General features: G+C 73.8%; 85 protein-coding genes and 1 pseudogene. 35 read left to right on the forward strand and 51 right to left on the reverse strand.

Annotated features, from left to right (window positions below):
* From ACFXPX_RS13020 to ACFXPX_RS13060, 9 genes and pseudogenes are all read right to left on the reverse strand, one after another.
* Positions 1-253: pseudogene (locus ACFXPX_RS13020) on the reverse strand (protease); the annotation flags it as partial.
* Positions 254-487: 234 nt separating this feature from the next.
* Positions 488-1,141 (reverse strand): Pr6Pr family membrane protein, encoded by a 654-nt coding sequence (locus tag ACFXPX_RS13025; RefSeq protein ID WP_380641017.1) that lies wholly within the window; start codon positions 1,139-1,141, stop codon positions 488-490.
* Positions 1,142-1,320: 179 nt separating this feature from the next.
* A complete protein-coding gene (locus tag ACFXPX_RS13030) occupies positions 1,321-2,034 on the reverse strand; it encodes a response regulator (protein ID WP_380641019.1) in 714 nt (237 codons plus the stop codon).
* Positions 2,031-3,299 carry a sensor histidine kinase gene (locus tag ACFXPX_RS13035; RefSeq protein ID WP_375891164.1) on the reverse strand — a complete coding sequence of 423 codons (1,269 nt, stop codon included), beginning with the start codon at positions 3,297-3,299 and terminating at the stop codon, positions 2,031-2,033. The genes ACFXPX_RS13030 and ACFXPX_RS13035 overlap by 4 nt, the downstream gene beginning before the upstream one ends.
* Positions 3,296-4,333: a hypothetical protein gene (locus tag ACFXPX_RS13040; RefSeq protein ID WP_380641021.1), complete on the reverse strand. Its 1,038-nt coding sequence runs from the start codon at positions 4,331-4,333 to the stop codon at positions 3,296-3,298. The genes ACFXPX_RS13035 and ACFXPX_RS13040 overlap by 4 nt, the downstream gene beginning before the upstream one ends.
* An 88-nt stretch (positions 4,334-4,421) precedes the next feature.
* The gene (locus ACFXPX_RS13045; protein WP_380641023.1) at positions 4,422-4,961 is read right to left on the reverse strand and encodes a GNAT family N-acetyltransferase; all 540 of its coding nucleotides are present in this window, start codon (positions 4,959-4,961) and stop codon (positions 4,422-4,424) included.
* A 74-nt stretch (positions 4,962-5,035) separates the two neighbouring features.
* Positions 5,036-6,082 (reverse strand): hypothetical protein, encoded by a 1,047-nt coding sequence (locus tag ACFXPX_RS13050; protein ID WP_380641025.1) that lies wholly within the window; start codon positions 6,080-6,082, stop codon positions 5,036-5,038.
* 4 nt (positions 6,083-6,086) lie between these two features.
* The gene (locus ACFXPX_RS13055; protein ID WP_380641027.1) at positions 6,087-8,204 is read right to left on the reverse strand and encodes a hypothetical protein; all 2,118 of its coding nucleotides are present in this window, start codon (positions 8,202-8,204) and stop codon (positions 6,087-6,089) included.
* A gap of 21 nt (positions 8,205-8,225) precedes the next feature.
* A complete protein-coding gene (locus tag ACFXPX_RS13060; RefSeq protein WP_375891174.1) occupies positions 8,226-8,699 on the reverse strand; it encodes a hypothetical protein in 474 nt (157 codons plus the stop codon).
* A 316-nt stretch (positions 8,700-9,015) separates the two neighbouring features.
* Between ACFXPX_RS13060 and ACFXPX_RS13065 the strand changes: the two genes are divergently transcribed.
* From ACFXPX_RS13065 to ACFXPX_RS13080, 4 genes are all read left to right on the forward strand, one after another.
* On the forward strand, positions 9,016-10,158 hold the full coding sequence (locus ACFXPX_RS13065; protein WP_380641096.1) for a CaiB/BaiF CoA transferase family protein: 1,143 nt from the start codon (positions 9,016-9,018) through the stop codon (positions 10,156-10,158).
* Between the two features lie 2 nt (positions 10,159-10,160).
* Complete coding sequence (locus ACFXPX_RS13070) at positions 10,161-11,303, forward strand: acyl-CoA dehydrogenase family protein (RefSeq protein WP_380641029.1); 1,143 nt, start codon at positions 10,161-10,163, stop codon at positions 11,301-11,303.
* A gap of 96 nt (positions 11,304-11,399) precedes the next feature.
* A complete protein-coding gene (locus ACFXPX_RS13075) occupies positions 11,400-12,614 on the forward strand; it encodes an acetyl-CoA C-acetyltransferase (RefSeq protein WP_375891177.1) in 1,215 nt (404 codons plus the stop codon).
* 39 nt (positions 12,615-12,653) lie between these two features.
* Complete coding sequence (locus ACFXPX_RS13080; RefSeq protein WP_380641031.1) at positions 12,654-14,840, forward strand: 3-hydroxyacyl-CoA dehydrogenase NAD-binding domain-containing protein; 2,187 nt, start codon at positions 12,654-12,656, stop codon at positions 14,838-14,840.
* A gap of 107 nt (positions 14,841-14,947) precedes the next feature.
* Here the strand turns inward: ACFXPX_RS13080 and ACFXPX_RS13085 are convergent, their stop codons facing one another.
* From ACFXPX_RS13085 to ACFXPX_RS13100, 4 genes are all read right to left on the reverse strand, one after another.
* A complete protein-coding gene (locus tag ACFXPX_RS13085) occupies positions 14,948-15,742 on the reverse strand; it encodes a MerR family transcriptional regulator (protein ID WP_380641033.1) in 795 nt (264 codons plus the stop codon).
* Between the two features lie 192 nt (positions 15,743-15,934).
* Positions 15,935-16,981: an isopenicillin N synthase family dioxygenase gene (locus tag ACFXPX_RS13090; RefSeq protein WP_375891182.1), complete on the reverse strand. Its 1,047-nt coding sequence runs from the start codon at positions 16,979-16,981 to the stop codon at positions 15,935-15,937.
* Between the two features lie 414 nt (positions 16,982-17,395).
* The gene (locus ACFXPX_RS13095; RefSeq protein WP_375891184.1) at positions 17,396-18,043 is read right to left on the reverse strand and encodes a response regulator; all 648 of its coding nucleotides are present in this window, start codon (positions 18,041-18,043) and stop codon (positions 17,396-17,398) included.
* Complete coding sequence (locus ACFXPX_RS13100; protein WP_380641035.1) at positions 17,995-19,446, reverse strand: histidine kinase; 1,452 nt, start codon at positions 19,444-19,446, stop codon at positions 17,995-17,997. The genes ACFXPX_RS13095 and ACFXPX_RS13100 overlap by 49 nt, the downstream gene beginning before the upstream one ends.
* Positions 19,447-19,716: 270 nt before the next feature.
* Between ACFXPX_RS13100 and ACFXPX_RS13105 the strand changes: the two genes are divergently transcribed.
* Positions 19,717-20,442 carry an ABC transporter ATP-binding protein gene (locus ACFXPX_RS13105; protein ID WP_380641037.1) on the forward strand — a complete coding sequence of 242 codons (726 nt, stop codon included), beginning with the start codon at positions 19,717-19,719 and terminating at the stop codon, positions 20,440-20,442.
* Positions 20,439-22,829: an FtsX-like permease family protein gene (locus tag ACFXPX_RS13110; protein WP_380641039.1), complete on the forward strand. Its 2,391-nt coding sequence runs from the start codon at positions 20,439-20,441 to the stop codon at positions 22,827-22,829. Before ACFXPX_RS13105 ends, ACFXPX_RS13110 begins: the two co-directional genes overlap by 4 nt.
* Positions 22,830-23,016: 187 nt before the next feature.
* On the opposite strand, the gene ACFXPX_RS13115 is transcribed toward ACFXPX_RS13110, so the two are convergent.
* The gene (locus tag ACFXPX_RS13115; protein WP_380523543.1) at positions 23,017-23,781 is read right to left on the reverse strand and encodes a MerR family transcriptional regulator; all 765 of its coding nucleotides are present in this window, start codon (positions 23,779-23,781) and stop codon (positions 23,017-23,019) included.
* 244 nt (positions 23,782-24,025) lie between these two features.
* Positions 24,026-24,916, reverse strand: a complete 891-nt coding sequence (locus ACFXPX_RS13120) for a LysR family transcriptional regulator (protein ID WP_380403252.1) — start codon at positions 24,914-24,916, stop codon at positions 24,026-24,028.
* A 153-nt stretch (positions 24,917-25,069) separates the two neighbouring features.
* Here ACFXPX_RS13120 and ACFXPX_RS13125 point away from each other — a divergent pair, with 153 nt between their 5' ends.
* Complete coding sequence (locus ACFXPX_RS13125) at positions 25,070-26,050, forward strand: DMT family transporter (protein ID WP_380641098.1); 981 nt, start codon at positions 25,070-25,072, stop codon at positions 26,048-26,050.
* Positions 26,043-27,530, forward strand: coding sequence for an MFS transporter (locus tag ACFXPX_RS13130; RefSeq protein ID WP_380641041.1), 1,488 nt, complete (start codon positions 26,043-26,045; stop codon positions 27,528-27,530). Before ACFXPX_RS13125 ends, ACFXPX_RS13130 begins: the two co-directional genes overlap by 8 nt.
* Here the strand turns inward: ACFXPX_RS13130 and ACFXPX_RS13135 are convergent.
* The 8 genes from ACFXPX_RS13135 to ACFXPX_RS13170 all read right to left on the reverse strand — a co-directional run bounded on the left by ACFXPX_RS13135 (position 27,445) and on the right by ACFXPX_RS13170 (position 33,236).
* Positions 27,445-27,825 (reverse strand): hypothetical protein, encoded by a 381-nt coding sequence (locus tag ACFXPX_RS13135; protein WP_375891194.1) that lies wholly within the window; start codon positions 27,823-27,825, stop codon positions 27,445-27,447. The two genes, ACFXPX_RS13130 and ACFXPX_RS13135, sit on opposite strands and share 86 nt — an antisense overlap.
* A gap of 56 nt (positions 27,826-27,881) precedes the next feature.
* On the reverse strand, positions 27,882-29,054 hold the full coding sequence (locus ACFXPX_RS13140) for an SUKH-4 family immunity protein (RefSeq protein ID WP_380641043.1): 1,173 nt from the start codon (positions 29,052-29,054) through the stop codon (positions 27,882-27,884).
* 327 nt (positions 29,055-29,381) lie between these two features.
* Positions 29,382-29,834: a hypothetical protein gene (locus ACFXPX_RS13145; RefSeq protein WP_380641045.1), complete on the reverse strand. Its 453-nt coding sequence runs from the start codon at positions 29,832-29,834 to the stop codon at positions 29,382-29,384.
* Positions 29,835-29,988: 154 nt separating this feature from the next.
* Positions 29,989-30,579: a DinB family protein gene (locus ACFXPX_RS13150; RefSeq protein WP_375891200.1), complete on the reverse strand. Its 591-nt coding sequence runs from the start codon at positions 30,577-30,579 to the stop codon at positions 29,989-29,991.
* Positions 30,580-30,667: 88 nt separating this feature from the next.
* Positions 30,668-30,976, reverse strand: a complete 309-nt coding sequence (locus ACFXPX_RS13155; protein WP_380641047.1) for a DUF6191 domain-containing protein — start codon at positions 30,974-30,976, stop codon at positions 30,668-30,670.
* A gap of 128 nt (positions 30,977-31,104) precedes the next feature.
* Positions 31,105-31,677, reverse strand: a complete 573-nt coding sequence (locus ACFXPX_RS13160; protein ID WP_375891204.1) for a dihydrofolate reductase family protein — start codon at positions 31,675-31,677, stop codon at positions 31,105-31,107.
* A 126-nt stretch (positions 31,678-31,803) separates the two neighbouring features.
* Positions 31,804-32,541 carry an SRPBCC domain-containing protein gene (locus tag ACFXPX_RS13165; RefSeq protein WP_380641049.1) on the reverse strand — a complete coding sequence of 246 codons (738 nt, stop codon included), beginning with the start codon at positions 32,539-32,541 and terminating at the stop codon, positions 31,804-31,806.
* Positions 32,538-33,236 carry a helix-turn-helix domain-containing protein gene (locus ACFXPX_RS13170; protein ID WP_380641051.1) on the reverse strand — a complete coding sequence of 233 codons (699 nt, stop codon included), beginning with the start codon at positions 33,234-33,236 and terminating at the stop codon, positions 32,538-32,540. Before ACFXPX_RS13170 ends, ACFXPX_RS13165 begins: the two co-directional genes overlap by 4 nt.
* Before the next feature lie 312 nt (positions 33,237-33,548).
* Between ACFXPX_RS13170 and ACFXPX_RS13175 the strand changes: the two genes are divergently transcribed.
* The 3 genes from ACFXPX_RS13175 to ACFXPX_RS13185 all read left to right on the forward strand — a co-directional run bounded on the left by ACFXPX_RS13175 (position 33,549) and on the right by ACFXPX_RS13185 (position 39,398).
* Positions 33,549-34,274, forward strand: coding sequence for a hypothetical protein (locus tag ACFXPX_RS13175; protein ID WP_380641053.1), 726 nt, complete (start codon positions 33,549-33,551; stop codon positions 34,272-34,274).
* Position 34,275: 1 nt separating this feature from the next.
* Positions 34,276-36,036, forward strand: a complete 1,761-nt coding sequence (locus tag ACFXPX_RS13180) for a DNA polymerase Y family protein (protein ID WP_380641055.1) — start codon at positions 34,276-34,278, stop codon at positions 36,034-36,036.
* Between the two features lie 68 nt (positions 36,037-36,104).
* Positions 36,105-39,398, forward strand: a complete 3,294-nt coding sequence (locus ACFXPX_RS13185) for an error-prone DNA polymerase (protein ID WP_380641057.1) — start codon at positions 36,105-36,107, stop codon at positions 39,396-39,398.
* Between the two features lie 187 nt (positions 39,399-39,585).
* On the opposite strand, the gene ACFXPX_RS13190 is transcribed toward ACFXPX_RS13185, so the two are convergent.
* Entirely contained in the window at positions 39,586-40,437 is an 852-nt protein-coding gene (locus ACFXPX_RS13190; protein ID WP_380588603.1) for a TIGR03084 family metal-binding protein, read from the reverse strand.
* Between the two features lie 148 nt (positions 40,438-40,585).
* On the opposite strand from ACFXPX_RS13190, the gene ACFXPX_RS13195 reads away from it, so the two are divergent.
* Positions 40,586-41,407: a LuxR C-terminal-related transcriptional regulator gene (locus ACFXPX_RS13195; RefSeq protein WP_380641059.1), complete on the forward strand. Its 822-nt coding sequence runs from the start codon at positions 40,586-40,588 to the stop codon at positions 41,405-41,407.
* Here ACFXPX_RS13195 and ACFXPX_RS13200 read toward each other — a convergent pair.
* Genes ACFXPX_RS13200 through ACFXPX_RS13210 form a run of 3 tightly spaced genes read right to left on the reverse strand, consistent with a single transcriptional unit; the run spans position 41,400 to position 44,150 of the window.
* Entirely contained in the window at positions 41,400-42,935 is a 1,536-nt protein-coding gene (locus ACFXPX_RS13200; protein WP_375891219.1) for an AMP-binding protein, read from the reverse strand. The genes ACFXPX_RS13195 and ACFXPX_RS13200 overlap by 8 nt on opposite strands.
* Before the next feature lie 51 nt (positions 42,936-42,986).
* Complete coding sequence (locus ACFXPX_RS13205; RefSeq protein WP_380523515.1) at positions 42,987-43,352, reverse strand: MerR family transcriptional regulator; 366 nt, start codon at positions 43,350-43,352, stop codon at positions 42,987-42,989.
* Positions 43,353-43,382: 30 nt separating this feature from the next.
* Positions 43,383-44,150, reverse strand: coding sequence for an SDR family NAD(P)-dependent oxidoreductase (locus ACFXPX_RS13210; RefSeq protein WP_375891223.1), 768 nt, complete (start codon positions 44,148-44,150; stop codon positions 43,383-43,385).
* Between the two features lie 115 nt (positions 44,151-44,265).
* Here ACFXPX_RS13210 and ACFXPX_RS13215 point away from each other — a divergent pair, with 115 nt between their 5' ends.
* From ACFXPX_RS13215 to ACFXPX_RS13225, 3 genes are all read left to right on the forward strand, one after another.
* Complete coding sequence (locus ACFXPX_RS13215; RefSeq protein ID WP_380588598.1) at positions 44,266-44,841, forward strand: GNAT family N-acetyltransferase; 576 nt, start codon at positions 44,266-44,268, stop codon at positions 44,839-44,841.
* Positions 44,842-44,845: 4 nt separating this feature from the next.
* The gene (locus tag ACFXPX_RS13220) at positions 44,846-45,232 is read left to right on the forward strand and encodes a VOC family protein (protein WP_380523509.1); all 387 of its coding nucleotides are present in this window, start codon (positions 44,846-44,848) and stop codon (positions 45,230-45,232) included.
* Between the two features lie 149 nt (positions 45,233-45,381).
* Positions 45,382-46,032, forward strand: a complete 651-nt coding sequence (locus ACFXPX_RS13225) for an NAD(P)-dependent oxidoreductase (protein ID WP_380523507.1) — start codon at positions 45,382-45,384, stop codon at positions 46,030-46,032.
* An 18-nt stretch (positions 46,033-46,050) separates the two neighbouring features.
* On the opposite strand, the gene ACFXPX_RS13230 is transcribed toward ACFXPX_RS13225, so the two are convergent.
* Positions 46,051-46,833, reverse strand: a complete 783-nt coding sequence (locus tag ACFXPX_RS13230; RefSeq protein WP_380641061.1) for a dioxygenase — start codon at positions 46,831-46,833, stop codon at positions 46,051-46,053.
* Positions 46,834-46,946: 113 nt separating this feature from the next.
* Between ACFXPX_RS13230 and ACFXPX_RS13235 the strand changes: the two genes are divergently transcribed.
* A complete protein-coding gene (locus ACFXPX_RS13235; RefSeq protein ID WP_360237449.1) occupies positions 46,947-47,414 on the forward strand; it encodes a MarR family transcriptional regulator in 468 nt (155 codons plus the stop codon).
* On the opposite strand, the gene ACFXPX_RS13240 is transcribed toward ACFXPX_RS13235, so the two are convergent.
* The 3 genes from ACFXPX_RS13240 to ACFXPX_RS13250 form a co-directional block, all read right to left on the reverse strand.
* Positions 47,415-48,656, reverse strand: a complete 1,242-nt coding sequence (locus tag ACFXPX_RS13240; protein WP_380588586.1) for an RNA polymerase sigma factor — start codon at positions 48,654-48,656, stop codon at positions 47,415-47,417.
* Between the two features lie 86 nt (positions 48,657-48,742).
* Positions 48,743-49,114: a YciI family protein gene (locus ACFXPX_RS13245; RefSeq protein WP_375891234.1), complete on the reverse strand. Its 372-nt coding sequence runs from the start codon at positions 49,112-49,114 to the stop codon at positions 48,743-48,745.
* Positions 49,115-49,280: 166 nt separating this feature from the next.
* A complete protein-coding gene (locus ACFXPX_RS13250) occupies positions 49,281-50,780 on the reverse strand; it encodes a PucR family transcriptional regulator (protein WP_380523501.1) in 1,500 nt (499 codons plus the stop codon).
* A 413-nt stretch (positions 50,781-51,193) separates the two neighbouring features.
* Here ACFXPX_RS13250 and ACFXPX_RS13255 point away from each other — a divergent pair, with 413 nt between their 5' ends.
* From ACFXPX_RS13255 to ACFXPX_RS13265, 3 genes are all read left to right on the forward strand, one after another.
* A complete protein-coding gene (locus tag ACFXPX_RS13255) occupies positions 51,194-51,679 on the forward strand; it encodes a molybdopterin-dependent oxidoreductase (protein ID WP_380641063.1) in 486 nt (161 codons plus the stop codon).
* 101 nt (positions 51,680-51,780) lie between these two features.
* Positions 51,781-52,299, forward strand: a complete 519-nt coding sequence (locus tag ACFXPX_RS13260; RefSeq protein WP_375891239.1) for a GNAT family N-acetyltransferase — start codon at positions 51,781-51,783, stop codon at positions 52,297-52,299.
* A gap of 232 nt (positions 52,300-52,531) precedes the next feature.
* The gene (locus tag ACFXPX_RS13265; RefSeq protein ID WP_380641065.1) at positions 52,532-53,569 is read left to right on the forward strand and encodes a sphingomyelin phosphodiesterase; all 1,038 of its coding nucleotides are present in this window, start codon (positions 52,532-52,534) and stop codon (positions 53,567-53,569) included.
* Positions 53,570-53,577: 8 nt separating this feature from the next.
* On the opposite strand, the gene ACFXPX_RS13270 is transcribed toward ACFXPX_RS13265, so the two are convergent.
* Positions 53,578-54,612 (reverse strand): LacI family DNA-binding transcriptional regulator, encoded by a 1,035-nt coding sequence (locus ACFXPX_RS13270; RefSeq protein WP_380523497.1) that lies wholly within the window; start codon positions 54,610-54,612, stop codon positions 53,578-53,580.
* Between the two features lie 159 nt (positions 54,613-54,771).
* Here ACFXPX_RS13270 and ACFXPX_RS13275 point away from each other — a divergent pair, with 159 nt between their 5' ends.
* Positions 54,772-55,725, forward strand: coding sequence for a DUF4436 family protein (locus ACFXPX_RS13275; RefSeq protein ID WP_375891245.1), 954 nt, complete (start codon positions 54,772-54,774; stop codon positions 55,723-55,725).
* An 18-nt stretch (positions 55,726-55,743) separates the two neighbouring features.
* Here ACFXPX_RS13275 and ACFXPX_RS13280 read toward each other — a convergent pair whose 3' ends face one another.
* Positions 55,744-56,616, reverse strand: coding sequence for a MurR/RpiR family transcriptional regulator (locus ACFXPX_RS13280; protein ID WP_375891247.1), 873 nt, complete (start codon positions 56,614-56,616; stop codon positions 55,744-55,746).
* Between the two features lie 74 nt (positions 56,617-56,690).
* Between ACFXPX_RS13280 and ACFXPX_RS13285 the strand changes: the two genes are divergently transcribed.
* A complete protein-coding gene (locus tag ACFXPX_RS13285; RefSeq protein WP_375891249.1) occupies positions 56,691-57,548 on the forward strand; it encodes an EamA family transporter in 858 nt (285 codons plus the stop codon).
* Between the two features lie 88 nt (positions 57,549-57,636).
* Here ACFXPX_RS13285 and ACFXPX_RS13290 read toward each other — a convergent pair whose 3' ends face one another.
* The 5 genes from ACFXPX_RS13290 to ACFXPX_RS13310 form a co-directional block, all read right to left on the reverse strand.
* Positions 57,637-58,392: a GNAT family N-acetyltransferase gene (locus ACFXPX_RS13290; protein ID WP_380641067.1), complete on the reverse strand. Its 756-nt coding sequence runs from the start codon at positions 58,390-58,392 to the stop codon at positions 57,637-57,639.
* Between the two features lie 146 nt (positions 58,393-58,538).
* Positions 58,539-59,633, reverse strand: coding sequence for a WD40/YVTN/BNR-like repeat-containing protein (locus ACFXPX_RS13295; protein ID WP_380588576.1), 1,095 nt, complete (start codon positions 59,631-59,633; stop codon positions 58,539-58,541).
* Positions 59,634-59,802: 169 nt separating this feature from the next.
* On the reverse strand, positions 59,803-61,251 hold the full coding sequence (locus tag ACFXPX_RS13300) for a dihydrolipoyl dehydrogenase family protein (protein WP_380523492.1): 1,449 nt from the start codon (positions 61,249-61,251) through the stop codon (positions 59,803-59,805).
* Positions 61,252-61,360: 109 nt separating this feature from the next.
* On the reverse strand, positions 61,361-62,095 hold the full coding sequence (locus ACFXPX_RS13305) for an alpha/beta fold hydrolase (protein ID WP_380523491.1): 735 nt from the start codon (positions 62,093-62,095) through the stop codon (positions 61,361-61,363).
* A 167-nt stretch (positions 62,096-62,262) separates the two neighbouring features.
* On the reverse strand, positions 62,263-62,706 hold the full coding sequence (locus ACFXPX_RS13310) for a thioredoxin family protein (protein WP_380407439.1): 444 nt from the start codon (positions 62,704-62,706) through the stop codon (positions 62,263-62,265).
* Positions 62,707-62,813: 107 nt separating this feature from the next.
* Here ACFXPX_RS13310 and ACFXPX_RS13315 point away from each other — a divergent pair, with 107 nt between their 5' ends.
* Genes ACFXPX_RS13315 through ACFXPX_RS13325 form a run of 3 tightly spaced genes read left to right on the forward strand, consistent with a single transcriptional unit; the run spans position 62,814 to position 64,737 of the window.
* On the forward strand, positions 62,814-63,392 hold the full coding sequence (locus tag ACFXPX_RS13315; RefSeq protein ID WP_380641070.1) for a hypothetical protein: 579 nt from the start codon (positions 62,814-62,816) through the stop codon (positions 63,390-63,392).
* A 47-nt stretch (positions 63,393-63,439) separates the two neighbouring features.
* A complete protein-coding gene (locus ACFXPX_RS13320; RefSeq protein ID WP_375891263.1) occupies positions 63,440-64,000 on the forward strand; it encodes a sigma-70 family RNA polymerase sigma factor in 561 nt (186 codons plus the stop codon).
* Positions 63,997-64,737: a zf-HC2 domain-containing protein gene (locus ACFXPX_RS13325; protein ID WP_375891265.1), complete on the forward strand. Its 741-nt coding sequence runs from the start codon at positions 63,997-63,999 to the stop codon at positions 64,735-64,737. Before ACFXPX_RS13320 ends, ACFXPX_RS13325 begins: the two co-directional genes overlap by 4 nt.
* An 83-nt stretch (positions 64,738-64,820) precedes the next feature.
* On the opposite strand, the gene ACFXPX_RS13330 is transcribed toward ACFXPX_RS13325, so the two are convergent.
* The 3 genes from ACFXPX_RS13330 to ACFXPX_RS13340 form a co-directional block, all read right to left on the reverse strand.
* The gene (locus tag ACFXPX_RS13330; protein WP_375891267.1) at positions 64,821-65,525 is read right to left on the reverse strand and encodes a hypothetical protein; all 705 of its coding nucleotides are present in this window, start codon (positions 65,523-65,525) and stop codon (positions 64,821-64,823) included.
* A gap of 137 nt (positions 65,526-65,662) precedes the next feature.
* A complete protein-coding gene (locus ACFXPX_RS13335; protein WP_375891268.1) occupies positions 65,663-66,232 on the reverse strand; it encodes a DUF1990 family protein in 570 nt (189 codons plus the stop codon).
* Positions 66,229-67,071, reverse strand: coding sequence for a YndJ family protein (locus ACFXPX_RS13340; protein WP_380407427.1), 843 nt, complete (start codon positions 67,069-67,071; stop codon positions 66,229-66,231). Before ACFXPX_RS13340 ends, ACFXPX_RS13335 begins: the two co-directional genes overlap by 4 nt.
* A gap of 158 nt (positions 67,072-67,229) precedes the next feature.
* Between ACFXPX_RS13340 and ACFXPX_RS13345 the strand changes: the two genes are divergently transcribed.
* Together ACFXPX_RS13345 and ACFXPX_RS13350 are read left to right on the forward strand one after the other, a co-directional pair.
* On the forward strand, positions 67,230-67,499 hold the full coding sequence (locus tag ACFXPX_RS13345) for a DUF1876 domain-containing protein (protein WP_375891271.1): 270 nt from the start codon (positions 67,230-67,232) through the stop codon (positions 67,497-67,499).
* Positions 67,496-67,705 carry a hypothetical protein gene (locus ACFXPX_RS13350; protein WP_375891273.1) on the forward strand — a complete coding sequence of 70 codons (210 nt, stop codon included), beginning with the start codon at positions 67,496-67,498 and terminating at the stop codon, positions 67,703-67,705. Before ACFXPX_RS13345 ends, ACFXPX_RS13350 begins: the two co-directional genes overlap by 4 nt.
* Before the next feature lie 107 nt (positions 67,706-67,812).
* On the opposite strand, the gene ACFXPX_RS13355 is transcribed toward ACFXPX_RS13350, so the two are convergent.
* From ACFXPX_RS13355 to ACFXPX_RS13370, 4 genes are all read right to left on the reverse strand, one after another.
* On the reverse strand, positions 67,813-68,253 hold the full coding sequence (locus tag ACFXPX_RS13355; RefSeq protein ID WP_375891275.1) for a PPOX class F420-dependent oxidoreductase: 441 nt from the start codon (positions 68,251-68,253) through the stop codon (positions 67,813-67,815).
* A 30-nt stretch (positions 68,254-68,283) separates the two neighbouring features.
* Complete coding sequence (locus ACFXPX_RS13360; RefSeq protein ID WP_380641072.1) at positions 68,284-69,939, reverse strand: cytochrome bc complex cytochrome b subunit; 1,656 nt, start codon at positions 69,937-69,939, stop codon at positions 68,284-68,286.
* A gap of 290 nt (positions 69,940-70,229) precedes the next feature.
* Positions 70,230-71,771 (reverse strand): MFS transporter, encoded by a 1,542-nt coding sequence (locus ACFXPX_RS13365; protein ID WP_375891279.1) that lies wholly within the window; start codon positions 71,769-71,771, stop codon positions 70,230-70,232.
* A gap of 184 nt (positions 71,772-71,955) precedes the next feature.
* Entirely contained in the window at positions 71,956-72,636 is a 681-nt protein-coding gene (locus ACFXPX_RS13370; RefSeq protein WP_380407417.1) for a TetR/AcrR family transcriptional regulator, read from the reverse strand.
* Between the two features lie 177 nt (positions 72,637-72,813).
* Here ACFXPX_RS13370 and ACFXPX_RS13375 point away from each other — a divergent pair, with 177 nt between their 5' ends.
* Both ACFXPX_RS13375 and ACFXPX_RS13380 read left to right on the forward strand, forming a co-directional pair.
* Positions 72,814-73,395, forward strand: a complete 582-nt coding sequence (locus ACFXPX_RS13375) for a Uma2 family endonuclease (RefSeq protein WP_380641075.1) — start codon at positions 72,814-72,816, stop codon at positions 73,393-73,395.
* 139 nt (positions 73,396-73,534) lie between these two features.
* Entirely contained in the window at positions 73,535-74,323 is a 789-nt protein-coding gene (locus ACFXPX_RS13380; protein ID WP_375891285.1) for a VOC family protein, read from the forward strand.
* Between the two features lie 6 nt (positions 74,324-74,329).
* Here ACFXPX_RS13380 and ACFXPX_RS13385 read toward each other — a convergent pair whose 3' ends face one another.
* The gene (locus ACFXPX_RS13385; RefSeq protein ID WP_380641077.1) at positions 74,330-74,878 is read right to left on the reverse strand and encodes a hemerythrin domain-containing protein; all 549 of its coding nucleotides are present in this window, start codon (positions 74,876-74,878) and stop codon (positions 74,330-74,332) included.
* Between the two features lie 122 nt (positions 74,879-75,000).
* Positions 75,001-75,597 (reverse strand): TIGR03086 family metal-binding protein, encoded by a 597-nt coding sequence (locus tag ACFXPX_RS13390; protein ID WP_380523470.1) that lies wholly within the window; start codon positions 75,595-75,597, stop codon positions 75,001-75,003.
* Between the two features lie 192 nt (positions 75,598-75,789).
* On the opposite strand from ACFXPX_RS13390, the gene ACFXPX_RS13395 reads away from it, so the two are divergent.
* The gene (locus ACFXPX_RS13395; protein WP_375891290.1) at positions 75,790-76,371 is read left to right on the forward strand and encodes a DoxX family protein; all 582 of its coding nucleotides are present in this window, start codon (positions 75,790-75,792) and stop codon (positions 76,369-76,371) included.
* Positions 76,372-76,485: 114 nt separating this feature from the next.
* On the opposite strand, the gene ACFXPX_RS13400 is transcribed toward ACFXPX_RS13395, so the two are convergent.
* A complete protein-coding gene (locus ACFXPX_RS13400) occupies positions 76,486-77,337 on the reverse strand; it encodes a PP2C family protein-serine/threonine phosphatase (RefSeq protein WP_380641079.1) in 852 nt (283 codons plus the stop codon).
* Positions 77,338-77,483: 146 nt separating this feature from the next.
* Here ACFXPX_RS13400 and ACFXPX_RS13405 point away from each other — a divergent pair, with 146 nt between their 5' ends.
* The 4 genes from ACFXPX_RS13405 (at position 77,484) to ACFXPX_RS13420 (ending at position 81,332) form a co-directional block, all read left to right on the forward strand.
* Complete coding sequence (locus ACFXPX_RS13405) at positions 77,484-78,581, forward strand: LLM class flavin-dependent oxidoreductase (RefSeq protein ID WP_380407403.1); 1,098 nt, start codon at positions 77,484-77,486, stop codon at positions 78,579-78,581.
* Entirely contained in the window at positions 78,578-79,207 is a 630-nt protein-coding gene (locus tag ACFXPX_RS13410; RefSeq protein ID WP_380641082.1) for an FMN reductase, read from the forward strand. Before ACFXPX_RS13405 ends, ACFXPX_RS13410 begins: the two co-directional genes overlap by 4 nt.
* A 230-nt stretch (positions 79,208-79,437) precedes the next feature.
* Positions 79,438-80,472 (forward strand): Dyp-type peroxidase, encoded by a 1,035-nt coding sequence (locus ACFXPX_RS13415; RefSeq protein ID WP_380641084.1) that lies wholly within the window; start codon positions 79,438-79,440, stop codon positions 80,470-80,472.
* A gap of 62 nt (positions 80,473-80,534) precedes the next feature.
* Complete coding sequence (locus tag ACFXPX_RS13420; protein WP_380641086.1) at positions 80,535-81,332, forward strand: family 1 encapsulin nanocompartment shell protein; 798 nt, start codon at positions 80,535-80,537, stop codon at positions 81,330-81,332.
* Positions 81,333-81,500: 168 nt separating this feature from the next.
* Here ACFXPX_RS13420 and ACFXPX_RS13425 read toward each other — a convergent pair whose 3' ends face one another.
* Entirely contained in the window at positions 81,501-84,536 is a 3,036-nt protein-coding gene (locus ACFXPX_RS13425; RefSeq protein WP_380641088.1) for a BTAD domain-containing putative transcriptional regulator, read from the reverse strand.
* A gap of 264 nt (positions 84,537-84,800) precedes the next feature.
* Between ACFXPX_RS13425 and ACFXPX_RS13430 the strand changes: the two genes are divergently transcribed.
* The gene (locus tag ACFXPX_RS13430; protein ID WP_380641090.1) at positions 84,801-86,990 is read left to right on the forward strand and encodes a tetratricopeptide repeat protein; all 2,190 of its coding nucleotides are present in this window, start codon (positions 84,801-84,803) and stop codon (positions 86,988-86,990) included.
* Here the strand turns inward: ACFXPX_RS13430 and ACFXPX_RS13435 are convergent.
* Together ACFXPX_RS13435 and ACFXPX_RS13440 are read right to left on the reverse strand one after the other, a co-directional pair.
* Positions 86,947-87,531: a hypothetical protein gene (locus ACFXPX_RS13435; RefSeq protein WP_380641092.1), complete on the reverse strand. Its 585-nt coding sequence runs from the start codon at positions 87,529-87,531 to the stop codon at positions 86,947-86,949. The two genes, ACFXPX_RS13430 and ACFXPX_RS13435, sit on opposite strands and share 44 nt — an antisense overlap.
* The gene (locus ACFXPX_RS13440; protein ID WP_375891308.1) at positions 87,528-88,796 is read right to left on the reverse strand and encodes a hypothetical protein; all 1,269 of its coding nucleotides are present in this window, start codon (positions 88,794-88,796) and stop codon (positions 87,528-87,530) included. Before ACFXPX_RS13440 ends, ACFXPX_RS13435 begins: the two co-directional genes overlap by 4 nt.
* A 372-nt stretch (positions 88,797-89,168) precedes the next feature.
* Here ACFXPX_RS13440 and ACFXPX_RS13445 point away from each other — a divergent pair.
* The coding region (locus ACFXPX_RS13445) for an electron transfer flavoprotein subunit beta/FixA family protein (protein ID WP_380641094.1) at positions 89,169-89,761 on the forward strand (593 nt) is incomplete at its 3' end.

Raw genomic sequence — 89,761 nt, forward strand, 5'->3', positions numbered from 1 at the left:
CGACCACCGTGCCGTAGCCGTCCATCCGCCAGACTCCGGTCGGCGGACTCCCCGGCCGCCCCTCGGCGGCGGCCGCCGTCCCCGCCGCCGGCCCGACCGCCGTGGCGAGCACCAGTGCCGTCGCCAGCGCCGTGGTGGTGGCCGCCGCCCTGGCGACCTTCCGGGACCTCGCCCTCGGCCCCCGCCGTCCCTGTTCGAGGTTCGGCCTCCGCCGACCCTGCTCGATGTTCGACCCCCGCCGACTCTGCTGCATGTCCGGCCTCCGCCGAGTGTCCGGCCTCCCCCGCGGAACCCCTCCGCCACCGTGCCCACGACGCTACGGTCGCCCGCACCGCCCGGTCGTCATCCGACGCGCCGCTCCCGTCCCCTCCTCCGGGCCCACTCGCACGCCCGGTCGAACCACCTCGGGAGGGATGGACGGCAAACCCTTTTGACGGCGGGTGGAAATCCGTCGTGGCGGATCCGAGGCCGGCCGCGTCCGCCTCTCCTACTCCTGCGCCTCTTCCCGCTTCCACCTGTCCGCGACCAGGGTGCCCAGCCGGTCCAGCCCGACGACGGCCGCGCCGAGCACGATGAACTCGACCGTCAGCTGGGCTATCTGGCCCCAGACGTAGCCGTAGCCCTTGGTCGTCGGGTCGAAGAAGAAGTACGGGTAGGGCCTCGGGAAGTCGGCGAACAGCGCGTTGCGGGCGAGCACGATCGCCGCGTAGCCGAGCGGGAAGGCCAGCCAGAGCGGGAGGTTCTTCCAGGTCGACGCATTGCGCGGCTTCAACGCCACCCAGTCGACCAGCACCATCACCGGCGTGACGTAGTGCAGGAGGAAGGAGGACCAGTGCGCCAGCCGGTCCGGCCCGTCGACCAGTCCGGGCAGCGGGCTGGCGCCGTGCTGGAGCAGGACGTGCGAGACCAGTCCGGTGATCAGGATGTACAGCGTGGCGGCCCCGCGCAGCCGGGGCGCGGGCGCGTCCACGGTGTCGCGCTGGAGCATCCAGTACACCGCGCCGATGAAGTAGCCGAGCACGATGACGTTGCTCTGCACGGTGAAGTACACCAGCGACGCGTCCCCGAGGGTCAGGCCGAGGCCGGCCGAGAGCACGATGCCCATGCGCCACCACAGCGCGGGACGGGTCCGGACGGTCATGCGGCCACCAGTTCGTTCCAGGCGATACGGGAGGTATCGGACGTTCGGAGGGGAAGATCGCACTCTACTCGGTGGTACCCATCGAGGGAACTTGTGTACGAACTTCTGCCGCCGAACCGCCGCCGAACCGCTGTGGAACCGCCGCCGAACCGCGGCGGAACCGTCGCGGCCCCCTTCGGTCACCCCGGCAGGACGAAGCCCGATTCGTAGGCCGCGATCACGGCCTGGGTGCGGTCCCGGGCGCCCAGCTTGGCCAGCACGCTGCCGACGTGGGTCTTCACCGTCTCCTGGCTCACCACCAACTGCCGCGCGATCTCCGCGTTGTTGAGTCCGGTGGCCATCAACCGCAGCACCTGGCCCTCCCGTTCGGTTAGCCGCCCGATCGGCCCCCGGTCCGCGGCGGCCTCCCGGCGGCCGTCCGCGCCGTGCCGCAGCGCGAGTTCGCGCACCGCCGCCGGGAACAGCAGCGAGTCACCGCGCGCGACCAGTCGCACCGCCTGCACCATCTCCTCGGCCCGGGCCCGCTTCAACAGGAAGCCGGCCGCGCCCGCGCGCAGCGCGTCGTACACGTGGTCGTCGTGCTCGAAAGTGGTGACCACCAGGATCCGCGGTGGCTCGGCCATCCCGCGGACCAGCTGCTCGGTGGCCCGGATCCCGTCGATGCCGGGCATCCGGACGTCCATCAGCACCACGTCCGGGCGCAGTTCGCGCACCAGCGGTACGACCTCGGCGCCGTCGGCGGCCTCGCCGACCACGGAGAGGTCCGGTTCGGCGTCGATCACCACCCGCAGGCCCATCCGGACCAGGCGCTCGTCGTCCGCGATCACCACGCGGATGGGCCCGCCCTCCGTGCCGCCCCGCGCGCCGTCCCCCGTACCGTTGCCGTCGTTCATCCCCCAGTCCCTCCCAGCGGCAGCCACACGGCCAGCCGCCACGTCGTCCCGTCCTCGCTCGGCCCGACGGCGCTCCCGCCGCGCAGGGCCGCCGCCCGTTCCCCGATCCCGCGCAGCCCGCGCCCGCCGCCGGGGCGGCTCGGGCGGGCCGCGCCCAGCGGGTTGGTCAGTTCGATCTCCAGTCGGCCCGCGTCCAGCGCGACCCGCAGCCCCGCCGGGGCGGGCCCGGCGTGCCGGAGCACATTGGTCAGGCCCTCCTGGACGATCCGGTACGCCTCGCGGGAGACCCCGGCGGGCAGTGCGCCCAGGCCGGGCGCCAGCTCGGCGTCCACCGTCACGCCGGTGCGGGCGAGTTGGCGCAGCAGGTCGTCCAGCCCGGCCAGCGTGGGCCCGGCCGGTCCGGTGCCACCGTCCTCCTCCTCGCGCAACAGCCCCAGCACGGTGTCCAGTTCGGCGACGGCCCCGCGCGCGGTCTCCTCGATCGCGCGCAGCGCCTCCGCGGCGAAGTCCGGGTCGGTGCGCAGCACCCGGGCGGCCGCCGAGGCCTGGATGCCGACCGCGCTGAGCGCGTGCCCGACCGAGTCGTGCAGTTCCCGGGCCAGCCGGTTGCGCTGGGCGAGCACGGTGGCACGCCGTTCGGCGGCGGCCAGCCGCTCCTCCGGGGTGGGGCCGAGCAGCCTGGGAGCCCAACGGGCCAGCAGCGCACCGCAGCCGGCGTTGCTGACGACGATCAGCAGCAGAACGGCCAGGCCCAGTGCGGGGCCGGTGAGCATCCAGCCGGGGAAGCGGTCCGTCCAGTAGCCGGAGAGGTCCTCGGACCCGATGAGGCCGAACATCAGCACCACCGCGAAGGGCGCCCCGGCCAGCGTCATCCCGGCGACCACCCCGCCGGTGAACAGGTGCAGCACGAAGAACGCGGCGGTCCGCCACCGGGCGGCCCAGGACCGGGACGGCCCGGTGGCCAGTTCCTCCGGCCGGGCCACCGCGCACAGCGCCCGGGCGGCCGCGCCCTCCAGCCCCCGGACGGTCGGCACCAGCGCGGTCACCGCGGCCATCGGCAGCGAGGTGAACAACGACAGCATCTGCAACAGCAGTTGGCGGGCGTGGCCCTGGTTCGGGTTGAGCGCCCCGAGTCCCACCGTCGACAGCAGGTAGTAGGGCATCAGCAGCGCGCCGCCCAGCACCAGGTGCACCCAGCGCAGTCGGGCCCGCCGTCCGAACAACACCTCGCCCGCCCGCCGGATCCGGCGGCCCCCCGTACTCACCCGGGCGACTTTACGTCAGCACCGCCGGGGCCGTCAGTGCCGTCGGGCCCGTCAGTGCCGTCGGGTCCGGCTCCCCGGCCGGGCGCGGCCCCCCGTTCGGTCAGGGCCACCGCGCCCGCGGCCAGCATCAGGGCCCCGGCCGTGAACTGCCCGGCCTCCACCAGGGCCAGGAACCCCGGTACGGCCCGCGGCAGGTCCGGCACCGTCGTCGAGGTCCCGAACGCCACCAGCAGGAAGCCGCCCCAGCCGAACAGCGAGCCCGCGCCGGTCCAGGCCACCAGCAGCGGCACCCGCAGCCGCCGTCGCGGCCCGATCCGGAAGCCCAGCACCAGCAGGGCCAGGGCCGCGGCGACGGCGGTCACGGCGGTGGCCGCGTCCATCGTCGCCATCGACCGGTCGTACTCCTCGGCCATCCGCAGCGGCAGTCCCACCGTCCCGCCCGCCGCCCAGTACGCCCGGGCCGTCGCGACCCCCAGCGCGACCAGCGCGGCCACCACGGCGAAGGCCCGCTGCACGTTGCGGGTGGGGGAGTCGGGCAGGTCGCCGATCCGGTCGTGGAGCAGGCCCGTCCAGCGTCGGCGGGCGTACAGCGCGAACGCGGTGAACAGGGCGGCGCCCTGCACCCCGAAGCCCCCGTAGACCACGGCGTACACCCACCCCGCCAGGCCGTCGTCGGCCTGCTGCGCCGCCGTCCGGTGCTCCGCCCCGAACACCAGCGAGCCCAGCAGGTCCAGTGGGACGACCACCAGGATCGTCCCCAGCAGCCCGGTCGCCACCCACATCGGGAACGCCACCAGTGCGGCCGGGGCCCGCCGCCCCCACGGCCGGACGAAGGCGAGCGCGAGCAGCAGCGCGACCACCTCCATGCCGAAGGTGAGGAGGTTGAGCGTCCACAGCCCGTCCAACGCCTTCGCGTCGCGCACGCCCACGGGGGAGCCGGACAGCCACAGCAGTTTCAGCGTCAGATAGGGCACCGTGGCGGCCATCGCGATCCCGGCCGCCGCCCCCCGCACCACGTCTTCCTTGCGCCTCATGCCCCCTACGCTGCCGCCCCACCCCGGGCCGCGGCCTCGGCCCGGGGTGCGATCCCCCTCCCCCCGGCGGGGGATCTCCGGCCCCTCCCTACGCCATCCGGTGGATCAGCCGGTCCTCCTGGTCGACCCGCCCGTCCGGGTCCGGCACCAGCCCGAGCCGCTCGGCCAGCCGGCGCGACGGCAGATTGTCCGCCCTGATCAGCGCCGTCACCGGAATCCCGGGGAACCGCGGCAGCGCCTCCGCCATCGCCGCCCGGCACGCCTCCGCCGCGTACCCCTTGCCCCACGCCGACGGCCGGAACCGGTAGTACAGGTTGAACACCGGCTCCCCGTCCAGCGAGTGCAGGAACAGCCCGGCGACCCCGATCACCACCCCCGGCTCCTCCCGGGTCGCCACCATGCAGTACCCCACCCCGTCCCGCGGCCAGTCCGCGATGAACCCGGCCAACTGCTCCCGCGCCGCCCCGAGATCCCGCTGCGGCCCGTCCAGGTTGTACCGGTTGGTCTCCGGATCCCCGTGGATCGCGAACATCGCCTCCGCGTCCCCCTCCTGCGGCCGGCTCAACACCAGCCGCTCGGACACGGCGACGACCGTGCGGGCATCGGTGGGCAGATCAGTGGTGGTCATGGAGGCTCCCCCTGCGGTGCGTAATGGTCCGATAGCACGATAGACCATTACGCCGACACCCGCCCGTCCATTTCCTACAGGATCGGCTCACACCCGATCGCCTTGCCCCCGGCGACGAGGAACTGCTTCCAGGTCTCGTCGCCGTTGGGGATGAGCTTCTGGGCACCGTCCCAGCTCAACCGGAAGACGGTGGGCTTGCCCTGGCAGGACGTCACCATCTCGTCCGCTCCGACCCAGCGGGCCCGGCCGAGCCCCGGTTCGTCCTTCGGGGCGGTCGAGGTCAGGAGCCGCGGCTCGGTGCCGATGGTGAGGGAGGCGGAGGGGCCGGGGTTCGCGTCCGTGTGGATGCGGCAAGCCCACAGGGGGTCGGTGGCGGTGGTCGCCATCTCCCGGAGACCGTGGTTCCCCGGCAGGTCGGGCAGGGTGAACCCGGGCAGGCCACAGACGGCGTCGAGGTTGAGGTCGTGGTCCGCTCCGGCCTCCGACAGGACGTGCGGTGCCGGCATCGGCGTCGATCCGCAGGTTCGCTGGCCCGCGATCCGATTGGCCACCGTCACGGAGAACTCTGCGAGGTTTCGGGCCCCGCGTCCGTCGTCGCCACCCGAACTGACCGTGACCCGCAACCCGTTGCCGCAACCCTCGGGGAGCAGTGCCCACGCCCGGTGGTCGGAGGCCGCGCCGGCCGCACCTCCGTTGGCCGAAGCGGCGAACAGCCGGGCTGCGGAGTCGTCCGTGAGGGCGGAGAGGCCGGTGTTCTCGCGGAGTTCCACCGTGACGGACCGGTCGCTCCCGAAGATTCCACGACTCACCGTCGCCACGCAGAACGCGGTGCCGTTGCGCAGCTGCCCGTTGCCGTACGTGTGCTCGCCGACCCTGCCCGATCCGAGTGCGGCGGTGAGCGCGTCGGCACTCACAGCGCCACCGCACACGCTGTCCGGCCCGAAGGCATTGCTCAGGTTGTTCGCGAGGAACGCCCCCGCTCCGGCCAGTACCGCCGCCACCCCCGTGACGGCGACCGCCGCCCGGACCCGGAGCGGCCAGGTGGTGAACCCGCGCCGGTCCGGGTCTGCGTCGCCACTGCCGTCCGGCGTGCCGCCAGTCCCGCGCTGTCCTGTCGTCACGGGATCAGCCCTTCCCGAAGGCGGCGTTGTGGGCCTGGGTGATCGACGTGTAGTAGTGGATGTTGGCCGAGTCGGTCAGTTGGGCGAGCAGGGCGTCACGACCCGGCACACCCAAGTCATCGGCCTTCCGCTTGAGCATGACCTGCATCTGCGACTGCCCGGTGGTGTAGAGGCTGCTGAGGTCACCCTGCGCCTTGGTGTCGAGCGCCGCGTTGACCTTGTTCGCCCACTCGGAGGTGGCGACGTCGACGTACCGCTGGGCGATGTCCCCGACCGGCAGCCAGTCCTTGCCCGGCAGCATGTTGGCGAGCGTGCCGACGTAGTGGTAGTCCATCTTGGCCTTCCAGTTGACCTTGAACTGCTCGTCGGACTTGTGGTCCGAGATGGTGTCCGCCTGAACGGCGTCGAGCGCGCCGAAGGCCTTTCCGGCTTCGTTCACGAAGCTCTCGAACCTCGGATCCGGTCGGCCGTTGACGTCCTTGAACGCCTCCGGTCCGTACTCGGCCATCCGTCGAGCCACCTCCTGGGTCTCGGCCAGGTGGATCAGGGCGTACGAGTCCGGGTCCTCGGCGGTGCCGCGGATCACCCGGAGGAGCTGTTCCCGGGTGGCGTTCAGTCCTCCGGGCTGGGACGGGCCGGGGAGGTCCTTGCTGAGGATGTCGTGGGTGTCCGCCACGTAGTCACTGACCATGTCGGCCAGCGGCCGGCGAAGGGCGGGGGACAGGTCGTTCTCGTGGCCGGCCCTGTCGCCACCGAGCGTCGAGAGCGTGGAGTCCATGATCCGCGTCATCGTCGCGTCGTGCAGTCGTACCGGCGGCTGCGTGCTGCCGGGTTCGCGGCCGGTCGTAGCCGATTCCAGTACCTGGCCGAACAGTCCGTGGGAGCTGTTGCGCAGCTCGTCGGCGGACAGCTTGCCCTCCAGGTCGGCGTCGGGCCACGCGCGGTCCTTGAGCAGGTAGGTGAGGTTCTTGTTGCGGCCCGGGTCGAGGAACTCCCCGGCCGCCGCAGGGTCGGTCCTCAGCTGCTTCATCAAGGGGCCCAGTGGATCGCCTTCCCTGGCGGACCAGTTCGGCCCCCACAGGTCACTGCCCTTGGCCTTGCTGTTGCGCTCGTAGTCGACCAGGTCGTCGCTCACCTTCACCAGGAAGGCCTTGTCGTACCTGCCGCCTGCTCCCATCAGCGCTGTCAGTGCCGGGAAATTGTCGTTCCAGCCCGCTGCCGAGCCGCCCGGGCGGCGGGCGGCCGCCAGCAGCCCGTCCTCCCACCCCTTGCCCATGCCGCCGTCGCGGGTGGCGGTGGCGAGGACCACCGACAGGTTGCCGTAGACGTCCTGGTAGCCCTTGGCGTTGTGGTTGGCGTGGGCGAGGTCACCGTAGGCCTTGCTGTACTCCAGGAAGGCTTCCGGGCCGGTCTTGCCGCCGTAGTTGAGGCCGTTGAGCAGGGTGGTGGAGAAGTCCTTGTTCTCCGCGTTGGCGGCCAGCAGGGCCTGCAACTGCTTGAGCTGGTCGTCGGAGAGGCTGCCGCCCTTGGACATCAGGTCGGTCGCGCGCTTGGCGTCGGCGACCGGGCCGCTGCCGCCGGGGGTGGGGTTGAAGGCGGTGGTGCTGGTGCCGATGTCGGCCTGGAGGTCGACCGAGGCGCGCTGGTCGGCGGCGGTGGCCTTCTGGACGGCCTTGGTCAGGCGGGCCGAGATGGCCTTGGCCTTGGCGTCCAGGTCCTGGGCCAGCAGCCTGCTGTCCGGATCGTTCCTCGCCTCCTTCGGCAGCGTCCAACTGACGGTGCCGTCCGCCGAGACCGTCAGGTCCTGTGCCTGGGCGTCGTGGAGTGCCGTGTCGAGGTCGCGGCGGGCGGCGGCGAAGTCCTCGGCAGCGGTCTTCATGATCGCGGCGAGGGCGGTGGCGACGGCCGAGGCCTGTTTGAAGTCGCCGTCGATGCCCTGCATCACCTTGGTCGCCTCGTCGGCGGCCGCGCCCTTCCAGCCGGCCCGCTGCGGGGTGCTGGTGAGGTCCTTGGTGACCCGGCCGTCCAAGGCGGTGAGGGCCTTGGCGACCCCGGCCCACGCCTCGGCGGCGTCGGAGACCGCGGAGAACTCGGCCTCGTGAAGTTCCTTGAAGGACACCATCTCTCTGTTCCCCCTGTCTTTCTAGCGGGCCGCGCGGAGGTCGGCGACGGTGGTGATCTCGTTGCCGTGGTAGTACTCGCGGGTCCGGTCGAGGCTGTTGGCGGCACCGGTGACCTTGTCGTGCAAGGTCTTGCACTGCTGCAGCCACCGTTCGGTGCTGCCGGTGAGGGCGCCGCCGAAGGAGAAGCCGCGGATCTTGGTCGAGGCGGTGCTCGCGTATTCGGTGAGGCTGTGCGCGCCGGGCCCGGCCTTGCTGTTGGCGCCGTCGAGGTCGGTGGCGATCTGGCGGGCCAGTCCGGCCGAGGCGGTGAGCTCGTACGGGGTGTCCAGTTGGGTGGTCGGCTTGCCCGGGGGGATCAGCGGGAAAGGGGGCACGGTGTTGCCGCCGTCGCCCGGGGCCGCCGGGTTCGCGTACGGCGACTTCTTGGCCGTCGTGCTCGGCATCGGGTCCGTGGCCGGGGCGACCGGCCCGGTGGTGAAGTACGGGCTGCCCATGTCTGCGTGTTCCTCCCCTGGTCGGCGGGGGTTCGCACGCCCCCTTCGGCATGACGACCGTACAGGTCGGCTCCGTCAGTACACCGACGCACCTTCCGTGCCGCCGGTTGCACTGGCTGTGATCGGCTCCATCAAGGTTTCGTCAGGGGGGAGTTGGCGGGTGTCCGGCGACGCGGCCGCGGGGCCGAGGGCTTGTTACCGGCCGGTCGCTTCCCTATCATCGCGAGTGTTACAGCTTTACTGTCAAACCCCGGAGGGTCTGCAGCCAGTGCGTGACACAACCAGTACGGCCGCCGGCTCCGGCCCGTTGGCAGGGGTGCGGGTGGTCGAACTCGCCGGGATCGGGCCGGGGCCGTTCGCGGCCATGCTGCTGGGTGACCTCGGGGCGGACGTGGTGCGGGTGGACCGCCCGGAGCCCTCGCCGCTCGGGACGGACCCGGCGTACGACCTGACCAACCGGAACAAGCGGTCGGTGCTGGTGGACCTCAAGTCGCCGGAGGGGCCCGGCCTGGTGCTGGGCCTGGTCGAGCGGGCCGACCTGCTGATCGAGGGCTACCGGCCGGGGGTGGCGGAGCGGCTCGGGGTGGGCCCCGAGGTGTGCCTGGCGCGCAATCCGGCCCTGGTGTACGGGCGGATGACCGGGTGGGGCCAGCACGGTCCGCGGGCCGCCACCGCCGGGCACGACCTCGGGTACGCGGCGGTGGCCGGGGTGCTCGGGCTGGTCGCCGCGGAGGGCGGGGCCGAGGCGCCGCCCGGGATCCCGGCGAACCTGCTCGGCGACTACGCGGGCGGCTCGCTCTACCTGGTGATCGGCCTGCTCGCCGGGCTGCACCACGCCCGAGTCACCGGTGCCGGGCAGGTGGTGGACGCCGCGATCGTGGACGGCGCGGCGCACCTGGGCAGCATGCTCTGGGGCCTGCTCGCGGCCGGTCACTGGCAGGACCGCCGGGGCGTCAACCTGCTGGACGGCGGCGCCCCGTTCTACGCGCTCTACCGGGCCGCCGACGGCGGGCACCTCGCGGTGGGCGCCCTGGAGCCCCGGTTCTACGCGGAGTTCGCCCGCCTGCTGGAGCTGGGCCCGGACGCGCCCGGCCAGTACGACCTAGCCCGCTGGCCCGAACTGCGGGCCCTGATCGCCGCCCGCTTCGCCACCCGGACCAGGGCCGAGTGGGAGGCCGTCTTCGCGGGCTCCGACGCCTGCGTGGAACCGGTGCTGACGATGCGTCAGGCCGCTGCCGAGGAGCACCTGTTGGCGCGCGGTACGTACGTCGAGGCGGATGGCGTCACCCAGCCCGCCCCCGCCCCGCGGTTCTCCGCCACCCCCGGGGCGCTGCGCCGCCCGCCGACCCGCCCGGGCGCGGACACCGCGGAGGTGGCCCGGGACTGGGGCCTGCCGGCGCTCCACCCGCCGGCCGCCACCACCGAACCTCTCAACTCCGCGACCGAACAAGGGGAGTAGCGTTGCAGCGCGAGATCTTCACCGAGCAGCACGAGGACTTCCGGGCCACCGTGAAGGCCTTCCTCGCCAAGGAGGTGCTGCCGCACTACGACCGCTGGGAGAAGGCGGGCATCGTCGACCGCTCGGTCTGGCTGGCGGCGGGCCGGCAGGGCCTGCTGGGCATCGCGGTGCCCGAGGAGTTCGGTGGCGGCGGTTCGCCCGACTTCCGCTACGCCGCCGTGGTGGCCGAGGAGTTCGCCCGGGCCGGTGCGTCGGGGCTGGCGATCGGGTTGCACAACGACATCATCGGCCCGTACCTCACCTCGCTCGCCACCGAGGAGCAGAAGCGGCGCTGGCTGCCCGGCTTCTGCAGCGGTGAGCTGATCACCGCGATCGCGATGACCGAGCCCGGCACCGGTTCCGACCTCCAGGGCATCCGCACCCAGGCGGTGGACCGGGGCGACCACTTCGTGCTGAACGGCGCCAAGACCTTCATCTCCAACGGCATCCTGGCCGACCTGGTCGTCGTGGTCGCCCGGACCACGCCGGAGGGCGGTGCGCACGGGCTGAGCCTGCTGGTGGTCGAGCGCGGGACGCCCGGGTTCGAGCGCGGCCGCAACCTCGACAAGATCGGCCAGAAGGCCCAGGACACCGCCGAGTTGTTCTTCGAGGACGTCCGGGTGCCGAAGGAGAACCTGCTCGGCGAGCTCAACGGCGGCTTCGTCCACCTGATGCAGAACCTCGCCCAGGAGCGGCTCACCATCGCCGCCGCGGCGATCGCCGGTGCCGAGTACCTGGTCGAGATCACCACCGACTACGTCAAGCAGCGCGAGGCCTTCGGACGGCCGCTGGCCAAGCTCCAGCACGTGCGCTTCGAGATCGCCGAACTGGTCACCGAGTGCGCGATCACCCGGACCTTCGTCGACCGCTGCATCACCGAGCACAACCGCTACGCGCTCACCCCGGCGGACGCCTCGATGGCCAAGTGGTGGGCCACCGAACTGCAGAAGCGCACGGCCGACCGCTGCCTCCAACTCCACGGCGGCTACGGGTACATGAGCGAGTTCCCGGTCGCCCGGGCGTTCACCGACGGCCGCATCCAGACGATCTACGGCGGCACCACCGAGATCATGAAGGAGATCGTCGGCCGCTCCATCCTCGGCTGACCCCTCCGCCGACCCCGCTCCGCCCCGTCTCGCCCCGCCCCGTTCAGCCAACCCCGCTCCGCTCCGCCCGGCCCCGCCCCGAAAGGCATCCCCATCGTGACCACCGAAGCGTACGTCTACGACGCGATCCGCACCCCGCGCGGCCGCGGCAAGGCCACCGGCTCGCTGCACGGCACCAAGCCGATCGACCTGGTCGTCGGCCTGATCCACGAGATCCGCCGCCGCTACCCCGAGTTGGACCCGGCGGCGATCGACGACATCGTGCTCGGCGTGGTCAGCCCGATCGGCGACCAGGGCTCCGACATCGCCCGGATCGCCGCCATCGCGGCCGGCCTGCCCGACACGGTGGCCGGCGTCCAGGAGAACCGCTTCTGCGCCTCGGGCCTGGAAGCCGTCAACCTGGCCGCCGCCAAGGTCCGTTCGGGCTGGGAGGACCTGATCCTGGCCGGCGGCGTGGAGTCGATGTCCCGGGTCAAGATGGCCTCGGACGGCGGCGCCTGGTTCGCCGACCCGATGACCTCGTACGAGACCAACTTCGCCCCGCAGGGCATCGGCGCCGACCTCATCGCCACCATCGGGGGCTTCTCCCGCACCGACGTGGACGCCTTCGCCGCCGAGTCCCAGGCGCGCGCCGCCAAGGCGCAGGCGGACGGCCTGTTCGACCGCTCGGTGGTCCCGGTGCGCGACCGCAACGGCCTGGTCGTGCTGGAGCGCGACGAGTTCATCCGCCCCGGCACCACCGTCGAGACCCTGGCCGGCCTCAAGCCCTCCTTCGCCGCGATCGGCGAGGCCGGCGGCTTCGACGCCGTCGCCCTGCAGAAGTACCACTGGGTGGAGGCCATCGACCACGTCCACCACGCGGGCAACTCCTCCGGCATCGTGGACGGCGCCGCCCTCGTCGCGATCGGCAACCGCGAGGTCGGCGAGCGGTACGGGCTGCGCCCGCGCGCCCGGATCGTCTCCGCGGCCGTGTCCGGCTCCGAGCCGACCATCATGCTGACCGGCCCCGCCCCGGCCACCCGCAAGGCCCTCGCCAAGGCCGGGCTCACCGCCGCCGACATCGACCTGGTCGAGATCAACGAGGCCTTCGCGGCGGTCGCCCTGCGCTTCATCGGCGAACTCGGCTTCCGGCCGGACCAGGTGAACGTCAACGGCGGCGCGATCGCGCTCGGCCACCCGCTCGGCGCGACCGGCGCGATGCTGCTCGGCACCGTCGTCGACGAGCTGGAGCGGCGCGACCTGCGCTACGGCCTGATCACCCTGTGCGTGGGCGGCGGCATGGGCGTCGCCACCATCGTCGAGCGCGTCTGATCCCCCTCTCCCCCCGGTAGACCTGGAGACCTTGAACCCATGAGCGACACCACCACCATCCGCTGGGAGCAGGACCGGGACGGCGTGGTCACCCTCGTCCTCGACGACCCCACCCAGTCCGTCAACACCATGAACGAGGCCTTCACGGCCGACTTCGAGGCCACCGTCGAGCGGCTGGCCGGCCTCGGCGACGCGTTGCGCGGCGTGGTGGTCACCTCCGGCAAGAAGACCTTCTTCGCCGGGGGAGACCTGCGGATGCTGTCCGCCGCCCGCCCCGAGGACGCCGAGGCCGTCTTCGAGAAGTCCATGCGGATCAAGCGCTCGCTGCGCAAGCTGGAGACCCTCGGCAAGCCGGTCGTCGCCGCCGTCAACGGCAGCGCCCTCGGCGGCGGTCTGGAGATCGCCCTCGCCTGCCACCACCGGATCGCGCTGGACACCCCCGCCAGCCGGATCGGCCTGCCCGAGGTCACCCTCGGCCTGCTCCCGGGCGGCGGCGGCGTGGTCCGCACGGTGCGGCTGTTCGGCATCACCGACGCCCTGCTGAAGTTCCTGCTGCAGGGCCGCCAGTACCGCCCGGCGCAGGCGCTGGAGCACGGACTGGTGCACGAACTGGTCGACACCCCGGAGGAGTTGACGGCCCGGGCGAAGGCCTGGATCGAGGCCAACCCGACCGCCGTCCAGCCCTGGGACGTCAAGGGCTACAAGATTCCCGGCGGCACCCCCGCCACCCCCGCCTTCGCCGCCAACCTGCCCGCCTTCCCGGCCAACCTGCGCAAGCAGCTCAACGGCGCGCCCTACCCGGCCCCGCGCAACGTGCTGGCCACCGCGGTGGAGAGCAGCCAGGTCGACGTCGACACCGCGATGGTGATCGAGGCCCGCTACTTCACCGAGCTGGCCTGCGGGCAGACCAGCAAGAACATGATCCAGGCGCTGTTCTTCGACATGCAGGCGGTCAACTCCGGCGCGGGGCGGCCCAAGGACGTCGAGAAGCAGCTGGTCCGCAAGGTCGCGGTGCTCGGCGCCGGGATGATGGGTGCCGGCATCGCGTACGCCTGCGCCAAGGCCGGCATCGAGGTCGTGCTCAAGGACGTCAGCACCGAGGCCGCCGAGCGCGGAAAGGCCTACTCCGAGGGCCTGCTGAACAAGGCGATCGCCCGCGGCCGCTCCACCGAGGCGCAGCGCGACGAGCTGCTGGCCCGGATCACCCCCACCGGCGACGCCGCCGACCTGGCCGGCTGCGACGCGGTGATCGAGGCCGTCTTCGAGAACACCGAGCTCAAGCACAAGGTGTTCCAGGAGATCGAGGGCGTGGTCGCCCCGGACGCGCTGCTCTGCTCCAACACCTCCACCCTGCCGATCGGCGTGCTCGCCGAAGGCGTCCGGCGCACCGGCGACTTCATCGGCCTGCACTTCTTCTCGCCGGTCGACAAGATGCGCCTGGTCGAGATCATCCGGGGCCCGCAGACCGGCGACGAGGCGCTCGCCCGCGCCTTCGACTTGGTCCGGCAGATCGACAGGACCCCGATCGTGGTCAACGACTCCCGGGGCTTCTTCACCTCGCGGGTGATCGGCCAGTTCCTCAACGAGGGCGTCGCCATGGTCGGCGAGGGCATCCACCCGGCCTCCGTCGAGCAGGCCGCCGCCCAGGCCGGCTATCCCGCCAAGGTGCTCTCCCTGATGGACGAGCTCACCCTCACCCTGCCGCGCAAGATCCGCGACGAGTACCGGCGCGCGGTCGAGGCCGCCGGCGGCACCTGGACCCCGCACCCGGCGGACGCGGTGGTGGACCGGATGGTCGACGAGTTCGGCCGCCCCGGGCGCAGCGGCGGCGCGGGCTTCTACGAGTACGGCGCGGACGGCAAGCGCGGCCGGCTCTGGCCGGGGCTGCTGGAGCACTTCGCCGGTGGCGCCGGACCGGTCGACCCCGCGGAGGTCCCGTTCGAGGACCTCAAGGAGCGGATGCTGTTCAGCGAGGCGATCGACTCGGTGCGCTGCCTGGAGGAGGGCGTGCTCACCTCGGTCGCCGACGCCAACGTGGGCTCCATCCTGGGCATCGGCTTCCCGGCCTGGACGGGCGGCGTCTTCCAGTACATCAACGGTTACCCGGGCGGCCCGGCCGGTTTCGCGGCCCGCGCCCGCGAGCTCGCCGCCGCCTACGGCGAGCGGTTCGCGCCGCCGGCCCTGCTGGAGCGGATCGCGGCGGAGGGGCGGACCTTCACCGACTGATCTTCACCGACTGATCGTCACTGACTGATCCTCACCGACTGCCCGGGACAGGGCGGGCGGGCCGGGTGGGGGCGTGCGCGCGAGGGCACGGCCCCACCCGGCTCCTGCTAGTTGCCGGTTTCCCCGCCCGACTCCTCGCCCGACCTCTCGCCCGACTTCTCGATCGGCTCCTCGCCCAGCTCGTCGCCCAACTCCTCGCGCAGGAAGCGTTGGAACGCGGTGACCAGCGCCTGCGCCACCATCGGCTGGATGTGGTCGGTCAGCTCCTTCATCCGGGCCAGCTCCGTCGGATCCGGCTCGCTCTCCCGGTACGGCTTCCAGACCGTCTCCCGGAACAGCCGCTGCAACTCCCGCGCGGTCGCCCGGCTGTGCTCCACCACCACCGCCCGGGCGGCCAGCAGCGTCTCCAGCGGGATCGGCACGTCCAGGATCCGCACGCCCAGCGGCAGCAGGCCCGGATCCGTCCGGAACACCTCCGGGTCGGCGGTGCGCTCCAGCGCCCCCATCGCGACCAGGCGTTCCACCTGCTCCTCCGACAACCCCCGACCGGCCCTCCGCTCCAACTGGGCGCGGCCCACCTCCTCGGCGGTCTCCGGCGTCCAGGACGCCACCAGCGCCCGGTGGATGGCCAGGCCCAGCGGGGTGCTGTCCTCCGGCAGCCGGGCCAGGTAGCGCTCGATCGCGGCCAGGGTCAGCCCCTGCCGCTGCAACTCCTCGATCAGCCCCAGCCGGTCCAGGTGCGCGGCCCCGTACAGCCCCACCCGCCGCGGGCCCAGTTCCGGCGGCGGGAGCAGCCCCTTCGTCCCGTAGAACCGCACCGTCCGCACCGTCACCCCGGCCCGCGCCGCCAACTCGTCCACCGTCAGCCGCACCTCGCCCACCCCGGCGCCGTGCTCCCCCATCTGCTGCCTCCCGCGCTGGCACACTCCTGCTGTGACAGCTGCAGTGTGACAGTGCGGTGCGATCAGGTCCATCGGATGGGGTGGGCGGCCCGGGGACAGCGAACCGGCGCCGGCCCCGGTGTTCGGGGCGGGCGCCGGTTTCTGGTCGCCTGTGGGTCCTGCGCAGGCGGTGGGTCCCTCGCGGGTGGCGGGTCAGGCGAGGGCGGCGTGGTGGCGGCGGGTGACCTCGGGGTGGGCCCGGGTGTAGCCCTTCCACTCGTTGAAGCCGAAGTCGGCGAAGAGCGGGTTGGCCGGGTCCTCGGTGGCGCCGGGGGCGTGGTGGGCGAGGGGGAAGTCGAGCGGCTCGACGTGGGCGTCCAGGCGGGGGTTGTAGAAGAACGGGACGGAGTAGCGCTCGCGGGCTCCGGCCGGGCTGACCACGCGGTGGCTGGTCGCCTTGAGGTAGCCGTCGGTGGCCACCTCCAGCAGCTCGCCGAGGTTGACCACGAAGGCGCCGTCGAGCGGCGGGACGTTCAGGAAGGTGCCGTCCGGGCGCTCCACCTGGAGGCCGCCGACGGTGTCCTGGAGGAGCAGGGTGATGAACCCGTAGTCCTTGTGGGCGCCGACGCCCTGGCCGGCGCCGTCCGGCGCGGTGCCCGGGTAGCGGACCAGCTTGAGCCGCAGGTGGGGGTGGCCCGCGAAGGCGTCGTCGTAGAAGTCGGGGCGGGCGCCGATCGAGGCGAGGAGCTCGTGCAGCAGGCGGCGGGCGACCGCGCCGAGGTGGTCGATCCAGCCGAGCGCGGCGGTGCGCAGCTCGGGCAGCGCCGTCGGCCACTGGTTGGGGCCCTCCAGCCACCAGTACGGGGGCTCGCCGCTTCCGGGGGTGTGCGGGGGCAGCTCGGCGCCGATGTCCAGCTGGTCGCGCCAGTCCTGGCTGCCGCCGGTGCGCTCGTCGCCGGTGCGGGTGTAGCCGCGGTAGTGGGGGGAGTTGAGGTTGCTCACGGAGAGCCGGTCGGCCTCGGGGAGGGCGAAGAAGGCGCGCATGGCTCCGGTGAGCGCGGCCGTCTCCTCCGGGGTGATGCCGTGGCCGACGAGCTGGAAGAAGCCGACGCCGGTGGCGGCGGCGCGGAGCTCGTCGTGCAGGCGGCGGCGGTCCTCGGGGCTGCCGTCGGCGAGCGAGAGGTCGATCACCGGGAGGGCCTCGGGGTGCGCCTCCGGGGTGGAGCCGGTACCGGATATGGGCGTGTACTGCTGCGTCATGTGTGACATCCGCTGGTCTCGTCCCGGCTGGTCCCGGTGGTCGACCAGGGAAGGCCGGAGCCGCGCCTGGTGCGGCGGGTGCTCCGGGTAGCCGGGAGGTGGTGGCGGCCGCGTCGGGGCTGCCGTGAGGGTGGGTGGCGCGAGGTTCAGCCGGAGCGTCGACAGGACATGGTCGTCACGCGGAGCAGGTCCACGTGGCGGCGGCGAACAAGGATGAGCACCTCACCAGGGTAGATGACCCGTTCGGTGGAGGGCGAGCCCCCTGGCGCGGAGGGGCACCCCTCACTTGTCCGTGCTCAATCAATCACAGTTGCTTCCCTTCCTGCCTGCTTGGTCCCGCTGCCTCCCGTCCTTGCCTCCTCCCTCGTGCTCCAGTCCTTCCGGGGACGTCTCCTTCCGGGGACGTCGAGGCCCTCAGGAGTTGTTGAGGTAGGCCAGGACGGCCAGGACCCGGCGGTTGTCGTCGTCGGAGGGCTGGAGGTCGAGACGGACGAAGATCGACGCGGTGTGCTTGGCGACCGCCCGCTCGGTGATCACCAGCTGCTGGGCGATCGCCGCGTTGGAGCGGCCCTCGGCCATCAGCGCCAGCACCTGCCGCTCGCGCGGGGAGAGGGTGGAGACCGGGCCGGCCGAGGAGTTGTGGGTGAGCAGTCGGGTGATCACCTCCGGGTCCATGGCCGTACCGCCCTGGGAGACCCGGCGGACGGCGTCGAGGAACTGGGCACCGTCCAGCACGCGGTCCTTGAGCAGGTAGCCGATCCCGCCGGAGCTGCCGGCCAGCAGCTCACGGGCGTAGAGCTGCTCCACGAACTGTGAGAGCACCAGTACGGGGAGTCCCGGGTGGGCCTGCCGGGCCGCGAGTGCCGCGCGCAGCCCTTCGTCCGTGAAGCTCGGCGGCAGCCGCACGTCGACCACGGCGATGTCGGGCCGGTCGGCGGCGATCGCGGCGAGCAGCTGCTCGCCGTTCTCGACCGCCGCGGTGACCTTCATGCCGTTGGCCTCCAGCAACCGGGTCAGCCCGTCCCGGAGGAGGAAGAGGTCTTCGGCGATGACAACGCGCACGGGATCTCCAGGTTCACGATGGTCGGTCCGCCGGACGGACTGCTGATCGCGAGTACCCCGTCGAAGGCGGCCAGTCGGCGTTCGGTTCCACTGAGGCCGGTGCCCTGGGACGGGTCCGCGCCTCCGCGCCCGTCGTCGGTGACCGATATCCGCAGCAGCCCGTCACTGTGCCCTATCTCGATCCACAAGTGCGAGGCCCCGGCGTGTTTCACCGCGTTGGCCAGCAGTTCGCTCACTGCGAAGTAGGCGGCCGACTCCACCGGGGCCGGCGCCCGGCCGGGCAGCCCGCCGGTGAAGGTGACCGGAAGGGGCAGGTCCAGCGCGGTGGCCTCCACCGCGTCGGCCAGGCCTCGGTCGGCCAGCACCGGGGGATGGATGCCCCGGACCAAGTCCCGTAGCTCGCTGAGCGCCTTGACCGAGGACGTCCGCGCCTCGGCGAGCAGCGGCCCGAGGGCGTCCGGGTCGTGCTTCACCTGCTCGGCGACGGTCAGCAGCATGCCCAGCGCCACCAGCCGGGCCTGCGCCCCGTCGTGGAGGTCCCGCTCGATCCGGCGCAGCTCGGCCGCCCCGGCGTCGATGGTGTCCGCCCTGGTGCGCGCCAGATGGCTGACCTGGCGGGCGAGTTCGGTCTGCCGGGAGGGCCCGAGCAGGGACCTGGCCGCCCTCTCGTGCACCCTCAGGACGGGCGGTGCGGCCCACAGGAGGGCGAACGGGGCCACCCAGAGGCCCATGCCGTAGACGATCATCAGCGGGAACAGCAGCCCGTTCCGGCCGAAGACCTCCATCGCGAGCGGTGTCAGCACCACGACCGCGGCCGTCAGCAGTACGGCGGATCCGGTGAGGAGCGTCCAGGCGAGGTCCCGCCAGGTCGCCGGGTCGGCCAACCAGCCGCCGGCCCGCAGCCGTTGCCAGGCGCCGGCGTCGCCGACCGGGCGGTGGTACGGCGCCGGGACCGGCCGCCCGCTCCACCGCTCGACGACGCGTCGGCTCTCGGTGGCGATCCAGCGCGCGCCGAACAGCCCGAGCACCAGCAGCGACGGTGCCAGCCAGAGCGAGACGGACCGGCCGCCGGGCGCGGCGCCGCCGTACAGGTGGGTCGCCGTCACCGCGAGCGCGCCCGGGGCGAACAGCACGGCCCCCACCGCCCGGCCGGAGCCGCCGGTGGCCCAGCAGAGCGCCCAGAGGGCGACCGGCCCCAGTGGCACCGTCAGGATCAGCGGCCCGCCCGGCCCGAAGTGCCCGGACTCGTCCGGGCCGAACAGCGCGGAACCCAGCACGATCGGCCCGGCCAGCAGCGAGATCAGCCCCGTCACGGCCATCGTCGCCACGTACCAGGCGCGCACACCGTCCGCGCAGGCCCGGCCCAGCCGTCGAGCCACCCCGGTGATCACTCCCGCCCCCATGTCGGCCCCCTTTCCGTCCCGGCCCCGCAGAGCCCGAAGTCTGTGTTCCGGAGCCCTCGGTGGGCGTCCGTCCCGATCTTCCGCAGAGTCAGTCTGCCCGGCGTGATCGTCCGGCGCTCTAGGCCTGAACACCCAGTTCGGGGTGTATCTGGATACACCCCCAGGAGGCCGCCCAGACGGCTGTCCGGGCCCGGTCGCGGCTTCGTAGCGTGATGTTCCGTCAGCCGGTCCCGGGCCTCCCGGAGCCGGACCCCGAACCGTGGAGGGCCCGTGAACGCGCCGATCATCAGGATCCGCGGCGTCAGCAAGACGTACGAGCGATCCGACGCAGCCCGTCCCGCCCTGGCCGGGCTCGACCTCGAGGTGCGGGCCGGCGAGGCGGTGGCCGTGCTCGGCCGCTCGGGCAGCGGCAAGTCCACCCTGCTGAACCTGGTCGCCGGCCTCGACCGTCCGAGCGAGGGCGGCGTCGAGGTGGACGGCGTGGCCGTCCACGAACTCGGCGAGGCCGCGCTCGCCGAGTACCGGCGGACCAGGATCGGCATGGTGTTCCAGTTCTTCAACCTGCTGGACGACCTGAACGTCGAGGACAACGTGCTGCTCCCGGCCCAACTCGCCGGGATGCGGCGGGAGGCGGCCCGGGCCCGGTCCGGGGAGCTGCTGGAGCGGCTCGGGGTGGCCCGGCACGCCAGGGCCTTCCCCGGTCGGCTCTCCGGCGGCGAGCGCCAGCGCGTCGCGGTGGCCCGGGCGCTGATGAACCGTCCGCCGCTGCTGCTGGCGGACGAGCCGACCGGGGCGCTGGACACCGCCTCCGCCGCCGACGTCCGCGAGCTGCTCCGCGGGCTCAACGCCGAGGGCCAGACGATCCTGCTGGTCACCCATGACACCGCGCTCGCCGAGGCCTGCGCCGACCGGACGATCGAGCTGCTCGACGGCCGCCTGGTCCGGGACACGGCCGCCGCGTCGCTCCCCGGCGACCGGAGCGGGGTGGGCGCATGAGTGTGATGGGCAAGGTGGTCCGGGCGGGGGTGGGCCGCAAGCGGGTGCAGACCCTGGTCATGGTGCTCACCACGATGATGTCCGTGACGGCGTGCATCCTCGCTCTCGGGCTGGTGGTCGCCGCCCAGGGCCCGTACGAGCGCGCCTTCGCCGACCAGCACGGTGCCCACCTCAACGTGCTGTACGACCCGACGAAGGCGAGCCCCGCCCAACTCGCCGCGGCCGCGTACGTGCCCGGGGTGACGGCCTCGGCCGGCCCCTACCCGGCGGTCACCCTCCAGCCGCGGGCCGGCCAGGACAGCAGGATCCCGCCGGCCGGCAGCCTGCTGCCGCCGATGACGCTGGTCGGCCGGGCCCAGGACGGCCCGATGGACGACCTGCGGGTCACCAGGGGCCGCTGGATCGCGGGCCCCGGCGAGGTGGTGTTCCTGAACGGGCGCTCCCCGCTGTCGGTGGGCGACACCGCGCAGTTCCCCGACCTGCCCGGGCACCCGACGCTCAAGGTCGTCGGCCTGGCCGACTCGGTCTCCTGGAGCGCGGACGGCTGGGTCGCCCCCGAGCAGGTGGCGGGGCTGACGGCGCCCGGCACGACGCCCGCCGCCCAGTACCTCTACCGCTTCGCCCACGCGGGCAGTGACGCCGAGGTGGACGCCGACCACGCGGCGATCGCCGCCGCGGTGCCGAGCGGTGCGCTCACCAAGGCGACCACCTACCGGCCCGCCCGGGAGGAGGCCAACCGGACGGCGTCGACCTTCGTCCCGTTCGTCACGGCCTTCGGAGTGCTCGGCCTGGCCATGTCGGTGCTGATCATCGGCGTGGTGGTCAGCGGCGCCGTGAGCGCCGCCACCCGGCGGATCGGCATCCTCAAGGCCCTGGGCTTCACCCCGGCCCAGGTGGCGCGCGCCTACGTCGGCCAGGCGCTGATCCCCGCCGGGGTCGGCACCGCACTCGGCGTGCTCGGGGGAAACCTGCTGTCCGTACCGGTGCTGGGAGTGGCCCGCAAGGCCCTGCGCGGCGGTCTGCTCGGCATCCCGGTCTGGGTGGACGTGGTGGTCGCGGGCGCGGCCCTGGCCGCAGTGGTCGGCACCGCGCTGGTGCCGGCGCTGAGGGCCGGACGGCTGCGCACGGTCGAGGCGCTCGCGGTCGGCCGGACGGCGCCCGGCACCAAGCGGGCGGCGGCCAGGGGTACGACGGGTCGGGCCGGTCCGGCGGGCCTCTTCTCCGCGGCGCAGGACCTGATCGGCCGGCTTCCGGTGCCGCGGGCGCTCAGCCTCGGGCTGGCGTCCCCGCTGAACCGGCCGGGCCGCTCGGCGACCACCGCCGCCGCGGTGGTGCTCGGCACGGCCGGGGTCACCCTCTGCGTCGGGCTGACGCTCTCCCTGGGGTCGATCCAGGACGGCCTGGCGGCGGACGGCGCGGGCAAGGTCCTGGTCCAGGTCCCGGTCGACGGCTCCGCCCCGGTCGACCACGTGGACGAGGCGGCCGTGGTGAAGGCGATCGAATCCCGTCCCGGGACCAGGGCCTGGTACAGCACCGTGCCCGCCGCGGCCACGGTGGCCGGGGCCACCGATCGCTACGAACTGGTCGCCTTCACCGGCGACGCCTCCTGGAGCGGCTTCCAACTGGTCACGGGCCACTGGTTCCACGGCCCCGGCGAGACGGTGGTCAGCGCCGCCTTCCTGCGGGCCAACCAGAAGAAGGTCGGTGACACCGTCACCCTCACCGACCACGGGCGCACCACCCCGGCGAAGATCACCGGGGAGGTCATGACCACCCAGGACGTGGTGTTCGTGGACCGCGCCTCGCTGGAGCCACTCGGTGGCGCGATCCACGCCGAAGCGGTCTCCTTCCACATCGACCTCACCTCGGGCACCGACGCGCCGTCCTACGCCGACGGACTGGACGCAGTGGTGAAGCCGATGGGGCTGAGCGCCGACCCCGGTGAGGGCCGCCTCAACATCGTGGTGCTGGCGATGAACACCCTGGCGGGCACGCTCACCCTGCTGCTCGCGGTGGTCGCGGGGCTCGGGGTGCTCAACACCGTGCTGCTGGACACCCGGGAACGGGTGCACGACCTGGGGGTGTTCAAGGCCCTCGGGATGTCGCCCCGGCAGACCGTCGGCATGGTGCTCACCTCCGTCTGCGGCAGCGGGCTGGTGGCCGGGCTGATCGGGGTCCCGATCGGGATCGGGGTGCACCACCTGGTGATGCCGGCGATGGCCCGCGCCGCCGGCATCGGGGTGCCGGACGCGGACCTCACGGTGTTCGCCCCGTCGGTGGTGGGGCCGCTGATATGCGGCGGGGTGGCGCTGGCCCTGCTCGGCGCCCTCCTGCCCGCGACCTGGGCCGCCCGCACCCGGACGGTCACGGCCCTGCGGACGGAGTGACGCCGGGGCGCCCCCGGGGCGACTTCCGGCGGGGTGGCCGACCAGGACCGCGGTGGCCGACCCGGACCGGGACGGCCACCGGGGGGCGGGGGCTGCCGTGCGGACTCCCCGATGGGGGCGGCTCCGCCGAGCCGCCCCCGCCCCACCGGGCGGGGTCGGGCCGCCGGTCCGAGCCCCGTGCCTCGGCTCAGGAGAGCCGAGCCGCCGCGTACGCCTCCATGGCGGCGCGCTGGTAGGCAGCCAGCCCGGGAGCGATGGCCTCGTACGCGGCGCTCCACTGCTCGTTCTCCGTGCACGAGCGGGCGAGGGCGAGGTACTCGTCCAGCGGAACACCGGTCCGCAGACCGATGAGTACTCGGTAGTCCTCAGCGACCATCTGCTGCGTGCGCTCGCCCTCGGCCGGGTGGCCGGCGGCCATCAGTTCCGCCAGGCGGACCATCCGCGCGGTCCGCTCGCGCTGGCCGGCTTCGATCTCCGCCGGGGTCATCCCGGCGGTCGCGAGCCGGGTGGCCTCGATGTGCTCGGGGAAGTCCCGCAGGCTGCTCTCGATGTCGGCGGGCTGGATGCCGTCGAACAGGTTCTCGGGCCGGTTGATGCTGGTCATGGGTGTGCCGTCCTTCCGGGAGCGTTCCAGGTCGGCGATCGTGCGCGAGACGGTGGCGGCCAGGGTGTCGAGCCGGTCGCGCTCGGCGACCAGTCGGCGGTGGTGGCCCCGCAGGGCCTCCAGTTCGTCGACCTGGGCGCCGACGATCCGGGAGATCTCGGTCAGCCCCACGCCCAGTGCCCGCAGCACGAGGATCTGCTGCAGCTTCAGCAACTGCCGCTCCTCGTAGTAGCGGTGGCCGTTGGAGCCGATCCAGGCCGGGGGCAGCAGCCCGATCTCGGCGTAGTGCCGCAAGGTGCGGGCCGTCACGCCCGACATCCGGGCGACTTCCGCGATCGGCCAGGCCATCGCCGTCTCCTCTCCTGCGGGGCTGTCGCCCCGTTCCGTCACCGTGCACGTCCGCTCGGACCGGGGCCGGTTCCTCCGGCCCCGGTCACGACCGTAGGAGCTGCCGCTGCGGCAACTTCAAGTCCGACCGCTGCAGCCCGATCACCGCGTGCGCCGCGCGCGCGATCACCGCCTGCGCCGCGCGGGCGGTGATCGCCCGCACCGCCTCCGTCGCCCACTCCGCCGACAACCCACCCCCCGCCACCTACACCGTCCGCACCGCCGACGCGGGAGCTGCCACCGATCGGAGTGCTGCCACCAGCGCCCCGAGCACCGGCTGCCCCCAGGCACCCTCCCGTACGGCGGCGTGCAGGGTCCGTACCGGCTCCGGGCCGCGCACCCGGCAGACCGTGACGCCCGGGTGGCGCTGCGTCAGGCCCAGTTCCGGAAGCAGCGACACTCCCAGCCCCGCCGCGACGAAGCCCTGCGCGGTGACGTAGTCCGCGCCGTCCACCGCGAGTGCCGGACGGAATCCGGCCGCGTCGCAGGCGTCCTCCACCAGGCTCCGACAGGGGCCGGGCGGCTCGGCGCCGACCCAGGGCTCGTCCGCCAGCTCGGACAGGTCCAGCACGCGCCGCCCGGCCAGCCGGTGACCCCGGGGCAGCACGGCGCGGTACGGATCGTCCTGCAAGTGCACCAACCGCAGCCCGGTCGGGGCGTCCTCGGCCCGGAACACCACCGCGAGGTCGGCCCGACCGTCCCGTACCTCGATGAGCGGGTCGACGGGGTCGGTCAGGCCCAGGTCGAGCCGCACGCCCGGGTACTCGCGGCGGAAGACGGCCAACGCGGGTGCCACCAGGGCGGAACCGGCCGTGGTGAAGTACCGGACGGTCAGGCAGCCGGTCCGTCCGGCCCGCAGGTCGGCCAGTGCCGCGCCCGCCTCGGCGACCTGCCGGTCGATGGCTGCCGCGTGCCCGGCGAGCAGCAGTCCGGCGGCGGTCGGTCGCACGCCGCGCCCGATCCGTTCCAGCAGCGCCGTCCCGGTCTCCCGCTCCAGCGTCGCCACCTGCTGGCTGACGGCGGACGGGGTGTAGCCGAGTGCGCCGGCGGCCGCGCTCACCGAGCCGTGGTCGACCACGGCGCGCAGCACCTGCATCCGGCGGACGTCGAGTGAGGCAATCATGCAGCGCAGCTTAAAGGTGGTTCAGAACTTTTCGCTTGTGCTAAGTGATCACCGCGCGCGACCGTCATCGGGCACCCCGAAACCCGACCGACACCACCATCGACAAGGAGCTGGACCGTGCTGCGAATGGCCGTCCTCGCCCTGCTCTGGGGCTCAGGCTTCCTCTGGATCAGGATCGCGCTGCAACACGGGCTCACGCCGGTGCAGATCACCGTGCTGCGCGCCGCCCTCGGCGCCGCCGTCCTGCTGCTGCTTGCCCGCTCCGCCGGGCAACGCCTGCCACGCGGCGGCGCGCTCTGGCGGCGGCTCGCCGTGGCCGCGTTCTTCTGCAACGCCCTGCCGTTCCTGCTGACCGCCTACGGCGAACGCAGCGTCGGCTCCGGCCTGGCCGGGGTGCTGCACGCGACCACCCCGCTCTGGTCGCTGCTGATCGGCTTCGCCCTCGGGACCGAGCGGGCCCGGGGCCCACTGCGCCTCGTCGGTCTGCTGCTCGGCTTCGCCGGCGTGCTGCTGATCCTCGCCCCGTGGCGCGACGGCGGCGGAATCGGTGACGGAATCGGTGATGGGATCGGCGGCGCCGGCGGGGGCATCAGCATCCCCGGGGCGCTCACCCTGCTCGGCGCGGCGGCGAGTTACGCCATCGCCTTCGCCTACATGGCCCGGGCATTCGCCGGGACGGACACCGCCCCGCTCGCCCTCTCCGCCGCCCAGCTCTCCGCCGCCGCCGGGCTGAGCGCGATCGCCCTGCCCACGGTCGGCCCGCTGAACCCGCTCGCCGGCGCCGATCCGCTCGGCCTGGCCGCCGTCACCGTCCTCGGCATCGCCTGCACCGGGCTGACCTTCCACCTCAACTACCGCCTGATCGCCACCGAGGGCCCGACCGGTGCCGCCACCGTCGGCTACCTGCTGCCGGTCGTGTCCACCGCGCTCGGCGCCCTGTTCCTCGGTGAGCAGCTGACCGCACGGGCGGTGGCCGGGATGGCCGTCGTCCTGGCCGGGGTGTTCCTCGTGAAGCACCGGCCGAAGCCCGCCCCCGCCCCGGCCTCCGCCCCCGCCCCCGTCCTCCCGGACCCCGCCCCCGTCCTCCCGGACCTCGCACGTGACTGAACGGACCATGCGCCCCGACTCCCTCTGGCGGATCCCCGACTTCCGCACCCTCTTCACCGCCACCGCTCTCACCCAACTCGGCACCAACGTCGGCTACGTCGCCGTCCCCCTGGTCGCCGTCGAGGCCCTCGGCGCGGGCCCCGGCCAGGCCGGTCTGCTCGCCACCCTGAGCACCCTCGCCTTCCTGCTGATCGGGCTGCCCGCCGGCGCCTGGGTCGACCGGATGCACCACCGCCGCGTCCTGATCGTGGCCGACCTGGTGAAGGCCGCGCTCTACGCCTCCGTCCCGCTGGCCTGGTGGCTCGGCGGGCTCACCCTCGGGCAGCTGTACGCGGTCGCGCTGCTCACCGGCGGTGCCACGGTCTTCTTCGACGTCGGCTCGCAGAGCGTGCTACCCGGGCTGGTCGGCCGGGAGCATCTGGTGGACGCGAACTCCGCCGTGGTCGGGCTGATGGCGGTCGGCAACGTCGCCGGACGCGGTGCGGGCGGGATGCTGGTCCAGTTGCTCACCGCGCCACTGGCGATCGCGGTGACCGCGCTCAGCCACCTCGGCTCCGCCCTGCGGCTCACCGCGCTGCGCCGCACCCCCGCCGATGACGTCCCCGCCGCCGACATCCCCGCCGATGACGTCCCCACGGCCGCCCACCCCGACACCGCCACCCGCCCCGTCATCCCCGTCCCCGTCCCCGTCCCCGTCCCCGGCCTCGGCGCGCAGATCGCCGAGGGCCTGAGGCACGTCCTCGGCAACCCGGAGCTGCGGGCCCTGGCCGCCACCGCCTCCCTCAACAACCTCGGCTCGCAACTGGTCAACACCCTGCTCCCGGTGCTGTTCGTCCGTGAACTGAACCTCCCGGCCTGGGCGTTGGGCCTGTTCTGGGCGGTCGGCGGGGTCGGCATCCTGCTCGGTTCGCGCTGCGCCCGCCCGGTCTCGGCCCGGTTCGGTGACGGTCGCACCCTCGCTCTGGCGGGTCTGTGCCTGGCGCCCGCCGGACTGCTGGTGCCGATGATCGTCGGCGGGCCGTGGCTGTTCCTGGCCGGGGCGGGCTGGCTGCTGGTCTCGCTCAAGACCGGCATGGACAACGTGCTCGGGGTGAGCCTGCGTCAGCGGATGACCTCGGACCACCTGCTCGGCCGGATGAACGCCACTTTCCGCTTCCTGCTCTTCGGCGCGCTCGCGATCGGCTCCGCGCTCTCCGGGCTGCTCGGCGAACTCCTCGGCCTGCGCACCACGCTCTGGCTCGGCGGGGCCGTCCTCGCGACGGCCTTCCTGCCGGTCTACCTGTCCCCGCTGCGCACCCGCCGCCGACCGCCCGCAGCACCGGTGAGCACGGCCACCAGCACCGCCCTCAGCGGCGCGGCCCCCACCGCCCCCACCGGCACAACCGCCTGCGCGCCTACCAGCCCGGCCCGGTACCGTGCCTCGGCTGCCAGTCCAGCCCCGGGTCCGGACGCGGACGGACGGTGTGCACCAGCGCGATGACCGACCAGACCACCACGGTCAGCAACGCGTAGAACAGCAGCAGCGCCCAGAACGGCGTGGTGGACAGGCTCCGGTCCTCGAACCGGCACCAGGCGTCCGGCGGGAGCCAGGAGGCGCCCGTCTCCAGCAGCCGACCGCCGCCCGATACCAGGCCGCGCTCGCAGCGCTCCCCGTAGTCCAGCGACCGCACGTACAGCAGGGCGTACAGCGCGCCCGCCGAGGTGAGGGAGAGGCCGGCGCCGATGCCGAGGAGCACCACCCGTCTTCGCCCGGCCGCCGTACGGATGTTCGTCACCGGGGCAGCGTACCGGCGCGGCGGCGCCGGCCGAGGGAGGAGCGTCCCCCCGGCGTTCAGCCGAGCAGCCCGCCCAGGTGCCCGTCCTCCGCGAGCAGCCGCCAGGACCGCCCGGGCGAGGCGAAGGCCTCCGGGTCGACGCCCTCGACCAGCCGGTCCACCACGGTGCTCAGCAGCGACTGCGGGTCGAACACCGCCCAGGTGTCCCGACCCCGGCCGTGCTCGCCACCGTGCTCGCCGCCGCGTTCCCGGCCGTGCTCCCAGCGCTCCCACTCGGCGCGCAGCCGCTCGTACGTCCACAGGGCGTAGAGCAGGGCGGTCAGGTCGCGGTTGAGGTAGGCCTCGGGCTGCCCGTCGTCGTACCAGTCGGGCAGTTCCAGCCGCCCGGTGGCGCCGTCCAGGGCGATGGTGAGGTCGGACGGCCAGTCCCCGAGCGCGAGGTAGTCCCGCTGGTACGGGCGTTCCTCCTCGCCGTCGAAGTACTCGGGGTACGCCTCCGCCATGGTGACCAGCGGCTCCTCGCACACCCCGAACATCGCGCCGCCGAGCGGCAGGCCGACCTCGGTCAGCAGTCGGCGGGTCGGCTCGTGGGTGAGCGCGGCGGGCAGCGACTCCGGCCGGAACCGGTGCACCCGGCCCGCCCCGCCGTCCTCGTCGGTCAGCGCCGCGAGCTCGGCGACCAGTTCGGTGTCGACCCGGTACGCGGGGCCGCCCGGGCCGCCGGGCAGCGCGCCCCAGCCCAGTGCGCGGACCAGCAGGGCCGTACTCCAGTGCGCGGGCGTGGCGTCGCGCCCGAACAGCCCGGGGTCGATTTCCCGCATCCGCCGCTCGGCACCGGCCGTCACCTCGGCCACCACCGCGGGCCCGCGCCGTCCGTCCAGCGCCTCCGGGCGCCGGGCCGCTTCGCCCACGGCCTCCACCTCCCGTACCAGCGCGGCCAGTGCGGGCAGGTCGGAGGCCAGCAGGTCCCGTCGGGGGCCGCCGTTGCCGAGGAGCACCTCGCCGGTGGTCCCGTCCAGCAGCACCAGGTCGCCGACGGGGGCGAAGGGGGTGCAGTAGTCCGTCTCCCCGAGGATGAAGAGCCGCTCCGCGCCGGCGGTCGGGAAGGCCTTCAGCGAGCCGCCGCCGAGCACCCGGAAGTCCAGGAACGCCCCGGCCGCCGGCAGCCCCTCCCGCACCAGGAACTCCCGGCTCCCCTCGTGCACCACGCCACCCGGCACCCCGGCCACCCGCACACACTCCACGTGCCCCGCCCTTCCCCGTTCCGCCCCCTGTTCCACCCGACCCTAGCGGGCCGACCCGACAGCGCCACGGCGGTTTCCCCGGCCGGCAGCCGGCCCCCGGGTCCGCCCCCTCGAAGCTGCGAGTCCGCACCCACCCCTTCGTGCCGGTGCCTACGGGTGCACCACCTCGTCCACGTTCCACCGCTCCGGCAGGTCCGCGTCGCAGAAGACGCAGACGTGGTGCCCCTCCCGGACGATGCCGCACCGCCCGCCCGTCCAGGCGGCGAACACGCCCTCGGCGCGTACGGGTCGGCCGCCCGGATTCCCGGGGGCCTACGGCCGCAATTCCGACGGCTGCATCCCCGCTGGCCGCAACTCCGCCGACCGCGGCCCCGACGGGTACAACTCCGGCGGCCCCACATAGCGGTACGCCCGCCCGAAGCCCTCCTCGACCTCCGCCGCGACACCCCGCTCAGCCAGCTGCACCTGCCACCACGCCATCTCGACGGCCGTCCCACTCAGCCCGAACTCCCGTAGTTCGTCGAGCAGTTCTTGAGCCTCGTGGAGCGTGACCCCGGCCCCGTCCCGCAGCACCCGCAGGGCCGCCACCGGATCCCCGAGCGGATCGCCGGGCGGATCGTCGGGCGGACCGGAGAGCCGCAGTCGGGCCGGACCGTGGGCGGCCAGCAGCGCCGCCCGGACGTCCGTCGGCATCGCCTCCGGGCCCGCGTGCTCGCACAGGTGCGGGCCGCAGGACGGGCAGTGCAGCTCGGCGTCCCACCACAACTCCCGCCCCTGGTGCAGGAACTGCCCGATGCTCCGGACGGCGGCGCCCCCGCACTGCGCGCACCGTACGGACGTCCTGACGCCCGCCCCGTGTCCGCCCCCGCCCCCGTCCCTGTCCCCATCCCTGTCCCCGCTCCCACTCCCGCCCCCGGGCTCAAGCGAGTCCGCCGGCCCGTCGGGCCGCCTGCTCCACCCGGTCGTGGTGGGCCCGCCACCACGAGGCGTCGCCGGGGGCCGTGTTGGCGCCGTCGGACCGCTGGCCGGTGGCGCCGTCGATGAGTTCGCGGACCAGGTCGGCGTGGCCGGCGTGCCGGTGGGTCTCGGCGATCAGGTGGACGAGTACCCGGTGCAGGGTCTGCTGCGGGCGGTCGCCGAACGGGAGCCGGCCGACGGCGTCCAGCGGCAGCGCCTCGATGGTGGCGTCCGAGTGCGCCCAGACCCGGCGGTAGCGCCCGAGGACCTCCTCGGTGCTCTCCTCGGCCCGGGCCCACAGGTCGCCGTTCGGCTCGTCGGTGCCGACGAACCACAGCGGGGTCGGTTCGGGGAAGGGGCGCCCGAAGGTCTCGCCGAGGTACAGCGCCTCGGCCCCGGTGACGTGCTTGACCAGTCCCAGGAGGTTGGTGCCGGTGGGCGTGAGCGGTCGCCGGAGGTCGTACTCGGAGAGGCCGTCCAGCTTCCACAGCAGGGCGTCGCGGGCGTCCTGGACGTAGATCCGCAGGTCGTTCTTGTCGTCGTTCGCCGTCATGGGATCAGTCTGGTGACGGCCGGGAGCCTGTCCACCGGTTTAAGACCGACCGGTTCAAGCGTGACGGGACGTCAGCCCTCCTGCCCGGTCAGCCCCGCCGGATCACCGCCGTGCCCCGGGCGAGGTCCACCCCGGTGGGGTTGCGCGGTGCGCCGTTCTCGTCGTCGTCGCGCTGCATCAGCGAGGACTGCCGCTCCTTGAGCTCGTGCTGCTTGCCCGCCGAGAAGCTGGCGTGCAGCTGCTCGAGGCCGGTGGCGGAGATCTGGCCCTGTCGCGCCGGGGTCCGCCAGGGCAGCAGCCCGGCCCGTCCGGCGCGCAGCAGCAACTGGTCGACCAGGGCCAGCACGGTGAGCAGCACCACCAGCCCGGGCAGGGTGACGAAGACGAGGAGTCCCATGGGTCGAGTATCCGTGTCCCCGGCGGTCCGCAACAGGCCCGGGCGCCGGGAACGCACGCCGGGAACGCGCGGCGGGAACGCCGGGAACGCACACCAGGAACGCCGGGAACGCGCGGCGGGAACGCCGGTCAGCGCACGACGTCGAAGATCTGCTTCTGCAGGCCGTTGCCGTAGACCTGGTGCTCGACCAGCTCCAGCTTCTGGGCGTCCTTGTCCGTGGCGCTGAACAGGCGCTTGCCCGCGCCGAGCAGCAGCGGGTAGACGAGCAGGTGGTAGCGGTCGATCAGGCCGGCGTCCGAGAGGCTGTGGTTCAGGGCGGCGCTGCCGTGCAGGATGATCGGCCCGCCCTCGGTCTCCTTGAGGGCCGCGACCTGGTCGACCGAGCGCAGGATGGTGGTCTCGCCCCAGTTCGACACCAGGTCGTCCTCGGTGAGGGTGGTGGAGACGACGTACTTCGGCAGCGTCTTGTAGCGGGCGAACTCCGGCATGTCCGGCCAGACCGGGCTGAACGCCTGGTAGCTGACCCGGCCCAGCAGCATCGCGGTGGCCTCCTCCTGCTCCTGTCCCTTGATCTCGTAGGCCTCGGGGACGAACTCGACGTCCTTGAAGGTCCATCCGGAGTTCCGGTAGCCGGGTTCGCCGCCGGGGGCCTCGACGACGCCGTCGAGCGAGACGAAGGCGGTGCTGATCAGGGTGCGCATGGGTGGTTCCTCGGTTCTCGTGGCTCTGCGGTTCTTGTGGGACTGCGGCTCTCGGGACTGCGGTTCTCGCGGGTCTACGGTTCTCGTGGCTCTGCGTACGTCGGACGGGCGATGCGTGCGCGTCGGTCAGGCGAGGAGCCCGGCCAGCCATCGCTGCCAGGCGGCTTCGGCCCCGTCCGTCGCGGGCCCGAAGAGGTGGTGGAACATCAGCACCGTCCCCGCGCCGTGGTGGAAGGTGTAGAGCCCGTCGGCGGTGCGGAGTTCGAAGCGTTCGTCGTCCGCCCAGACCACCTCCCCGTCCAGTGCGGGCAGTCCGGCCGGTCCGGCGTGGGCCCGGGCACCCACGGTGACCGGGAGCGGCAGTGACAGGGCGTCGGCGAGCAGGCCGCGGACCTCCGGGTCCGGGCGTCCGCCTCCGGGCGCGGCGGCGAAGACCGGGGTGCCGGTGCGGCCGGGGAAGTGGGTGAGGTACTCGCGGAGCGTGTGCAGGTGGAACGGCCAGCCGCGGCGCAGCGCGTCGTACTCGTCCTGCCAGTCGTCGCCGAGCAGGCCGCTGTGGACGACGCGGAGCACGGTGCTGCCGCCGTCCCGGCCCTCGATCAGGTACTCGAAGGCCATGAACCGGCCGTCCTCGGCGGTGGCGGTGCGGGTGGCCAGGCGCTTGCCGGGCTCGTGGGCGGTGACCACCGCCTCCGTGCGGTGGCCGCCGATCTCCATGCCGGCGGTTCCGCCCTCGCGCGGATCGAGTTCGTTGCGGCCCATGAACCAGGAGTCGAGGCCCGGTCCGGTGGCGATGGCCTCCCAGACCTGTTCCGGGCTCGCCGGGAGGGTCGTCTCCAGTTCGATCTCGAAGGGGTGGGTCATGTCCGGTTCTCCTGGTCGGCCTCGGGCCGCGGTCGGGTGTCCGTGGGCTGCGGTCGGGTGTCCGCGGGTTGCGGTCGGGTGTCCGCGGGTTGCGGTCGGTCGTCCTCGGGTTGCGGTGCCGAGGGGATCTGGTGGAGTCCGACGACCACCCGGTGGCTGCGGCCCCCGGGGGCGGACTCGTCGTGGTAGCGGCTGACCAGGGTGGCCACGGCCAGGGACAGTTCCTCGGCGAAGGCCGTCCGGTCGGCGGCGGAGGCGAACCGCACCTGGGCGTCGATGCCGAAGGAGGCGACCCGGCGCCCGGCCCGGGAGGCGCCGGTGAGCAGGGCCCCGACCTCCTGCACCAGCCGGGAGCCCAGGGCGAGCAGCCAGCGGGCGGAGAGCTGGTCGGGGGAACGGGAGGGGTCGGGGCTCACGGCGGCCAGGACGCTGGGGGAGATCACGTAGGAGGCGGCGGTGGCGCGGTAAACCCGTTCGGTGACGTTGCCCTTGCGTCGTTCCTCGGCGAGTTCGACGAGTCCGTGCCGTTCCAGTTCTTTCAGGTGGTAGTTGACCTTCTGCCGGGGCAGTTCCAGCCGGGTGGCCAGCATGGCGGCCGAGCCGGGCTCGGCGAGGGCGGCGAGGATCCGGGACCGGATCGGGTCCAGGGAGGCCTCGGCCGCGGCGGGTTCTTCGATCACGGCGACGTCCAGCACTCCTCCAGCATCCGACCGACAAAAAAATTTGTCAAGGAAAAAAGGGTTGTCGGTCACCTGAAAGAGCCAAGGGGGCTCCGGCATTCGGCGCATCCGACACGGAGCGTGACGGATGGGGGTGGCGGGGTGGACTTGAATCTTTGCGAACGGATGTTCGATCCTGGGGCTGTGCCCGTTTTCGAACCTTCTTTCGAATCCACCGTCGAACAGCAGCCCGCACGCCCCGTGCTGCGGCCGGTGGCGCTCCCGGCTGCCGTGCCCGCGTCCGAGAGCGTGCGGACGGACGGGTTGACGGACGGGATGACGGCTGGCTTGACGGCTGGGCAGGCGGCCGGGCGCGGACTGGTGCCCGTGGTGCCCGCCCTGCGCGAGGTACTGCCGGACGGCGGACTGCGGCGCGGGACGGCGGTGTCGGTGGCGGGCGAGGACGCCGGACTGCTGCTCGCGCTGGCCGCCGGGGTCCGGGAGACCGGGGGCGGCTGGGCGGCCGCGGTCGGGCTGCCGGAGCTGGGCCTCGCCGCCGCCGAGGGGTACGGCCTGGACCTGCGCCGCCTGCTGGTCGCCGACGACCCGGGGCGGCACTGGCCCGAGGTGGTGTCGGTGCTGGCCGGCGCGGTCGAACTGATCATGCTGCGCCCGGACGGGCCGGTGCCCCCGAAGCTGGCCGCCCGTCTGGCCGCCGTGCTGCGGCGCACCGGCTGCGTGCTGCTGGTGGCCGGGCCATGGCCGGGGGCGGTGCTGCGGCTGGGGGTGCGGTCCGGGCGCTGGTTCGGGCTGGGGGACGGCCACGGGCAGCTTGCCGGGCGTCAGGTGGAGGTGGTGGCCGAGGGACGCGGTTCGGCGGTGCGCGGCCGGACGGCCCGGCTCTGGCTGCCGGACGAGCACGGCGCGGTGCGCCCGGTCCGGGAGCAGCCGCAGCCCCTCGCCGTTCCCCCGGGCCCCGCGGCCGTCCCCGTCGTTCCCGCCGTCGTCCCCGTCGTTTCCGCCGTCGTCCCCGCCGTTCCCGTGGCGGCTCCGCTCGTGGCGGCGGTGGTGTGACATGCCGACGACGCCCGACGGCGACCGGACCCCCAGGGTCCTGGTGGTCTGGTGCCCGGACTGGCCGGTGGTGGCCGTCACCGGTGACGACCCGGTGGCCGTGACCGAGGCCGGCCGGATCCTCGCCTGCTCCGCGGGCGCCCGGGCTGCCGGGGTGCGGCAGGGGCAGCGGCTCAAGCTGGCCCAGCGGCTCTGCCCGGAACTGGAGCTGCGCGACCGCGACCCGGAGGCGGAGACCCGCCGTTTCGAGCCGGTGGTCGCGGCGGTGGAGGCGTTCACGCCCCGGGTGGAGGTGATCCGCCCGGGTCTGTGCGCCATTCCGGTGAAGGGCCCGGGCCGCTACTTCGGCGGCGAGGAGGCGCTCGCGGCCCTGGTCGGCGCGGCGGTGGCGGACGCCCTCGGGCGACCGCCCGTCCCGGACGCCGTCCCCGGCGCGGTGGCAGTGCCCGCCACGCCAGGCCCGCCCGCCACGCCCGCCACCCCAGGCCCGCCCGCCGTACCTGTCACCGGACCCACCGCCGCACCGGCCACCGGACCGACCGCCCCCCACGCCCGGATCGGCGTCGCCGACGGCCTGTTCGCCGCCGTGCTCGCTGCCCGCGCCGGGGTGCTGGTGCCCGCCGGTCGTACGGCGGAGTTCCTCGCCCCCTACCCGGTGGCCACGCTGGGTGACGAGACGCTGGCCGAGCTGCTGGGGCGGCTCGGCCTGCCCACCGTCGGGGCCTTCGCCGCGCTGCCGCCCGAGGCGGTCGCGGACCGCTTCGGCCCGACCGGGACGGTCGCGCACCGGCTGGCCCGCGGCCTGCAGCCGCGCCCGCTGGTGCCGCGCGGCGAGGAGCCGGACCTCGCCGTCGAGCAGCGCTTCGACCCGCCGGAGCCGTCGACCGAGCCGCTGGTGTTCGTCGCCCGCACGCTGGCCGAGCAGCTGCACCGGCGGCTGGCCGGAGCCGGGCTGACCTGCCGCCGGGTGGCGGTCGAGGTGGCCTGCGCGGACGGCCGGACGGTCTCCCGGCTGTGGCGGCACGAGGGCCGGCTGTCCGCGACGGCCCTGGCCGAACGGGTCCGCTGGCAGCTCCAGGCCTGGCAGGGCATGGGCACCTTCACCAGCGGCCCCGGCAGTACCGGCAACACCGACGGCCAGGGCAGCACTGGCAGCACCGGCAGCCCCGCCAGCCCCGGGGGCGAGGAGGGCTTCGCCCTGCTCCGCCTCGCCCCCGACGGCTTCTCCCCGGACCAGGGCCGCCAGCTCGCCCTGTGGGGCCAGGCCGTCGCGGACGACCGGGTGGAGCGCGCGGTGGCCCGGGTGCAGGCGGTGCTCGGGCATGCCGGGTTGCGCCGGATCGAGCCGGCGGGCGGGCGTGGTCCGGGCGAGCAGCAGGTCCGGGTGCCGTGGGGCGAGCCGTACGAGGCGGCGGCCGCGGCGGACGCGCCCTGGCCGGGGCGGCTGGCGGAGCGGTCGGCGGACCTCTGGCCGGCCGTGGTGCTGCGCGAGCCGGCGCCGGTCCGGGTGCTGGACGAGGCCGGCCGACCGGTCACGGTGGACGGCCGGGCGGGGGTGTCGGGCCGCCCGGCCCTGGTCGTGGCCCGGGGCCGAGAGGAGCGGGTGGCGGCCTGGACCGGGCCCTGGCCGGCGGTCGAGTACTGGTGGGACCAGTCGCTCGCCCGCCGCCGGGCGCGGTTCCAGGTGGTGGTGGACGGCGGCCGGGCGCTGCTGCTCACCGTGGAGGGGGGTGCGTGGTACCTGGAGGCCGGCTACGACTAGCGGCCCGAAGGCCCGCGGCAGGGGGACAGGGGGGCAGGACCAGTACGAGAGCGACGAAGGCAACCCCGATGGGCTTCACCAGCCACCCCACCGTCCCCTGGAGCGAACTGCACCGCCGGCTGACCGGCGCCGCGCCGGACCGCACGGTCGTCCCGCTGCGCCGCCCCGCCTCGGAGACCCCCACCGAGGAAGCCCCCACCTCGGAGACCCCCACCGAACCCCCCACCGAAGAAGCCCCCACCGAACCCCCCGCCGAGGAACCCCCTGCCGAACCCTGGGCCGAACTGCACGTCCACTCCGCCTTCAGCTTCCTGGACGGCGCCAGCGACCCGGAGGACCTGGTCGCCGAGGCGGCCCGGCTGGGCGTGGAGACCCTGGCGATCACCGACCACGACGGCCTGTACGGAGCGGTCCGGCTCGCCGAGGCGGCCCGGGGAACGGGCGTGGCCACCGTCTTCGGCGCCGAACTGACGATCCGTCACGGTGCGAGAGGCGCGGGTGCCGAGGACGTCGAGCACCTGCTCGTCCTGGCCCGCGACCCGGCCGGCTACCGCCGTCTCTCCGCCGCGATCGCCGCCGCCCAGCTGGCCGGCGGCGCCAAGGGCCGTCCGGCGTACGACTTCGCCGCGCTCGCCGGGGCGCACGACGGCCACTGGGCGGTGCTCACCGGCTGCCGCCTCGGCCGGGTCCCGGCGGCCCTCGCGACCGGCGGGGCGGAGCAGCGACTGCGCACCCTCACCGAGGCGTTCGGCCGCGAGAACGTGTACGTCGAGCTGATCGACCAGTGGCTGCCCGGCGACGACCGGCGCAACGACGCCCTCGCCGCGCTCGCCGGAGAACTGCGGCTGCCGGTCGTCGCCTCCACCAACGCCCACCACGCCGGCCCCGCCCAGGGCCGGCTCGCCCAGAGCCTGGCGGCCCTGCACGGGCGCCGCACCCTCCAGGAGGCGGCCGGCTGGACGAGGGCCTCCGGCACCGCGCACCTGCGCTCGGGCCGGGAGATGGCCGCCCGGCTGGCCCGCTTCCCCGGCGTCCGGCGGCCCACCGCCGAACTCGGCCGGGCCTGCGCCTTCGACTTCGCCAAGCTGGACCCGGAACTGCCCGGCTACCCCGTCCCCGAGGGGGAGACCGAGATCGGCCACCTGCGCGCCCTGGTCGCGGCCGGCGGCCCGGCCCGCTTCGGCCCCGGCAACGCCGCCGCCCGCCGCCAGCTCGCCAAGGAACTGGACGTGATCGAGGACCTCGACCTGGCCGGCTACTTCCTGATCGTCCACGACATCGTGGACTTCTGCCGGAGCCACGACATCTGGTGCCAGGGCCGCGGCTCGGCCGCCAACTCGGCGGTCTGCTACGCCCTCGGGATCACCGCCGTCGACCCGGTCCACTACAAGCTGCTGTTCGAGCGCTTCCTGTCCACCGCCCGGGACGGCCCGCCCGACATCGACCTGGACATCGAGAACCGCCGCCGCGAGGAGGTCATCCAGTACGTCTACCGCCGCTACGGGCGCGAGCACGCCGCCCAGGTCGCCAACGTGATCACCTACCGCCCCCGGCTGGCGATCCGCGACGCCGCCCGGGTGCTCGGCTACCCGCAGGGGCAGGTGGACGCCTTCAGCCGGCAGACCGACTTCCGTTCCGCCCCCGGCGCGGACGCCGTCATCCCCGCCGACGTGCTCTCGCTCGCCGCCCAACTCCACGGCCTGCCACGCCACCTGGGCATCCACTCGGGCGGCATGGTGCTCACCAGGGAGCCGATCGGGGAGATCTGCCCGACCGAGTGGGCCCGGATGCCCGGGCGCTCCGTCCTCCAGTGGGACAAGGAGTCCACCGCGGGCGCCGGGCTGGTGAAGATCGACCTGCTCGGCCTCGGCATGCTCGCCGCGCTGCACGACGCCTGCGACCTGATCGCGCTCCACCACGGCCTGCGCTACGACCTGGCCGGCATCCCGGGCGACGACGAGGGCGTGTACGCGATGCTGCGCCGCGCCGACACCGTGGGCGTCTTCCAGGTCGAGTCCCGGGCGCAGATGGCCACCCTGCCCCGGCTCAAGCCGGACCACTTCTACGACCTGGTGGTCGAGGTCGCGCTGATCCGCCCCGGCCCGATCCAGGGCGGCTCCGTCCACCCGTACCTGCGCCGCCGCGCCGGGGCGGAGCCGCCCGGCTGCCCGCACCCGCTGATGGAGAACGCCCTCGGCAAGACCCTCGGGGTGCCGCTGTTCCAGGAGCAGATGATGCAACTCGCCATCGACTGCGCCGGGTTCACGCCTGCCGAGGCCGACCGGCTGCGCCAGGCGATGGGCGCCAAGCGCTCGCACGAGCGGGTCGCCCGGCTGCGCGACCGGCTGCTCACCGGGATGGCCGAGCGCGGCATCCCGGCCGAGGTCGCCGAGGACGTCTACGGCAAGATCGAGGCCTTCTCCAACTACGGCTTCCCGGAGTCGCACGCGATCAGCTTCGCCTACCTGGTGTACGCCAGCGCCTGGCTCAAGCACCACTTCCCGGCGGCCTTCACCTGCGCCCTGCTGGCCAACCAGCCGATGGGCTTCTACTCGCCGCTCAGCCTGGTCGCGGACGTCCGCCGGCACGGCGTACGGGTGCGCGGGGTGGACGTCAACGCCAGCGGGCCGCGCCCCACCCTGGAGCCGTACCGGGGCCCGACCCCCGCGCCGCCGCTGACCGCCGGCCGGCCCCAACCGGCCATCCGGCTCGGCCTGGAGACGGTGCGCGGCATCGGCACCCCGCAGGCCGAGCTGATCGCGGCCGGGCAGCCGTACGCCGACCTGGAGGACTTCGCCCGCCGCACCGGTCTGCCCGCGCCCGCCCTGGAGGCGCTGGCGACGGCCGGGGCCTTCGACTGCTTCGGCCTGACGAGACGTCAGGCGCTGTGGGCGGCAGGCGCGTTCGCGGGGATCTCGGCCGAACTGCTCCCCGGCACCACGCCCGGCACCGAGGCGCCGGAACTGCCCGGGATGAGCCCGGTCGAGGAGGCCATCGCCGACCTGTGGGCCACCGGCACCTCCGCCACCAGCCACCCGCTCCAGCACCTGCGCGCCCACCTGGACCGCGGTGGCGCGCTCAGCGCCGCCCAACTCCCGCACGTGCCAACGGGAACGGCCGTGGTGGTCGGCGGCCTGGTCACCCACCGCCAGCGCCCGCCGACGGCCGGCGGGGTGCTCTTCCTCAGCCTGGAGGACGAGACCGGCCTGATCAACGTGATCTGCAACCGCCCGGTCTGGGAGTCCCAGCGCCGCACCGCCCTGGACCGGGCCGGCCTCCTGGTGCACGGCCACATCGAACGCGACCGCGGCGCCACCAACCTGATCGCCACCCGCCTCGCCCCACTCCGGATCGGCCTCTGAGGCCCCGGTCCGCCCGGTCGTGCTCAGCCCGGTCGCGCTCAGTCCGGGTAACGCACCAGCCCGCTCAGCTCCAGCTCGAAGTCGAACGGCTCGGGAACGCGCATGCTGTCCCCGAACTTCCGGTCGTGCCGCGCGTGGTAGCGGTCGTGGTCCGGTGCAGTCTGTGCGCGGACCCGCTCCGGGCCGGTCAGGCTCCGGCGCCGGGCTGCCGGCCCTTGCCGGGAGGGCCGGCGAAGGTCTGGGCGATCGGCAGCCAGATGGTGGCGATCGGGCCGGTGGCGGTCAGGGCGAGGTCGTCGCGGTGGCGGCGCTGGGTGACCAGGAGGCAGAAGTCCAGGGCCGGGCCGGTCACCACGTCCATCGCGTCGGTCGGGCCGAAGGCCCACGAACCCCCGTCGGGTGCGGTCAGTTCGAGGCGCACCGGGCGTTGCGGCGCGGGCAGGCCGTGGGCCGCGAAGGCGAAGCCGAGGGTGCGCAGGCCCAGGTGGGCGATGTGCCGCAGCCGGTCGGTGGGTTCCCGGGTCGTGCCCAGCGCGTCCGCCACGTCCTGGCCGTGCGCCCAGGTCTCCATCAGTCGGGCGGTGGCCATCGAGGCGGGCTTCATCGGCGGGCCGAACCAGGGCAGCCGGACGTCGGCGGGGGCGGCGGCGAGGGCGGCCTGTACCTGCGCCCGCCCGGCCCGCCAGCGGGCGAGCAGGGCGGCGGGTTCGGCGGCCGCACCCTCCCGGGCGCCGTCCTCGACCGGGTCGGCGCCGGCGGCCAGCAGCTGGGTGAAGCGGCCGCCGAGCGAGGCGGTGAAGCCCTCCGGGTCGCGGGTGGCCAGTGCCGTCCAGTCGTCGGTCCAGGCCAGGTGGGCGATCTGGTGCGCGACCGTCCAGCCCTCGGCCGGGGTGGGCGCGGCCCAGTCCGCGGCCGACAGTCCGGCCACCAGCCCGTCCAGGACGGCGCTCTCGGCCCGCAGGTCGGCCAGCAGGCCGTGCAGGACGTGGCCCGGGGCGCCCGGCGTGCCCGGGGTGTCGGGGGTGTCGGGGTCGGTCATCGGCTCTTCCCTCCGCTCGGCGCGGTTGCTACTGGTCGGTAGCCCGCGGCCGCACCCTACGCCCCGACCGGCGCCGACGCCCGCCACTCCACGGAACACGCACGTCAGGACTCTCGCCTCCGGTCGCACCGCGTGTGACAATTCCGCGATGACCAGGGCTGCGGACCCCCTCACTGCCGTGCCGTTCGGCGCCCCCGAGCGCCCGGACCACCCCGAGCGCCCCCACCGCTCCCACCACCCCGCCGACTCCGACGACCCCGAACTCGCCGCCCGCGCCGCCGAGCTGGTGCGCCGCGCGGTGCTCGGAGACCTCGCCCGCCGGGTGGTGGCCGAGTGCGGTGCCGACGTCGGGCTGGTCGGCGTGCCCGAGCCGCTGCCCGGCCGCCGCCCCGGCAGCGAGGGCATGGTGCTGCGCCACTGGGCCGGCACCCGGGCGGACCTGCTGCACGACGTGCCCGTCCCGGCCGGCCTCGGCCTCGGCGGCCGGGCGCTCGCCGAGCGCGCGCCCACCTGGGTACCCGACTACCGTGCGGCCACGACCATTTCGCACCAGTACGACGCGGCCGTGGCCGCCGACGACCTGTACGCGATGCTCACCGTCCCGCTGCTGGACGGCGACACCGTGCACGGCGTGGTGTACGCCTCGCTGCGCACCGTCGTCCCGTTCGGGGACGTCCGGATCTCCGCCGTCGGCCGGCTGGCGGCGACGGCCGCCCGGGCGCTCGCCGGGGCGGCGGCCTGGAGCCGTACGAAGCCCGAACCGGTGCCGCCCGCACGGCCGTTGACCCGGCGCGAGCACGAGGTGCTGCGCTGGGCGGCGACCGGCCGGACCAATCCGGAGATCGCCGCCCACCTGGGCCTGACCTGCAACACCGTGACCGGCTACCTCAAGTCCGCGATGCACAAGCTCGGTGTCCGCAACCGGACCGAACTCGCCCTGGCGGCCAGGGAGACCGGACTCGTCAGTTGACCTGGCGCTCCCGCCCGCTCCAGTACGGCTCGCGCAGCCGGAACTTCTGCAGCTTCCCGGTGGCCGTGCGCGGCAGTTCGGCGCGGAACTCCACCGAGGTGGGCGACTTGTAGCCGGCCAGCCGCTGCTTGCAGTGCGCGATCAACTCCGCCTCGGTGACGGCCGCCCGGTCCTCCCGGAGCACCACCAGGGCCTTGACCGTCTCGCCCCACTTCTCGTGCGGCACCCCGATCACCGCGACCTCGGCCACCGCCGGGTGGCCGTACAGGCAGTCCTCCACCTCGATCGAGGAGACGTTCTCCCCGCCGCTGATGATGACGTCCTTCTTCCGGTCCGAGATGGACAGTTGGCCGTCGGTGAGGGTGCCGCCGTCGCCGGTGTGGAACCACTCGCCCCGCAGTGCCTCGGCGCTCGCCTCCGGCTGCTGCCAGTACCCGTCCAGCACGGTGTTGGAGCGCACCAGCACCTCGCCCTGGGCGTCGACCCGCAGCTGGGTGCCGAGCGCGGGCGCGCCGGCCTGTACCAGCTTCTCGGCCCGTTCGGCGGCCGGCAGGGCGTCCCACTCGGCGCGCGAGCGGTTGACGGTGACGATCGGCGCGGTCTCGGTCAGGCCGTAGAGCTGCATGAACTCCCAGCCCAGCTGCTCCTCGACCTGCTGCACCACGGAGGTCGGCGGCGGGGCGCCGGCCACGATCATCCGCACCCTGTCCCGGCCGGGCACCGGGCCGTCCCAGTCGGCGGCCGCGTCCAGCACCATCTGCACCACGGCGGGCGCGCCGGACAGGAAGGTCACCCCGTGCCGCTCGACCCGGCGCAGGATCTCGGCGCCGTCCACCTTGCGCAGCACGATGTGCCGGGCGCCGAGTCCAGTGAGCGAGAACGGCAGGCCCCAGCCGTTGGCGTGGAACATCGGCAGGGTGTGCAGGTACACGTCCCGGTCGTTCGCGCCGTAGTGCAGGCCCATCAGCGTCGCGTTCAGCCAGACGTTGCGGTGGGTGAGCTGAACCCCCTTGGGGCGGGCGGTGGTTCCGCTGGTGTAGTTGATGGTCGCGGTGTCGTTCTCGGAGATCGCGTACCGGCGGGGCGCGTGGTCGAAGTCGTACAGCAGCGCGTCGCTGTCCGCGCCGAGCACGAACTTGTGCTTGGCCACCACCCCGTGCAGCGCGTCGGCGAGTTCGGGGTCGACCAGCAGGACGGAGGCGCCGCTCTGCTCGACGATGTACGCGACCTCCTCGGCCCGCAGCCGGAAGTTGACCGGCACCAGTACCCGGCCGTACCCGCTCACCCCGAAGAAGGCGGTGAGCAGCCGGGCCGAGTTGTGCGAGACGATCGCGACCCGCTCGCCCGGACCGACGCCGAGCCGGTCCAGCCCGGCGGCCTGGGCCCGGGCGAGCCCGGCGATCCGCCGGTAGCTCAGCTCGCCCCAGGATTCGGCCGGTTGCACCGGCTCGTCGACGATGCCGACCCGGTCGCCGTAGACCAGCTCGGCCCGGTCGAGGAAGTCCAGCACGGAGAGTGGAATCTGCATGCGCCCACTGTCCTATCCCGCGCGCCCGCTGCACACCCCCGATCGGGGGTGTCACCCGTTCGAACGCAGCCGCTCGGCCGCCGTCAGCGCCACCAGCAGCCGGTCACGGGCCTCGGTCTGGGCGGCGATCCGGCGTTCGAGCGCCGCCAGCCGCTCCCGGACGACCCCCAGCACCCGCTCGGACGGCGGCCGGGCGAGGACGTCCCCGTCCAGGCAGGTGAGCATCGGCCGGAGGTCCTCCATGGTGAGCCCGGCGGCGACCAGAGCGCGGATGTTGCGGACCCGCGGGACGGCCGAATCCCGGTACTCCCGGTAGCCGTTGGCCGCCCGCTCGGAGTCGATCAGCCCGGCCTGCTCGTAGTGCCGCAGCGCCCGGGCCGTACTGCCCGTCCGCCGCGCCAGTTCACCGATCCGCACCGCCGCCCCGCCCGTCCGTCCGTCGGTTCCTCAGGCCACCAGCGCGCCCCCGTCCACGGACAACACTACGCCGGTCACGAACGAGGCCTGCGGCGAGGCGAGTTGGGTGATCGCCCAGGCCACCTCGGCGGGCCGCCCGATCCGGCCCAGCGGGGTGAGCCCCAACTGCCACTCCAGGATCGCCGCCGACAGCTCGGGGCTGAAACCGGAGTGCTCGCCGATCGGGGTGTCGATCGCCCCGGGCGCCACCGCGACCACCCGGATGCCGCGCGGCGCCAGCTCGACCGCCCAGCTGCGGGTGATCGTCTCCAGCGCCGCCTTGCCCGCCGCGTACACCGAGTTGGTCGGCCAGCCGCGCTGTCCGACGGCGGTGCTGACGTTGACCACCACGCCCCGGCTCTCGGCCAGTGCGGGCAGCGCGGCCTGGCCGAGCAGCACCGGGGCGACCAGGTTGGTGGCCAGCAGTGTCTCGATCCCGGCCCGGTGGAAGTCGCCGAGGCGCTGGGTGTTCTGCACGATGCCGGCGTTGTTCACCAGCACGTCGAGCCGCCCGTACCGCTCCAGGGCCGTTCCGACGATCCGCTCCGGGGCGTCCGGTCCGGTGACGTCCGCCACCAGCGGCTCGATCAGCCCCGGGTGCGCGGCCGCCGTCTCCGCCAGCGGCCCGGGGCGCCGCCCGACCGCCACCACCCGGGCGCCCTCGGCCGCGAAGGCCCGCGCGGTCTCCCGCCCGATCCCCGTCCCGGCCCCGGTGACCACCACGACCCGACCCGTCCCCGCTTCGTTCTGTTCGCTCATGGGAGCACTCTCCGACCCTGCCGCCAGCGTCAAGGTCAAGCCGCAACCGTCGAGCGGTGGCCGTCCGTCCGTCAGGAAGATCGCGCAGCGGTTCCGAACCCAGGGGGAGAGCACCATGAACCACCACCGACCCGACCCGGCCCTGACCACCTTCCCGACGGCGGACGGCCTGCTGCTGCGCCCCTTCGAGGACGCCGACGCCCCGGCCCTGATCGAGGCCTACCGGGACGGCACGCTGCGCCGCTACACCCGGACCTACCCGGACGGCCCGGAGCGCGCCGCGCACTGGCTGGCCGTGCAGTACGAGGGCTGGGCGAACGGCACCCGGTACGCCTTCGCCGTCCTCGAAGCCGGCGAGCTGGTCGGCAACGTGGTGCTCAAGCGCGGTACCCCGGGCGGCGAGCGGGCCGAGGTCGGCTATTGGACGGCGGCCGCGGCACGCGGCCGGGGCGTCGCCCCGCGCGCGGTGGAGGCGCTCACCGTCTGGGCCTTCGAGGCCTTCGCCGCGGACGGCCTGCTCCGGATCGACCTGCTGCACGAGGGCGACAACGACGCCTCCTGCCGGGTCGCGGAGAAGAGCGGCTACGCGTTCGCGGAGGTCGTCCCGGCCTTCCCGCCGTCGTACCCGCTGGACGGGCACCGGCACTGCCGGAAAAGGCTGGACACGACCGAACGGCACCGGCCAGAGTGAGCCCATGGCTTCTCTGGTACGTCATGTGACGATCGACTGCGCGGACCCGTTCGCCCTCGCGGACTTCTGGGCGAAGGTGCTGGACGGCACCCTCGCCGAGGACGACAACCCGGGTGACCCGGAGGCGGTGGTGATCTCCGCCAGTGCCGATCTGCTGTTCATCCGGGTGCCCGAGGGCAAGACCGTGAAGAACCGGGTCCACCTGGACCTCCAGCCGCAGGACCGCAGCCGTGACGAGGAGGTCGAGCGCCTGCTCGCCCTGGGCGCCACGGTGGTGTCGGACCAGCGCCGCCCGGACGGCACCGGCTGGGTCACCCTGGCCGACCCGGAGGGCAACGAGCTGTGCGTCGAGCGCAGCCAGGCCGAGCGCACCGCCACCGGCGCGTCCTGAACCACCGGCGCGCCCCGCAGTACGGCCGCCCGCCGAGGTCCGTTCCACCGGGGCCTGCGCGGGCGGCCGTTCGCGCTTCCGTCCGATAATCGAGCTGTCTGAAACCAGTGAGAAGCGAGGCCACCCTCCGAGCACCGGGCAGGTACCCCATGGCCAAAATCGCCGTGATCGGCGCCAATGGCGGCATCGGCAGTGCCGTCGTCGCGGAGGCGGCGGCCCGCGGGCACGAGGTCACCGCCGTGGTCCGCGAGCCGGACCGCTACCGGGGTGCGGCGGCCCGGGTGGAGCGCGGCGACGTACTGGACCCGGCCGACGTGGCCCGGGTGGCGGCCGGCCGGGACGTCCTGGTGAGCGCCGTCGGCGGCGGCGACGGCCCGGGCCACCTGGCGCTGATCGAGCCCGCCGCCCGTTCACTGGTCGAGGGCCTGCGGGCGGTCGCCGACGGCGCCGCGCCCCGCCTGATCGCGGTCGGCGGCGCGGGCAGCCTGGAGACCGCCCCGGGCGTGCGGGTCTGGGACGCCCCGGGCCTGCCGGAGCCGATCCTGCAGATCATGCACGCCCACGGCGAGGCGCTGGACTACTACCGGACCGTCTCCGACGTCCGCTGGACGGTACTCAGCCCGGCCGCGGAGATCGGCCCGGGGGAGCGGACCGGCCGCTACCGGACCGGCCTGGAGCAACTGCTCACGGACGCCGGGGGCCACAGCCGGATCTCGGTGCCGGACTACGCGGTCGCCCTGGTGGACGAGATCGAGCAGCCCGAGCACATCGGCGAGCGCTTCACCTGCTGCTCGCTGTAGCGCGCCGGGCTCACCCGTTCAGCCCAGCTGGATCGACCGCTTGGCCAGCCCCATCCAGAACCCGTCGATCACGCTGCGCTGGCTGCCGAGGTCGGCCTCGCCGGCGCCGAGGGTCACGAACAGCGGCGCGAAGTGCTCGGTGCGCGGGTGGGCGAGCCGCCCGGCCGGGGCCTTGCGCTCGAAGTCGAGCAGCGCGTCCAGGTCCTGGGCGTCCAGGGCGCGCCTGCCCCAGTCGTCGAACTCGGCCATCACCGAGCTGGTCCGGCCGTCGCTGTTGAGCGCCCGCAGGTTGTGGGTGAAGAAGCCGTTGCCGATGATCAGCACGCCCTCGTCGCGCAGCGGGGCGAGCCGGCGGCCGATCTCCAGCAGGCGCTGCGGGTCCAGGGTGGGCAGGGAGATCTGCAGCACCGGGACGTCGGCCTCCGGGAACATCTCCACCAGCGGGACGTACGCGCCGTGGTCGAGCCCGCGGTCGGGGATGTCCTGGACGGGCGTGCCGGGGGCGCGCAGCAGCTTGCGCACGCGCTCGGCCAACTCGGGGGCGCCGGGGGCGGCGTACCGGACGGCGTAGTAGTGCTCGGGGAAGCCCCAGAAGTCGTAGACCAGCGGGACGGTGGTGACGGCGCCGACGGCCAGCGGGGCCTCCTCCCAGTGGGCGGAGACCATCAGGACGGCCTTGGGCCGGGGCAGGTCGGCGGACCAGGCGGCCAGCTGGCCCGGCCAGATCGGGTCGTCGGCGAGCGGCGGCGCGCCGTGCGAGAGGTACAGGGCGGGCATGCGCTCGGGGGCCGCGGTGCTCAAGGTGTCCTCCTCAAGGGGAACGAGTGGGTAGTTCAAATTTGAACCTCTACTCCGGGACGGTACACCTTCGTTCGAATTTGAACAACAGGAGTAGGCTTCACCCCATGTCCTCACTGAACGAACCCCGCTGGCTCGACCAGGACGAGATGGCCGCCTGGCGGGGCTTCGTCGTCGCGAGCAACCTGCTCAACCGGCGGCTGGAGCGCCAGCTCAAGGACGACTCCGGCCTCTCGCACCAGCAGTACGAGATCCTGGTGCACCTGTCCGCCGCCCCCGGCGACTCGCTGCGGATGACCGAACTCGCCGACAAGCTGGTCACCTCCAAGAGCGGCCTGACCTACCAGGTCACCCAACTGGAGCGGATGGGCCTGGTCGGCCGCCGCTCCTGCCCCAGCGACGTGCGCGGCGTCATCGCCGAACTCACCGACCAGGGGCGGGAGACGCTCCGCCAGGCCGCCCCCGGCCACGTCGCCCTGGTGCGCGAGCTGCTGATCGACGTGCTCACCCGCGAGCAGCTCGCCGTCCTCGCCGAAGGCCTCGGCGCGGTCAGCGCCCGCCTGCGCCAGGACGACACCCCCTAGCTAGGGCCTGTCGCCCAGTGCGGCCGCCCGCTCCCGCAGCAGCTCCCGCTCCCGCTCGTTGCGGGTCAGCCCCGCCGCCCGCTCGAACTCCGCCCGGGCCTGGGCCGTCCGCCCCAGCCGGGCCAGCAGGTCGCCCCGCACGCTCGGCAGCAGGTGGTAGTCGCGCAGCGCCGGCTCCGCCGCCAGGGCGTCCACCAGCTCCAGGGCGGCGGCCGGGCCCCGGGCCATCGAGACGGCCACCGCCCGGTTCAGCGCCACCACCGGTGAGGGCGTCAGCACCAGCAGCCGCTCGTACAGCGCGGCGATCGTCGCCCAGTCGGTGTCCTCGTACCGCCGCGCCCTGGCGTGGCAGGCGGCGATCGCGGCCTGCACCGAGTACGGCCCGCTGCCCGCCCGCCCGAACGCCTCGAAGCCGCGTCGGATCAGCAGCCCGTCCCAGCGCGCCCGGTTCTGCTCGGCCAGCAGCACCGGCCGCCCGTCGGGGCCGGTGCGGGCGGCCGTCCGGGAGGCCTGGAACTCCAGCAGCGCGGCCAGCCCGTGCGCCTCCGGCTCCCCGGGCACCAGCGCGGCCAGCACCCGGGCCAGCCGCAGGGCGTCCTCGCACAGCTGCGGGCGCAGCAGGTCGTCCCCGGCGGTGGCCGAGTAGCCCTCGTTGAAGATCAGGTAGACGACCTCCAGCACCGAGGACAGCCGCTGCGCCCGGTCCTCGCCGTACGGCACCTCGAACGGCACGCCCGCCTTCGCCAGCGTCCGCTTCGCCCGGACGATCCGCTGGGCCACCGTCGCCTCCGGCACCAGGAAGGCGCGGGCGATCTCCGGGGTGGTCAGCCCGCCCAGCAGCCGCAGGGTGAGCGCGATCCGCGCCTGCGCCGACAGCACCGGGTGGCAGGCGGTGAAGATCAGCCGCAGCAGGTCGTCGTCGATGTCGTCCGGGCCGGACGGCTCCGGTGGCTCCGGCGCGTCCTCCAGCGACCGCCCCACCTCGGCGAGTTTGCGGGCGTAGACCTCCCGGCGGCGCACCAGGTCGACCGCCCGCCGCTTGGCGGTGGCCGTCAGCCAGGCGCCCGGGTTGTCCGGCACGCCGTCGCGCGGCCACTGCTCCAGCGCAGCCACCAGCGCGTCCTGTGCCAACTCCTCGGCCAGGCCGACGTCCCGGACGATCCGCGCGGCCGCGGCGATGATCCGCGCGGACTCGATCCGGTACGCCGCCTCGACGACCGCCGTCGCCTCCCTCTCCGTCACGGCCACCCATCAGAGCAGCCGGCGGAGCGGGAGGCAACGTGCGCCACGGTCGCTACGGCCCTTACTGCCCTACCGCCCTACCGCCCTTACTGCGGGGGCCGCGGCGCCTCGTCGAGCTGCCGGACCTCCGCCTCGACCTGCCAGTGCGCCGGGTGGGTCTGCAGGAAGCGCCTGGTCCACTCCAGCGCCTCCGCCTTGTCCTTGCACTGCATGATCGCGTAGCCGCCGATGACCTCCTTGGTCTCGGTGAACGGCCCGTCGGTGTAGCCGACCTTCCCGTCGGCCCAGGTCACCCGGGTGCCCTGAGCGGTCGGGGTCAGCCCGGCGGTGTCCAGCATCACCCCGGCCCTGGTGATCTCCTCGAACAGGGCCCCCATCCGCTGCTCGAACCCCGGGTCGGGCTCCCAGTCGCCCCGGGCGCTCTCGTCGATCCGGATCAGTGACATGAAGCGCGGCATGGTGACTCCTCGGTCCTGCGGGCGGGGCCGTTCCCCGCCGCTCACCCCTGCGTCGATCGGGCCGGCGCCGGATCGACATCGGCCGGGAAGAATCTTTTTCCTACCTGTCGTCCGTCCGGGCCCTGCTCGTCGTCCGGGCGGTCACCGGACGGCGGTCACCGGGCGGTCACCGGACGGCCGCCGCCGGCGCGCACAGCAGTGCCGCCCGCAGGTCGGTCCGGTCGCGGAGGCGGGCCAGGTTGCGGCCGGTCAGCTCCTCGATCCGGCGGATCCGGTAGTGGACGGTGTTGACGTGGATGTGGAGCTGCTCGGCCGTCCGCGCCCAGGAGCCGTCGTGGTCGAGGAACACCGCCAGGGTGCCGAGCAGCGAGACGCCGTTCTCGGCGTCGTGGGCGGTCAGCGGGGCCAGCAGCCGGGCGTGGAAGGCGGCCGTCACCTCGGGCGGGATGCCGCGCAACAGCCCGTCCAGGGAGTCCAGTTCGGCGGTGCTGCCAACCGGGCCGGGGGCGCCCGCCAACACGTACCGGGCCTGCACCAGGGCCGCCCGCAGCGCCTGGGGGGTGGCCGGGGCGGCCGGGCCGACGCCGATCCGCAGGGTGCGCCGGCCGGTCAGCCGGGCCTGGAGGGCGGGCCGGGCCCGGCGCAGCCGTTCGGCGACCCGCTCGGCGGGTGCGGCCACCAGTGCGGCGGTGAGCCCGGTGCGGTCGGTGCCGGCCGCGTACGGGACGTCCAGCGGGTGCAGGGCCTCGGCCAGCGCGTGCGCCGCCCAGTCGACCGGCGCCTCGTCGCCGGCCCGGCCGGGCTCGATCCGCGCGGTGACCGCCACCAGCGGGCCGGTCTCGGCCAGCCCGCAGGCGGCGAGCGGTTCGGTGAGTCCGGCGTCGTCGGCCAACGCGTCCAGCAGCCGTCCGGCGGCCCGCCGCCGGGTGCCGGCCGCGGCCCGGGCGCGGGCGGCGAGCGGGGCGAGCAGGTCGGCGAGGCCCTGGAGCGCCGGTTCCACGGCGGGGGTGTGCGGGTGGGCCCGCAGCCGCCAGCCGTCGAACGGGGAGCCGTCCTGCGGGCCGACCGGCAGCCCGGGCCCGCCGCGACCGGCGGCCGGTGCGGGCTGGGGCGGGCCGGCCACCGGGCGGCCGCCGGCGGTGGTGATCGAGCACTCGGGCAGCCCGAGCCGGCCGACCGCGCGGGCCAGCACCTGGCCGGGTGCGGCCTCGGTGCGGACCAGGTCGAGCAGTTCGCTGCGGACGGTCTCCGGGATCGCCGCGGTGTCCTGCGCCCCCGCCCGCAGGTCGCCCCAGAGCCGCAGGTAGACCCGGTCGGTGACGGCCCGGAAGCTCACCCCGGCGGGCACCGCGAGCAGCGGGATGGCGTGGGTGCGGCAGGCCTCGGCCAGGCCGTCCGGGATGCTGCCGTGGGTGCCCTCGCCGGCCAGCAGGGCGGCCACCCCGGCGCTGCGCAGCGCGGTGGCGAAGCGCAGCGCGCCGGAGGCGTCGGCGGGCTGCCACCAGACCAGGCCGGTGAGCACGAGTTCGCCGGGCTGGAGGTAGCGGGCCGGGTCCTGGAGGTCGGTGGAGCTGACGCCGGTGACCGGGCGGTCGAGCAGGTCGGGGGTGCCCCAGGCCAGCCGGATGGACAGGTCGTCGAGGTGCAGCAGGTCGCCGACGATCATCTTTCGCTCGCTCTCGCCAGGGGTGTCGCTCTGGTGCGCCGCGTCGCTTCCTCTCGCAGATGAGAGGGATGCCGACGCATATGCATCGTAAATGCCAGTGGAACAACCGCGAATCTTCTTGTCGGATCATCCAGCCGAGGGCCCCGTGACCGGTGTGCGGAACCAGTGGTCCGCCCGATTGCCGGGTTGCTTGAATCGGTGTGCGGGGCGCGCCGGTCCTTCTCCTCCGGCGGGCGCCGCGGCCTCCGGCGTGCACCGCGACCGGTCTCGCACCTGCGAGCTGAACCGTCGCCCGGTCATCTCAGCTGCCGCTGAATGAGGGCATTCAGCGCCGCAACCGCGAATGTCGGAGCTGCCCCTCGGGTAGTCCTCCTCCCGGGCCGCAGTGGCGCGGCCCGGGAGGAAGGAGCGCCATGATCCGGACCGGCCCCGGCGTGACCCCGGCACCACCCACCGTCCGGCTGCACGGCCACTTCGACGAGCCGGCCGAGCTGACCGTCGAGCAACTGCGCACCCTCCCCGCGCACCGGGTCGAGGTCAGCTTCGACTGCCTGACCGAGGGCGAGCAGCGGCACGGCTACGAGGGCCCGGCCCTGCTGGACGTCCTGCTCGCCGCCCGGCCCCGGATCGACTTCTCCGGCCGCAAGCAGCGGCTGCGCTTCCTGCTCAACGTGGTCGGTGCGGACGGCCACCGGGCGGTGGTCTCCTGGGCCGAGATCGACCCGGACTTCGGCGGCCGCCGGATCCTGCTCGCCACCAGCATGGACGGCGCCCCGCTGGACGCGGACGGCCCGCAGCTGGTCGTCCCGGACGACCACTGCGGCGCCCGCTACGTCAGTGCCGTCACCGCCGTCTGGCTGGGCCCGCTCGGCGACCAGGAGCGGCCCGCCGCGGGCTGACCGCCCGGCTCGCGGCCCCGGCCCGCCCCGTGCCGCGGTGCCGGGCGGGGCCCCTGGAAAACCGCTGGCCAGAGGCGGCTTTCCGTGCCAACATGCCCCATATGGGGACGATTCTGCACGGCACCCTGGTCACCCTCCGCCCGGCCACCGCCGACGACATCCCGGCACTGGTGGCGATCCGCAGCACGCCCGAGGTGTTCGCCCGCTGGCGGGGCGGTGACGACCTGGTCGACGAGGTCGCCCGGGACTTGGACGCCCCCGAGACCGAGACCTTCGCGATCGACGTGGGCGGCCGGGTGGTCGGCGCCGTGCAGTGGTACGCCGAGAACGACGACGAGTACCGGCACGCCGGGATGGACATCTTCCTCGACCCCTCGGTGCACGGTCTGGGCCTGGGGACGGACGCCGTGCGCACCCTGGCCCGGCACCTGGTGCACGACCACCACTACCACCGGCTGGTGATCGACCCGGCCGCGGACAACCTGGCCGCCATCCGCTGCTACACCAAGGTCGGCTTCCGCCCGGTCGGCACCATGCGCCAGTACGAGCGCGGCTCGGACGGCACCTGGCACGACAACCTGCTGATGGACCTGCTCGCGGACGAACTGTCGGACGGCTGACGGCCGTTCACCGGCCGGCCGGCGGCGGGTACCAGGGTGTACAGACATCTTGTCGGCCGACGGCCCTGAGCTGTACAGACATCTCAGCGCCACAGGAGCGATCGCAACTGATCGCCTGGCGTTCTTCCCGACGTACCGAGCAGTAGCTAGCGTTCCCCCGCCAATCACCGGCGGCCGGTCACCCCGGCCCGCCCGGAACCCCACCGGTTGACGGACCCCCAGGAGAACGCCCATGCTCTCGCGCCGCACGGCCACCGCCCTCACCTCGGCGGCCGCCGCCGCACTGCTGCTCGGCGGCACCGCCCCGAGCGCCTCCGCCACCACCGCGGCGAGCCCCACCGCGCTGTCCGTCCTCGCCTTCAACGTCGACCTCGGCACCGCGATCGTCGACAGCACCCAGAACGAGCAGGCCGCCCGCCGCACCCCGGTGATCGAGCAGATCGTCCGGCAGCACAACGCCGACGTGGTCGTCCTGGACGAGCAGTTCAACAACAGCTCGACCGCCGACATCAACGCCAAGCTCGCCGACCTCTACCCGTACCGCACCCCGGTGGTCGGCGGGACCTGCTCGGGCGGCGGCTGGACGGGCGTCAGCGGCAACTGCTCCAACTCGTGGTTCGTCATCAACGGCGGCACGATGATCCTCTCCAAGTACCCGATCACCGCCCAGTACGCCCACGTGTTCAGCAACTCCACCTACGGCACCTGGGACTACCACGCCAACAAGGGCGCGGCGCTGGTGCAGGTGAAGAAGAACGGCAGCACCGCGTGGGTGGTCGGCACCCACCTCCAGGCGGACGAGGCCGACACCTCCACCGACACCACCCAGTCCACCCGGCTCGGCCAGCTCGCCGAGATCCGCGCCTGGGTCGACGGCATCGTGGGCAGCGGCGCGCCGGTGCTGATCGGCGGCGACCTCAACGTCGAGTACTTCCACGGCCAGGCCCGCGGCGACTACGCCAACGCCCAGAACGCGGTCAACGGCGTGCTCGGCACCCCGGCCACCGCCCCGAACCAGACCCGCACCACCATGGACTGCCCGGTCTCCGCCTGGTGCCAGTACATGGCGGGCGTGGAGACCTTCCCGACCGACTACCGGGACGACCTGGACTACCTCGGCTACCTCAACGCCCCGGGCCGCCCGGTGCCGAACTCGATGTCCGACGTGAAGGTCGACTTCGACCCCCAGGCCGGCTGGGTGCCGGGGCAGCCGGACACCAACGCGCCCAGCGACCACTACCCGGTCGAGGCCACCTTCCAGCTCAACTGACCTGCGGTCTAGGGCTGTTGCCCGGCACCGCCGGCCGGGCAGCCGCAGGAGCGCCGCACCACCAGCCGGGCCGGGAAGGTCCGGGCCCCGGCGGCGCGGCGCTCCGGCCCGCCGAGCACCAGGTCCACCGCGGCCCGGGCCATCTCGTCCTGCGCGGTGGTGACGGTGGTCAGCGCCGGTCCGGCGATCACCGCCTCCGCGATGTCGTCGAACCCGGCCACCGCGAGCTCCTCGGGCACCCGGATGCCCAGGTCGTCGGCGGCCCGCAGCAGGCCGATCGCCTGGTCGTCCGTCGCGCAGAAGACGGCGGACGGCCGGTCGGGCCGGCTCAGCAGGGTGAGCGCCTCGGCGTGCGCCCGGACCCGGTCGAAGGGCGCCGGGGTGAGCCGGCCGTCGGTGGACAGCCCGGCCTCGGCCAGCGCCTCGGCCCAGCCGGCCGTCCGCCCGGTGACCGGGTCGAGCGGGCTGAGCGCCAGGGTGCCGCCGAAGCAGTGCACCTCGGCGTGGCCGTGGTCGAGCAGGTGGCGGACCACCTCGCGGGCGCCGCCCTCGTCGTCGGCCACCACGGCCACGCCGTCGACGCTCTCGGTGCGGTGGTGCAGCAGCACGACCGGGGTGCCGTCGGCCGAGTCGAAGCCGCTCAGCCCGGGGGCGGCCGGGTCCTGGGTGACCAGGATCAGCCCGTCCACCTGCATCCCCAGGAAGGCCCGGATGTAGTGCGCCTCGCGCTCGTCCGCGTAGTCGGAGTTGCCGATCAGCAGCAGCCGGCCGTGCTCGGTGGCGGCCTGCTCCACGGCGTGGGCGAGCCCGGCGAAGAAGGGCTGCCGGGCGTCCGGCACGACCATGCCGAGCAGGTCGGTCCGGCGGCGGGCCATCGCCTGGGCGACCCGGTTGGGCCGGTAGCCGAGCTCCTCCACCGCCGCGAGCACCCGCGCCCGGGTGGCCGGTGCCACCGGACGCGGTCCGTCGTTGATCACATAACTCACGACCGCCGTGGACGTCCCCGCCACCCGCGCCACATCGTCCCGTGTCACCCTCGCCATGACGGATGAGCCTACACAGCGGCTCCGACCAGCGTGTTTTCCGCGTCTGCGGGGAGGCCCCGGGCGGCCCGCCCCGGTTGCGGAGCAGGTGGTAGCGTGCCGACGCTGGCGGGACGGGCGGCAGCAGGTGCCGCCGCCGCCGACCGTGGGAGCAGGTCGATGAGCACGCCGCCGCACCGCAGGGCCGTCCGGCCCCTGCGTCCGACCGCCCGGCCCAAGGTCCGCATCGACGCCCGGGTGCGCGCCACGAGCGCCACCCGGCCGAAGGTCCGCCCCTGGCGGGCGTACGCCGTGCTGGTGGCGATCGTGCTGTTCGTGGCCGCCGGCCTGGTGCTCTACTCCGACGAGCGCTCCACCCGCGGTCGGGCCCAGGAGGTGGGCGTCGACCACCCGTCGGACTTCCTGGAGGTCGACGTGGTGCTCCAGCGGGTCGACGCGGCCGCCCAGACCGTCGCCGCCAAGATCCTGGTGGTGCCGCACGGCGCCCTGGGGACGTCCGGCATCCAGCAGATCCCGGCGCAGGACGTGGCACTGGAGACCACCTCGCTGGAGCAGACCGTGCTCAAGTACCCGGCCGGCCAGCCGATCCCCTCCAGCCCGGTGTCGTTCAGCCTCGCCGAGGGGCGGGTCACCGACTACCCCTTCGACGGCTACCGCGCGCAGGTCGGCTTCCGGGCCACCGTCGGGGGGCGGCCGGTCCCGGTGACGATCGGGATCCAGGAGGCCGACCCGTTCTTCGCCTTCACCCAGGGGGAGAAGGAGACCGACGGCCTCGGCATCGCCGTCACCGAGCAGATCAGCCGCTCGCGCAGCACCTACATCCTGGCCTGGTTCATGATGGCGGCGATGTGGGCGCTGGCGCTGTCCGTCCTGGTGGCGGCCTGGCTGATCGTCCGGCAGCGGCGCGGGATCGTCTGGCCGGCCCTGAGCTGGATGGCGGCCACCCTGTTCGCGCTGGTCGGCATGCGCAACGCCGCGCCCGGCAGCCCGCCGATCGGCTCACTGCTGGACTACGCGGCGTTCTTCTGGGCGGAGCTGCTGGTCGCGGTGGGCCTGACCATGGTCGTGGTGCGCGGCGCCCGGATCGAGGGCGCCCACCGGCCCAGCACGTAGCCGTCCTGATCGCCGGGGTCAGTACACGTAGTCCGCGCAGACGTCGGCGGCGAGCCGCAGGGCCTGCTCCGCGCGGGGCCCGCGCAGCGCCAGCAGGGTCTGGGCGAGCGCGTCCACGGCGGCCAGGTGGGCCAGCCGGCTGGCGGTGGTCTCCAGACCGAAGACCAGGTCCTGCCCGCCCGCGACCAGGACGCAGGTCGCCGTCTCGGTGAGCGGTGAGCGGGCGTAGCTGGTGAGCGCCAGCACCTCGGCCCCGGACGCCCGGGCGGCCCGGGCGGCGGCCACCACGCTGTGGGTGGCGCCGGTGTGGCTGACGGCCAGGCAGACGGCGCCCGGCGGCAGCCCGGCGGCGACCAGCTGGGCGGTCATCGAGTCGGCCGGGGCGTCCACCACCAGGCCGAGCGCCCGCAGCCGGTAGGCGATGTCCAGAGCGACGGCGCCGGACAGCCCGGTGCCGACCAGCAGCACCCGGGGGGCGTCGTCCAGCAGTTCGGCGGCGGCCCGCAGGTCGTCCGGGCCGAGCGTGGCGGTGATGCCCTCCAGGGCGGCCCGGGCGGCGCGCAGGGTGTCGGCGAGGGCCCGGGCGGCCGGGTCGTCGGCGTCCGCGGCCGGTTCCGCGGCGGGGGCGGCCGGGGCGTGCAGGGCCGCGGCGATCTTCAACTCCTGGAAGCCGCGGAAGCCGAGCCGCTGGCAGGCCCGGACCACCGAGGAGGGTGCCGTCCCGGCCAGCGCCGCCACGTCGCTGACGCTCAGGTGCACCAGTTCGGCGCCCCGGTCCAGCACCACCCGGGCGACCCGCGCCTCGGTGCCGCGCAGTTCGCCGAGCCTGGCCCGGATCTGCGCGGCCAGCTGGGATTCCAGGGGCGTGAAAAATTCGGAACGTTCTTCCATGGCTCTAGGGTAGCGTGGAATCCAGTTCCAGCGCCGCCGGAAATCCGGCAGGCTGACGGGAGGGGAGCTTCGCCATGTCAGAAATCGGATCGGCCGTGCCGCTGGCCGTGCTCACGGCCGCCGTGCTGCACGCGGTGTGGAACGGGCTGGCGCACCGGATCCCGGACAAGATGGTCGGCTTCGCGCTGATCAACCTGACGTACACCGCCTGCGCGGTGGTGCTGGTGGCGGTCAACCCGCTGCCGGCGGCCGCCGCCTGGCCGTACCTGCTGGCCTCCACGGTGGTCCAGACGGTCTCGACGGTCCTGCTGCTGCGGGCCTACCAGCTGGGCGACTTCGGGCAGATGTACCCGATCGCCCGCGGTTCGGCGCCGCTGCTGGTCGCCCTGCTGTCGGTCACGGTGCTCGGCCAGCACCTGGGCGCGGGCGAGCTGGCGGGCGTGGTGGTGATCTCCTGCGGGCTGATCGGGCTGGCCTTCGCCCAGGGCATACCCGGGCGGGCGCAGCTGCCCGCTCTCACGGCCGCCGCCGGCACCGGGGCGATGATCGCCGGGTACACGGTGCTGGACGGCAGCGGCGTCCGGCACGCCGGCACCGTCGGCGGGTACGTGGCCTGGCTGTTCCTGCTCCAGGGGCCGGCGCTCGTCGCAGTGGTCTGGGCCCGGCGCGGCCGCACCCTGCTCACCGGCATGCGCGGGGTGCTGCCGGTCGGGGTCCTCGGCGGGGTGCTCTCGCTGACGGCGTACGGCCTGGTGGTCTGGGCGCAGTCCCGGGGCAACCTGGCGACGATCGCGGCGCTGCGCGAGACCAGCATCGTGATCGCCGCGCTGATCGCCACCGTGGTGTTCCGCGAGCGCCTCGGGCGGCTGCGGCTGACCGCCGCGTTCACCGTCCTCGGCGGGATCGCCGTCCTGGAGCTTGCCCGGCCCTGAGCCCTGGCGCCCGCGGCTCAGGGTTCAGGACTCAGCGCTCAGGGCTCAGGCTCAGGGCCTTGGATCAGGGCCTTGGGCCCGGCGGGCCTCAGGCGGCGTCCGGCACGATCACGGTCAGCGAGGTCTCCCGCAGCTCGAAGCCCAGGGCCTCGTAGACCCGGCGGGCCGGGTTGCCCTCGGAGACCACCAGGTGCACGTCGGCCAGCCCGCGCCCGGCGGCGTCCGCGACCGCCCGGCGGAGCAGGTCGGCGCCGAGGCCGCGGTAGCCGCGCCGCGGGTGGCGGAAGACCTCCGCGACCCAGGGCAGGCCGTCGCGATCGGTCAGCACGGCGGCGCCGACCACCCGGTCCTCGGCGTCCACGGCGAGCAGGCTGGACGGCAGCACCGGGCCGATGGCGTTCCCGGCCAGCAGCGGGCCGATCCGCTCGGCCAGGGCCCGGGCGTCGTCCCCGGGGAAGTGGTCCACGTGCGCCGGGTCGAAGGCGGCCCGCCACGGCTCCAGCAGCTCCTCGGGCGCGCGGTCGCAGGGCACCGCCCGCAGCCCCTCCCGCAACGGGGCCCCGGCCCAGTCGGCGGGCGGGGGATCGGCGCGCAGGTCCCGCCGGAAGGTGTGGGCGTGGCGCAGGGCCGTCGCCCCCTGCGCGAGCAGCCGCTGCCCGAGCTCGGGGCTGCCGGAGACCACCCAGCCCGCCAGCTCTGCGCGGACGTACGCCACGGCGTCCGCCGAGTCGTCCAGCACCTCCAGCAGGTCGGCCCAGGGGCGTCCCTCCCGCTCGCCCTGCTGGTACCGCAGCACCGGTGCTCCGGCGCCGTCGTGCCTGATCACCCAGTCCGTTTCGGGCATGGCCCCACCCCACTTCGCGAGAATCACGAGAATCACGAGATCGTTCGTCGGCGGCCCATGCTCACCAGAACCGGAGCGCCCCGGCAACCGGTTTTCGACCGGCCCGGCCGCCGGTCGCTCGGCCCACCGGCCCGGCCGCCGGTCGCTCAGCCCACCACCGCCGCCCGGACGCAGAGCACGTCCGGCAGGTGGGAGACCAGCAGTGACCAGGTCTCGCCCTCGTCGCGGCTGCCGTACACGTCGCCGGTCCGGTTGCCGAAGTAGATCCCGGCCGGGTCGGCGTCGTCGGTGCGCAGGGCGTCGCGCAGCACGATGCCGTAGTGGTCCTCGCCGGGCAGCCCGTCGGCCAGCTGCTGCCAGCTGGTGCCGCCGTCGGTGGTGCGGAAGACCCGGCAGCGGCGGCCGGGCGGGATCCGGTCGTCCGAGCCGCCGAGCGGGAAGAGGTAGGCGGTGTCGCCGCGGCGCGGGTGGGCGGCGACCGCGAAGCCGAACTCGGCGGGCAGGCCGTCCGCGATGGAGTGCCAGCTCCCGCCCCGGTCGTCGCTGCGGTAGACCCCGCCGTGGTTCTGCAGGTAGAGCCGGTCGGGGTGGACCGGGTCGGCGGCGATCTTGTGCACGCACTGGCCGAACTCGGGGTACTGGCGCTCCTCCGGGAAGAACTCGGCGCGCAGGCCGGTGTTGGAGGGCTCCCAGCTGTCGCCGCCGTCCTTGCTGCGGTAGACGCCGCCGCTGGAGACCGCGACCAGCAGCCGTTGCGGGTCGCGCGGGTCGGTGAGGACGGTGTGCAGGCCCTGGCCGCCGTAGCCGGCGCCCCACGCGGACCGCTGGGGGTGGTTCCAGAGCGCTTCGACCAGGGTGAAGCTCTCGCCCCCGTCGGTGGAGCGGAACAGTGCGGCGGGTTCGGTGCCCGCGTACACCACCCCGGGGGCCTCCGGCCCGGCGGGCTGGAGCTGCCAGACCCGGGTGAGCGAGGCGCCGGTCGACTCGGGGAAGCGGATCGCCGGCCGGGCCGGCTCGTGCCAGCGGGCGCCGAGGTCGTCGGAGCGCCACACCGAGGGCCCCCAGTGGCTGCTGTCGGCGCCGACCAGCAGTCTGGTGCGGCCCTCGCGGCGGTCGATCGAGACGGAGTAGATCGCGTTCATCGGGAAGTGCGGCCCGCTGAACTCCCAGTCCAGCCGGTCGCGGCTGCGGCCGAGAAAGAGGCCCTTCTCGGTTCCGACGGCCAACAGCACCTCGGTCATGTCTCACACCACCTGATCGCGAGCGGCCCCCCGCGACGCCCCCCCCGGGGCGCGGCGGACGCGACCCCACCGCCCAGTGTCCCGCCGTCCACCGGCGGTCACACCTCGCCGCGCCGCGCCCCTGAGGGGGAGGGGTGCCCCCCAGGGGGCGTCCGGAGGTGCCGGGGGATCAGCCCCGGCAGCCCTCCAGCAGCCGCAGCCACACCTCGCTGATCGTCGGGTAGGCGGGGACGGCGTGCCAGAGCCGGTCGACCGGCACCTCGCCGACCACCGCGACGGTCGCCGAGTGCAGCAGTTCGGCGACGGCCGGGCCGACCAGGCAGGCGCCGATGATCACCTGCCGGTCCAGGTCGAAGACCACCCGGGCACGGCCGCGGTAGTCGTCGGCGTAGAGCGAGGCCCCGGCGACGTTGCCGATCTCGTGGTCGACGGCCTTGACCCGCAGGTCGAGCCGCTCGGCCTCGGCCAGGGTCAGGCCGACGGCCGCGACCTCGGGTCGGGTGAACACCACCTGCGGCGCTCCGGCGAGGTCGGCGGACGCGGAGTGCGCGCCCCAGCGCGAGGTGTCCAGGGCGCGCCCTTCGGCCCGGGCAGCGATCGCCCCGCCGGTGATCCGGGCCTGGTACTTGCCCTGGTGGGTGAGCAGCGCCCGGTGGTTGACGTCCCCGGCGGCGTACAGCCACTCGCCGTCCACGCCCAGCACCGTGCAGCTGTCGTCCACGTCCAGCCAGCTGCCCGGCCGCAGTCCGACCTGCTCCAGTCCGATGTCGGCGGTGCGCGGGGCCCGGCCGGTGGCGTACAGCACCTCGTCGACGGTCAGTTGATCGCCGCCGGAGAGCGTCAGCACCGCCGGCCCGGTGGCGTCGGCGCGTTCCAGGGCCGTCACCTCGGTGCCGAAGCGGAGGTCCACGCCGGCCTCCCACAGCCCCTCGGCCACCAGCTCGCCCGCGAAGGGCTCCATCCGCGGCAACAGGGTGTCGCCGCGCACCAGCAGCACCACCTCGGAGCCGAGCGCCCGCCAGGCGGTGGCCATCTCCACGCCGACCACCCCGCCGCCGACCACCGCGAGCCGCCCGGGGACGGTCGGCGAGCCGGTCGCCTCCCGGTTGGTCCACGGGTGGGCCTCCGCCAGCCCGGGCACGGTGGCGGGCAGCACCGGGCGGCTGCCGGTGCACACGGCGACGGCGTGCCGGGCGGTGAGCACCCGCTCGGTGCCGTCCTCCGCCTCCACCGTGACGGTCCGCACGCCTGCCAGCCGACCGTGGCCGCGGACCAGCTCGATGCCGGTGTCCCGCAGCCACTGCACCTGGCCGTCGTCCTTCCAGTGCGAGGCGAAGGAGTCCCGGCGGGCCAGCACTGCCGCCGCGTCCAGCCGCCCGTCGCCGACCGCCTCCCGGGCGCCGCCCACCGCGCGGGCGTCGTCCAGCGCGGCGGCCGGGCGCAGCAGCGCCTTGCTCGGCATGCAGGCCCAGTACGAGCACTCGCCGCCGACCAGTTCGGCCTCCACGATCACCGTGCTCAGGCCCGCGGCGACGGTCCGGTCGGCCACGTTCTCGCCGGTCGGCCCGGCGCCCAGGACGATGACGTCGTACTCCCCGGTGGTGCTGCTGCTGGTCATGTCCGGTCCTCCGTGGTCTCGCGGGTCGCCCGGTCCCCGACCGGGTGCGGCGTGCGCCCCATCCTGCGACGCGGACCGGCCGGAGCACGGGCGAACACGCCAACCGTGATCAGATCGCCGCGAGTTCCGCGAGCAGCGCGGCGGTGTCGGCGGGGCGGGAGAACATCGGCCAGTGCCCGGTGGGCAGTTCGCGCAGTTCCCAGTTCGGCCCGTCCAGCCCGACGAACCACGGGTGGCCGGCCGCGATCATCTCCCGCACCCGGTCGAGCGGGAAGGAGCAGGAGACCAGGGCCTGCGGCAGGGCGGCCCCGGCGCCGGTCAGCCGGAGCCGGTCCCGGTACGAGCCGGCCGGGTGCGGGGTGACCCGGGTGCCGATCCGGGCCAGCGCGGCCCCGTCCAGGCCCTCGGTGCTGGCGCCGGAGGCGGCGATCGCGTCCCACGGCGGCATCGGCAGGCGGCCGTCGACCACCGAGGCGTCGGCGGCCTCGCGGTAGTCGGGCTGCCAGAGGTCGTAGAGCGAACCGCCGTCCGCCATCGGCCCGCTGTCCAGGTAGACCACCCGCCGGATCCGCTCCGGCATCCGGTCCGCGACCCCGCCGACCGGGGCACAGGCGCCGCTGTGCGCGACCAGCACCACGTCCCACAGGTCCTCGCGTACCAGCAGGTCGGCGAGGTCCGCGATGTGCTCCTCCAGCCCGAAGTCGCCCTGCTCGCCGGCCCGTTCGGCGAGCCCGGGCAGGCTCACCGGGTGGACCCGGTGCCCGGCCGCGCGCAGCGGCGCGGCCACCTCGTCCCAGGCCCAGGCGCCGAGCCAGAATCCGGGAACCAGTACGAAGGTGCTCATGGTGGACCGTCCTTCCGCGGTGGGGACCCCCGTCACCCGCGACTCTAGGAGCGGATCGGGGCGGAGCCCACCGGATGACCCGGCCCGGGAGGGGCGTCCCCGGCGGAACACCCGGAGAGCCGCAGCTCCCCGGGCCTCCGGACGGCCCAGGACCCAGGGCCCGGAGATCAGGCCTGGCCCTCGGCCGCCTGCTCCTCCGCCACCTTGCGCTTGACCTCGGTCATGTCCAGCTCGCGGGCCTGGCCGATCAGGTCCTCGAACACCGGCTCCGGCAGCGCCCCGGCCTGGGAGAAGATCAGCACGCCCTCGCGGATGATCGCCAGCGTGGGGATCGACTGGATGCCGAACGCGGCGGCCAGCTCCTGCTGGGCCTCGGTGTCGACCTTGGCGAAGACGAGGTCCGAGTGGCGCTCCGCGGCCTTCTCGTACACCGGGGAGAACTGGCGGCACGGCCCGCACCACCCGGCCCAGAAGTCGATCAGGACGAAGTCCTTGCCCTCCGGGCCCGGGACGATGTCGTCGAAGTTCTCCTTGGTCAGCTCGACCGTGTTGCTCATCTCGCGGGTCCTTCCCTTCCGAAGGTGCCGGTACGGATCATGCGCCCGGGACAACGGTGATGCCCGCCGGGGTATTCCGGGCCCGGCCGGTATTGAGCATCGGGCGGCCACCGTCCGTACTGAGGGGTGTCCAGTCCGTTCACCGACGCGGGAGGCTCCCCATGCGCAGCACCCCACCCCGCACCCGCCGGGCCGTCGTGCTCGCCGCCTCCGGCCTCGCCGCGGCGGCCCTGGTCGCCGGCTGCGGGTCCTCCGGATCGAGCAAGTCGAGTGCGCCGAGCCCGTCGAGCAGCTCCAGCGCCCCGGCCGCCGCCACCCTCCGGACCGCCGACGACCCCAAGCTCGGCACCGTAGTCACCGACAGCGCGGGCTTCACGCTCTACCGCTTCGACCAGGACCAGAGCAACCCCTCGGACTCGTACTGCAACGGTAACTGCGCCACCCTGTGGCCGCCCGAGCACGCCAACGGCGACATCACGGCCAAGGGCATCGACAGCAAGCTGGTCGGCAGCTTCACCCGCGACGACGGCACCAAGCAGGTCACCGTCAACGGCTGGCCCGTCTACCGCTACTCGCCGGACGCCAAGCCCGGCGACACCAAGGGCGAGGGCGTGGCCGGCCAGTGGTTCGCGGTGACCCCGACCGGCGGCAAGGCGATGCCGAGCGGCACCCCGGCACCCGCCACCCCGGCGCCGAGCACCCCCACCCCGACGCCCACCCCGCCGTCGTCGGGCTACTGACCGACCGCTGACCACCGCTGACCACCGCCCTCGACCGGGAGGCCCGGGTGCGCAACCATGAAGTGGTGACCGAGGAGCACCCCGCCGCACACGGCCAGGGGGCCGCGGACGAGGAGCTGATGCGGGCCCTGTACCGCGAGCATGCCGGACCGCTGTTCGGCTTCGTGCTCCACCTGGTCGCCGGGGACCGGCAGCGTGCCGAGGACGTCGTCCAGGAGACCCTGGTCCGGGCCTGGCGCAACATCCACCGGCTCGACCCGCAGGCCGGTTCGCTGCGCCCCTGGCTGGTCACCGTGGCCCGCCGGATCGTGATCGACGGCCACCGCAGTGCCGGCGCCCGCCCGCGCGAGGTGGAGGCGGCGGCCCTGGAGCAGCTGCCCGCCGAGGACGAGATCGACCGGGCGCTGCGGATGATGACCGTCGCCGACGCGCTCGCCGACCTCTCGCCCGCCCACCGGGAGATCATCGTCGAGACCTACCTCAAGGGCCGCACCGCCAAGGAGGCGGCCGCCGTCCTCGGCATCCCGGCCGGGACCGTCCGGTCGAGGGTGTTCTACGCACTGCGCTCGCTCCGGCTCGCGCTGGAGGAACGGGGAGTGACATCGTGACCGAGCGGCCCGACCTCCGCCCCGGCCCGTCCGGTGGCCCCGAGCACCTGGACGTCGCGTCGTACGTCCTCGGCCTGCTGGAGCCCGCCGAGCGCGCGGCCTTCGAGCGGCACCTGGCGGACTGCCCGCAGTGCACCGGGCAGGTCGGCGAACTGGGCTTCGTGGAGCCGATGCTGGGCGCGTACGTGGCGTCGGCGCGGGCCGCCGGGCTGGACCCGGCCGACTTCGCGCCGGCACCGGACGGGCGGCTCCTGGACCGGCTGGTCGCCGAGGTCGCGGCCGGCCGTCGGCGTGGCCGGGTGCGGCGGCTGGTGCTCGCCCTGGCCGCGACCGCGATGGTCGCGGCCGGCCCGGCCGTCACGGCCGCGGTGCTCACCGCGGAGACCACGCCCGCCGTGGTCGCCGTCGCCGAGCAGTTCAGCGCCAGCGACCCGGCCACCGGGGCCAAGGCCACCGTCGGCGTCGACGGCACCACCTGGGGCAGCCGGGTCAGCCTGCAACTCTCCGGCGTACAGGGCCCGTTGACCTGCCGCCTGGTCGCCGTCTCGCACGGCGGCGAGCACCAGACCGTCACCACCTGGTACGTCCCGGCGGACGGCTACGGCGAACCCGACGCCCCGGGCGTGCTGCGCACCACCGGCGGGGCGGCCATGCAGCCGGGCGCCATCGACCACTTCGAGGTGCGGGTCCAGAACTCCGACGCCCTGCTGGTCTCCGTCCCCGCGCACCGATCGTGACCGCGCACCCGGGGTGGCCGCGCACCGATCGTGACCGCGCACCCGGGGTAGCCGCGCACCGATCGTGACCGGGCAGGACCGGTTCAGCCCGGAAGGTGCAGCACGACGTACCCCATCAGCCGCCGCACCCGGGCCGCGCCCAGGTGGGCGGGCCAGTACGGGTTGGGCTCGCCGCCACCGGTCATGTGCTCCCGCCGCCAGGTCCGGCCCCAGCCGACCCGCAGCTCCTGCTGGAAGCTGTGCCACCGGCCGCACGGGCACGGCACCAGCACCCGGGCGCAGGTGCGGCACAGTTCGGCCCGGTCGTGGCCGGTCGACACCTCCACCGCGGGCCCTTCCTCCCCGCAGGCCGGGCAGCCGGGCAGTTCGGCCCCGTCCAGCAGCGCGTTCTGCCGTCGGACGTAGTCGGGCAGGCGCAACGCCGGGTGCAGGAAGGGGTCGTGGCGCCAGGCGTCGTTCGGTGAGGTCCACCAGGGCTGGTTCCACCACACCGGCGTCGCCGCCCGGCGGCCGTCCCGCTTCTCGGCCCGCCGCTGCGCCGCGTACTGCTCCGCCCGGGCCAGCCACAGCTGCCGCGCCTCGTGCAGTTCCTCCACCGCCCGCACCAGGGACTCCGGGTCGGCCTCCAGGTGCCGGGGCATCCGGGCGCTGAGCGTCAGGTGGTGGTAGGTCGCCCGCAGGCCGTACGGGGCGAAGCCGGTCAGGCAGGTGCGCAGGGCGCTGTGGCGCCGGTGGACGGGCAGCGCGGCGTCGAGGACCAGGGCCCGGTGGGTGTGGAAGCTGGTCACGGCGCCGGCTCCTCGCCGTCCTCGGGGGTGACCGCCCCTGGAGCCGGAACCGGCACCGGGGGCGGCGGTGTCATCCGGCGATCATGCCGCAGACCCGGGCCGGGCGGCGAGCGGATTCACGCCGCCGCCGGGCGGGGTCAGCGCGGTCCGCCCCGGGCGGCGTCCGCCGCGATCGCCGCCAGCACCCGCCCGCAGCGCCGGACGAAGGCGTGCTGGAGGAGCGGGAACAGCGGGCCGACCAGCCGGGCCCACCAGGCGACCGGCCGGCTGAACGCGGTGACGCCGAACCAGACCGTCCCGTCGGGCGCCAGCTCGACCAGGAAGGTCTCCTCGCCCCGGCCGAGGTGTCCGGGCCTGGTCCCGTAGGTGAAGCCGTACCGGTCCGGGCCGTCGACGGCGGCCAGCACCCGGTTGGGCGCGCCCGCCCGCAGCGGACCGACGCCGATCGCGCAGCGGACGGCGACGCCCGGGGCCGCCCGGTCGGCCTCCGCGTCGATCCGGACGCCGGCCAGCCGGTGCATCCGCCAGCCGAGCAGCGCGGCCCCGGCGACCTCCAGGGCGGCGCGTCCGTGGCCGATCGGGGCCCGGTGCCGCAGGTGGTGGTAGCCGGCGGGCAGCTCGCCGGTGCGGCTGGCGCCCTGCTCGGGGTAGCTGTAGTCGGCTCCGGGGTGACCGGGGTCGGTCCCGAGGTGGCTGCGGTCGTTCATCGGGCGTCCTCCGCGGTGGTGATCCGGCGCCAGGCGAGGAGCGCGCAGAGCGCGAAGCCGAGCGCGTTGCCGAGGCCGTGGGTGGCGGCCATCCAGGCCAGGGTGGGGTGGGGGAGCCCGGCGGCCCGGCCGAGCGCCCACCACAGGGCGAGCAGCATGGTGAGGGCCAGCACGCCCGAGGAGACGGTGAGCAGTCCGGCGGTGACCGGGTCGGCCGCGCGGGGGCGCAGGTCGCGCCAGCTGACCAGGCCGACCAGCCACATCCCGGTGCTGAGGACGACCGCCCCGGCGAACTGCCACCAGTTGCCGAGGAAGTACCCGGCGAGCACCAGCAGGGTGCCGGCCGGGACGCTGAGCGCCGCGCAGCGGGCCGCCGCGGAGCCGGGCGCCGAGGCGCGGCAGACCAGTCCGGCGACCAGCGCGGCGGTGAATCCGGCGTAGTGGAAGTGCGGGACGGTCAGTGCCAGGATGTGCGGTTCGAAGCCGAACAGCGGGTAGCCGGAGCGTTCGGCGACCAGCGCGACCCCGGCCACCGAGGGCGCGGCGAGTGCGGTGAGCACGGCGATCTCGGCGGGGGCGAGCGAGCGGGTGCGGGCCAGTCGCCGGGGCGCGTGCAGGGCGACGGCCAGGGTGCCGAGGGCGTAGAGGACGGCGGTGGCGGTGGCGAGGCCGCCGCGGGGCAGCCAGAGCGACAGTGCCCCGGGGACGGCGGCGAGCGGCCAGAGCCGGCGGATCCGGGCCAGCCCGGGTTCGTCGACCAGGGCCAGGCCGAGCGGCAGGACGGCGCCCATGCCGAGCAGGACCAGCAGGTCGACCAGTTCGGTCGTGCCCTTGTCCATGGCGGGCACACCCCCTCTTGAACGCGTTCAAATACCCTTCGTCCGCGACTCTACGTCGCCGAGTTGAACATGTTCAACCTGACCCCCGGGCCGGCTGGCCTGGTGATCACGCTGGGTGCGGCGCACTCTGGAGGAGTAACCGATGGAGGTGATCCGCCATGCAGACTCTGGTCGGTTGGCACATCGAGATGGAGTTCCGCGAGGAGGGCGCGCGGACGACCGCCGCCGCCCTGCTGCGGCTCGGCGACGGGACGGAGGTGCGGGCCCACGGCTACAGCAGCCGCCACCCCTCCGACCCGGAACAGCTGCGGGTGGGCGAGGAGATCGCGGGCGCCCGCGCGCTCAACGACCTGGCCTCGCAGCTGCTCACCAAGGCCCACGGCGAGATCCAGGACGTCAGCCCGGTCCCGACCCACCCGCTCTCGTGACCGCCCCGCACCCGGACGGCGGCCAAGGCCAGGCCGGACGGGACCCGAACCGGCCGCGCATCCCGCTGATCTGCCCGCGCTGCGGCCACGAGCAGCGGGTCGTCCCCGGCGGCCCCGAGCGGGCGGTCAGGGTCGTGCACCTGGGGACCGGCCGGGAGGCCTGCGAACCGGGGGACCTGGCCCGGGCCCCGGACGACGGGGCCTGACCCGCGACGCCCCGAACGCCGGCGCCGGAAACGCCGAGCGCCGGGCCCGTTCCCACGGATCCCGGCACTCGACGCGCTCCGGGGTGCCCGAAGCCCTTCCGCGCCGCTCAGTTGACGCAGTACGTCCCCGGCGGGCGCCACTCCGGCCCGACCAGCCGCTGCTCCAGCTCGTTCGGCGTGATCCGGATCCCGACCGTCCCGGACAGCCCGACCCGGAACCGACTCCGGGCCAGCGTGAGCAGGGCCGTCAGGCCGTACTTGTTGATCAGTGAGGTGCGGTAGCGCGCGGTCGCGTCGGCGTCGCAGAGCCGGGCGCGGGCCGGGAGCCGTCGGCCGGTGGGCCGCCCGTGGGCGTCGCAGGGGCCGATCAGCACCCGGGGGTGGCGGCGGATCCGTTCGGCCTCACCGGAGTGGGCCGGGGTCCAGACGCCGAGCGCCCGGCCGTCCGCGACCACCCACAGCTGGGTGTCCAGTCGGCTGCCGTCGTCGCCGAAGGTGGTCAGCAGGAGGTACTTGCTGTCGGCGAGCCGGTCGGTGGGGTCGTGCATGATCTCCTCCCTCGCACAGGGGGGGCGGGGTCAGTGGTGACCGTGGCCCTCGCCCTCGGTGATCTCGCGGTGCTCGCGGTGCTCGTGGTGCTCGTGGTGCTCGCGGTACTCCTCGGCGGTGGGCTTCCCGATCCGCGCGTGCTCGCCGTGGAACCCGCGGGACAGCCGCACGCGGGTGCGGGTGAGCGCGCCCGCCGGCCGGGCCACTCCATTCTCGTCGACCGCGGGCGGCAGTTCGAGGGGGCGGGGCTGCTCGTGTGCGGTGAGCCGGTGCAGTTCGGCGGGCGCGAGCCCGGCGTGCACCTCGGTGAACTCGCCGTGCGGCAGCCGCTTGACGACGCCGGTCTCCCGGCCGTGCAGCACCTTGTCGCGGTCCCGCCGTTGCAGGCCCAGGCACCAGCGCTTGGTGACCACGAAGACGGCCACCGGGACGACGAAGAAGCCGATCCGTACGGCGTAGGTGATGGCGTTGAGCGACAGGTGCAGATGGGTGGCGATGAGGTCGTTGCCGCCGCCCGCGAGCATCACCAGGTAGACGCTGATCCAGGCCGCGCCGAGGGCGGTGCGGACCGGCGCGTTGCGCGGCCGGTCGAGCAGGTGGTGCTCGCGGGCGTCGTTCGTCACCCAGCCCTCGACGAACGGGTAGACCGCGATCGCGCCGAGGATCACCGGGAACAGCGTGAACGGGATCAGCACCCCGAGGTTGAGGGTGTGCCCCCACAGGCCGACCTCCCAGCCCGGCATCACCCGGATCAGGCCCTCGGCGAAGCCCATGTACCAGTCGGGCTGGGCGTCGGTGGAGACCTGGTCCGGACGGTACGGGCCGTACGCCCAGATCGGGTTGATCGTGGCGATCGCCGACATCAGGGCGACGATCCCGAAGACCAGGAAGAAGAAGCCGCCGGCCTTCGCCATGTAGACCGGCATCAGCGGCATGCCGACGACGTTCTTCTCGGTCCTGCCGGGGCCCGCCCACTGCGTGTGCTTGTGGTAGAAGACCAGGATCAGGTGCGCCATCAGCAGCCCGAGCATGATGCCGGGCACGAGCAGCACGTGGACGGTGAAGAACCTCGGGATGATGTCGTGCCCGGGGAACTCCCCGCCGAACAGGAACATCTGGATGTAGGTGCCGACCAGCGGCACGGCCAGCACCACGCCCTCGATGAACCGGATGCCGGTGCCGGAGAGCAGGTCGTCCGGGAGCGAGTAGCCGAAGAAGCCGTCCAGCATGCCGAGGAACAGCAGCAGGAAGCCGAAGACCCAGTTGACCTCGCGCGGCTTGCGGAACGCACCGGTGAAGAACACCCGCATCATGTGCACGAACATCGCCGCGACGAAGACGATCGCCGCCCAGTGGTGGATCTGCCGGATCAGCAGCCCGCCGCGGACCTCGAAGCTGATGTCCACGGTGGAGGCGTAGGCCTCGGACATCCGGATGCCCTTGAGCGGGACGTACGAGCCGCTGTAGACCACCTCGCCCATGCTCGGCTTGAAGAACAGGGTCAGCCAGACGCCGGTCAGGATGATGATCAGGAAGGTGTAGAGGCAGATCTCGCCCAGCATGAAGGACCAGTGGTCCGGGAAGATCTTGCGCAGGTTGGCCCTGGCGAGGGAGTGGATCCCCAGTCGGCCGTCCGCCCAGTCGGCGGCCCGCTGCCCCCGCCCTGGGTTCTGATTCCGGGTCATGTGCACGCACCTCGGTCCGAAGGAAACGGGGATCAGTCCCCGCTTCGTACGGACGCCACCATAATCGGGGACTGATCCCCACTTCTACCCGGGGCCCCTTCCGCCGCGGCTCGCCGCTCCCGGACGGCCCGTTCGGAAACGGTGGACGGCGCGTCCCGGAAACGGTGAACGGCGCGTCCCGGAAACGGCGAACGGCCCCTCCGGAAACGGCGAACGGCCCGCCCGGTGTCGTGGAAGACACCGGACGGGCCGCATGCGCACCCGAGTCACCCCGTGGGGCCCCGCGAGGGTCAGTGCACCAGCACCGGCACCTCGTCGCTCTTCGCCGCACCCGAGCCGGCACCCGTGGTGTCGGGGCGACCGGCGTTGATGAAGGTGAAGGCGACGGCGGCGGCCGCCACCAGGATCCCGAAGGACACCCAGATCGCGGTCGAGAAGCCGTGCACCATGCCCTGGAACTGCACGAGCTTGGCGGCCTCCGGGCTGGCCGCGGTGGCCAGCGAGGTGGCGTGCGAGGTCAGCCAGCTGGTGGTGGCGCTGGCCGCGATGGTGTTCAGCAGCGCGGTGCCGATGGCGCCGCCGACCTGCTGCGAGGTGTTGACCATGGCCGAGGCCACGCCCGCGTCACGCGGCTGGACGCCGTAGGTCGCGAGGCTCATGGCCGGCATGAAGGCGGTGCCCATGCCGAGGCCCATCAGGACCAGGCCGGGCAGGATCAGCGCCGGGTACGAGGTGTCCAGGCCGATGTGGGTCAGCAGGAACATGCCGACCGAGGCGGTCAGGAAGCCGGGCGCCATCAGGTAGCGCGCCGGGACGCGGGTCATCAGCCGGGCGCCGATCTGGGTCGAGCCGGTGATCATGCCCGCCACCATCGGCAGGAAGGCGACGCCGGTCAGCACCGGGCTGTAGCCGCGCACGACCTGGAGGTAGTAGGTCAGGAAGAGGAACAGACCGAACATGCCGATCACGGCCATGCCCAGCGACAGGTAGACCCCACCCCGGTTGCGGTTGAGCACCACGCGCAGCGGCAGCAGCGGGGCGGCGACCGCGCGCTCCACGATCACGAAGGCGGTCAGCAGTACGACGGCCGCGGCGAACAGCGCCAGGGTGCTGCCGGCGGTCCAGCCGCTGGACTCGGCGCGGGTGAAGCCGTACACCAGCGAGACCAGGCCGGTGGTCACCAGCACCACGCCGGGGATGTCCAGCTTGTTGCGGTTGCGGCCCCCGACGGGCTCGCTGATCACCAGGACGGCGCCGGCGATGGCCGCGATGGCGAACGGGATGTTGACGTAGAAGGTCCAGCGCCAGTTCAGGTACTCGGTCAGCGCGCCGCCGAGGATCAGACCGATGGCGCCACCGCCACCGGCGATCGCCCCGTAGATGCCGAAGGCCTTGGCGCGCTCCTTGGCCTCGGTGAAGGTCACGGCGAGCAGCGACAGCGCGGCCGGGGCGAGCAGCGCGCCGAACACGCCCTGGAGGGCGCGGGCGCCGAGCAGCATCGCGGTGTTGACCGCCATGCCGCCGAGCGCGGAGGCGAGGGCGAAGCCGGTCAGACCGACGATGAAGGTCCGCTTGCGGCCCCAGAGGTCCGCGATCCGGCCGCCGAACAGCAGCAGGCCGCCGAAGGCCAGCGCGTAGGCGGTGATCACCCACTGGCGGTTGCCGTCGGATATGCCCAGGTCGGTCTGGGCGGACGGCAGGGCGATGTTCACGATGGTGGCGTCGAGGACGACCATCAGCTGGGCCAGGCCGATGAAGATCAGCGCCTTCCAGCGCCTGGGATCGGGGATCGTCGCCGGAGCGGCGTCGGTCTGAGACATGGGGGTACCCATTTCACGGTGCGTGGTGTGCGAGAACGGTCAACTGCCGTACGGGAACGGCAGGTTGCCGTACGGGTGCGAGGGCGCGCGGACGCGCCCGGAGGCGACTCCGGTCAGTCGCGCGGAAGGTGGGGTGCGAGGGGGGTCGGATCGGCTCGGATCAGGATCGGATCAGTGGTTGGGTCCAGGTGGTCGGTCAGTGCCGAGGGCGGAAGTCCTCGAAGGTCGCGGCCCGGCCGGGCAGCGCCGAGCGGGCCGGCGCGCGCAGGCCGTCCAGGAACAGCTGCAGGTGGCGGTGGACGAAGTCGTCGAGCAGCTGGCAGGAGGTGCCCGGCAGCGGCCGGGTCAGCTGGCTCATCGCGACGAACAGGTCCCCGTGGTCGACGTCCGGCCGGAGCTCGCCGGTGGCCCGGGCGCGCTCCATCAGTCCGCTCACGGCGGACCGCAGGCGCTCCCGCGTCTCGGTCAACTCCGGGTCGTCCGGATCGACGGTGCTGGTGAAGACGGCGCAGAGCCCGCCGACCTTCTCCGCCACGGTCGCGTGCACGAACCGCTGCAGAGCGTCGAACGGACCGCCGCCCACTCCCGCGTCCGCCTCGGCCGTCGCCGTCTCGGCGAGGGCCAGGATGCGGTTCTTGACGAGCAGCGCCACTTCCTGGATCAGCGCCGCGCGGTCCGGGAAGTTCCGGTACAGCGTGGCATTGCCGACCCCCGCCCGCTTCGCGATCTCGTCCAGCGGCACCTCGGCACCGTGCTCGACGAACGCGTCCCGGGCCGCCAGTACGATCCGCTCCCGGTTCCGGCTCGCGTCCGCACGCAACTTCGGCGTGCGCACACTCCCCGCGGAACGGGCCGGCTCTGCGGCGACGGTGGTCATGGCGACGTGCTCCTCCAGAATACCGGGGAAGTTCTCCCCGCTTTCTCCAACGTACTCGCAAACGGGGAATCTGTCCCCGCAATTTCCTCCCATGCTGTGACCTGCGTCACGTTTACGGTTCCCGCCCGCCGATCTCCTCGTTGTCCGATCGGACAACCAGGCGGCGGAGGAGGACCCGTGAGCGTGATCCCTGGACGCCCGCAGATGGTGCCCGAGGAGTTCGAGGAGCTCGCGCGTCTCGCCCCCCGGGCGGTCGAAGGAATCCGGCTGGAGTTCCTCGGCGGGCGGCTGGTGGTCCAGCCCCGACCCGACGGCAACCACGGACGGGTGGTCGAGTGGCTGGTGCGCAGGTGCCTGCACGTGCGGCCGGAACAGTTCCTGCACAGCCACGGCCTGAAGGTGCAGGCGCTCCGGGACGGGCGGGCGCACCCTGACGGCGTCCTGGCGCCCTCGGAGGCCTTCGCCGGCCTCGGTGCGTGGGCGGAGGCCGAGGAGGTGCTGATGGTCTTCGAGGTCACTGACGACGATGCGGACGCCGACCACCGGGCCCGCGTCGAGAAGCCGCGTGCCTACGCCGAGGCCGGCATCCCCGTCTACCTGCTGATCGATCGCGACTCCGCCGAAGCCGTCGTCCACAGCCGGCCGGGCGGCGTTCGCTACGAAACCGTCCGGACCTTCGCCTTCGGCAAGAGCGTCCGCCTTCCCGACCCGGTCGGCATCGTCCTCGACACCGAGCCGCTCAAGAACTGGGTGCGCTGAGCCCGGCCGTGCCTTCCCGGGCGGGCTGCTCCGCCCGCCCTAGGCTGTGGGCGTCCCGGGTGTCCCGGGCGTCCCGGGCGGCCGGTGGGCCGCGGGAGTCGGGAGGGGCCCGGCGGCCGGGTGGGCGAGGAGGTCCGCGATGGGCAGCGAGGAGACGACCGCCAAGGTGCGCTGCGTGGCGGCCGTTCCGTGCTGGGTGAGCCTGATGGCCCGGGACCTGGAGAGCGCCACGGGGTTCTACGGTCCGCTGCTGGGTTGGGAGTTCGAGCCCGGCCCGGAGCGCTTCGGCCCTTACGTGCACGCGGTGACCGGCGGGGAGGCGGTGGCCGGGCTGGGGGTGGCGGGCCTGGGGGCGGTACCGCTTGCCTGGACCAGTTACTTCGGGACGGAGAGCGCCGACGCCGCCGCCGACGCCGTGCGCGAGCGCGGCGCGACCCTGGCGGTCGGCCCGCTGGCCTTCGACGCCGGGCGGGTGGCCTTCGCGGCGGACCCGGCCGGGGCGGTGTTCGGCATCTGGGAGGGCCCGCCGGGCCGGGCCCGGCGGCTGGACGTGCCGGGAGCGCCGGTCTGGATCGAGCTGCGCACCCCGGACCCCTTCGCGGCGGCGCTGTTCTACGGCGAGGTGTTCCGCTGGGACGGCCGGGACCCGGAGCGCTTCGAGGTCCGCTGGGAGCACGACCGGGTGGTGCTGCGCGCGGAGGGGCACAGCGTCGCGGCGCTGGCCAAGGAGCAGGCGGGCGGACCGGCGGGCCCGCCGCCGCACTGGGAGGTCTCCTTCGCCGTCCCGGACACCGACCGGGCGGTGGCGCGGGCGGTTGAGCTGGGCGGGGCGGGGATCGGACCGGTCTTCGACTCCCCGTACGGCCGGGTGGCCCGGCTGCGGGACCGTGACGGCGCCCGCTTCGCGGTGATCAGCCCGAAGAGCTGACCGGCCTCAGCCCGCGGGGCCGCTGCCCGCCTGTTCGGTACCCGCTGGTTCGGCGCCCGCCGGTTCGGTGCCCGTGGCTTCGGCGCCCGCTGGTTCGGTGCCGCTCGCCTCGGTGTCCGCCCGCTGGGCCCGGAGCCGTTCGCCGAGCTCCGCGCGGGTCGCTGCGGGCAGGGCCTTGCGGGCGGCCGGGAAGACCGTCTTCTCCTCGCCGGTGAGGTGCCGCCGGAGGGTGTCGCCGAGGCCGTGCAGGAGGGTGTCGAAGGCCGGGTCGTCCGGGCCGAGTCCTTGCAGGTCGGCGAGGTACTGCCCGATCGCGAGGTGGTCGTGGATGCTGCTGAACACCAGGGCCCCGCCCTCGGGCACGTCGTGCTGGACGAGCGGGAAGAGGTGCTCCTCCTCGGCGGCGCAGTGGCTGAACAGCAGGTCGGTCAGCCTGCTGACCAGCTCGCCGCGCTCGGCCGAGCCGGCCGGCGCCGCCTCGGCGCGGTCGAGCAGGTCGGTGGCCGCCTTGTGGTCGGCGGTGAACTCGCCGAGGATGTCCGGCCTGCGGCTCATGGCGTGCCCGCCTCTCGTCCGGGATCAGGACTCGCCCCCCGTACTGTCCAGTATCCGGCGCCGCCGCGCGGAACCCCGGTCCGGGCCGCTGCTGGGTGCGGGTTCCGCGGGGAGATCCCTGCTCAGCCGCCGTCCCGCCGCCCGGTGAGGGCCAGCAGCCGGGTCTGCGGGGCGGCGTCCGAGGGGACCGGCAGCGGCGGGTCGAAGAGTCCGCTGCCGGAGAGGTCGCCGTAGCCGCCGATCTCGCCGAGCGCGAAGTCCACCAGGCCGGCCGGGAGCCGGGTACGGGTGCCGATGCCCTCGGCGAGGTCCCAGGCGTGGACGACCAGGTCGGTGGTGAGCTGGTCCAGGTAGTACTGCCCGGAGACGTCCGCGAAGGAGAGGTGGACGGTGAGTTCGGTGGCGCCGGGCACGTCCCAGGCCTGCCGGGCGGCTTCGGCGGCGGAGTTCCAGGCGGCGACCGGGTCGTCGCCGAGCACGTCGCCGTCGTAGCGGCCGCCGACCTCGGCGATGGTGGCGCCCATCAGCAGGTCGGGGACCCAGAGCTGCTCGCCGGTGAGGTGGTTGACCAGGTCCCGCACCGTCCAGTCGGCGCACGGGGTGGGGGAGTCCCAATGGCCGGGGGCGATCAGCCGGACCCGTTCGTCGAAGGCGGCGAGCGCCTCGGGGTAGGGCGTGCCGGGCCGGTCGGCCGGCGGGCGTTGCCTGCGGTGAGCCATGTCTCCACCCTGCCCCGGCCCCGGTGGGGTGCGCGAGTCGTCCATGCACCGTCAGTTGTTCAAATTCGAACTCCAAGGTACGGTCGAGGAGTGGCCGGTTCAAATTTGAACAAAAGGCGCGGCGTGTCCCACCCCGCCCGGCCGCATCACCACACACACCCCTACGACCGACCCCGATCGATGGAGACGCGCATGCCGAGCAGCAGCCCGAGCACGACCGCCGCCACCAGTCCCACCAGCCCCGCCGCCCGCTCCGCACGGGGCGGCTCCGGGTCCGCGACGACCTCCCCGCACGCCTACGACGCCGGACTCCTGCTCCTGCGCCTGGTGCTCGGCCTGACCATGGCCGCGCACGGCAGTCAGAAGCTGTTCGGCTGGTTCGGGGGCGGCGGGATCGACGGCACCGGTCAGTTCTTCACCATGAGCGGTTACCCGGCCGGCAACGCCATGGCCGTGGTGGCCGGCCTGACCGAGGTCCTGGGCGGACTCGGCCTCGCCGTCGGCCTGCTGACCCCGCTGGCGGGCGCCGCGATCGTCGGCACGATGGTCAACGCGATCGCCGTCACCTGGGGCGGCGGCTTCTTCGCCCCGAAGGGCAGCGAGTACGAGCTGCTGCTGACGGCGGGCGCCGCCGCCCTGGCGCTGACCGGCCCGGGCCGCTACGCGGTGGACCGCTTCCTGCCGGTGTTGAAGGCGCACCGCCTGGCGTACGGCGCGGCTGCCGTGCTGGTCGGCCTGGTGACGGCCGGAGTGATCCTGCTGCTGCGCAAGTAGCCGCCCGGCAGTGGCCCAACTCGCTTTTCCGGAAGCCGTGCTGACGAACCGTCGGCACGGCTTCCGGCGTTCCGGCGTCCCGGTGTCCGGCGTTTCCGGGGGCACTGCGCGCGGCTACTCGCCGATCCGCACCAGCGCCAGGGTGATGTTGTCCGGACCGCCCGCCTCGACGGCCGCCTTCCACAGCTCGAAGGCGGCCCTGCCGTCGGCCCGGTCGGAGGGCCCGTCCGCGCGGGCGAGCAGTCCGGCGAGCTCCTCCTCGGGCACCGGGTCGGTCAGGCCGTCGCTGCACACCAGGTAGCGGTCGCCGGCGGCGAGCGGCGAGACCCGTACGTGCGGTTCGACGAAGGTGAGCCCGAGCGAGCCGCCCAGGGTCTGGGTGACCAGCGGGGTGGTGCGCTGTCCGGGCGGCAGCGGCGGGCTGTCGTCCACGCTCACCCGCTCCAGGCTCACCCGCTCCGGGGCCTCCCGCTCCGGGTCCTCCCGCGCCGAGGTCCCCCGCTCCGGGCTCGACCGCTCCGGGGGCGACGGCTCCGGCCCGCCACTGCTGATCCGGTAGACCCGGCTGTCGCCGACGTTGAAGACCACGGCCCGGTCGGGCAGCAGCACCAGCCCGGCGACCGTCGTCCCCATCGCGGCCAGCTCCGGCTCCCCGGCGGCGGCCGCGTAGACCGCCCGGTTGCACTCCTGGAGCTCCGCCCGGACGGCCTCCTCGCCGTCCAGTCCGCCCCCGGCGGCGGCGAGCCGGCGGGCGACCAGGGCGCTGGCCACCTCGCCGCCGGGGTGGCCGCCGAGGCCGTCGGTCACGGCGACCACGCAGGGCGGGCCGAGCGGGAAGAGCAGGGTCTGCGGGTTGGTGGTCACGGTGGCGCAGAGCGTCCACGGGCCGATCGTGAGGCTGTCCTCGTTGTGCTCCCGCACCAGGCCCTCGTGGCTCAGTGCGCTCACCGCGATGTACGGCGCCATCGGTTCGCCGTCCTTCCGCGGGCTCCGGCGGTTGCCGGGGCCCGCCTTCCATTGTCGGCGGGAAGCGCGGGAATAACGATCCGCGCCTGCGTGCTAGGGTGGTTGAAAGTTGAACGACTTGGACCTCCTGGAGTGTGGTGAGCAGCATGCAGTTCGGAATCTTCACCGTCGGCGACGTCACCCCCGACCCGACCACCGGACGCACCCCGAGCGAGCACGAGCGGATCAAGGCGATGGTGGCCATCGCGCGCAAGGCCGAGGAAGTGGGCCTGGACGTCTTCGCGACCGGCGAGCACCACAACCCGCCGTTCGTCCCGTCCTCGCCGACGACCATGCTCGGCTACATCGCCGCGCAGACGGACCGGATCATCCTCTCGACCTCGACCACGCTGATCACCACCAACGACCCGGTGAAGATCGCCGAGGACTTCGCGATGCTCCAGCACCTCGCCGACGGCCGGGTGGACCTCATGATGGGCCGCGGCAACACCGGCCCGGTGTACCCGTGGTTCGGCAAGGACATCCGCCAGGGCATCCCGCTCGCGGTCGAGAACTACGCGCTGCTGCACCAGCTGTGGCGCGAGGAGGTCGTCGACTGGCAGGGCCGCTTCCGCACCCCGCTGCAGTCCTTCACCTCCACCCCGCGCCCGCTGGACGACGTCCCGCCGTTCGTCTGGCACGGCTCGATCCGCAGCCCGGAGATCGCCGAACAGGCCGCCTACTACGGGGACGGCTTCTTCGCGAACAACATCTTCTGGCCCAAGGAGCACTTCCAGAAGCTGATCGACCTCTACCGCGAGCGCTACGCCCACTACGGGCACGGCACCCCCGAGCAGGCGGTCGTCGGCCTCGGCGGCCAGCTGTTCATGCGGAAGAACTCCCAGGACGCGGTCCGCGAGTTCCGTCCGTACTTCGACAACGCGCCGGTGTACGGGCACGGGCCCTCGCTGGAGGAGTTCACCGAGCAGACCCCACTGACCGTCGGCAGCCCGCAGGAGGTCATCGAGAAGACGCTGACCTTCCGCGAGACCTTCGGCGACTACCAGCGCCAGCTGTTCCTGATGGACCACGCCGGCCTGCCGCTCAAGACCGTGCTGGAGCAGCTGGACCTGCTGGGCGAGGAGGTCGTGCCGGTGCTGCGCGAGGAGTTCGCCAAGGGCCGTCCGGCCGAGGTCCCGGACGGGCCGACCCACGCCGCGCTGGTCGCGGCCCGTGACAAGGAGACCGTGGAGGTGGCCGAGTGACCGCGTTCAAGCTGGCCGTGGTGAGCGCCGGCCTCAGCAAGCCGTCCTCGACGCGGCTGCTGGCCGACCGGCTCGCCGAGTCGACCGTGCGCCGGCTCGCCCTGGAGGGGCGGGAGGTCGAGGTCACCGTGGTCGAGTTGCGCGACCTCGCCGTGGACATCGCCAACAACTTCGTCACCGGCTTCCCGGCCGCCGCGCTGCGCGGGGCGATCGGGACGGTGACGGGGGCGGACGCGGTGATCGCGGTGACGCCGATCTTCACGGCCTCCTACAGCGGCCTGTTCAAGTCCTTCTTCGACCTGGTCGACCACGACGCGCTCACCGGCAAGCCGGTGCTGATCGCCGCCACCGGCGGCACGCCACGGCACTCGCTCGCCCTGGAGTACGCCGTCCGGCCGCTGTTCAGCTACCTGCGCGCGGTGGTGCTGCCGACCGCCGTGTACGCGGCCACCGACGACTGGGGCACGGCGGGCGACGCGCTCACCGACGGCCTGCCGGGCCGGATCGACCGCGCGGCGGGCGAGCTGGCGGCCCTGCTGGCGGGGCGGGCCCCGGCGGCGGAGGCGGCGGCGGTGCCGGAGCAGGTGGTCCCGTTCGCCGAGCAGCTGGCGGCGTTGCGGGTCTGAGGGCCGGACCTGAGGGGCGGGTGCGCGACGGTGCGCCCCGCCCCTTCCGCACGTCCACCCCTCCGCAGGTCCGCCCCTTCGGCCTGTCCGCTCCTTCCGCAGGTCCGCGCCCGGCCGCCCGCCGTGCGAGGTCCTCATCGGCATGATCAGATTGGTGCTGATCCGTCGCGATCCGTTCACACCCCGTGAGAGAGCGCTCCGCGAGCCGCCTCCCGAGGAGGACCCCCGCCGTGCAGCCCGAACCCCAAGCCGTGCTCTCCCCGCTGACCAGTGCCGCGGTCTTCCTGGTCCTCACCGTGGAACCCGGCGGCGAGCCCACCGTCCGCGACCTGCTGCCCGACCTCGCCGGACTGCGCCGGGCCGTCGGCTTCCGGGCCCCCGAGGGCGGCCTCACCTGCGTCACCGGCATCGGCTCCGACCTCTGGGACCGGCTCTTCACCGGCCCCCGTCCCGCCGGACTCCACCCCTTCCAGGAGGTGGTCGGCCCCCGCCACCGCGCCCCGGCTACCCCCGGCGACCTGCTGCTGCACCTGCGGGCCGAACGGATGGACCTCTGCTTCGAACTCGCCACCCGCCTGGTCGACCGGCTCGCCGGGGCCGCCACCGTGGTCGACTCCGTCCAGGGCTTCAAGTACTTCGACGACCGCGACCTGCTCGGCTTCGTCGACGGGACCGAGAACCCCGAGGGCCGTGCGGCCGAGACCGCCGCCGTGGTGGGGGAGGAGGACCCGGGCTTCGCCGGCGGCAGCTACGTCATCGTCCAGAAGTACCTGCACGACCTCGACACGTGGAACGCCCTCGCCGTCGAGCAGCAGGAGGGGGCCGTCGGCCGCACCAAACTCACCGACATCGAGCTGGACGACGACGTCAAACCCGCCGACTCGCACGTCGCCCTCACCGTGATCACCGGCCCGGACGGCGCCGAGCGGAAGATCCTCCGGTTCAACATGCCCTTCGGTTCCTTCGACCGCAGCGGCGAGTTCGGCACCTACTTCATCGGCTACGCGCGCGACCCCGGGGTCACCGAGGAGATGCTGCGCAACATGTTCCTCGGTCGCCCGCCCGGCACCACCGACCGGCTGCTCGACTTCTCCACCGCCGTCACCGGTTCGCTGTTCTTCGTCCCGACCGCCGACCTCCTGGACACCCCGCCCCCGGCCGCCCCGGCCTCGGGCCCGACCCCGACCCCGACCCCGGCCCCGGCTGCGCCCGCAGCCCGCCCGGACGGCTCACTCGGCATCGGCAGCCTCAGACCGACCTCCTGAACCGCAGACCTCCTGAACGGCCGACCTCCTGAACGGCCGACCTCCTGAACAGGACCCGCACCATGAGCAACCTGCACCGAGAACTCGCCCCCGTCTCCGCCGCCGCCTGGGAGGAGATCGAGGAGGAGGCCCGGCAGACCTTCAAACTCCATGTCGCCGGCCGCCGCGTGGTCGACCTCGACGGTCCCGACGGCCCCACCCTCGCCGCCGTCGGCACCGGCCACCTCACCACCATCGACCCACCCCTCGACGGCGTCCAGGCCCACGCCCGCACCAGCCGCCCGGTGGTCGAACTGCGCGTCCCCTTCACCGTCAGCCGCTCCGCCGTCGACGACGTCGAACGCGGCTCCCGCGACTCCGACTGGCAACCCGTCAAGGACGCCGCCCGCACCCTCGCCCGCGCCGAGGACCGCACCGTCTTCGACGGCTACCCCGCCGCCCACATCGAGGGCATCCGCGCCGACTCCACCAACCCGCCGGTCCAACTCCCGCCCGACGTCCGCGAATACCCCGAAGCCGTCAGCCAGGCCCTCACCGCTCTCCGCCTCGCCGGCGTCGGCGGCCCCTACGCCCTCCTCCTCGGCGCCGACGCCTACACCGCCGTCAACGAGACCTCCGACCACGGCTACCCCGTCGCCAGCCACATCGCCCGCCTCCTCGACGGGGACATCATCTGGGCCCCCGCCATCGAGGGCGCCTTCCTGCTCTCCACCCGCGGCGGCGACTTCGAACTCCACCTGGGCCAGGACGTTTCCGTCGGCTACCTCTCCCACGACGGTGACTCGGTACGGCTCTATCTGCAGGAGTCGTTGACCTTCAGCGTCTACACGGGAGAGGCAGCCGTCGCCCTACACGCCTAGCACCACAGCGGCATGGAAGCGGCGATCATGAATATGTGCATGAACATGTTCATTGTGCTTCGTGGCTCTCTGCCTGGAATCCGGACGGCGCAAGATCGCCGGTCGGGCAGATGATAGGGCAGGCGCCATTGCTCGTGTCAAACGGTTGGCCGATGCGCGAACGAAGTTTCAGTGGTGGAGATTATATGAAGACTTTGGCTTGAGGTCGGCGAGTGCCGAGCGGGCGAGTGCCGCCTCGTCCGCGATGTCGACCTGCTCGGCCAGATGAATGGCGGCGGTCAGATGTGCGCGGGCGGCAGCCGTATTCCCGAGTTCCGCCTCGCAGCGGCCCAGGCCGCGCAGAGCTGCCGCTTCCTCGCGGGCGGCGCCGATGGAGCGGGCCAGCCGGAGGGCCGTTGCGTGCTGGTCCAGGGCCTCCTCGTGCCGGCGCGCGCTCGACAGGGTCTGGCCGAGGCTGTTCAGGCCGTCCGACTCGTAGCGGACGCTGCCGACCTCGCGGAATGTGCTCAAGGCTGCCTGGTGGAGTGAAAGGGCGCGGTCGAGTTCGGCGGGGATTCTCAGTGTTCCGGCGAGGTTGACGCGTACCACGGAAAGGTCCACCGGCGGCATGAGGCCGTCCCCGATTTCCAGGATTCGCTCGAAGGTGCTGCGCGCCTCCGAATGTCTCCCGGAGGAGGAGTGGAGCTCTCCGAGATTGTTGAGTATGCGGAGTTCGAGAACCCGGTCATTGAAATCACGGGCACAGGGGAGGGCGCTTTCATAGGCGGTCTGCGCCGCTTCCGAATTCCCCACGGAACGGTGCAGGATTCCGATGTTGGCCAGGCAGCGGGCGGCGTTCAGCTGGTCCTCCTGCTCGACCCGGATGGCGAGCACCTCCTCCTGCAGCGCGAGCGCCTCGTGGAGTCGGCTCTGGTTCCATCTCAGTCGCCCGAGCAGGCCCAGTGCGTTCGCCGTGGCGTCCGGGTCGCCCTCGCGGCGGGCGAGGGCCAAGCTGCGCTCGAGGGCCTCGACCGCGTGCTCGTACTGGGAGGCGTTCGCGAGTGTCGCCCCCAGGTCGCTCAGCGCCCATGCCTCCTGGAGGTCGTTCGCCTCCGACCGCCACAGGGCGGCCGCGGTGCGGTGCATGTCCTGGGCTTCGCTCCAGTACGCCTCGGCGTCCAGGTGACCGGCCAGTACGTGGGCGAGCCGGGCGCCGGTCTCGGCGTGGCCGGCGCGATGCGCGTGTGCGGCGAGGGCGATGAGCGTGGCGATCTCGGCCTCCAGCCAGGTCCTGGCCGATTCGGCCGAATCCATCGCCAAATCCGCCAGGAGGGCTTCCTGATCATGAAGTTGATGATCAATCAGGAGTTCCGCCCTCGACCTGCGCGGATAGAGCAGGTGATCCGCCTGGTCGGCCGCACTCAGAGCGAAGCGGAGCAGCCGGTCGACCGACGATTCCCGGAGGTCCTCCTCGACTCCCAGAGCCACTGCGAAATCCCGCAGAAGGTCGTGAAGTTGGTACCTTTCGGGCGAGATCTCGATGAGGAGGTGGCAGTTCAGCAATGCCTCCAACACCTGGTCGGTTTCGTCCACCGTCCGCCCGAGCAGTGCCGCCGCCGCGTGCACGCCGAAATCCGGTCCCGGATACAGCCCGAGCAACCGGAAGGCCGACCGCTGGTTCGCCGGAAGGTACTGGTAGGAGACCTCGAAGGCGCGCGCGATGCTGTCCGAGCCGCTGCGGATCTCGGCGAGGCGGCCCCTGCGGGAGAGGCGGCGGGCGAGGTGGTCGAGGGTCCAGGAGGGGCGGGCCCGGAGGCGGCTGGCGGCGAGCTCGATGGCGAGCGGGAGGAGGCCGCAGCGGTTGACGATCTCGACCACGCGGTCGCGGTCCGCCGAGCGCTCGGGGCCGACCAGGTCGGTGAACAGGGCGACGGCGTCGTCGACCGGCAGGACGTCCAGGAAGACCGGTCGGGAGCCGGGGAGTTCGGCGAGTCGCTGGCGGCTGGTGACGATGACCAGAGCGGCCGGTGCGGGGGGCAGCAGCGGGCGGATCTGGGAGGCGTTCGCGGCGTCGTCCAGGACGAGGACGGCCCGGCGGGTGGAGAGGGTCTCGACGCAGAGGGCGAAGACCTCGTCGGCGTCGAGCGGGATGGTGGTGGCGGGCACGCCGAGGCGTCTCAGCAGCAGGGCGCCGGTGGCCTCCGGGGTGAGTGGCGGCTGGTTGCCGACGTGGGCGCGCAGGTTGAGGTGGACGTACCCCTCGGGGAAGTGCTCGCGCATCAGGTCGGCGGCGTGCAGGGCGAGGGTGGTCTTGCCGACGCCGGGCATGCCGAGGATCGCGGAGACGGTGACGACGCCTCCCCGGGCGGCGGCGCCGGGCAGGACTCGGCGCAGGTCGTCGCGTCTGCCGATCATCCGGTGTCGCCCGGGGGCACCGGAGGCGGGCGCGGCGGCCTCGGCAGGGGAGTCGGCGGCCCGGACGAGTTCCACCCGTCCGGGTGTGCCGGGCAGCGGTTCGCCGTTGAGCATGAGCCGGTGCAGCCGGGTGAGTTCCTCACCGGGGTCGGTGCCGAGGTGGGCGCGCAGCAGTCGGACGACGGCGGGGTAGACGGCCAGGGCGTCGGCCTGGCGGCCGGCCGCGTGGAGTGCGGTCATCAGGTGGCCGGCCAGGCGTTCGTCGGTGGGGCGGTCCTCGCGCAGGGCGGCGAGTTCGGGGATCAGCTCGTGGTGGCGGCCGATCCGCAGGTCGAGCTCGATCCGTTGCAGGGTGGTGGCGAAGCGCTGGTCCGCCATGGTGGCGCGGGTGGTACGGGCCCAGTCGCCGGGCAGGCCGGCGAGGGGTTCGCCGCCCCAGAGTTCCTCGGCGCGGCTGAGGACGGTTCTGGCCTGGTGGTCCTGTCCGTTACCGGCGAGCAGTCCGGCTCGTTGGGACAGGTCCAGATATCGCTGCCAGTCGATGAGTTGGGGGTCCGCCCGCAGGGTGTACGTGTGCGATCGGGTGTCGATCGTGGGTACTTCCCCGGGACTTTCCGTCCCGGCGGCGCGGCCGGCGCGTCTCAGGAGCGCGCGGAGGTGGGAAACGTGGCTGTACAGGCTGGTCAGTGCGCTGGGCGGTGGTTCTTCGTCCCACAGTCGGTGTACGAGCGACGTATGGGAGAGCGGCCTTCCGAGTTCCACGGCGAGTGCGGCCAGCAGTTGCCGCCGTTTGTCGGAGTGGAGTGCCAACGGCTCTCCGTTCACCGACAGTTCAACTGAACCCAGGAGATGGATCCGCATGCGACGCCCCCCGCCGGTTGGCCACCAGCTTGCCGTGTCGCGGGTGAGCATGGCACGCGTTCGGGGCGATCGGCTATACCACGATGGGGTTCGGGAGATGGTCCTTTGGGAATGTTCTCGACTTGACGACATGTCATCTGCTAGTGCGAAAGGGTCAATTCGTCGAAGGCGGGGGGAGCCAGTGACAAATCCGGCCGTGGTGGGGTGCTGCCCGTGACGGGCGCCGAGCTGCCCTCAGGGGTCGTGCGCAACTCGCTGACCGGCGGCGGAGGGGTCGGCGGTTCGGTGGTGCAGGCGGGCACGATCAACGGCGGGGTGCATCTGGTCGCCCGGCCAGTGCTGCCGACACCGCGCCAACTACCGCCCGGTCCAAGGAAGTTGATCGGCCGAAATGCCGATCTGGCGGCACTGGACCGGTCGTTGGGCGAGGACTGCGGCGGGGCGGACACCACCGTCGTGGTGACCGGACCGGCCGGGGTCGGCAAGACGGCCCTCGCCGCCCGGTGGTTGCGCGGTCTGGCCGGGCGCTTCCCGGACGGCCAGTTGTACGCCGATCTGCGCGGGTACGCGCCGGGCGGGCCCGCGGACCCGGCCGAGGCGCTCGGTGCGTTCCTGCGGGCGTTCGGGATCTCACCGGCGCCCCGCAGCCTGGAGGAGGGCGCGGCCCTGTGGCGTTCGGTGGCGGCGGAGCGGCGAATCGCGGTGCTGCTGGACAACGCCTCGACCGCCGCACAGGTCCGCCCGCTGCTGCCGGGCTCGGACGGCACCGTGGTCGTGGTGACGAGTCGGCGCCGGCTCACCGGGCTGGGGATAGACGGCGCGGTGTTCCGGGGGCTGGAGCCGCTCGCGCCGGAGGCGTCGACGGAGATCCTCGCCGAGCGGGTCGGTGAGCGCCGGGTCGCGGACGAGAGCGATGCCGCGGCCGAGGTGGTGGACGCCTGTGCCGGGCTGCCCTTGGCGATCTGCCTGGCGGCGGCGCGGATCGCGGCGCGGCCGGCCCAGTCGCTGGCGGCGACCGCCGAGAAGCTGGGCCGCGGCGCGGACCGGCTGGCGGTGCTGAACGTGGAGGGCGAGACGGTGCAGGAGCTGCTGGACGCCTCCTACGGAGTGCTGGAGCCGGAGAGCGCCCGGCTGTACGGACTGCTGGGCCTGCTGCCCTTCGCCGAGTTCACCCTGGAGAACGCCGCCGTCCTCGCGGACCTGGACCTGACCGGGGCGGACCGGCTGCTGGACGGTCTGATCGACGTGCACCTGCTGGAGGAGAGGGGGCCGGAGCGGTTCCGCTTCCACGACCTGGTCCGGCTGCACGCCCGGGCGCGCGGGGCGGCGGACCGGGCCAGCGCGACGACCGCTGCCACCACGGCCACCGCGACCACCGGGACCGCCTTCGACCGGCTCGTCGACTGGTACCTCGCCTCGACCACGGCCGCCGAGGCGGTCGTCTCGCCGAGCCACCGCACGCTCGCCCGCGACTACCTCACCCGGCCCGTGCACCCGGCCCGCGAGTTCGCGGACACCACCCGGGCCCTGGAGTGGCTGGACGAGGAGCGCGACCGGCTGGCCGACCTCCTGCGCTGGTCCGAGGAGCTGGGCCGGCCCGCCGCCGCCTGGCAACTCGCGGACGCCATGTGGCCGTTGTTCCTGCGGCTGCGTCCGGCCCGGCTGTGGGTGGAGGCCCACCGGATCGGTCTGCGGGGTGCCCGGGCCGTCGGTGACCGCACTGGCGAGCTGCGGATGCTGACCTCGGGCGGTAACGGCCTGCGGAACGCGGGCGACGGGGAGGAGGCGGCCGACTGGTTCGCCGAGGCCCTCTCCCTGGCCCGGGACCAGCCGCTGGCCCAGGCGAACGCGCTGTACGGGCTGAGCCAGACCCATCGGATGGCGGGTCGGCTGACGGAGGCGGCCGACTGCCTGGGCCGGGTGGTGGAGCTCAGGGAGGCCCAGGGCCAGCTCCGCGGTTCGGCGCTGGCCCGGCTGGCTCACGGCGAGGTGCTACTGCTGGCCGACCGGGCGGCCGAGGCGGTGGAGCTCCTGGAGCGGGCGGGCCGTGAGCTGTCCTCGATCGGGGACGACTACGAGGTGGCCCGGGCAAGGGCCTTCCTGGGCCTGGCGTACGGCCTGCTGGGCGCGTACGACCGCGCCGAGACCTGCCTGGCATCGGCCCTCACGGGCTTCCGGGCCGGGCTGTCGGTGCACTGGGAGGCGCGGACGCTGGAGTTCGCCGGCCAGGTCGAGGAACGGCGCGGCCGCCCGGAGGCGGCGCGCACCCGGTTCGAGCAGTCGCGGGCCCGCTACCAGGACGTGGGTGCCGCGGCCGAGGCGGCCCGACTGACGGACCGCCTCGCCGCGTACGGGCCCGCTACCCCCGTTCCCGAAGGGCGTCCCGACGGCCCGTCCGTCTGAACCGGTCGCACGTGCCGAGGCGGTCGCACGGGCCGAGCCGGTCGAGCTCGGCCGGCGCCCGCCCGGCCGCCAGCCAGGCGTGCACCAGCGACCCGAGGGCCAACGGCAGCGTCGGCGCGCCGTCGGTGCGGTGCGCCCCGGGGGCGGGGCGCAGGACGAGCCGTGCCCCGGTCCGGGTGAGCACCAGCACCGCTCCGCCACGACGTTCGGCGGTGACGACGGCGCAGCCGGGGTGGGCGGACAGCACCCCGGTGAGCCGCGCGCCGATGCCGGCGGCCGGGAGGAGCCCGAGGTGGAGCACGTCGGCCTGCCGCCGCCAGCGAAGGGCGGTCGGTTCGGTGAGGTCGAGCACCAGGTGCTCGTCCTCGAAGCCGGGCCCGGGTCGGCCGTCCTGCGGTGCGGTGGATGGGTCCGCGGTCAGCAGGACGTGGCGGGCACCGGCGGGGGAGACGACCCGGGCGTCGAACAGGCTCGCCGAGGGCTCACCCGACGGCGGGACGGCCAGCGGCGCCAGCCGTACGGTGTGCAGGGTGGCGGTCATCCGGCCCGCCGGGAGTCCGGCGCGAACGGGGTGTCCAGCGGTGCCGGCAACGGCAGCGTCGCCGGCGCCGGGCTGTACGCGGGCTGGCCGAGCCCGAGCACCCGGTACAGCAGCCGGCGGGCGTTGCGGTCGAAGCGGCCGGGTTCGGAGCTGATCCGGTCGGCGATCGCGGTGTAGTCCTCCGGGCGGTACTGCTCCGCGGCGTAGGCGAGCTGGTCGGTGAGCGGGTGTCCGGGGGCGAGCGCGGGCGCGGTCCGGGCGAGCTGGGCGGAGGGCGAGCGCGGGTTGACGTTCCGGTGCGGGTACTCGGCCAGCAGGACGGGGGCGCCGGTCATCGCGCCGTACAGGGTGACCGAACCGTGGTCGCCGATGACGTAGTCGGCGGCCACCAGCAGCGGCCGCCAGTCCGCTTCCGGCGGGACGACCGAGACGGCCCCGCCTGCGGTGGCCGTCGCCCAGGACCGCACCTGCCAGGGACTGTGCGCCGCCGAGATGTTCGGATGGGTCAGCAGCGCGGTGCGGTAGTCCGACCGGGGCAGTTCGGAGGTCAGCCGGGGCAGGACGGCGTCGAGCCGGGTGAACAGCGAGCCGGCCCCCCAGGTGGAGGAGACCAGGACGAACTTCTCCTCCGGTCGCAGTCCGAGGGCCGCCCGGTAGTGCTCCCGGTGCGGCAGCGCGGCGGCGATCCGGTCGTAGCACGGGTCGCCGACCACCTCGGCGATCGGTACGGCCTCCGGGCAGCTGCGGCCGAGTTCGTCCAGTTGTTCCCGGTGGGCCAGGGCGAACGAGCTGGGGACGACCCTGCCCTCCCAGCACAGGTGCTCCGGGCCGAGCCCGATGGCCGCTCGCTCGCCGTCGGGTCCGCCGCGTCGGGACAGCTTGATGTTGCCCGCGCCGTGCGGGAGCCGGACGACCGGCCCGTTCAACTGCTCCATCCCCTGCGAGCCGGCCGCCAGCACGAGGTCGAACTCGCGTCGAACGGCCTGCTCCCAGGGCAGCACGGTGGCGCCCAGGGCGAGCAGGCCCTCGGCCGCGCCGGGATTGAACACGTGCGGCGCCACCGTGAACTGCACATGGATCCGCAGGTCGGAGGCGAGCAGGGAGTAGAAGTCGTGCAGTCGCTGGGCGTAGACCACGGTCTGGGCGACGACCAGCACCCGCTTGCGGTCCCGCATGGTCTCCCACGGCCCGTTGCTGCCCCAGGCCGGGCTGTCGTGCGTCCCGTGAGTGGTCGTGATGTCCTGTTCCCCGTGCACCAAGGTCATTCCGTTCCCCCTCCTTGATCGCAGGTCGGGGCCGTCGACGAGCCCCGCCGCCGAGGTTCCCCCGGGCGGTTGGTGGATTCATTGACGAGACCTGGCGGGGCCTTGCGGAAACCTTGTGTCCGCTTGCCGCCCCGGCGAAGGGCCCCGGACACCGGGTAGGGTACTGAGTGCCTTTACCAGGGGTACTGAGTGCCGTATTCTCTCGGTGGAGCCTCTGATGCCAGTCGCAGACAGCCGACCCGGCATGCCGGTCCAGGTGGCGCTTGCGGCACGCGGGCCGTTGCCGGGCCGGGGTTGGCACTCAGTACCCTCGGCCTGACCTGAGGCCATGGATCCAGTGCATCCGTGCACCCGTGACAGGAGAAACCGCTCATGAGCTTGAGGATCGTCGTCTGTGTGAAGTACGTGCCGGATGCGACGGGTGACCGTCGTTTCGCGGACGACCACACCACGGACCGGGAGGGTGTGGACGGCCTCCTGTCGGAGCTGGACGAGTACGGCGTGGAGCAGGCGCTGCGGATCGCGGAGGCGAACGAGGGTGCCGAGGTGACGGTGCTCACGGTGGGTCCGGACGATGCGAAGGACGCGCTGCGCAAGGCGTTGTCGATGGGTGCGGACAAGGCCGTGCACGTGAACGACGAGGACATCCACGGTTCGGATGTGATCGGGACGTCGGCGGTGCTGGCGAAGGCGCTGGAGAAGACCGGGTTCGACCTGGTGATCGGTGGGATGGCGTCGACGGACGGCACGATGGGTGTGCTGCCGGCGCTGCTGGCGGAGCGGCTGGGTGTGCCGCAGGTGACGCTGCTGTCCGAGGTGTCGGTCGAGGGCGGTGTGGTGCGGGGTCGTCGGGACGGTGACGCGGCGACGGAGCTGGTCGAGGCGGCGCTGCCGGCGGTGGTCTCGGTGACGGACCAGTCGGGTGAGGCCCGGTACCCGTCGTTCAAGGGGATCATGGCGGCGAA

This window comes from Kitasatospora sp. NPDC059146 (assembly GCF_042786665.1).
In the GTDB taxonomy this organism is placed as follows: domain Bacteria; phylum Actinomycetota; class Actinomycetes; order Streptomycetales; family Streptomycetaceae; genus Kitasatospora.

Bases quoted from the DNA above. Each gene is read 5' to 3' on its own strand.
- ACFXPX_RS13250 (WP_380523501.1), bottom strand. From the start codon at position 50,780: ATGATCGTCGGCGACCTGCTGCACCTCGACGACCTGTCCATCCGGCTG.
- ACFXPX_RS13160 (WP_375891204.1), bottom strand. From the start codon at position 31,677: ATGCGCACCCTGATCAGCACCGCCTTCGTCTCGCTCGACGGCGTCGTC.
- ACFXPX_RS13360 (WP_380641072.1), bottom strand. From the start codon at position 69,939: ATGACCCGGAATCAGAACCCAGGGCGGGGGCAGCGGGCCGCCGACTGG.
- ACFXPX_RS13370 (WP_380407417.1), bottom strand. From the start codon at position 72,636: ATGACCACCGTCGCCGCAGAGCCGGCCCGTTCCGCGGGGAGTGTGCGC.
- ACFXPX_RS13270 (WP_380523497.1), bottom strand. From the start codon at position 54,612: ATGGCGAGGGTGACACGGGACGATGTGGCGCGGGTGGCGGGGACGTCC.
- ACFXPX_RS13055 (WP_380641027.1), bottom strand. From the start codon at position 8,204: ATGGTGTCCTTCAAGGAACTTCACGAGGCCGAGTTCTCCGCGGTCTCC.
- ACFXPX_RS13265 (WP_380641065.1), top strand. From the start codon at position 52,532: ATGCTCTCGCGCCGCACGGCCACCGCCCTCACCTCGGCGGCCGCCGCC.
- ACFXPX_RS13060 (WP_375891174.1), bottom strand. From the start codon at position 8,699: ATGGGCAGCCCGTACTTCACCACCGGGCCGGTCGCCCCGGCCACGGAC.
- ACFXPX_RS13080 (WP_380641031.1), top strand. From the start codon at position 12,654: ATGAGCGACACCACCACCATCCGCTGGGAGCAGGACCGGGACGGCGTG.
- ACFXPX_RS13315 (WP_380641070.1), top strand. From the start codon at position 62,814: ATGCGCAGCACCCCACCCCGCACCCGCCGGGCCGTCGTGCTCGCCGCC.
- ACFXPX_RS13420 (WP_380641086.1), top strand. From the start codon at position 80,535: ATGAGCAACCTGCACCGAGAACTCGCCCCCGTCTCCGCCGCCGCCTGG.
- ACFXPX_RS13210 (WP_375891223.1), bottom strand. From the start codon at position 44,150: ATGAGCGAACAGAACGAAGCGGGGACGGGTCGGGTCGTGGTGGTCACC.
- ACFXPX_RS13285 (WP_375891249.1), top strand. From the start codon at position 56,691: ATGTCAGAAATCGGATCGGCCGTGCCGCTGGCCGTGCTCACGGCCGCC.
- ACFXPX_RS13025 (WP_380641017.1), bottom strand. From the start codon at position 1,141: ATGACCGTCCGGACCCGTCCCGCGCTGTGGTGGCGCATGGGCATCGTG.
- ACFXPX_RS13040 (WP_380641021.1), bottom strand. From the start codon at position 4,333: ATGAGGCGCAAGGAAGACGTGGTGCGGGGGGCGGCGGCCGGGATCGCG.
- ACFXPX_RS13150 (WP_375891200.1), bottom strand. From the start codon at position 30,579: ATGACGGCGAACGACGACAAGAACGACCTGCGGATCTACGTCCAGGAC.
- ACFXPX_RS13365 (WP_375891279.1), bottom strand. From the start codon at position 71,771: ATGGGTACCCCCATGTCTCAGACCGACGCCGCTCCGGCGACGATCCCC.
- ACFXPX_RS13190 (WP_380588603.1), bottom strand. From the start codon at position 40,437: ATGACCGACCCCGACACCCCCGACACCCCGGGCACGCCGGGCGCCCCG.
- ACFXPX_RS13155 (WP_380641047.1), bottom strand. From the start codon at position 30,976: ATGGGACTCCTCGTCTTCGTCACCCTGCCCGGGCTGGTGGTGCTGCTC.
- ACFXPX_RS13030 (WP_380641019.1), bottom strand. From the start codon at position 2,034: ATGAACGACGGCAACGGTACGGGGGACGGCGCGCGGGGCGGCACGGAG.
- ACFXPX_RS13395 (WP_375891290.1), top strand. From the start codon at position 75,790: ATGCCGAGCAGCAGCCCGAGCACGACCGCCGCCACCAGTCCCACCAGC.
- ACFXPX_RS13275 (WP_375891245.1), top strand. From the start codon at position 54,772: ATGAGCACGCCGCCGCACCGCAGGGCCGTCCGGCCCCTGCGTCCGACC.
- ACFXPX_RS13115 (WP_380523543.1), bottom strand. From the start codon at position 23,781: ATGGCCTGGCCGATCGCGGAAGTCGCCCGGATGTCGGGCGTGACGGCC.
- ACFXPX_RS13045 (WP_380641023.1), bottom strand. From the start codon at position 4,961: ATGACCACCACTGATCTGCCCACCGATGCCCGCACGGTCGTCGCCGTG.
- ACFXPX_RS13440 (WP_375891308.1), bottom strand. From the start codon at position 88,796: ATGACCTTGGTGCACGGGGAACAGGACATCACGACCACTCACGGGACG.
- ACFXPX_RS13110 (WP_380641039.1), top strand. From the start codon at position 20,439: ATGAGTGTGATGGGCAAGGTGGTCCGGGCGGGGGTGGGCCGCAAGCGG.
- ACFXPX_RS13220 (WP_380523509.1), top strand. From the start codon at position 44,846: ATGGCTTCTCTGGTACGTCATGTGACGATCGACTGCGCGGACCCGTTC.
- ACFXPX_RS13405 (WP_380407403.1), top strand. From the start codon at position 77,484: ATGCAGTTCGGAATCTTCACCGTCGGCGACGTCACCCCCGACCCGACC.
- ACFXPX_RS13185 (WP_380641057.1), top strand. From the start codon at position 36,105: ATGGGCTTCACCAGCCACCCCACCGTCCCCTGGAGCGAACTGCACCGC.
- ACFXPX_RS13260 (WP_375891239.1), top strand. From the start codon at position 51,781: ATGGGGACGATTCTGCACGGCACCCTGGTCACCCTCCGCCCGGCCACC.
- ACFXPX_RS13125 (WP_380641098.1), top strand. From the start codon at position 25,070: ATGGCCGTCCTCGCCCTGCTCTGGGGCTCAGGCTTCCTCTGGATCAGG.
- ACFXPX_RS13300 (WP_380523492.1), bottom strand. From the start codon at position 61,251: ATGACCAGCAGCAGCACCACCGGGGAGTACGACGTCATCGTCCTGGGC.
- ACFXPX_RS13295 (WP_380588576.1), bottom strand. From the start codon at position 59,633: ATGACCGAGGTGCTGTTGGCCGTCGGAACCGAGAAGGGCCTCTTTCTC.
- ACFXPX_RS13305 (WP_380523491.1), bottom strand. From the start codon at position 62,095: ATGAGCACCTTCGTACTGGTTCCCGGATTCTGGCTCGGCGCCTGGGCC.
- ACFXPX_RS13255 (WP_380641063.1), top strand. From the start codon at position 51,194: ATGATCCGGACCGGCCCCGGCGTGACCCCGGCACCACCCACCGTCCGG.
- ACFXPX_RS13165 (WP_380641049.1), bottom strand. From the start codon at position 32,541: ATGACCCACCCCTTCGAGATCGAACTGGAGACGACCCTCCCGGCGAGC.
- ACFXPX_RS13390 (WP_380523470.1), bottom strand. From the start codon at position 75,597: ATGGCTCACCGCAGGCAACGCCCGCCGGCCGACCGGCCCGGCACGCCC.
- ACFXPX_RS13120 (WP_380403252.1), bottom strand. From the start codon at position 24,916: ATGCAGGTGCTGCGCGCCGTGGTCGACCACGGCTCGGTGAGCGCGGCC.
- ACFXPX_RS13200 (WP_375891219.1), bottom strand. From the start codon at position 42,935: ATGCAGATTCCACTCTCCGTGCTGGACTTCCTCGACCGGGCCGAGCTG.
- ACFXPX_RS13400 (WP_380641079.1), bottom strand. From the start codon at position 77,337: ATGGCGCCGTACATCGCGGTGAGCGCACTGAGCCACGAGGGCCTGGTG.
- ACFXPX_RS13380 (WP_375891285.1), top strand. From the start codon at position 73,535: ATGGGCAGCGAGGAGACGACCGCCAAGGTGCGCTGCGTGGCGGCCGTT.
- ACFXPX_RS13195 (WP_380641059.1), top strand. From the start codon at position 40,586: ATGACCAGGGCTGCGGACCCCCTCACTGCCGTGCCGTTCGGCGCCCCC.
- ACFXPX_RS13180 (WP_380641055.1), top strand. From the start codon at position 34,276: ATGCCGACGACGCCCGACGGCGACCGGACCCCCAGGGTCCTGGTGGTC.
- ACFXPX_RS13215 (WP_380588598.1), top strand. From the start codon at position 44,266: ATGAACCACCACCGACCCGACCCGGCCCTGACCACCTTCCCGACGGCG.
- ACFXPX_RS13225 (WP_380523507.1), top strand. From the start codon at position 45,382: ATGGCCAAAATCGCCGTGATCGGCGCCAATGGCGGCATCGGCAGTGCC.
- ACFXPX_RS13085 (WP_380641033.1), bottom strand. From the start codon at position 15,742: ATGGGGGAGCACGGCGCCGGGGTGGGCGAGGTGCGGCTGACGGTGGAC.
- ACFXPX_RS13340 (WP_380407427.1), bottom strand. From the start codon at position 67,071: ATGGACAAGGGCACGACCGAACTGGTCGACCTGCTGGTCCTGCTCGGC.
- ACFXPX_RS13100 (WP_380641035.1), bottom strand. From the start codon at position 19,446: ATGGGGGCGGGAGTGATCACCGGGGTGGCTCGACGGCTGGGCCGGGCC.
- ACFXPX_RS13435 (WP_380641092.1), bottom strand. From the start codon at position 87,531: ATGACCGCCACCCTGCACACCGTACGGCTGGCGCCGCTGGCCGTCCCG.
- ACFXPX_RS13355 (WP_375891275.1), bottom strand. From the start codon at position 68,253: ATGCACGACCCCACCGACCGGCTCGCCGACAGCAAGTACCTCCTGCTG.
- ACFXPX_RS13345 (WP_375891271.1), top strand. From the start codon at position 67,230: ATGCAGACTCTGGTCGGTTGGCACATCGAGATGGAGTTCCGCGAGGAG.
- ACFXPX_RS13245 (WP_375891234.1), bottom strand. From the start codon at position 49,114: ATGCCGCGCTTCATGTCACTGATCCGGATCGACGAGAGCGCCCGGGGC.
- ACFXPX_RS13385 (WP_380641077.1), bottom strand. From the start codon at position 74,878: ATGAGCCGCAGGCCGGACATCCTCGGCGAGTTCACCGCCGACCACAAG.
- ACFXPX_RS13290 (WP_380641067.1), bottom strand. From the start codon at position 58,392: ATGCCCGAAACGGACTGGGTGATCAGGCACGACGGCGCCGGAGCACCG.
- ACFXPX_RS13090 (WP_375891182.1), bottom strand. From the start codon at position 16,981: ATGACGCAGCAGTACACGCCCATATCCGGTACCGGCTCCACCCCGGAG.
- ACFXPX_RS13280 (WP_375891247.1), bottom strand. From the start codon at position 56,616: ATGGAAGAACGTTCCGAATTTTTCACGCCCCTGGAATCCCAGCTGGCC.
- ACFXPX_RS13335 (WP_375891268.1), bottom strand. From the start codon at position 66,232: ATGAACGACCGCAGCCACCTCGGGACCGACCCCGGTCACCCCGGAGCC.